Below are 113788 nucleotides of genomic sequence, written 5' to 3' on the forward strand. Positions count from 1 at the left end.
CTGCGGATAAAGTAAGGGACGAAAACCAAGATATGCCGATTCCGGAATGCATTCCGGAGTCGGCATATATCAGCGAAATATTTGCTCAGCGTCGGGCTGAAGCAGGCAAGGAGACGGAATGGGCGCAACTCAATTGCCCACCCCCGGGATCAACGGGACGGGACTGGACCTGCAGTCTCCTGCGGGAGGCGCTTCCAGTGATCCCGCAGCCGAGATGATCCAGCTGCTGGGGCCGGACGGCAAGCTAGGAACCGATCCTGTCTTCTCGGACTACGCCAAGCGTCTTGAGCCGGAGCAGCTACGGGGTTTCTATGCCGACATGGCCAAGGTCCGCCGTTTCGACCAGGAGGCCACCGCTCTCCAGCGGCAAGGCGAGCTGGCCCTTTGGGTCCCCCTGACCGGTCAGGAAGCCGCCCAGATCGGCTCCGGACGGGCCACCCAGCGGCAGGACTACATCTTCCCCACGTACCGTGAGCATGGCGTTGCGTTGACTCGCGACGTGGATCTGGCCGAACTCCTGAAGCTGTTCCGCGGAATTTCCAATGGCGGCTGGGATCCCACTGAGAACAACTTCCATCTCTATACCCTGGTGCTGGCGGCCCAGACGCTGCATTCAGTTGGCTACGCCATGGGAATCCAGCGGGACCAGAAATTCGCAGAAGCCAACGGTTCCAACGACCCGAAAGCTGCTGTCGTGGCCTACTTCGGCGACGGCGCAAGCTCCGAAGGCGACGTCCATGAATCCATGGTCTTCGCGGCGTCCTACAACGCTCCGGTGGTGTTCTTCTGCCAGAACAACCACTGGGCCATCTCGGTACCCACTGAGGTCCAGACGAAAGTTCCCCTTTTCAACCGGGCCAAGGGATACGGCTTCCCGGGCATCCGGGTGGACGGTAACGACGTCATCGCAGTCCATGCGGTCACCGAATGGGCCCTTGAGCATGCACGCGAGGGCCGCGGTCCCGTGCTCATTGAGGCATATACATATCGCGTCGGCGCGCACACAACGGCGGACGACCCCACCAAGTACCGCGAATCCGCTGAAGAACAGGCCTGGCGCGGCAAGGATCCGCTGGATCGCTTGGAGAAGTACCTTCGCAACGAGGGCCTGGCCGACGAAGCTTTCTTTGAGCAAGTCAGGGTCGACGGAGACAAACTCGCAGCCCACGTCCGCAGCACCACCCAAAACTTGAAGGGCCCTGACTTCCGCGAGTCATTCGCCGGAGTCTATGCCGAGCCGCACCCGCTGGTGGCCGAGGAACTTGCCTGGTTCGAGGAATACTCCGCCGGATTCGAAGGCGACCACGAAGACGGAGGCAAGTAACTGATGACCACCATGACCATTGCCAAGGCCATCAACGAAGGCCTGCGTGCCTCGCTCACCAACAACCCGAAGTCCCTGCTCATGGGCGAAGACATCGGGCCTCTGGGCGGCGTCTATCGCGTGACTGACGGACTTATCAGGGACTTCGGCGCAGACCGGGTAGTTGATACCCCCCTGGCAGAGTCCGGCATCGTCGGCACCGCGATTGGCCTTGCCTTGCGCGGCTACCGTCCCATCTGCGAAATTCAGTTCGATGGTTTCGTTTTCCCCGGCTTCAACCAGATCACCACCCAGCTGGCCAAGATGCACTCTCGCAGCGGCGGCAAACTGACCGTTCCCGTGGTCATCCGCATCCCCTATGGCGGCGGCATTGGCTCGATCGAACACCACTCGGAATCGCCGGAGGCCCTGTTCGCCCACACGGCGGGCCTGCGCATCATCACCCCGTCCAACTCACACGACGCCTACTGGATGATCCAGCAGGCCGTCGACTGCACGGACCCGGTGATCTTCTTCGAGCCCAAGCGCCGTTACTGGCTCAAAGGCGAGGTTGACACCGAAAACCCCGGACCGGCGTCGGACCCGTTCCAGGCGCACGTCCTCTGCGAAGGTTCCGACGCCACCATCGTGGCGTACGGTCCGCTGGTTCCCGTTGCCCTGGCCGCCGCAGCAGCGGCGGAAGAGGACGGACACAGCATTGAAGTGATCGATCTCCGCTCGATTTCCCCCATCGACTTCGACACCGTCACGGATTCCGTCAAGAAGACCGGCCGCCTAATCGTTGCGCACGAGGCGCCGACGTTCGGTGGTATCGGCGGCGAGATCGCTGCGCGGATCAGTGAACGTGCATTCCTGCACCTTGAGGCCCCGGTCATCCGGGTGGGCGGTTTCCACATGCCGTATCCCGTGGCCAAGGTTGAAGAGGACTACTTGCCGGACATCGACAAGATCCTTGAAGCCTTGGACCGTTCCCTGGCCTACTAGCCGCCCCTGATTGCACCCTCCGCCACGCGGACGGGCCAGCCGAAATCGAGGACCTAAGTGACTGTTAAGAAATTCAACTTGCCGGATGTCGGCGAAGGCCTGACTGAGGCAGAAATTGTCTCCTGGAAGGTCAAACCCGGGGACACCGTGGCTATCAACGACGTCATCTGCGAGATCGAGACCGCCAAGTCCCTCGTGGAATTGCCGTCCCCATATGCAGGCACGGTGGCGGAATTGCTCGTCCCTGAGGGGATCACGGTTGAAGTGGGAACCGCGATTATCGGCATCTCGGACAATGCCCCGGATGAGGCAGCGCCCGCATCGGCACCCGTCGCGCCGCTCGCCGCACAGCCTGCGGCTCCGGCCAGTCCTGCCGCCGAACAAGTCTTCGAGGCCTCGATGTACGGCAAGCTGCCCGAAGACCCGGGAACGTCCGACGGCGGTCCGGCGGGCGGTCCGCTAGTGGGCTCCGGTCCCAAGGCCGACGCCGTCAAGCGCCGCCCGCGTAAGCGCCCGGAAGTGGTCGCCTCCGTTGTTGCGGCCGCCTCGGCTGCGGCCACCGCCTCTGCGACCCCCGCAGCCGAGCCGTCGGCGCCGGCCCGCACCGTCGAACTCGCAGCACCGGCGCCCGCCGGCGGGCGGTCCGCGGCCGCGACCCAGGGAGCAACGACCCAAGAAACCGCGACTCAGGCGCCGGGCCTCACGGGCCTTGGTGCAACCGTCAGCGGCATCGTCAACCGCGTCTTGGCCAAGCCTCCGGTGCGCAAGATCGCCCGCGAACTGGGCATTGACCTGGCCGACGTCGTTCCCACGGGGACACGCGGTGAAGTGACTCGCGAGGATTTGGTCAGCTACCAGTCGCAGCGCGATGCCGAACTGGACCAGGCCGACAAGTTCTGGGGTGCGTCCAAGAAACCGCAGGATCAGCGTGTGGAACGGATTCCCGTGAAGGGTGTCCGTAAGGCAACAGCCAAGGCGATGGTGGAATCGGCCTTCACGGCGCCGCACGTGAGTATCTTCGTGGACGTCGATGCCAGCCGCACCATGGAATTCGTCAAGCGCCTCAAGGCCTCCAGGGACTTTGAGGGCATCAAGGTGTCGCCGCTGCTGATCCTCTCCAAGGCTGTCATCTGGGCGGCGGCCCGCAACCCAAGCGTCAATGCGACCTGGGTGGAGAACGCCGACGGCAAGGGCAACGCGGAGATCCACGTCAAGCACTACATGAACCTCGGCATTGCGGCCGCCACTCCGCGCGGGCTCATGGTGCCGAACATCAAGGATGCCCAGGACCTTTCACTCAAGGAACTGGCCCTCGCGCTCAACGAGCTAGCCAGTACGGCGCGCGCGGGCAAGACCCAGCCTGCGCAGATGCAGGGAGGCTCGCTGACTATCACCAATGTCGGCGCCTTGGGTATCGACACTGGAACGCCCATCATCAACCCGGGCGAGGTGGCGATCGTCGCGTTCGGCACCATCAAGCAAAAGCCTTGGGTGCTGGATGGCGAAGTCATCCCTCGCTGGATCACGACACTGGGCGGCTCGTTCGACCACCGGGTGGTGGACGGGGACCTCTCCGCCCGCTTCATGGCCGACGTCGCATCCATCCTCGAAGAGCCGGCGCTGCTGCTTGACTGAGCAGTGCGGCGTTGGAGGGCGGCAGCGCGGCGTTGGAGCACGGCAACGCCGCGCTGGGGGAGGGAGGCACCGTGTTGCGCGGATCCTGACCGAGGTCTTCCAGCCGCCTGCCGTTGTGTCCATCCTGCTGCTCATCAGCCCAGCTGTGGAACCGGGTTTCCCGGGGACAATTTGGTACGGGGTCCTTGGGGCACTCTTTGTGTGCGTACTGCCGCTGGCCTATGTGTTGGTCCTGGTGAGGCTCGGCAAACTGAGTGACCACCACGTCAGCGACCGCGAGGAGCGTACTCGTTTGCTGATGCTTGCGCTTGTGTCGGTGGTTCTCGGACTGCTTGTACTCAACCTCATCCACGCCCCCACCAGCGTCTCAGTGATGATCCTTGCCCTGATTGGCGGGATCGCGGTGTTGGCCGCGGTCAGCCTCGTGTGGAAGATGAGCGGTCATGCCTCGGCAATCTCCGCTGCCGCAGTCATTGCGGCGCTGATGTTCGGACCGGCGTGGCTGCCGCTACTGCTTCTGGTGCCCGCCGTCGGCTGGTCCCGGGTGGTGCTGCGGGACCATACCCGCGGCCAGGTCATCGCCGGTTCATTGTTCGGCGGTGTGGTCATCGCGGGCCTTTGGTGGGTCCTGCGGGGTTGGGTGATCTAGTAAGACGTGTAGCTGACCGCGAGATCGCGCAATTGCTGGTCGCTCATGCCGCCGATCATTCCAAACGAGAGCACCATGGCCAGGGCACCAACGGCCAACATGGCGGAACCAACCACAAGCAACAACTTCCAGTCGGAACGCATGATGCTGCGGAACGTCTCAGGCATCTGCAGCAGCGGGGAAATCATGTTTGGAGCGCTGTCTACGGAGCCGTCATCGAGAAGTGCCACGATGCGATCATTCGCGCGGTCGAAGCGCATGGAGCTGATGTGGTTGCCGTGGCGGGCGAGCAGAATGTCGTGTCCGACGCGCTGGCGCGGCTGCAGAGTGAGCAAAAGGGATCCCCTACGGGTTGTTGTGATGGGCGGCTCGCGCCCTTGGGGCCACCCCAATTTTACCGGCGGCAACCCAGCCGCACGGCCGAAATCGGGGTGAGACCGCCCACCACAACGCGTGATCCCCGTCTAATGCCCCGCTGCGGCTTAGGGTTCGTCCGTCTTGGCGATGTAGACGTCGCACGGAGCATTGTGGGCCACGGTGTTGGCGACGCTGCCGAGAACGCGTGCCAGTCCTTGCATGCGACGGTTGCCGACGACGATCAAGCGCGCCCCGACGCGTTCGGCTTCGCGGATCAAGGCTTCTCCGGGCTTGCCGCGTGCTGCTGTGTAGCTGATTTCAAGTTGCTCGCTGTTGAGCTTGCCGGCAACTCCGCGGGCGACCTTCTCGGCGTCGTCGGCATCCGAGACGATCCATCGGTCGCTGCCGCTTTCAAAGACCTCGGTGCGGTCGCTGTCGAATGCTGTCACGACGCGAAGGCTGGCTCCCAAAGCGACCGCGAGGTCCCTGGCTGCCTCGGCCGCCCTCATCGCGGTCTCACTGCCGTCTACTCCGACCACTACGATTCCGCTCATGATGTAACTCCTTTGTTGATGGTGTCGATCGCTCCGCGCAGTACCGGTGCCAAACGGCGGACGCCTTCGGCAATCGACTCAGGTGGCACTGCGCTGAAGGCCAATCTCAGTTTGTTGGACGGTTCGTCCGAGTGCGTAAACGCCGCGCCGGGGATGAACACGACCCCTGCCTCGATCGCCTTCTTGAGTAGTGGGTACGTGTCCACACCTTCGGGCAAGGTCACCCAGACAAAGAAACCGCCCTCGGGCCTGGTCCAGCTGAGGCCGGAAGGCATGTGCTCTTCCAAGGCTACGAGCAGGGCATTGCAGCGTTCCTCGTACAGGGCCCGGTAAGTCTCAATCTGCCCGCGCCAGTCGTAATCCCGAAGATATGCCGAGATGATCATCTGATTCAGGGTGGGAGGGCACAACGTCACGGCTTCCGACGCCAGGTAGAAGCGCCGCTGCAAATGCTCGGGAACAAGCGCCCAACCGATCCGGAGTCCCGGGGCGAAGATCTTGGAGAATGACCCCATATAGATGACGTCATGCGCATTCGCTGCCCGCATCGGCGCCAACGGGTGGCCGTCGAAACGCAAAAGACCGTACGGGTTGTCCTCGAGGACCAAGATATTCGAATTACGGCATATATCTACGATCCGCTGACGGCGCCCGGGGGCAAGGGTGATGCCGGAAGGATTGTTGAAGTTGGGGATCGTATAGAGGAACTTGATGTTCTTGCCCTTAGCCTGAAGCTCCGCGATCTTGGCTTCGAGCAACTCCGGGACCAGGCCGTGGCCGTCCATGTCCACCGTCTCAACCTGGACCTGGTAGGCCTCGAAGGTGTTCAGGGCGCCCACATAGGTGGGGTTTTCCACGAGCACGACGTCGCCCGGATTGCAGAAGACCTTGGTGGCAACGTCCTGGGCTGATTGTGAACCTGCGGTGATCACGACGTTTTCCGGCCGGGCGTCGGTGATTCCTTCTGCGGCCATGATTTCGCAGATCTGGGTACGAAGTTCCTCGGTGCCCTGCCCGCCGCCGTACTGCAATGCCGTCATGCCTTCTTCGGCGATGATGCGCGCAGCCGTCTGGCCAAGTTTCTCGAGGGGGAGGGACTGCAGGTAGGGGTTTCCGCCAGCGAGGGAGACGAGTCCCGGGCGCATTGAAATGTCGAAGACGTCACGCACGGCGGACTGCTTGATGTTGGCGGCGCGCTCCGAGAAGAGTTCCTCGTGGCGGTGGGCGGCAGTTGCTGCTCGCTCGATTGCGTCAATTGCTTCAGCGGGCAACTCCGGCCCGATATCCAATGTTTCGTGGGTCACATTGACAGGATACCCCCCGGAGTTGCCAGCAAGGCAACAGATGTTTCATCCCATTTTCACGATTCGGGGTGCGATTCGCTTTACGTCCGGCTGCCGGGAGGCTGGAATAGAGCAATGATGATGCATCCCGAACTCGAATCCAAGGCCCTCCTCTTCCACGAGCTACACGCCGTGCCACAGGCGCCCTTGGTTCTGGTGAATGCGTGGGATGCCGCATCGGCGCGGATGGTCGAGGAAGCAGGTGCGACGGCGGTGGCCACGTCCAGCTCGGCAATCTCGTGGAGCTTGGGGTACCAGGACGGGGACCACCTGCCGCGGCAGCTCGCGATGGAGGTGCTGTCGCGGATTGCAAAGGCCACGCGCTTACCGGTGACCGCCGACATCGAGACGGGTTACGGACGCACTGATGAAGAGTTCCGGACCACGGTCCGAGCGGTGCTGGACGCAGGCGCCGTCGGGATCAATATCGAGGATTCAGCGGAACAGCCCCTCAGCGACATTGCGGAACAGTCCAGGCGGATCGCCCTGCTCAGGCAGGCAGCCGATGACGCCGGCGTCGGGCTTTTCATCAATGCGCGCACCGACACCTATTGGTCTGGAAAGTTTCCGGACACCGCATATGAGGAAACGCTTCGACGGGCGGACGCGTACCAGCAGGCCGGGGCGGACGGAATATTCGTACCGGGGTTGGCGGATCTCCATATTCTTCACGAACTTTCCCGACGGATCAGCGTGCCGCTGAATGCGCTGGCCGGCCTGGGTTCGCCGTCGCCCGGAGAATTGCACGACGCCGGAGTGCGGCGGATCAGCATCGGCGGCGGCACTGCCAGGGCCGCTTACGCGACGGTCTCCCGGCTCGCCATGGAAGTTCTTGGCGACGGCAACTGGTCCGGCCTCGCCAGAACCTTGAGCTACGCAGACATGGACGCGCTCTTCGGCGGGAGGTAGTGCCGCCCTCAGCGCAAGCGCAGGACTTCCGACAGGGGGCGCCCGTCAATATAGATCGCGGCCTGGGATGCTCCCGTAGCCGCCACTGCGGTCTGCGTCAGCTGGGTTTCGATCCGCGGATGGTCGCACACGCCCCCGGGACGGAGGGAGCCGCTCAGGTTCACGACGGCGGTGGATCCGTCGAGGTAGCCCGAAACATAGCGCAGCGCGGAACCCGAGAGTGCGTTGTACAGGCCTGCCCGGGTTGCGGTGTCATCAGGCGCCAGCAATTGCCCCATTGCCGCAGCGAGCGGGTCGCCGCCTGCAGGGGCACTGAATCGCACAGCCACCAGGCTGTCATCGCAGCCGAACCGCACGCCGCGGCTGCCGCCGTCGCCGATTGCCACGAAATACACGGCGGTCCCAGTCGAATCGACGGCGGCTGGGAAGGGCGCCGGGGCCTGCGGACTCGGGCTTCCTGACACCGTAGGAGACGCGCTTGGGGGCGAAGCGGCCGGGTTGGGTGTCTTTGCGGTTCCTGGGTTCTGGCTTTGCGTCGCCGATGGTCTGGGGGTGCCGGTTGCTGGGCCGGACGTGGCTAGCGGAGCCACGGGAGGCCCGTTGAGGGACGGAGGAGGCGCAGGACGGGGCGTCGGAACCGGCCCGGCCACGGGCGCCTGAGTCGCCGGAACGTAGCCCTGCGAAGCGGAGGGCGAACTGGCCGGAGGGCCGCCGCCGGGGGAAGCGCAGCCAGCCAGGCAGAGCGCGAGCGGCAGGCACAGTGCGGCGATCGCCGTCGTCGTGCATTCCACGCCGCGCCTGACCCGCATGACAGCCCCGCTCCTGCCCTGAACACCTCTGGTGCCTGTAACTCAACGTTACGGCTGGCCGCCCCGGTGTAGGCCGCCCCGCCCATGACGGTTCGGCCTCATCTCAGTCACGGAATGGTAGCGGCGCGGGGACGTGATGCTTCCATTTCCTGGCCCGTTCCGGCTAACCCGCTCCTTTGATCTTTCGCCAGCCGCCTGCGCGGTTGTTGGCCGCGATCTGCCTCAGCATGGTGACGAGCGGGGTACTCGGGATCACGTCGTGCTGGTGGAAGGTGATCGTACGGGCGGTCTTGTTGGCGTGCCCGGAGGTGATGATGTTGTCCGGATCGGGAACAATGGCGCCGTCGTAGAGGAACAGATTGACGTGGTCCTTGGCCGCGAGCAGCGCGCAGACGTTCCCGTCGAGAACGAAGTAAGGCTGCGTGCGGCGCTTGATCGTTTCGACGATTTCGGGTTCGGCCTCGTGGATGAGGTCGCGCAGTTGCTCGCAGATGGCGCGTTGCCAGTCGGGGAGGGCCTCGAGGTAGGCGTCGACTTCGGGGTGGCGGTTGTAGTCGGCCATGCCGCCATCGTATCGACAAAGAATGCCCCCGCCCACGCCTAGACGGCGGGACGGGGGCATTTCCTCGCCGGCGCGCGGAGCGCCGTCCGGCGGCCCGGCGAATTTTGAGAACTAGGCTGCGGCTTCTTCCTGGACGGCCGTCAGGGGCTCGAAGATGCCCTTGATCTGCTCAACAACCTCAGCGTCGTCCTTCGGGTGCAGTTCGGCGAAGCGGATCATGGAGCCCGGAACGGCAAGCTTGACGTCTTCGAGAACCTTGGCTCCGGCGATGCCAGCGGCCTTGCGGGCCTCGTCCTGTGCCCAGACTCCACCGAACTGGCCAAAAGCGGTACCGACGACGGCGGTCGGCTTGCCTGCCAGCGCACCGGCGCCGAACGGACGGGACAGCCAGTCAATGGCGTTCTTGAGGGACGCCGGCATGGTGCCGTTGTGCTCCGGGGTGACCAGCAGGATGGCGTCGGCTTGGGCGGCGGCAGCGCGGAGGGCTGCGGCTTCGGCCGGGACCTGGCCTTCGACGTCGATGTCTTCGTTGTAGAACGGGATGTTGCCGAGGGAGCCGTGGATCTGCACGTCAACGTTTTCCGGGGCGTTGAGCTGGATGGCTTCGGCGAGCTTGCGGTTGTGGGAATCGGCGCGGAGGCTGCCAACAAGGGCGAGAACGGTGTTCTTGGACATGGGAACTCCTTGGGTCTGGCCGCGGATGGGGTGCCGCGGGCTCTCGGTTTCTGAGGCGTTGCTGCCTTCGTAGATTCTAAACGGACTGCGGTCCGCTTAATATTCCCGAGGCTAGAATGTTTTTTGTGAGCCTCATTCCCATCCGGCCCGAGTTGCCTTTAGGGGCATCTCCGGAGCGTAGCGACGCCGCGCGCAACCGCGAACGGCTCCTGCAGGCTGCCAGGGAACTCGTGGCGGAACACGGAGTGGACGCCATCACGATGGACATGCTCGCCTGCCGGGCCGACGTCGGGAAAGGGACGGTTTTCCGTCGCTTTGGCAGCAGGGCAGGGCTCATGATGACCCTCCTGAGTGACGCCGAATCGGACTTCCAACGCAAGTTCATCTTCGGTCCGCCGCCTCTTGGCCCGGGCGCGCCTCCACTTGAACGCCTCATTGCCTTCGGCGAAGCGCGCATCAAGTATGTCGAGGAGTACGGCGAACTGGCCCGTGCCGCGGCCGAGCATTCCCCGCAAAACCGGCATGACGCCCCACCGGTCGTGTTGTGGCACCGGCACCTTGAAATGCTGTTGCGGGAAGCGGGCCTGGACCGCGATCCTTGGCTTCTGGCTCTTTCCCTCGGCGCCGCCCTGGATCCCGAGCGCGTGCTGCATTCCCTGCGGATGCACAGCGTCGCGCCTGAGCGACTGGCGGCCTCGTGGCGCGAGCTCGTCACCCGCCTGCTGAAAGACGCCTGACAAAACCTTCGCCGGGCTGTCTTGGGCCGGTAGCGTAGCGGCATGACCCGCACACCGATCCGCACCGCCGTCGTCGGCTATGGCCTTTCCGGCAGCGTCTTTCACGCGCCGTTCATCGCTGCCAACCCCTCGTATTCCTTGGAGGTGATCGCAACTTCGGACGCGGGCCGCAAGGCCAAAGCGCAAGAACGATACCCGGGCACCAAGCTCGTTGACGGGCCGGGCGACGTACTCTCGCTTGCCGGAGAGTTGGACCTCGTAGTGCTCGGCACGCCGCCGGCTACGCACCACCCGCTCGCGAAGGCGGCGCTGGAAGCCGGACTCGACGTCGTCGTGGACAAACCATTCGCCGTGACCAGCGCGCAGGGACAGGACCTGATCGAACTGGCCGCGAGGCTGGGCCGCGTGCTCACGGTCTACCAAAACCGCCGCTGGGACGGCGACGCGCTGACCGTGAAGAAGCTGCTCGATGCCGGGACACTGGGTGAAGTAATGCGCTGCGAGGCGTCGATGGAGCGTTGGGCGCCCGAAATCAGCAAGGCGTGGAAGGCAAGCGCAACAGCCGACGACGGCGGCGGGCTGCTTTTCGATCTTGGCACCCATTTGCTGGACCTCGCTGTGCAGATGTTCGGTCCTGCGGAGGTCATCCACGCCGAAATCCTGGCGCGCCGGCCGCAAGAAAAGGCAGATGACGACGTCTTCCTGGTCCTGAAGCACCTGTCCGGCGTGATCAGCCACGTTGCCATGAACGTCAACAGCCAGCTCCACGCTCCACGCTTCCGCATTTTGGGCAGCAAGGGCGGCTTCGTGAAGTACGGAATCGATCCCCAGGAGCCGTTCATCCTTGCAGGCGGGTTACCCACGGATGGCGGCTACGGCGTCGACGATCCGCAGTACTACGGCACGCTGGAAATCGATGGCGTGCGGACCACGGTTCCCACGGAACGCGGCGCCTACCAGGAGTTCTACCGGATCCTGGCGGCGAAGATCGACGACGGCGGTGCCGCCTCCGGCTTGCTGCTCCCGGTGGATCCGGCCGGCCCAGTCGAGGTACTCAAGCTGATTGAGCAGGCCAGGGCGCTCGCCTGACCGGCGCGAACTGGCATCAAATGACCCCAAAACGCTTGGGAAGGGTCATCTACTGCCAGTTCGCGCGAAAGTTTTTTTGGATCGGGCGTAACTTCTCCGGGGCCCCCAGCGATGTAAGGGGAGTGTGGGCAACGTCCGCACTGATCATCCGGTAGCGACAAAGCCGCTGCCGGAGCATTCCAAAAACGTTTGTCGGAGGGTTCCATGTCCTTGTTCACTGTCCTTGCCACCAGCAAAATCGCCGCTAGCGCCCTGGCAGCCGGAGCTGTCGCGGTTGGCGGAACCGGCGTCGCAGCCTTCAGCGGAGCGCTTCCCACCGAAATCCAGCAGAGCGCCCACGAGCTGGTCGGAGCACCGGCTCCCATCGCCTCCAACGCAGCCGAGACCGACAGGTCCAAGGCGGGTGACGCGTCCGGGACCGTCAAGTCCAAAGCAGCCGACGCCGTGGACGCCGCGAAGTCCAAGGCTACTGACTCCGTGGACAGCGCAAAGTCCAAGGCCGCAGCAGCAGCCGCTTCCGCCAAGGCCACCGCGCCTGAGGCATTCGGCCTTTGCACGGCGCTGCTCAACGGTGGCCTGAAGGGTGACGCCAAGGTGCCCGGTTACTCCTCCTTGGTTGTTGCCGCCGGCGGCGAAGCCAACGTCGAGGCACACTGCGCAACAGTAGTGACCGAAGGCAAGGCTGCCGGACTGAACGCCGACGGTTCTGCGTCCGTGAAGGCTGACGCCGAAGGCACCGCTACGTTGCCTGCTACGCCCGCCGTCCCGGCTGTTCCCGCCGTGCCGTCCGCACCCGCTGTACCGGCTGTTCCCGCCGTGCCGTCCCACGTCCCCAGCGCTCCCGTGGACGTACCGGCCGATTCTGTCCGGCCGTAACGCGACAGCTACGCTTGAACGGCGGGGCTCCTTGGCAGAATGACAAGGAGCCCCGCGACGCAACAGACGGCGGCAGTGGTCATTTCCCAGGCCAGGGACGGTGACCATGCTGCATGGGATGGAGGGGTCGCGGGTGCTTGACCCTTTGGCTGATGAATATTTGCAGGCGGACGAGGACGATCCCGCACTGCTCTTCACGGCTGCCTACAACAATTTTTCAGGACCGGTCTTTGGATACTTGCGCGCCCGCGGCGTAGATGACCCGGAAGCAGTCACGCAGGACGTGTTCCTGGCCCTCTACCCCAAACTGGCTTCCCTCCGCGGCGGCCTGCAGGGGGCCAAGACCTTGCTCTTTTCCATCGCCCACGCCCGAATGGTGGATCACTACCGCAAACGGGAGCGCACTCCTGAGGCTGCGCCCTATGAACCCGATCTAGACGCGCGGCGTACACCGTCGGCGGAAGACCAAGCCTTCGGGCACGGGGAAGGACTGGGCGTGACGGAGCTCCTGGCAGACCTCGCCTCCGACTACCGCGAGGTCTTGGCTTTACGGGTCGTGGCGGACCTGTCGTTGGAAGAAACAGCGGACATCATGGGCAAATCCCAAGGAGCCGTGAAGCAGTTGCAGCGCAGGGCATTGAGTGCACTGAGAGAACGTGCATTACTAAGGAATGGCACATCATGAGCGAAAAATCCGCATCCTGCGGCGAGCAGGGCATCGACCGCCTGCTTGCTGAGGCCGGGCTCGACGAAGCGTACGAGATCCGGACCGAGCTGCTGGAACTGCGCGCCCTCGCAAACAACCGGCCGCAGCCGTCAGCCGCAGTGCAGGCCTTGATGGCGCCCGCCTTGATGGCGCCTGCGCGCGGCATCGCTGCATCTGCCGGAGGCGCGGCTGCACCCATTGACGAATTGGTGGCCCGTCGCCGCAAGAAGAGCCGCATGGCCTTCGCTGCTGTTGCTGTGGCCGCTTCCCTCGCCGCTGGCGCTACCGCCGCGGCTGCCTCCGACGGCGGCATTCCGGGCACGATTGAACACTTGGGCGCCGTGGTGGGATCGTTCGTCTCCCAGCTCACGACCGGATCGGGCGGCAACGCTCCGCAACAGCAGGGGACGCGTTCAGAGCCGATGCCCACTCGCGAGACAAGTGTTCCTGCAAAATCCACGCCGGTACCCACCAGCCCCGACGCTCCAAGCAGCACCGCGCATCCAACCCCACGCGCCACTCCCTCGGCCGGGTCCCTGTCGGATCCGCGTGAGGGACTTCGAGACATTGCCAAGGGCGGTCCGGAATCCGTCACGATCCCGACGCCGGCTATCACCGGTCCGACGCTGCCGTTGCCAGAGCCCGTCCCCTCGGAGATTCTCCCGGGCAACCCGGTCAAGCCGTAACGGTCCTAAACCCCCGCGGTCGTTCTCGACCAGACGCTCCCGCAGATTTGACCCGTTTTCGCCCGACGCTCGATCAGGAATACGCCCGATTCCTGCAACCCTCCTGCACTTGACGTGACGGAGCGTTGGGCCAACCATGCCTTAAAGGTGAGCGAGGGTCCGCAAGAACCACGACGGCGGGGTGCCGCTTCCCATGGAAGCCGCACCCCGCCGTCGGGCCCGGTTAGACCGCGTCGCGCTCGTTAGAAGCGGAAAGAAGGCTAGGCCGAGACCAGATTGTGCCAGTCGGCGACGAGGGGCAGGTTGTGCGCCTCGGAAACCGAGTGGTGAGCCACGTGGCCTCCGGCGATGTTGAGGCCGGCAGCCAGTGCGGGGTCGCGGTCGAAGGCAGCCTTGACGCCCAGGTTGGCAAGTGCCACTCCATAACGCAGGGTGACGTTGGTCAGCGCGTAGGTGGAGGTGTTCGGAACGGCGCCGGGCATGTTGGCGACGCAGTAGAAGATCGAGTTGTGGACCTTGTACGTGGGTTCCTGGTGCGTGGTGGGGTGCGTGTCCTCGAAGCAGCCGCCCTGATCCACGGCGATGTCCACCAGCACGGAGCCGGGCTTCATGCGGGAGACCAGCTCATTGGTGACCAGTTTGGGAGCCTTGGCCCCCGGGATCAGCACGGAGCCAATGACGAGATCTGCGTCGATGACTGACTTCTCGATCTCGTACGCGTTGGAGGCGACGGTCTTCAGGCGGCCCTGGTAGAGAGCGTCCAGTTCGCGCAGGCGGTTGATGTTGATGTCCATGATGGTGACATCGGCACCGAGGCCCAGAGCCATTGCAGCGGCGTTGGTTCCGGCAACGCCGGCGCCGAGGACAACAACCTTGGCCGGGCGGACACCCGGAACGCCGCCCAGCAGCACACCCTTGCCGCCGGCCGGTGCCATGAGGGAGGAGGCTCCCACGACGACCGACAGTCGCCCAGCGACCTCGGACATAGGTGCCAGCAGGGGCAGGGTGCGGCCTTCCTGCACGGTTTCGTAGGCGATGGCCGTGACGCCGGAATTGATGAGCTCCTGTGTCAGTTCAGGCTCGGCGGCCAGGTGCAGGTAGGTGAAGAGGATAAGGCCCTTGCGGAAGCGGTGGTACTCGGCGCTGATGGGTTCCTTGACCTTCATGACCATGTCAGCGCGTGCCCAGACGTCGTCGGCTTCGGCCACGATCTCAGCACCCGCAACCGCGTATTCCTCGTCCGTGATGCCGGAGCCCAGGCCCGCGCCGCGCTCCACCAGGACGGAGTGGCCGTGTGTGCGGAACTCGTGAACCCCCGCGGCGGTGATGGCAACGCGGAATTCGTTGTTCTTGATCTCTTTGGGGACACCGATAATCATTTTGGGCTCCATGTTCGAAAGGCTTCAACGGCCTTTTTCTCTGCGGGGGACTGTGATTCCAGAATAAATCCGCTGTGAGCCAAGCGACATGAAAGGCGACGGCAGCCGTCAGGAACTTCCCTGGATTTCCGGGGTTTTTGCCTTCTCAGGCTCGACATTTGTCGAGGCTGAGAGCGTCAGGTGTCGCCTGATGTTCGGTGGGCAAAGTAGTGTTTTCTCCATGCAGCAAGACGTGGAGAAAATCGTCGAGGACGTCGCACTCAAGTTGGGCCGCGGCCTCTCCCTGGAAGACCTCGACGGCGTCCTGCTCGCCTACAGTTCCAACCAATCCCATGCGGACCGCGTGCGCGTGAATTTCCTCCTGAGCAAACGGGTTCCGGTGGACGTCAGTGCTTGGCAGCTTTCGCACGGCATCGCCACGGCAGTGCGTCCCGTCGTCGTACCCGCCAATGAAGAGCTCGGCATGGTGGGGCGCGTCTGCGTCCCGCTGCTGGTGCGCGGTTTCCGCGTGGGGTACCTCTGGGTCCAGCAGGACCTTGACGAGCAGACCGCGACGGCGATCCTCGCCGAGTTGCCGGGCGTCCGGGACGAGCTGGACCTCCTGGCAGGACTGCTGCTCGATTCCAATACCGCCGAGTCGGAGTTCCGGCGCCGCCGAGAGCAGGAATTCCTGGCTGCTTGCCAAGGAGAATCCAACGCGGTGGCGGCCGTGGCCGGATGGAAGGAAATCCAAGGCCGGGGCCCGTGGCAGTTGGTTACCGTGCTTGACGCAGAGGACAGCCGCGGCGTCGCCGATCCCATCGCGGCCACGCTGACGCACCGTTCCGCGGCGCTGCAGGCAACCATCGGCGTCGATTCCGTACTTTTCAGCGCCGGCACGGAGACGCATTCGGTCCTGCTGTTCCGCGAAACCGGCGGCCGGGCCGAACATGCGCAAGTCCTGGTCCACTATCAGCTCGAGCTCGCCAAGCGTGCCGGCCGGAAGGTGGACCGGGTCATCCTTGGCATCAGCGAGCCGTTTTCGGTGGTCCGTCAATTGGGGCGGGCCTACCGGCAATCGAAGCTCGCGGCCCAGGCTGCCGCCGTCGATCCTCCACTCGGCGAGCTCGTGGACAGCCGCTCGGCGGGCATCTACCAGTTGTTCGAACGGCTGCAGGCGCCTGGCGGCTGGGACGATTCGGGCTCTTCACATTTCCAGGCGATCGAGGACGCAGACCGCAACGGCGAGCTCCTGCCCGTGCTCGAACTGCTTTACGACAGCGACGGTTCGGTCCAGGACGTGGCCACGAAGCTGCACTTGCACCGCAGCAGCATCTACAACCGGCTGGCCAGGGTCCGGCAACTCATCGGTGCTGATCCGTTGAATGGCGCTATCCGGCTCGAACTGCACGCGACGCTCAAAGCGCGCCGCTGGGCGGGGCGGCCGCGGATTTGAGGTTGCCCGCATTTGAGGCCGCGCCGGTTACCCCTTGAACGGCCGCAGCTGAAGGCTGCAGCGCCAGCGGTCCGGGCGACGCTGGACTGTTGCGGTCTTGGTGCTCCGGCAGCACCGGCCGTGCCACTCGACGGAAGAGGTTCGATGCTTTCCCATCCTCACAGCAGAGCTCCGCTCGCGGCGTCCAAAATCGACCCGAGATCCACGCCCGGTTGGGTGGGCTGCGGCGTGGCCGTCGATGGGCTGCTGGGCTGTACCGGCGGTTTCGGCTTCGATTGGCCAGGTGGCGTGTGCGAGGACGGGTCGGTCGGGGTGGGCGTCGGCGAGGCCGGATCGGTGGGGGTCGGGGTGACCGTGACCGGGGGATCCGGGCTGGGAGCCGGAGCGGGTTGCGCCGGTGTGGGAACGGCTGGCACCGGAGTAAGGCTTGGGGGCAGCGCTGATGGGACTACGGAGGGAACCCGAATGGAGACTGATGGTGCCCCCGCGCTCGACGGCTTGACGGCGGCGGGCCCTTGCTGCGGCCCTTGCGCTGGGTCCGCAGTAGTCTGACCGGCCTTGGCGCTCGGGGTAGCTGCCGAAGGTAGCGCTGCAGTGCTGGGGGAAGTGCTTGCCGTCGTGGAAGGAGTGCCGGACTGCGTGGAGCTCTGGTCCTGGGCGCGGGTTTCCTGGCCGAAGAAGGGCAACTCAAGAGCCTGGCTGACGGAAGCCGCCGCCAACAAGATGCCTAGGGCTCCTGTCACCACTGCCATTCGGTTGCTCATCGTCCGGATGGTCGCAGCCTTTTTGAGGACGGCGTGCGGTTCCCGGCTGAACGACGATCCGGCAGAGGACACCGGAGTGAAGCCTGCACGAGTTGCCGTTGGAAGGGCGGTTGTGGGTGCCTTCTGGGTTTCGGCGGGGGGTGCAACGGTCGAGATGACTGCGGTGGCGGGTTCCGGTTCAGCGGGAGCCGCGGGTGCCGCCGTCTTTGTTGCCACTATCGGAATAGCCGCGGTGGCGGGTTCGGGGGCGGTAGTTGGTTCCACCGCTGCGGGTGGAACCGCCGGAATGCTCGCGGTCTCGCTGGCTTGGGCTGCCCGTTTCCGCTCGGCCGCGCGGGCGGCCGCTCGCGTGGTGGGCGCCGCCGTCGTCGGGTTCGTCGGGGTGGTTGGTGCCGGCGTCGAAATTTCGGAAGCCGGTTCAGGGATGAACGGTCCACCGTCTTGGGCCCGACGGCGTCCGGTCGGTTTGGTGCGCTCGCGCGCCACTTGGGCACGGCGAGGCTGATCCATGGTTGGGGACATGGTGATTGCCTCTCAACGCCTTCGAGGTTAGCTGTCGGGTTCGGACGAGGCCGTCCGGCCGCGCATGGCGGCTTCACCCCAAGGGCCTGTGGAGAAGTAGGCCCGGAGACTCTGGGTCCCCCGTCTCTGCCGCACGTCTAGCGGAATCCGGGTTGCGGCAGAGCTCGGCGTCAGCCCGGAAGCGGCCCAGCTGGGGATTGGGTCGCCCCTCGACGCTACAACAGCCGACTAGAAAAGTCACATTTAGATAACGGGCCGGGCGACCGGTATTCCGCGGGATTTCGCGCGCGGATCTAGTTCCGCTGCGCTCCAGTTTGCCCGGCGATGAGTCCGGCGACATGTTCGGCGTCCCGGCCGACGCCACCCACAAGGCCCGAGGTCAGCCCGTATTGGAACGGCATGCCCACGAAGAACAGCCCCGGCAGTTGTTCCACGGCGCCCCGGCAGGTAAGCGGCCAGCCGTCCTCGTCCGCCGGAAGTCCTTGGATCCAGGCAAAGTCCGGTTGGTAGCCGGTCGCCCAGATCACGGTGGAGACTGGGAGTGTTTGGCCATCGTCCAGGAGCGGTTGGCCCCCATGGGTGCCCGTCAGGCGTGGCAGGCGGGTGACTGCCGCGGCGTCGAGCTCTTTTGTGGAGGCCCGGATCAGAGGCGCGCCGTGCTTGGTGAAGCCGACCGCAACCTTGCGGCCGATAGGAGTGGATCGGTTCATCACATTGTGGATGAAGAGCCACCAAAGCCCCCCGGCGTATCGCGTCACTGGACCCGGAACGTGGAACGGGGGAGTTCCGGCGATGTAGGTGCGGTGGCTGGATGCGAGCTCCAAGGCAATTTCGACGCCGGAAGTGCCGGAGCCGACCACCAGGACATCTCCGGGCGGAACTGAGTCCGGGTTGGCGTACTCCGCGCCGTGCAGTTGGTGAATGCCTGGGTCCAAGGCCTCCGCGAAGGCTGGAATCCTCGGGCGGGCATTCGGGCCCGTTGCAACAACCACGTTCTTGGCCAGGATCGGTCCGGAGCTTGACTGGACTCGGTATCGGCCGTCGTCGCGCTCGATTCCGGTGACCTGGACGCCATGACGCACCGGGAGGTTCCAGTTGCCGGCATACGCCTCGAGGTATTCGGCCATGGCGTCTTTGCTGGGAAAGGTGCCCCGGTTGGCGGGGAAGGGCAGGCCGGGCAGCGAGTCGTGCTGCGCAGGGGTGAAGAGTCGCAAGGAATCCCAGCGGTTCCGCCACACATCGCCTGTGCGAGCACGTGAATCCAGGATGAGGAAGTCTTGCCCTTGTTTCTTCAGATGGAATCCGGTGGCGAGCCCGGCCTGTCCGGCGCCGATAACCGCGGTGTCTACTTGCTCAACGTTCATGTCCATCGCGAAGCCTCCTGAGGTGTGCTGGCTTCATTAGAATAGCATTCCAGTCACTGGAATGCTATTCTTTTTTCGTGGAGATTCGGCATAACGACAGGCGGATGGCTCAAGCTGTCGCCACGAAGGCTGCGGTGGTTGAGGCCGCTAAGGAACTGTTTCTGAGCAGGGGATACGTGGCCACCACTATCGGGGCAGTTGCCGAGCAGGCTGGCGTGGCTATCCAGACCATTTACAACTCCGTGGGCAACAAGGCGGCGCTACTGTCGGCCGTGGTCGACGCTACGGCTGCCGGTCCGGAGGCGCCCCGTTCCGTTCCGGAAACCATGCGCGCGCGGACAGCCGCGGCCGTCGACGCAGGCGCGGTCATTGAATTGTTGGCTGACTGGTTCTCCGAGGTGCACCCACGCAGCAGCGAACTGTTCAGCGTCATGAGGCAGGCCTCCGCCGTCGACGCTGAAGCGGCCAAAGTGCTGAGGGACCGGGCAGAGCTCCGGCTACGGAACTACGCCGAAGCGGCTGACGCGCTCCGGCAACGCGGGGCGTTGACCTCCGGCATGAGCGATGAGCAAGCAGCGGCCGTGATCTGGTCCGTGGGCCACCCTGACACCTATCGATCACTGGTACTGGATTTCGGCTGGGAACCGGAGAGGTACCGGGATTGGGTCCACGCGGCGCTGAAGGCGGCCCTCGCCTAGCTTTCCTTATCTGCCGCGGCCTTCTTCTTCTGCGTCTCCAGCCACGCCATGATGTCCGCGAGCCGGATCCGACGGTGCGTGCCGCGGTATTCGACCGGGATTTCGCCACGATCGGTCATGTTGCGCAGGTAGGTGTGCGAGATTCCGGCGAGTTCGGCCGCTCGCGACGTGGTCAGCATTTCCTCCACGCTGCTGACCGTCACCGCTTCGCCTCGGCCCAGCCGGCCGAGGAGATCGACGACGGCGTCCCTTGCCTCATCGGGCAGCCGGTGGACCGTGCCGTCAACGAAAACGGTGATGTCGTTGCTGTCCTGGAGTGAGCGCGCCAGGTTCCGGGCGTCGTCTGCGGGCAGGCCTGGCGTCACGCGGGGAGCTATCAATGCCATGGCAGAAGCCTAGCCGCATCGATTTGTTGGACGGAACTGCGCTAGATTCACGCCTATGGTCAACTACCCCGCCAATCCTGATCCGGGACCCGCCGTGGCCGCCGCAATCGAGCTACTGGTGCGGCAAGGCTACGACGCCACCTCCGTAGACGACCTCGCCGACGCCGCAGGAATCAGCCGCAGCACGTTCTTCCGCAAGTTCGGCTCCAAAGAGGACATCATTTTCGCTGATCACGACCGCATTCTCGCCCGGGTTCAAGAGCTGCTTTCGCGTACGACGGCGGATCCGTTGCGTTCGGTTGTGGATGCCGCGCTCTTGGTCTTCGACCACCACGTAGGTAGCCGCGAAACCTCCTTGGCGCGCTACGAGCTCCTGCGCCGCGTGCCCGCCCTTCGTGATCGTGAACTGGTTATGACACATCGCTATCAGCGGGCCTTTCGAGGCCATCTCCAGGCGGCACTTCCCGAGGGCGAGAACCGGGAACTCACTGCCGTGGCCTTTGCTGCGGCAGTAGTCGCGGTGCACAACAGCGTCCTGCGCCAATGGCTGCGGGCGGCTGTTGACCGCGAGCACATCGAGGGCGACGCGCGGCAAGCTGAAGCCCGAGGGTTGGCTGCCCGGCTCGCGCGGGATTTGGAGGCTCTGGCTGACACTTTCGCCGGGGGTCCTGCCCGGGTTCCAGTGAGCCAGGCGGCTGGTGAGTCGTCCGCAGAAAGTGGGCGTCCCGCCGTCGTGGTTGCTGTCCTGGATCCGGCCGCAGGCACGGAGCAAATCCTCCAAGCGGTCCGCGACGCCCTGACGTAGCTCGGTTTCGTCGCGGTTCTTTGGAACTGAGTTCCTTGACATGAAACTGAGTGTCAGCGCATGCTGGGAGTCGCAGATCGTAACCCCAGAGCGAGGATTCCTCCATGACGACGACGTCCGACGACACTTCCGCAGAACTGAATGCCGTTTTTCCGCACGGCGCTGTTTTCCCGATAGGCACCACGGAGCCCGAATATGTCCTGAACGAGGCCCTGGACCCGGATCCGGCCTCCGTTTTCAAGGACATCAGCAACGAGGACCGCGCCTACTGGGATCGCGCCCGGGCCTTTGTCCAAAATGAAGTCCTCCCGGTCATCGCGGGCTACTGGGAGCGCGCAGAGTACCCGCTGCACCTCGTGAAGCGTCTGGGCGAACTCGACCTTCTGCGCGACGGGATCGACGTCGACGGGTTCCCGGCCATGAGCAAGACCGCCGCCGGGCTGGTCACCATGGAGCTGAGCCGCGGCGACGGCTCCATCGGCACGGTGGTGGCGGTCCAAGGTGGTTTGGCTTTGCGTTCCGTGGCCGAATGCGGATCTCCCGAACAGCAGGCCCGCTGGCTTCCAGCGCTTTCCCGGGCCGAGGAATATGGCGCGTTCGCCTTGACCGAGCCGGCGCACGGCTCCGATTCGGTAGGGCTCGAAACCACCGCAACAGCCGTCGAGGGCGGTTATGTCCTCAATGGCGAAAAGAAGTGGATCGGCAACGGCTCGATCGGTGGCCTGACGGTGGTCTGGGCTCGTGGCGATGACGGGCAGGTCCATGGCTACCTTGTCCCGCAGGATTCCTCCGGCTACTCCGCCGCCACCATTGAGGGCAAGCTCTCCCTGCGGGCCATCTTTCAGGCGCACATCCGCTTGGAAAACGTCTTCGTGCCGGCGGAAAACGTCCTCCCGGGCGCAAGGAGTTTCAAGGACACCGCCCGCGTCCTTTTGGCGACCCGGCTGGGAGTGGCCTGGTCCGCCGTCGGGCATGCCACGGCCTGCTACGAGACTGCGGTGCAGTACGCCGCCCAGCGCCGGCAGTTCGGCCGCCCGCTGGCAGCTTCGCAGATTGTGCAGGAGCGTCTTGCCCGCATGCACTCCGAGCTCGCCACGATGCAACTCATGGTCATGCAGATGACCAGGCTGGACGAAGAGGGCGTCCTGACCCCCGCGCAGGCGGCGCTCGCAAAGTTCACGTGCACCCGGACCGCCCGCAGCATCGCCTCGAACGCGCGTGACCTGCTCGGCGGCAACGGAATCCTGTTGGCCAACCGCGTGGCACGGCACTTCGCCGATATCGAAGGCATCCATACATATGAGGGAACGGAGACCGTCCAGGCCCTGATCATAGGACGCTCCATTACGGGCATTTCCGCCTTCGCCTGAGCGGCTTGCTCTTGCCCTGCCCTGTGACGCTCGCTCAGATTTGAGCCCTTTTGACGGAACGCTCCTGCACATCTGAGCCCTTTTGACGGAACGCTCCTGCAGATCCGCAGGCCCTATTTCCCTCTGCTCGGTGTGGTCGCTGGAGCCATTGCGTCACTCCACCACGGCAATCGCGAAGCCGCCCCACGCGCGCTTCTTCTTGGTCTCACGACCGAGCACGTGCTGTTCGAGTAGCGCCAACCCACAGGATCGGAGAAGTTCGGATAGACGCTCCCGCGACGGCGGTGCACTGTCCACGCCGAACTTCAACGGTCCTCCCACTGCTTTGGCCGCAGCCCTCCCGAATCGCCAATAAGGCATACTCGACTCGAGGGTCTCGGTCGTGAAGTAGTCGAACGCGAGCAGGCTGCCCTTGGCGCAACTCGCAACCTTGCTCAGTGTGTCCTCGATCGCTCTCCGGTCGAGGTACATCGTCACGCCCTCCCAGAGGAACAGAGCTGGGCGCCGGGGGTCGAACCCGGCGTCCACGAGTTTGGCGAGCCAGTCGTCCTTCTCGAAGTCCGCGGGCACGAACGTGACCCTAGGTGCGTCGATTCGTGCCTTGATCAGTATGTCGCGCTTGACGGCCTGCGTCTTCGGGGCATCGATCTCGAAGGAAGTGACCGGGGCGTCCTGCGGGAGGCGGTATGGGCGCGTGTCGAAGCCGGCTCCGAGGATGACCAACTGGTCGATCCCCGGAAGGAAGCGGTCCAAGGCCCCGTCGAAGAACGTGACCCTGGCCGACGCCTCGGCTTGTGGAGGTATCTCGCCCTCGAAGGGGTACCGGAAGGCCTTCGGGACGAAGCCCGTGACGCGGTGCGCGAAGACCGTCGGCCAAAATGCCAGCCGCATACCCAGCCAAGGCACTCCGGGCAGGATGGGCAACAGCCGGTTCGCGGCCTGGTCTTCTCGTAGGCCGAAATTGTGCATCGCCCACCTCACGGTGAGCGGTGCTTGCGCGCTTGTCGACACGCCGGAAGGCCTCGCGGCCAGGAGCTTGCCTACCCAGATCGCATAGCCGAGCAGCGAGACCGGGAGCAGCACAGTACTGAGCGCATAGAAGGCGACGGCGGCACTAGGCTTGCGCATTCCCGGTCCCTTTCGGTTGGTGTCATATCTGCAGGAGCGTGGGGCGGGACGCTGCCATATGTGAGCGGGCGTCAGATTGAAGGCCGTCATATCTGCAGGAGGGTCGGGAAAGGGGCCTTCATATGTGAGCGAGCGTGCGGTTGGAGCAATCGATGAGGCGCTTAAAGACGAGGGCGGTTAAAGAAGAATCGAATTTCCGCGTCACGATTCGGCACCCGGTCCCACAAATCAGACAGCGCGCCATCGCGGTCCCCCGTACTTGGTGGCGCGTTTTCCGGTAGAGACCCCGGGAAGCTGTGGCCGGCCCTTGCGGCCGGCCACAGTCCCCACCCACTGGGCCCCGGCGCTAAACCGCGTCGAGGTCTGTTTCCAGCAGAGTTACCAGGGAATCCAAAGCAGCGTCGGCGCCGTCGCCCTCTGCCCGCAGCACCACGACGTCGCCTTTCGCCGCGCCGAGCGTCATGAGCGAAAGGATGCTGGCGCCGTCGAGCGCGTCATCGGCGGGGGCTCCGGCCATCGCGATGGTCACTTCAACCGGGGATTCCCCTGCGGCTTCCGCGAAGATCGCCGCAGGGCGGGCGTGCATTCCGGAGCGGCTGGCGATGATGGCGGTGCGTTCGGGCATGGTTTCTCCTTTTGTTCAGATTGAGGTTGGTGCGGCGGGGCTCAGAGCCCGAGTTCCTCAAGGATCGGCAACTTGGCACGGACCCAGGCCTTGGCGTCGAGGGCGTCGGATGCGCTGAGCGCCAAGCGGGCCAGCTCCTGTGCCTGTTCCAGGGTCACCGTTTTGAGCACGGTTCCGACGGCGGCCAGGGACCGGGCGGTCATGGATAGTGTGGACACCCCCAGGCCAACAAGTACGACGGCGAGGGCCGGGTCTGCGGCTGCTTCACCGCAGACGCCAACGGGTTTGTTGTTGCCCTCTTCCGCAGAGCCCGCGACGGTCAACTGCACCAAGCGCAGAACAGCAGGCTGCCACGGCGTGTTGAGCTCGGCAAGGGGGCCGAGTTGCCGGTCGGCGGCCATGGCGTACTGCGTGAGGTCGTTGGTGCCCAGGGATGCGAAGCCTACGTGGCGCAGAACCGAGGCCGAGGTCAGAGCCGCGGACGGAACTTCCACCATGACACCGGGAGTCTTGATCCCGGCGGCGTCACACAGCGAGGCGAAACGGGCGGCTTCGGCCGGCGTCGAGATCATGGGCGCCATGACCCAAACGTCGGCTTCTGATTCCTCGGCGGCTATGGCGATTGCCTCGAGTTGGCGTTCCAAAACGCCGGGCGTGGTGAAGTCGGTGCGGTAGCCGCGCACACCGAGGGCCGGGTTTGGTTCGGTGGCATCGGTGAGGAAGGGAAGGGGCTTGTCGGCGCCGGCGTCGAGGGTCCGGAGGACCACTTTCTTGCCCGGGAAGGCGTCGAACACGCCCCTGTACGCTGCGGCTTGTTCCAATACGGTCGGTTCGGTGTCGCGTTCCAGGAAACAGAATTCGGTGCGGAAAAGGCCCACGCCCTGGGCGCCCAACGCGGCGGCCGCGGCAGCGTCCTTGGCCCCGCCCACGTTGGCGAGAAGCGGAACCAAGTGGCCGTCCGCCGTCGTGCCGTTTCCATCAAAAACCGCCAGCGTGGCGGCATTTTCGACCCATGCGAGGGCGGCGGCGCGCTGCTCCTCGGAGGGTTCGAGGGAGAGGGAGCCGGCCGCGCCATCCACAAAGACCTCGGAGCCGTCCGGGATCTCGTCCACCCCGCGGGCAGCGACGACGGCGGGCAGGCCGAGCGAGCGCGCGATGATCGCCGTGTGGGACTGCGGTCCGCCGCCCGAAGTGACCAGTGCTGTCACGATGGCGGGGTCCAGCGTCGCGGTGTCCGCAGGGGCCAGGTCTTCGGCCACCAGGATGAAAGGAGTGTCCGACGCCGGGATCCCCGGGGCGGGGACGCCGCGGAGTTCGGCGACGATCCGGGCGCGTACGTCCAAGACGTCAGTGGCACGCTCGGCCATGTACCCGCCCAGGTTGTGGAGCATCTCCGATACCGAGGCGCCCGCTTCCCAGATGGCGCGTTCCGCGGAGCTGCCGTTGTTGTTGATGAGCTTGGTGGCCGACTTCAGGAGCATGGTGTCCTTGGCCATCAGCGCGGTGGCGTCCAGCACGGCCTTACCGTCTCCGCTGGCCCGGTCCGCGCGTGCCTTGAGTTCGTCGTGGACCGACTGGGCCGCCGCTTTCAGTCCGGCGACGGCTTCTTCCGCCGTCGTGGAAACCGCGAGCTGCTCGCCCGACGGCGGTTCGCTGACTGGCTTGGGCATCTGACGGATAGTGCCAATGACGCGGCCCGGGCTGACGCCTACTCCTTGGAAATTCTGCACTGAAATCCTCTGTTCCTGCTCTCGGATCGGACCCACCGGCTGCGGCGCCTCGGGGTCCGAAAAAATCTCCTGTGACTCACTTCATATAGCGTTGCTATAGGTGCTAGGGTAGCGGCTATGAGTTTCGATGACCAGCTTCCGCCTAAAACTCGGCTGCTCCGTGCAGCTGCCGAGTTGCTGGCGAATTCGGACGGGTCGCCGGTCTCTACGCGCCAAATCACCAAACTTGCCGGCGTCACGGCGCCCACGCTTTACCACCACTTCGGCGATAAGGAGGGGCTGTTCGACGCCGTCGTTGCAGCCGGCTTCGAGGAGTACGTGGCGGGGGAGCGGGACTTCGCACCTTCTGGGGAACCCCTGGAAGACGTCCGGCGGATGTGGGACAACCACGTCCAGTTCGGACTCACCCAACCGCACCTTTACTTGGTGATGTTCGGCAATATCCGTCCCGAAAGCAGGCCGGCCATCGTGGCTGATGCCGAGTCGCTTCTGGAGGAAATGCTGAGCAAGGCGGCCATTGCCGGGCAGATCAACGTACCCCCGCGCGAGGCAGCAAGGAGCATCCTGGCAGCCAACGTTGGTGTCACGCTCATGCTCATTGCAGAGCCATTGGAAGACCGGAACCTCGAGCTCTCCACCATGACCCGGGATTCCATGATTTTCGCTGTGTCCACGGAAACAGCCCGTGGCGCCGCAGCCGACGACTCCGGCAAGTCGTCCGTTGTTGTTGCGGCAATCGCGCTGAATGCGGCACTCCAAGCCTCGCATTCAGACCAACTATCCAGTTCGGAACTGAAGCTTTTCCTTGAATGGCTTCACCGAATCTCCAGCAGCTCCTAGAGCTGTCCTCCTTCGATAGATATCGACTGATCCCGCACTGATGCGGGACTCACGTTAGGAATTCACAGATGGCAACAGCGTCCGTTGCGAAACCGCGCACCAGCCTGCGCGTTGGTGTCCAAAAGTTCGGAACTTTCCTCTCCGGCATGATCATGCCCAACATCGGGGCCTTCATTGCATGGGGCCTCATTACCGCCCTGTTCATCAAGACCGGTTGGCTGCCCGTCCCCGAACTGGGCGGCTTCGGCAACAACGCTGCGGGCGCGCCGAACGTGGGCCTTGTCGGCCCCATGATCACCTATCTGCTGCCGCTCCTGATTGCGTACACCGGCGGCAAGATGGTCTACGACGTCCGCGGCGGCGTGGTGGGTGCTATCGGTACCATGGGCGTGATCGTTGGTGCCGGTATTCCGATGTTTATCGGTGCAATGCTTATGGGCCCGCTCGGTGGCTGGACGATGAAGAAGATCGACTCCATCTGGGATGGCAAGATCCGTCCGGGCTTCGAGATGCTGGTGAACAACTTCTCCGCAGGTATTTGGGGAGGCTTGCTCGCCATGCTCGGCTTCTTCGGTATTTCTCCCCTGGTCCAGGCCTTCAGTACGGCGGCGGGCAATTTCGTCCAGTTCCTGGTCCACAACGGACTCCTTCCGCTTACCAGCATCTTCATCGAGCCCGCCAAGGTCCTCTTCCTGAACAACGCAATCAACCACGGGGTGCTGACCCCGTTGGGGATCCAGCAGTCGCTCGACCAAGGTAAGTCCATCTTGTTCCTGCTTGAAGCCAACCCCGGTCCGGGAGCCGGAATTCTTCTCGCCTATATTTTCTTTGGACGCGGAGCAGCGAAGGCCTCGGCACCCGGCGCTTTGATCATCCAGTTCCTTGGCGGGATCCATGAGATCTACTTCCCGTATGTCCTGATGCGCCCGCTGCTGATCCTAGGAGCTATCGCCGGAGGCATGACAGGCATTGCGACACTCGCAATCACCAACTCCGGCCTCGTGGCTCCGGCAGCCCCGGGATCCATCTTCGCAGTCGTTGCCCAGACCTCCCGGGACAGCTATGTGGGCGTCATTTTGGCGGTCATCTTGGCAGCGACGGTATCGTTCCTCGTCTCCTCGCTAATTCTCCGCACCACGCATCACAGCGACGAGGTTGACCTTGGCGCAGCCACCTCCAAGATGGAAGAAATGAAAGGCAAGAAGAGTTCCGTTTCCTCCGCCCTCCTGGGCGCCGCTGGCGGTACCGCCCTCCTGACCCGCCCAATCCAGAACATCGTGTTCGCGTGCGACGCCGGCATGGGCTCCAGCGCCATGGGCGCATCGGTGCTGCGGAACAAGATCAAGGCAGCCGGTTTCCCGGAGGTCAAGGTCACCAACGCGGCCATCGCCAACCTCACCGACACCTACGATGTCGTCATCACGCACCAGGACCTTGCCGAACGCGCGCAGCCGCTCACGACCGGAGCCGTGCACGTCTCCGTGGACAACTTCATGAACAGCCCGCGGTACGACGAGATCGTCGAGCTGGTCAAGAGCAGCAACGCGGCTCCCGGCGCTCAAGGATCGACGACGGCGGCCGAACCGGCCGCCCAGCCGGCCACCGCCGTCGTGGGCAGGGATGTTCTGCTCGCCGAAAGCGTGATCCTCAACGGCACCGCGACGGACCGTGATTCGGCCATCGACGAAGCCGGCAAGCTCCTGCTGGACCGCGGCTCCGTGGACATGGGCTACATTCACGCCATGCATGAACGCGAGGAATCGGTGTCCACATACATGGGCAGCTTCCTGGCTATCCCGCACGGCACCAACGCCGCAAAGGACCACATCCTGCACTCCGGTGTGTCGATTGTCCGCTACCCCGAGGGCATCGACTGGGGTGGCAAGCAGGTCAAGTTCGTCGTCGGCGTCGCCGGGATCGACAACGAGCACCTCCACATCCTGGCCTCCATCGCCAAGATCTTCACGGACAAGGCGCAAGTAGCCCAGCTTGAGCAGGCCACGTCGGTGGAGGAAGTGCTGGATCTGTTCGGAAAGGTCAACGCATAGTGAAGGCAGTCCATTTTGGGGCCGGGAACATCGGACGGGGATTCGTCGGCTTGCTGCTGCACGAGGCTGGATATGAGGTGGTCTTCGCCGATGTCGCGGACGCCTTGATCAGCCAGCTCGCCTCCGCATCCTCCTACGAGGTCCACGAGGTTGGCGAAAATGCAACAGTCAAGACCGTGTCCGGTTTCCGGGCCCTGAATTCGGGCTCTGAGGAGGCTGCCGTCGTCGCGGAAATCGCGACGGCGGACCTCGTCACCACGGCGGTTGGGCCGCACATCCTCAAGTTCGTGGCGCCAGTGATCGCGCGCGGCCTGGCTGGCCGGTCGCCGTCGCTGGCTCCGCTTCAGGTCATGGCCTGCGAGAACGCGATCAACGCGACCGACTTGCTGCAATCCGAAGTGCACGCCGCTTGGGACGGGGCCGCGGGTGACCTTTCCTCCGTGGCGGTGTTTGCCAACACTGCCGTGGACAGGATCGTCCCCAACCAGGCGCCCGGCCAAGGCCTGGACGTCACCGTGGAGACTTTCTACGAGTGGGTCATCGACCGGACCCCGTTCGCGGGTACGCCCCCGGTGATTCCGGGAGCGACCTTCGTGGACGAGCTTGGTCCGTATATCGAGCGCAAGCTGTTCACCGTCAACACCGGCCACGCCTCGGCAGCGTACTTCGGCTACGGCGTCGGCTTGGAGAAGATCTCCGAAGCCATGGCCGATGCCTCCGTAGCTTCACGAGTACGGGCCGTGTTGGAGGAAACCAAGCAGCTTCTCGTGGCCAAGCACGGCTTCGTCGAGGCCGAGCAGGAAGCGTACGTTCAGAAGATCCTGTCCCGCTTCACCAACCCGTACCTGCCGGACACCGTGAACCGGGTAGGCCGTGCCCCGCTGCGCAAACTGGGCCGGCACGAACGGTTCATCGGCCCGGCCGCGGAGCTCGCCGAGCGCGGAGTCACCCCCGTTGCCTTGCTCGACGCGATGTCCGCCGCCCTTCGTTTCGACGACGGGGCAGACGACGAAGCCGTGGAGCTCACCCGGATGCTTTCCGAGATGGACGCCGCCGAGGCGGTTGAGCGCATTACCGATCTGCCGCCGACGCACCCGCTGTTCCCGCAGGTGCAGAAGCTGATCGAAGACCGCAAGGCCGAAGGCTAAACCCGGGCCCGGCGAGCCGGGCCCGGGTCCCTCCCCGGGGACGCTCCCCGGGGACCCTCCCCGGCGATCCTCCTGCAGATCTGGCTCGCTTTTCCCGAACGCTCGCTCACCTTTAGGCTGCTTTCGGGCGATCCTCCTGCAGATCTGACGGCCAAAACGCTCACCCTCCTTCACTTTTGATGTGCAGGAGGGTGAGCGTTTTGGGCCCCAAAGGTGAGCGAGCGTCGATTAGCTGCCGAGTTCTTCCGACGCCGTTCGCCCGGCGGCCTGGACGCGCCGCAGGAAGTCGGTAATGACGGCGATTTCGGCGTCGTCGTAGTCTGCACAGATGGTGTCCATGAGGCTGTTCATTCCCGCGTAGAGGCGGAACATCTCGGCGTTTCTATCGGGAAGAACCCGGATTACCACGGCGCGCCGGTCGGAGGGATCGCGGTCCCGCGCAATCCAGCCTCTGCGTTCGAGCCGGTCGAGGATGCCGGTCATGGTGGCTGGGTGCAGGCCGGCGTGTTTGGCCAGCGTGCTCGGGCTGAGCGGCCCCCGGTTCGAAATCAGGTCAAGACAATCAAGGTCAACGTCCTTCAGCTCGGCTTGAGTGCCGACCTGGTGATTGAGCACCGATAGTTGCAGGCGTACGCCGCGAAGCTCGGCCTTGAGCTCAGCAACAGCACGCCGCCGAAGGCGGGGGGTTGGGGCTTCTTGATTTGATATTGAACTCATATGATATCGTTTCTGTATTGTATGGTTTTCCTAGGACAAGAATACCGGAGGCCGCATCACATGAAGATTGCAGTATTCGGGGCAAACGGCCCCACCGGAAGGATTCTCACCGCACAGGCGCTCGACGCCGGCCATGTCGTCACCGCTGTTACGCGCCGGCCGCACGATTTCCCGCTTTCCGCCCCCGGCTTACGCGTGGTCGGCGCCGATGTGTACAACTTCGACGACCTGAGCGCCGTCGTCGAAGGAAATGATGCTGTTCTCTCAACCCTTGGTGTTCCATACAGCCGCCAGCCGATCACGGTCTATTCAGTGGGCACTGGCAACATCATCCGGGCAATGGGCAAGCACGGCGTCCGTCGATTGGTCTGCGTCAGCTCCAGCGCCACCGACACCACGGCCGGTCCGCATGGCGGGTTCCTTTTCGACAAAGTGCTGCAGCCCCTCGTTACCAAGCTGCTGGGGAAGACTCTGTACGAGGACATGCGGCGGATGGAAACGGCCGTCGCCGCCAGTGGTTTGGACTGGACAATAATGCGGCCCTCCGGCCTTTTCGAGACCGAATCCATCACGGACTACAAGATGGCCGTCGGCTATATCAATGGCATTTTCACGTCACGGACCGACCTTGCGGACTCTATGCTGCAGCAGCTCACCTCGGATGAATTCGTGCGCAAAACCGTGGCTGTTGCCACTTTCGCGCAAAAGCCGAGCCTCGTCCAGCTGCTTTTCCGTGAGGCCAGCAGCAAGAAGGCCGCACCGGATAGCGTGCCCGCGGGGAAGCTGTCCTGACCGCCATGCATCTCAGTCCGAGGTTCGTGTTGCGGCGTTTCTTTTTGTCGGGCTGTTCGCAGGATTCCTGATCGGATTGCTCGTCCTGGAGCGGTCACGCTCTCTCACCTTGGCGGGAAGCACGAAACCTTCCTTCGCGATGTGAAGGAGGGTTGCGGTTTGGTCCCTCAAAGGTGAAGGAGGGTTGCGGTTTGGACCCCCAAAGGTGGAGGAGGGTCGTGAAAATAGCCGTGGACCATCCAAGAAATTGCGATTGAACGTTTCACTCGAAATTCGTGCAACAGATCTCGCGCTGTGTCAGGCTAGTGTTATGAGTCACGCAAATCCAGGAGTAAAGCCGCTGTTGAGCATGGTTCTGGACGAAGGAGTCTTCACCCTCCGCCGGGCCCACTGGGAGGACCTCCCCGCCATTCTGAGATTGCTCGCAGCTGATCAATTGGGCAGCTCCCGCGAAAACGCCGAGGACGTTGGCCCCTATCTGCAGGCGTTCCAGCAGATCAACGAGGATCCCGCCCAATTGTTGGTGGTGGGCCATTTGAACGGTGCCTGCGTGGCAACCTTCCAACTGAGCTTCATTCCGGGCTTGGCGCGGAAGGGCTCGCTCCGCTGCCAGATCGAGGCCGTGCGTGTCGCCGCCGAGCTGCGGGACCATGGCGTTGGTGCGGCAATGATGCAGTGGGCCATCGAAGAGGCCAGGAGCCGTGGTTGCACCATGGTCCAGCTCACCAGCGACAAATCCCGCAAGGACGCCCATCGCTTCTATGAACGGCTGGGCTTCGTGGCCAGTCACGAGGGATTGAAGCTGGCGCTGTAGCAAGGAGGTCGGAGGAGCCCTTGCTAAGTGAGACGCGCATCCCTTGATATTTAGGTAGCCTAACTGTTAGGCTACCTAAATATGAACACCAATCCAGCTGACGACGCGCTCCTCGCCCTCGCCCAATCATTCCGGGAAGCCCTGCGGCAGAGTGTCTACGTGATGCGCCGCCTCGATTCCGAGGAGCAACTTAGTTCGGCTCAGCTTGGCGTCCTCAAGATGGCGCTCGACGGCGGTGCTCGCGTCGGAGAAATCGCCCGGAACCTTGGGGTCAAGGTCCCTAGCGCCACGGAGCAGATCATCAAGCTTGAGCGCGCCGGCCTGGTCAAGCGCGAAGCAGACCCGGACGATTCCCGCGCCGTCCGCGTCGCCGCGACGCCGGCGGGGCGTGCCGCCGTCGAGAATGCAGACCGCCGGCGCAACGAATTCATCGCCCGGATCCTCGGGACCCTGAGCCAAGATGAGCGCGATTCCGTCGCGGCCGCCCTTCCGGTGTTCGACAAGATCAACAACTCAGTCCAGAACTAAGACAAGCCAAAACTAGGAGAGCAGTCCATGAAAGGCCAGCTCGCAGACCAACTGCCGCCAGCGGAAGAAACCCTCGAGGCCGAGAAAGCCTCGTTCCTCAAGCAGCCCAAGGCTGTGTGGGCCACGGCGATTGCCGCCGTCTTCGCTTTCATGGGTATCGGCCTGGTTGACCCGATCCTGCCGGCCATCGCCAAGAACCTCCAGGCCAGCCCCAGCCAGGTGTCCTTGCTCTTCACGAGTTACTTCCTGGTGACAGCCGTCGCGATGCTCGTGACGGGGTTCGTCTCTTCGCGGATCGGCGGCAAGAAGACCCTCATGATCGGCCTGGCCCTGATTGTCGTGTTCGCCTCACTGTCCGGTCTTTCCGGCAGCGTGGGTGAGCTCGTCGGATTCCGCGCCGGCTGGGGACTTGGCAACGCCCTCTTCGTGGCCACCGCGCTCGCCGTGATTGTCGGCGTCGCGAGCGGCGGAACCGGAACCGCCATCATTCTGTACGAGGCCGCCCTCGGCCTGGGCATTTCCCTCGGCCCTCTGCTCGGCGCGCTCCTGGGTGGATGGCAGTGGCGCGCACCGTTCTTCGGCACCGCGGTCCTCATGGCGGTTTCCTTCATCGCCCTGATGGTCCTTCTGCCCAAGACTCCGGCCCCCGCCGCGAAGGCGCGCCTCCGTGACCCGCTCCTTGCCTTGGGCCACAAGGGCCTTCGCACCACCGCAGCCAGCGCCCTGTTCTACAACTACGGATTCTTCACCATCCTGGCCTTCACCCCGTTCATCCTGGGCATGGATGCCTACGGTATCGGCGCAGTGTTCTTCGGCTGGGGCGTGGCAGTGGCTGTCTTCTCAGTCTTCGTGGCACCCGTGCTGCAGCGGCGCTTCGGCACCACCAACGTCCTGGTCGGCACCCTCGGAACTCTCCTGCTGGACCTCGCCGGTCTGGGACTGGCCGCGGGGCACTCGGTGACCGCCGTCGTCGTACTGGTTATTGTGGCCGGGGCCCTGCTGGGCATCAACAACACGCTCTACACCGAACTCGCCATGGAAGTCTCCGATTCGCCGCGCCCCGTGGCCTCGGCCGGTTACAACTTTGTGCGCTGGATGGGCGGGGCGCTGGCTCCGTTTGCCGCAGCCCAGCTAGGTGAGCAATTCGGCCCGCAGGTTCCCTTCTTTGCCGCGGCGGTTGCCCTGGCGTTCGCGATCCTGGTGGCCGTGGGCGGCCGCCGGTTCCTGAAGTCGCACGAGCCGCACCTCGTGTAAGACAGCCCAACTGGCTCGCAGTTGTTGTCGTTATAAGCCCTCATAACGACAACAAATGCGAGCCAGTTGGGTGCGTGACAGCCTTGGCTACTTGGGTGTGATCGCAAGTTCCGCGGGCTTGGAGCCCTTCGGGACGAACAGGGTGTCAGCCTGCTCGAGGGACATGCCGTTTGTCTCGGGCACCTTGAACATGACGAAGAAGAACGACGCCGCCGCGAACAGTGCGTACATGCCGTAAGTCAGCGGCAACGAACCGGCCGCCATGATGGGGAAGCTCAAGGTGATGGCGAAGTTGGCGATCCACTGGGCCGCGGCGGCCAGGCCGAGCGCGCGGGCTCGGATGCGTGAGGGGAAGATCTCTCCCAGGAGCACCCACACCAACGGGCCCCACGAGGCTCCGAAGCTGACAACGAACACGTTGGCGGCTACCAAGGCTACGGGACCCCAGGCGCCGGTCAAGGACACGGACGAACCCGTCCCAGTGGCGGAAGAAAAGGCGATCGCCATGGCGCCCAGGGACACGGCCATGCCGAGGGATCCCGTCAGCAGGATGGGACGTCGGCCGATGCGGTCCACGAGCGCGATTGCCACGAGGGTGACCAAGATGTTGGTGATGGACGTTGCCACGGAGATGGCCAGGGAATCTTGCTCGTGGAAGCCGACTGCCTTCCACAGGGTGGTGGAGTAGTAGAAGATCACGTTGATGCCGACGAATTGCTGCAGCACCGACAGGATGATGCCGATCCACACCACGGGTTGCAGGCCAAACGCCTTGCCACGCAGCGAACCCTTTGTGGTGGAGAGCTTGTCCTGCTGGATGGAGTCGCGGATTTCGCGGATGTGGCGTTCGGTATCGTCGCCGGGCATCAGGGTGTCGAAGATCTTGCGTGCGGTGTCTTCCTTGCCGTTGAGGACCAGGAAGTGTGGGGATTCCGGCAGTCGGAAGGCGATCAGACCGTAGACCGCTGCTGGTACGGCGCAAGCGATGAACATCCAGCGCCAGGCCTCAATACCGAGCCACAAAGCGTGGTGGGCGCTTCCCGCGGACGTCGCCAGGACGGCGTCGGACAGCAGGGCCGCGAAAATGCCGGTGGTGATCGCCAGTTGCTGCAGCGACGCGAGCCGCCCGCGGACCTGGCGCGGCGAGATTTCCGAGATATAGGCCGGTGCAATCACGGAAGCAAGGCCGATGCCTAGACCACCCACTAGCCGCCAGAAAACCAAGTCCCAGATGCTGAAAGCCAAGCCCGTCCCGATGGAGCTGACCAGGAAGAGGGCGGCACCAAGTTTCATCGCGGGGATGCGGCCGTAGCGGTCGGCCACCTTGCCCGCAAGGTAAGCTCCCGCCGCACAGCCGAGCAGGGCCACCGCAACCGCGAATCCCGTGACCGCCTCGCTCAGCATGAATTCGTCCTTCATCGCATCCACGGCGCCGTTGACCACCGAGGAGTCGAAGCCGAAGAGGAACCCGCCCACAGCACCGGCAACGGCAAGGCCAATTACCTTGCGTGGGACGCCGGAATGGCTGTCGGAGCTGGAAATGGGCATGGCTCTCCCTTGAGGAAATGTAGTGGATTGTGCGGCGCGGTCGTCGTCGGCTGCTGATTCCGACGGGGACGCCGGTGCACTCGCGCTACACAGTGTGGCACGCTGCCAGCGTGACTTCCAGTCAATGCCGCCAGCCACACTGGACGTGTCACGCCACGCAAACTTTCGCGCCGCCGTCGGGCACTCCACGGCGCGAGCACTGGAAACGGCAACGGCAGGCAGTCCAAAAGACTGCCTGCCGTGACGCGGTTTGGTGCCTAGCGGAACCTAGTGGGCCGAGACTGATTCCTTTGCTGCCGCCTTCGGGTCGGTCAGCTTCTTGTTCGGCAGGGCGAAGCTGATCAGGAAGGCAAGGCCGGTCAGCGCCGCTGCGGTCAGCATGACGGCGTCGATCGACTGCGCGAAACCCTCGGTGATAGGCCGGGTGAGCACCGGGTTGGCGTGGTGCAGCCAGCTGGTGTCGTTCAGCGAATCGTTGCTGGCGCCGTTCTTGAAGAAGTCGTACAGCTTGGCGTTGGCGGGATCGGCGGCAACCGCGGGATCCTTGAGCACCTTGAGGTAGTCCGCGTTCCCGATGGCATCCTTCATGCCCGAGGCGATCTTGTCGGCCGCCAGGCTGAAGAGCATCGAGATGAACACTGCGGTACCCACGGCGCCGCCCATGGAACGGAAGAACGCCGCGGTGGAGGTGCCCACGCCCATATCCTTCGGCGGTACGGACACCTGCATGGCGAGGGTGAGTGGCTGCATGCAGAAGCCGAGGCCCATGCCGAAGAACACGGCGATCAGGCCGGGAACCCACAAGCCGGTGTCCACGCCAAGGGACAGGCCCATGACAACCGCAGCCGCCGTCAAGATGGCCGTGCCGAGAATCGGGAAGATCCGGAAAACGCCGGACGCCGAGATGGTTCGTCCCGCTGTAATGGAACCGAAGAGGATACCCACTGTGAAGGTGATCATCATGAGGCCGGCCTCGGTGGGGGTGAGGCCCTTGACCAGCTGCAGGTACATGGGGAGCATCGCGATGGCCCCGAACATGCCGATGCCGATGATGAAGTTCAGCAGGGAGGACAGGCCGAAGGTGATGTTCTTGAAGAGCCGCAGGGGAATCAGAGCGTAGTCGCCTGCGCGCTTCTCAACCAGCAGGAACGCGACGATACCGACGAAGCCCAGCCCGTAGCAGATCCAAGAGTTGACGGAGGTCCAGCCCCAGCTGCGTCCCTGTTCTGCCACGAGGAGCAGCGGAACGATTGCCAAGGTGATGGCTGCCGCGCCCCAATAGTCGATCTTCTGCTTGACGTGCTTCGCGGGCAGGTGCAGATAAAGGAACACCACGGCCAAGGCGGCCAGGCCTATGGGCAGGTTGATGAAGAAGACCCAGCGCCAGCCGTCGAAGCCGAGGATGTTGGACGAGCCAGCGAAAGCGCCGCCGACCACGGGACCGAGGACCGAGGAAACGCCAAAGACGGACATGAAATAGCCCTGGTACTTTGCGCGGTCCTTGAGGGCAACGATGTCGCCGATGATGGTCAGGGCGAGGGCCAGCAGACCGCCGGCGCCCATGCCTTGGATACCGCGGGCAATGGCGAGCTCGGTCATGGAGTGCACCGAACCGGCATACAAGGAACCGGCCAGGAAGATCAGGATCGCGGCCAGGTAGAGCGGGCGGCGGCCGAAGATGTCGCTGAGCTTGCCGTACAGCGGAGTGCTCACCGTGGACGTGATGAGGTACGCCGTGGTGGCCCATGCCTGCAAGGACAGGCCATCGAGGTCGTTGGCGATCGTGTAAATGGACGTGGACACGATGGTCTGATCCAGGGAGGACAGGAACATGCCGAGCATGAGGCCCACCATGACGGTGAGCGTCTGACGGTGCGTCAGGACCTCACCGGCGGCCCGAGCGGGCGTGGCTTTGGACATTGCTTCTCCAAGGGGTCGAAGAAAAGGGGATTAAGCAGGATAGTTGCTTTCAGTAACTATCCTAATCGCACCTGTATTCCCTGTCTTACCCGAATGGGGAGAAAATTCTCACCGCTCCACGAGAATCCCGTCAGGATCGCAGTAGATCAGGTTGCCGGGTTCGATGTGCACTCCATCGATCACCAAGGCGATGTCCACTTCTCCACGGCCCACTTTAGAGCTCTTCTTGGGATTGCTTCCGAGGGCTTTGACGCCTAGAGGCAGCTTCGCGATCGCCACGCGATCGCGAATGGCCCCATTGATCACGACGCCGGCCCAGCCGTTCGCGACCGCGCTCTCCGCGATCATGTCCCCCATCAGGGCTGTGCGCAGCGAGCCGTAGCCGTCCACCACCAGCACCGCGCCGTCGCCCGGGGTTGCCAGAACGGTCTTTACCAGGGCATTGTCCTCGAAGCACTTGATGGTGCGCGCGGGGCCGTTGAAATGGGAGACGCCGCCGAGGTCCTGGAACTGCAGTGATATTGACTCAACATCTTCCGCGCGCTCGTCGTACAGATCGGCGGTGTTGATGGGGTTCGCTGGCATGTTCATCGTTGATCCTCCTCGGTCCGTTGGAGTTACCCTAACGGGTGCGGACTCACCCTAGCGCGTCCGGGTCGGTGCACTTGTCCACATAGGTGCCTTCATGACAACGCATCGTACCCCTACAGCGCTAGGCTAAAATCCACACGTCAAGCCGCTAGGGGAGCACCGTCATGAGCCTGTCCGATCTGCCTGGTTCATTGCCTGAAAGGCCCGTGACGGATCCTGCCCACGATCCTGCCCAAACACAAGGGTCGACGACGGCGCTCGCCGAGCCCGTAGAGCGCGTCCGCGCCTTGTGGGTCACCGGAGTGGTGCTGGTCAATGTTGGTATCAATGCTGCCTTCTTCGGCCCCATTCAGGTGCTGCTTGGGCAGCAGGCCATCCACTTTGACGAAGGCCAGAAGGAAGCCATTCTCGCCCTCGTCACGGGGTCCGGCGCCGCGGTTTCCCTGGTGGCGAATCCCCTGTTCGGTGCCTTCAGCGACCGCACCACGTCACGCTTCGGACGGCGCGTCCCGTGGGTGCTCTTTGGTGCCATTCTCGGCGCGGCAGCCCTGATAGCCCTGGCAGGCGCGCCCAACGTCGCTGTCATGGCCCTCCTGTGGTGCCTGGTTCAGGCCGGTTGCAACGGTGCGTACGCGGCCCTGACGGCGGCCATCCCGGACCGAGTCCCGGTGCCTCAGCGCGGCACCGTCGGCGGGCTTGCAGCCATGGGCCAAACCGTGGGGATCCTGGCGGGCGCAGTGATCGCGTCCGTGGTTTCGGGGAACTTTGCCCTCGGATACATCGTGTGCGCTGCCGCTCTGCTGGCCGGCGTCGTGCTCTACCTTTTCAAGAACGACGACGTTCCTTTATCGGCGGAGACTCGGCCACCGTTCAAGCTCGGGACATTCGCCAAGGGGTTCTGGATCTCGCCGGTCAAATATCCGGATTTCGCCTGGGCCTGGCTGACACGCTTGCTGGTGAATGTCGGCAACCATATGGTCACGCTGTACTTGCTGTTCTTCCTCAAGGATGCCGTGCATCTTGAGGAGATGCAGGGGATCAAGCCTGAGCTCGGCGTGCTGATCCTGACGGGCCTCTATGCCCTCATGGTGATCGTCACAAGCGTGGTGGGCGGTGCCATCAGTGACCGCATGGGCAAACGGAAACCCCTCGTGATTATCTCCTCGATCGTCATTTCGCTAGCTGCGTTGATCCTTGGGCTCGACCCCACCTGGACAGGAGCAATTGCTGGCGCGGTGGTGCTCGGTATCGGGTTTGGTGCCTACCTGGCGGTCGACTTCGCCCTCATTACCCAAGTGCTGCCCACTGCGCTGGACCGGGGCCGGGACCTTGGTGTCATCAACGTGGCCAACTCCTTGCCACAGGTGATCGCGCCGCTCATTGCCTATCCCTTTGTTGCTTTCTGGGGTGGCTACATCTCGCTGTATGTGGCCGCAGCCGTCATCGGCCTGCTGGGCGCCGTATTCGTGGTGAAGATCAAGGGCGTCGCATAGCCTGCGAATCCGTTCTCAGGGAACTGGCAACTTGCTGCCGTATCATTGTCAGGACCGCGCCCGGCCTTTGGCGTCCGCGGTATCTCCCAGAACGAAGCCCAAACCAACAGAACGCCGGAAATGTCCGAACCGAACTCCCTGGAACCGTATTCGCTGGATCTGGCCGCGGGGTTGCCCCAGATGGCGGCTGCTCCCACCACGCCGAGACAGCAACTGCGCTACGCCCGGATACTGAAGACTGCCGCAGGTTTCGCCCAGCGGCAGTTCGATACTGTGAGCCTTTCGGACGTATCCACCAGGGCCCACGTTCCGCTGGGGACGCTCTACCGCTACTTCCCGTCTACGGTCCATCTGATGCTCGCGGTCTACCGGCAGCAGCTACGGGAACTCAATGACGCCAAGCCGGCGTCTTCGCGGTGCAGCCAGCAGGAACTCACCGGTCTGGGGATGGAGATTTTCCACATGCGGGTCATGCAGCCCGCCGTCGAACACTGTCTTTCCCGCACGTGGGATACCCGCGACGGTGACATCCCGGTGCTTTTGCGAGACATCGAAGTGCTCTCTGCCGAGATGGTCACGTCGGCGATCGGCGACGCTGGCAGGGCGCGGATTCTGTTGCACGTGATCAGTGGTCTGGTCCAGTCGGTCAACTGCCGTCGGATCTCGCTTTTCGATGCCGAGAAGGACCTGAAGAACGCCTGCAAGTTGATTGCGGACGCGTAGCTTTTTCCGGCAACTGGCGTAATTGGTCTAGACCACTACGACCAAAAGTATGTGTTTATGGCTGGATGTCTCTAGTCTTCCTATCAAGGACCTGCCTACGAAGACAGGACCCAAGCGGCTAGCAGCCCATATCCGCAGGAGTTTCACAGCACGGACCACCACCCTTGGCCCGGCACCGAAGCCTCTACACCTGCCCGAATTGTGCCGTGGGTTCACGGCTAGCCTGAGGAGACAACGACGTGTCCGTCGAAACCATCACCCCTGAACAGAACCTGACTGCCCTGGCGCTGAGCGAAGAGGAAATCTTCGCGGCCCACGAAGGCGGCAAGCTCTCCGTTTCCAGCACCGTGCCGCTCTTGAACAAGCGTGACCTTTCCATTGCCTACACCCCCGGCGTCGCTGAGGTGAGCAGGGCGATTCACGCCAATCCGGAGCTTGCCCGCACGCACACGTGGGCCGAGCGCCTTGTGGTGGTCGTCAGCGATGGCACCGCGGTCCTTGGACTTGGCAACATCGGCCCCAGCGCCTCCCTCCCGGTCATGGAAGGAAAGTCCGCGCTTTTCAAGGCTTTCGGCGAGCTGGACTCGATTCCGCTGGTTCTCAACACCACTAACGTGGATGAGATCATCGAGACCCTGGTCCGCCTGCGCCCAAGCTTCGGTGCCGTGAACCTCGAGGACATCTCCGCTCCGCGCTGCTTCGAACTCGAAGAGCGTCTTATCGAGGCCCTTGACTGCCCGGTTATGCACGATGACCAGCATGGCACCGCCGTCGTGGTTCTCGCCGCCCTGACGAACGCCGCCAAGGTGACCGGCCGCGAACTTGAAGGACTGAAGGTTGTGGTTTCCGGTGCAGGTGCCGCCGGGATCGCCGTGTCCGAGATCCTGCTCACTGCTGGCGTCAAGGACGTCGTCCTGCTGGATTCCAAGGGCATCATCAACGCTGAGCGTGCCGATCTGGTGGCCGATTCGGGCAGCGTCAAGGCCCGCTTCGCCCAGCGGACCAACCCCCGCGGCCTTTCCGGCGGACCCGCCGAAGCCCTCACGGGCGCAGACGTGTTCGTCGGTGTTTCCTCGTCGAAGCTGGCCGAGGAACACCTGAAACTCATGAACAAGGATTCGATCGTGTTCGCGCTGTCCAACCCGGACCCGGAAGTTCTGCCCGAGGTCGCCGTCAAGTACGCGGCCGTTGTGGCTACGGGCCGTAGCGACTTCCCGAACCAGATCAACAACGTCCTGGCCTTCCCCGGGATCTTCCGCGGAGCCTTGGACGCCGGCGCGCGCCGGATCACTCCGGCCATGAAGCTCGCCGCGGCCCGCGCCATCGCCGCGCTGGCCGAAGAGGACCTCTCGGCCGACTACATCGTGCCCAGCCCGCTGGATCCCCGCGTTGCACCTGCGGTCACGGCGGCCGTTGCCGCTGCGGTTGAATAACCTAGCACTTCAGCCCCAAAAGCCGACGACGGCGACTCTCCCGTGCTGGGGAGGGTCGCCGTCGTTCTTTGTTCCGCCACCACTGGCGGGCCGCACACCCAGACTGGGCCCATGAACGCCGAAACGATGGTGACCGTTCTCTGCGGTTCACGGCCCGATACGTGATGGAGCGTTGGGGGTTTGGGCCCGATAGGTGATGGAGCGTTTGCCTCGACCAACCCTCGCTCACCTTTAGCGCCTTTTTGACAGACCCTCCATCACTTTTGGCGGCATTTTCGCCGACGCTCGCTCACGTCTCGGGTTGGCTCCAAGGATGAATCCGCTGGCTTCCGGGTGGAGATCGGACGCAGGAGGGCAGAATCGGCGTCGACGCATCCCGGGCCGTGGATAGGGTGGCTGACATGGAACAGACACTGAAAGTTGCACGGCAATGGGGCGCCCCCGCGGCGGCCGTCATCTTTTTCGCCCTGTGGTGCGTGGCGGAAGCGGGAAGGATGGGGGCCTCGGGGGTTGAACACGTGGCCCGGCACGTGGATGCTTGTCCTGATTGCCTTGACGATCGCGGTAGCGGTGTGGAAGCCGTACGTATCACTCGGGCTGACCGCCATCCTTTTGCCGCAGGCTGTGCCGCCGTCGGCATCGCTTTGGCGCTCTACGAGGACCGGGGCAAGCTCTTCCAGTCCAAGGTCCTCGTCCAGGCCAATCTCAAGGAGACCGAGGTCGAGCTGGTCGTGGAGCAGGAACGCACCCGGATCGCCCGCGATCTCCACGACGTCTTGGCACACTCGCTCGCTGTCATTGCCGCGCAAGCCGACGGCACACGCTACCTCAGCCAGAGGACCAACCGAAAGCAGTGCTCGACGCCTTGGAGAACATCGCGGTGTCGGCCCGCCACGCCCTGGTGGACGCACAGCGCGTCATTGAAGGAGTGCGCGACGACGGCCTGGTCGCCCCGCAGCCCCGGCTCACCGACGTCGGGCCCCTTGTGGAGCGAATGCGCCAAGGAAGCCTCAAGGTCCAACAGAGCGAGACCGGTGTCCCGGTTGAGCTTGGCGCGGGTCAGCAACTCGCCGTCTTCCGGATTGTCCAGGAATGCCTCACGAACGCCCTCAAACACGGCGGGCGCGGCACCGCTGTGCGGCTTCACTTCGACTGGAGCGGCCCTGGGCTGACCATGCACGTTGCTTCCGACTGCCGGCGTCCGTTTCGATTGGGGGGACGGACGACGGCGATGAGGTGGCGCGTGTGGGGCGCGGCATCCCCGGAATGCGGGAACGTGCACACCTGGCCGGCCGTTGGCTCAGCTCCGGGCCCGACGGCGAGCAGTTCCGTGTGACGGTCTTCATCCCCTACGGTTCACGCTCGGCACCTCTCCCCTCGGAAAATCGCGGAGAAGAAGGCCTGGAAGGCGCTGCGGACCGGGAAGCCGCGTCCCCAAAGGGCTTTGAGCAGGAGCCGGCGCTTGCACTCGAAGGCGCTTCGCCGTCGTTGTCCCTTGAGCGGGAAAGCGGCGGACGTGGCTGAAGCGCAGATCACGGTTGCCTTGGTAGACGACCAGCCCCTCTTCCGCGCCGGCATCCGCATGCTGGTGCAGAGCCAAGCAGACATGGACATGGCGTGGGAGGCCCACGACGGCGAACAGGCCGTGGCGCTCGCCGCCAAGCTGCGGCCGGACGTCATGCTGATGGACCTTCGGATGCCGGTGCTGGATGGAGTCGGGGCCACGCGGCGCATCACGGAGGAAGCCGATGCGGCAGGAGTGGACAAGCCCAAGATCATTGCCCTGACCACCTTCAACAGGGACCAGGCCGTGGTTGAGGCGGTGCAGACGGGCGCAAGCGGCTACCTGCTCAAGAGTGCCGAGCCGGAGTTCCTGCTGGCCGCGATCCGAACCGTGTACTCGGGATACTCGGTGATCGCGCCCGGTCCGGTGCACGAGCTCTTCCAGCACGCAGCCCGGACAGTGCCGGTGGCCGGGCCGGACCTCGCCGTGATGGACGAGCTCTCGCCACGCGAGCGGGATGTGTTCTTGCTCGCGGCCAAGGGCCTGGGGAACGCTGAGCTGGCAGAGAGCCTGTTTGTCTCTGAGGCCACAGTTAAATCCCATTTGCGCAGTGTGCTCAGCAAGCTCGGGCTGCGTACCAGGCTTCAACTGGTGGCCTTCGCCTATGAGCACCGGCTGCTCGGCTAGGCACCCCCAAATGCAAGGCGACGGCCGCCCCGGTGGGGACGGCCGCCGTCGTGCAACTGCAGGTACTGCAGAGTCAGGGTGCGCTACATGGCGCGGCCCTTCGTCTCCTCCCTTGCGTCACGCCCGAGCCAAAGGCCAAGGGCGACCATGACAACGCCGAGAACCAGGTGCAGCCAGTCGTCCGCGGCGTTCATGGGCACGAAGTCAGCGCTCATGTTCGACATGGTGATTAGACCGTAGATCCAAAGGACGAGGTAGATTGCGCCGCCACCAATGAGGTAACCACGCGCCATCCTGCCGGTTCTGGCCAGGTAAAGGCCTGCAGCGCCGAACAGCAGATGGACAATGTTGTGCAGGACGGATACTTGGAAGACTCCAAGAAGCATGGCGCCCGAATCATGTCCTGCAAAGGTCATGGCGCCGTAATTGCTGGTGATGCCCGGGATAAATCCCAAGACGCCAACAGCCAGGAAAACCCAGCCCAAACCCAGTGCTGTGTTGTGCAGCGTCAGCCCCATCACGTGGTGCTGCGCGGGGTGTGAAGCAGTGGTCATAGCTCCTCCCGATCACGATTTCGATCGGCCCTTCAAATGGAGGGCCGCATCGCGGCAAGGAGTCGGAACCCTGCCGACGAGGATATCTTACTCCCGAAAACCCGGGAAATAGAGGGGATGGCGTGGGACAACGCGCAGCTAGCATGGTTCTGTGATGCCCAATTCTGCAATGGATTATCCTGCGACGGCAGGGCAACCGTGAGTGAGCCATCGGTTCCCGGTAATCAAGGAGCGATTTTCGGCGACACGAGGGACATCACACCGTTCCGCGACGGACATGTCCGCACCTCGGTGAGTGGACTGGCGGAGGGCCTGGGCGGTGCGATTGCCGGCGTCCTGAAGGGAAAGGCCGCTGGCCGGATCGACGTCGACGGGGATGTCCCCAAGCTCAAGCGGCTGGCCGGCAAGACCGCCAAATCCGTGTACGACGCCATTTTCACCAGCACGGAACCGGACCGCCTCATCACCCTAGCCCGCACCTACCCCGGCTGGGCCGGGCTTTGCTACGTGATTGCCGGCCTGCTTGCGTACAAGCACGGCGGATATCTGCGCGCGTCGGAACTGCTGCAGCGGGGCTTGTCCATACGGATCGACGACGCCGCCAGCCGGTTCTCCGGCAGTTGCCTTGGCAGGGTGGTTACGCGGGTTGAGGTTGCGGAGCGGATTGAAGTTCCGGTCCTGTTCAGCGAGGAATCGGTGTTCCTTGCCCTCTCGCACTGCTCTCGGGAGACGGGCCAGACGGCGGAGGCCCTCGACATCCTGGCTAGCCTGCCGCCGTCGTTGCCCACCGCGCTTGCCCGCTGCACCGCAGCGGCGGCACTTGAGCGGCACGCCGACGTCGTCAGATGGACGGACGGGCTCCGCAACGCGGACGACCTCTCGGCGGCGCTCTTGCTGATACGGGCGCAGTCACTCAGGGCGTTGGGGGAGCGGGCGGCGGCGCAAGCCGCACTCGCCGAGGTACTCCGGAGGAAGAAGACCAGCCTCGCCTTGCGCAACGACGCACTCACGGACCGGGCTCTGTCGATGCTTGAGGTCAGGCGGAGGGCGCCCGGCCCTCGTCCGCTCAGTCCTCGCGTCGTTATGCGGACTCGGCGTAAGTCCGAGGGGGCCGAGTTGGAGGCAGTGGATGGGATCCGCAGGGACATCGAGGTGCGCCGGCTGTGGAACAAAGACTTCGGCGAACCTGGCGGTTAGCACGGCCTAACGCCCGCGGTTAGGACCGAAGCGCGCGAAGGACTCCTCGAAGCGAGACGCCCACGGCACCGACAAGTGGCAGCAACATGGCCATCACAACCACGGTGTTCTGCTGGAAAGTCACGCGCCCGCTGGCGTTGCGGCCATAGACCCCGACCGGGAGCACAAAACCGCCGCCTCCACCGCCCGCAGCATTGGTTCCATCGCCGCCTCCTCCGAATCCAAAGGACACCAGGGCTACTGGGATTAGTTCTTCTCCGCCGATCTGCAGGGGAGGGCCGTACGCCGTCGATACACCGACCTTTTTGAAGGCCTCCACGAGGGCTGAAAATTGATCGGACATGAAGCCGACGATATGCCGCCTCGCCGTAGAACGCCAGAGCGATCTCGCCTGACGCTCGCGTCACCGGAGCAGCGGAAGCAACTGTTCGCCCAACAGCACGGCCCCGAGCGCCACCATGATAATGCCGCTGCCGAGCGTCACCACGCGTGCGGCGGAGGGTCGGGACTGCAGCAGCTTTCGGGAAGTCATCGCCACCGCCGTGTAGATTATGCCCACGAACAGCACGAATGTGAGGCCCAGCACTCCGGATTGCACCGGCACCGGCAAGGACGCTTCAGGGCTCACGAACTGCGGCACAAGTGCCAGGAAGAACAGCAGGCCCTTGGGGTTGATGCCACTGGTGCCCATGCCTTGCAGGAAGGTGCGCAACTGGTTTCGGGACTGCCCGACGGCGTCATCCGCGCTGAAGCTCGCGCCGCGCCACGAGCGCATAGTGCTCACGCCGAGCCAGAGCAAATAGGCGGCGCCCGCGATCGTCAGCCAGCCAAGGAGCCCCGGAACGCCGGTCAAAAGGGCGGCGAGCCCGGCCGTCAGGAAGGCCGTGTGCAGGATGTATCCGCTGCACAGGCCAGCCACGGCGGGGACGAAACTGCGCTGCCGCAAGCCCGCAGCGATCGAATATGCCCAATCAACGCCGGGGGTGCAGGCCAAGGTGACGGCGACAATCACGAAGGCGAGGAAGAGGTGGGGATTCATGGTGGCTCCTGGCTGGTGGGTACACCATGAACCTTATGAAAAATCTGCCCATAAGTGTTCCCATATTTAGCCCGGCTTGCCGCGGAATCGGTAAGATAATTGCGTGATTGATGGAATTGACAGAACTATTTTGCGTCACCTCAAAGAGGATGGGCGAATGACTGCCACAGCGCTCGCGGCCAAGGTGGGATTGACCGTGGCGCCATGCCATAGGCGGCTGCGTGATCTCGAGGCTTCCGGAGTGATTCGGGGCTATCGGGCGGACATTGATCCGGCGGCGATTGGCCTGGGATTCGAGGCGATCGTCTTCGTGACCCTACGCCAGGTGGACCGCACCACCATGTCGGACTTCGAGGACCGCGTGGCGGCTAACCCCAACATTGTCGAAGCACAGCGGCTTTTCGGCTCACCGGACTATCTCCTGCGCGTGATCGCCGCCGACCTCCCGGCCTACCAGCGTTTCTACGACGACCAGCTCACCGCACTTCCCGCCGTCGAGCGCCTCACCTCGACCTTGGTGATGAAGAACCTGAAGACGAACGCGGGACCGCCGGTCTGAGTTCGGCCTTATTTTGTCGCACCCTCCTGGCAGAGTGTTTCCATGGAAGCGATCGGATACTTCGACACCCGGCAGGGCCTTGCGTCCCGCGGGCTTTTCGGAGTGTCCCGTCATGGCGGTGTTCCGCGACTTGCCGCGGTCCCGGACGGGCCTCCGGGCGGGCTGACGTTGGTGGATCCGTGCGATGGGGGCGGTTGGCAGGCCGCTTTGGACGGGGCCCTGGCGGCGTTGAGGTCGTTGGCGGAAAAGGCGGCCGATGACGTTGGAGTCTTGGGTTTCCAGGAGGCTGTCGCGTTCGCCTCCGGTGTGGAAGAACTCTCCCGCGCCCTGGATTATCTCCAGGTGGTCGCGGCTTCGGGGCTGGACAGGGCACGGAGGGATGAACCCACTACCCGGCCGGGCTGGACAACGGGCTGGGCCTCTGATGCGGATACCGGCTCTGGAATGGGCTGGACGTCCGAGACAACAGCGGGCCAAGCGGACGCGCAGGGCGATGCCTCCGGCTCGGTGCAGGGCGCTCGTGCGTCCGGCGCGGGGAGCGCAAGTCTTGAGGCCGCAGCGACTTCTTCCATGCGGGGAACGGGGGGCGTTCGTGGCGGGGAGTTCAGGTCCACGGCTGAGCATCTGCGTTCGTTGCTGCGGATCAGTGCCGTCGAGGCCAGGCGCCGGCTCGCCGCGGCTCAGGAGCTGCTACCGAGCCGCGGCCTCACCGGACAAATGGTCCCTCCCCGGCACCAGCAAACGGCCGCGGCGCTGGCGTCCGGGGTGATCGGGTCCCGCTCGGCCGGGATCATCACGATGGCCTTGGAGAAGGTGCGTCCGCTTTGCAGCCCCGAGAAGGCTGCGGAGATGGAACACGCCCTGGCCCGTACCGCGGAGGAAAATGATCAGGATTTCCTGGCCAGGGTTGCCCGGCGTTGGGTCGATGCGATTGACCAGGACGGCCCGGAACCATCCGAAGAATCCCTCCGCTACCATCAAGGGGCGTTCCTGCGCCGTCCCAAGCACGGGCTGCAGCATGTGGAGATCTTCGCCACCACCGAGCAATACGAACACCTGCTCACGGTCATGAACACCGCTGCCAACCGCCACGGGCGGCCACCCCAGGGCACAGTTCATGCCTCCGTGGAATCATTCGACGATTCTTCCGGCGAGGCATCGGACAATGCCGAGCCGCTGGACCGGCGTTCGAGGGCGCAGAAGCTCCTGGACGGTTTGATCGGCGCCTGCACGCTCGCCCTGGCCGCAGGGTCCCTGCCCGCCACGGGCGGCCACCGCCCGCAGGTCCTGGCCACCATCGAGCACCGCGAACTCTTCCCCCAAACAGCCGGCATCCGCAGCCCGGGCAGCCTTCACCATCCGGGCAACTTTCGCAGTTTGGTCAGCCCGCCCTGTTCAACCGCCCCCAGAAGGGCAGTGGCACCGGGTCCTTCACGTTCACCGGGCCCGTCCCGGCAGCCACTTTGCGCAAACTCGCCTGCGACGCGGATATCATCCCCGTAGTCCTCGGCGGAGAAGGCCAAGTGCTGGACATCGGACGGGCCTCAAGGATCTTCCCGCCGCACATCCGCAAAGCCATCACAGCGCGGGACAAAGGCTGCGCTTTCCCCGGGTGCACCATACCGGCACCGTGGTGCGAGGCCCACCACATCGAGTATTGGTCCCGGGGCGGACCCACCAGCACGGCTAACGGGACGCTGCTCTGCAGCCATCACCATCACCTGATCCACAAGGAAGACTGGCGCATCCAGGTCCGCAACGGGATCCCTTGGTTCATCCCGCCACCCCACACGGACCCGCACCGGAAACCCCGAAGAAACCACTACTTCCAGATATGACCTCACGCCCCCAGCAAACCCGTGGTCCGGTACGGAATCACCTCGCGCAGGAACATGCTGGTGGATGTGCGGACGATTCCGGGGCACAGCCTGATCTCTTCGGACACGCGGTATAGATCGTCCGGGCTTGTGGCGACCACGCGGATGATGAGGTCGGTGTCGCCGGCTGGAGCATGGCATTCGAGGACCTCGGGGATGTCGCGCAGGGCCGCGATCGCCTCGTTGAGCCGGCTCTGGTCCAACTCCGCGCTCACCGCTGCCGCAACGCCCCGGCCCAATGCGGAAGGCAGCACGCGGCTGCTGTTCGGACGCAGAGCGCCCGACGCCGTCATGCGCTCCAGGCGCGACTGGACTGTCCCGCGCGCCAAGCCCAAGCGCTGGGCGAGGACCATGATCGGCACCCGGGGGTCGTCGTCGAGCGCGGCAAGGATGCGCTTGTCGGTTGAGTCCAATTCCTGCATGGCTGCCGCTTTCTGCCTAGTCGCCGAAGGTTCGGCTGGTCAGAATGTCCAACCGAATCCCATTCTCCCGCACAATGCCTGCCTCTAGGCTCGCCAGCGGAAGCCATCCGCCCGCGAACCATGGTTGCGAATGATTTACATGCCCGTAACGGGAACCCCTTGACGGCATGAATTTAAAACGCGAAACTCTTCTCATATGTGATTGACGTCTCAAGGCGATCGGCGCTCCCCGCACCGGTTCTTGGGAAGAAACCAAAGGCGAAGAAAATGGCAACAACACTCGAACTCACCGTCCGCACCGCATCCTGGACCCGGCCGCCCCGCGAACTGGTCCGCGCGTTCGAAGCGTTCCCCGTGGCAAACATCGGTGACGCGATGGAGCGGCTGGGAATCGTCGACGGCGGAATCAGCCCCGTCTGGGAAGGGGCCCGTTGCGTCGGCTCGGCCCTCCCCGTCCTCGGTGCCGCGGGAGACAACGCCGCCGTCATCGAAGCGCTGAACTACATCCAACCCGGCGACGTGGTGGTGATCAACGGCTTCGGCCACGAACACCGTGCCCTCGTGGGCGAGCAGTTGTCCCAGCGTTTCGAAGCCGCCGGTGCCACCGGCGCGGTCATTGACGGCTACATCCGGGACCGAGCCACCATCACCGAAATCAAGTTCCCCGTCTTCGCCCGCGGCGTCACCCCTGCCGGTCCGTTCAAGAACGGACCCGGAGTCATCGGGGAACCTGTGGCAATCGGCGGAATCGTCTGCTCGGCAGGCGACATTGTCGCCGCCGATGACGACGGAGTCGTCATCATCCCCCAGGCCCGTGCCGTCGAAATCCTGGAACGAGTCATCGCAGTGGCCGCGCACGAGGCCGAGATGACAGCGGAAATCACCCGCGAATACAGCTAACAACGCTTTCTCCCACCCCAGCCCCCTCATAGACTGAAAGCACCCACCATGACAAAGCAATCGACGGACTCAGTGGAACTGAACACCGCTCAAATCAAAGTCGTCACCGCGGATGGCAGGATGGTGCGCAAGGCAACCTTTGCCGGCACCATGGGTTCCTTCGTGGAATGGTACGACTACGGCATCTACGGCCTACTGACCACGTATCTGGCCATCAACATCATGGGTTCCAAGGACACAGGCTCCTTGCTCCTGACCAACGTCGGCTTCCTGGTGAGCTTCCTCGCCCGCCCGTTCGGCAGCGTCATCTGCGGATTCCTGGGTGACAAGCTGGGCCGGAAGAACCTGCTCGCAGTCCTCCTGCTCCTCATCTCCGGGGCGACGGCCTGCATCGGCCTTATCCCGTCGTACTCGGTCATCTTCTGGGCCGCTCCCGCCTTGCTGATCCTATTCCGCATCCTTCAGGGGTTCTCTGCCGGCGGCGAAGTGGCAGGCGCCATGGCATTCGTGGGCGAGTACGCGCACAACAAGCACCGCAACTACTCCATGAGCTTCATCGCGGTAGGTTCCTTCTGCGCCCTGCTCTTCGGCAGCGCTCTCTCCGCCACCCTCATCACCACCCTCGGGGACTCCACCATGGAGGCCTGGGCCTGGCGCATCCCGTTCCTGTTCGCCCTGCCTTTGGGCTACGTCGGTTTCTACATCCGCTCCAAGATGGAAGACACCCCGCACTTCGCGGCACTGCGTGAGCGCAACGAGGTAGAACGCAACCCGCTGCGCACCGTCTTCACCTCCAAGCGCCATCTGAAGGCCATCGCCCTGACCATCTTCCTCCCGGCACTGAACGGCCCCGGCTACTACCTGCTGTTCGCCTACATGCCCACGTACCTGAAGACCCAGCTGGGCTCAGGCCACAACTTCACCATGCTCCAGGCGCTCCTGGTCACTGCTGTCAGCCTGGTGGCCATCATCATCTCCATCCCGCTCATGGCCCGCTTGTCCGACCGCATCGGCCGCAAGCCCGTGTTGGCTCTCTCCGCCGTGCTCATGGCTGTGGTTTCCTACCCGATGTTTGCCATGATCACCACCGGCAATATGCCGCTGGCCTGCGTTGCCACCGTCGTGATGGCCATCGCGTTCTCCGGCCACGCCGCCGTCGTCCACACGGTGCTGACCGAAATGTTCCCCACTACGGTCCGCTACAGCGCCTACAGCATCGGCTTCAGCATCAGCACCATCATCTTCGGCGGCAGCGCACCGCTGGTCATGACTGAACTCATCAAGGCCACCGGCAACAGCATGGTTCCCGCCTACGCCTCAATCGGCACTGCCATCATCACGCTCGCCTCGGTCTACTTCCTGAAGGAAACCAAGGGCCAGCCCCTCCAGACGCACTAGTAGCGGACCACCAGAACCCCGACGGCGGCGGTCGCCCGCCACCGAAACGGCAGCCGCCGCCGTCGAACCCTTAGTAACGAACAGAAGTGGGAGTCACCTTGAGCATCAATTCAGTCGCCGTCGTCGCAGACCTCGGCGAAAGCTACGGCAACTACACGATCGGCGACGACGACGCATTGCTGGGTCTCGTCACAGCCTCCAACATCGCCTGCGGTTTCCACGCCGGCGATCCGCGGGTCATGGATGCCACCGTCAAGGCCTGCGTGGAGCGCGGCATCGAACTCGGCGCACACCCTGGCTATCCGGACCTGGTGGGCTTCGGCCGCCGCCTCATCGAAGCCAGCGAAGAAGAAATCCGTACCGATGTCCTCTACCAGATCGGCGCCCTGGACGCGTTTGCCCGCATCCACGGAGGCAAGATCAGCCACGTGGCTCCGCACGGACGCATGGGCAGCATCGCCCAGACCGACGCCAAGCATGCCCGCGCCATTACGGATGCCATCAAGGCCTACGATCCCTCCTATATCGTGATCTGCCAGAAGGGCCTCCTCGCCGATGAATCCCGCAAGCGCGGGCTCGAGGTGGGCTACGTCTTCCTCGCGGACCGCGGCTACGGCGAAGACGGCATGCCCGTCTCCCGCAACAGTGAAGGCGCACTCCTGCACGACCCCGAGGAAATCGGCCGCCGCGTGGTCCAGGTAGTGACCGAAGGAACTGTACGCGCCGTCACCGGCAAGGTGGTCCCGCTCGGCCACGATGCCGACGTCGTCCTCCTCCACGGTGACCACCCGCAGGTCCTCCAGAACGGCACGGCCCTCCGCGCGGCCCTGGACAAGGCAGGCATCAAAGCCACCGGCCTTCAGGAAGTTCTCGCGGAAAAGGCCCGGCTGGCCACGGTCTGAAGCTGAGCAACAACCGGATCCATCACCCGTACCACCGAGCAGGACTCATGACCACGCACACAGCACCCGCGAAGCGGCTGCACCACCCGCCCGAACTGGAAGCCGAGCCGTTCGGCGATTCAGCCCTCATGCTTCGGGTCAAGAACGACGACGCCGACTTCCGCCGGGCGGCGGGCAGCCGGCTCCGCGACGTGCTGCTGGAGGTGCGCCCGTACGGGGTGCTGGACATCGTGGCCGGCGTCGAGTCCTTGTTGGTCGAGTTCGACTGCTTGGCGGTGACCCACGAACAATTGGCCCAGACCATTCGCTTGGCGGTTGCCGGCAACGGCCTGGAACCGGGCGCCCCTAGCGCCTCGCAATCACTTTTTGTCATCCCGATGGTCGTGAGCGAGGAATTTTCCCGGACCTTCCCAGTGTTGCCGAGGAGTTGGGACTGAGTCCGGAAGCGGTGCTGCGGCAGTTCGAGTCCTCGGTGCTGACCATCAACCTGTTGGCTGCGGCCATGGCCCCCATGATGGGCGGCGTGCAATTCCCCGGCCAGGTCAGCCGCTGTGTCGAGCCGCGGACCAACGTGGACCCCGGATCCGTGATGGTTGCCGGCACCAACGCCATCATCCAGCCGTTCCCCGGGCCGAGCGGCTGGAAGGTGATTGGCCGGACTCCGCTCACCATCTGCGACATCCGCGAAGATCCCGCCACGTCCTACAAACCAGGGGATCTGGTGCGCTTCGAGCTTGTTCCGGAGGGCGAATGGGTGCGGCTCGAAGGCCGCTTCCTGCGGGCCTCGGGCGGCAGCGCCAGCTCAGGTGGCGCTAGCTCGAGCGCCGGCACCAGCTCGGACAGCGCGGATGGAGGCCACAATGACCTTCCCTGAACGCGCAATCGGCATCAAAGTGAGCGAGGCTGGCTGGCTGTCCACCTTCCAGGACTTGGGCCGCGAGAATTCCGAGTTCATGGGCGTCCCCTGCGGAGGCGCAGCGGACCAGCACTCTGCTGCGGTCGCCAACGTCTTGGTTGGAAACAGCCGTAAGGCCACCTGCTTGGAAATCATGGGCGGACGTTTTGCGTTCACGGCCACGCATGACGTGATGTGCGCCGTGACCGGGATCCCGGCTGAGGTCACCGTGAACGGGGATCCCGTCGCCATGTGGGAGCCTCTTTGTCTTCCGGCGGGTGCCCGGGTTGTGATTGCCAAGGCCCGCGGTGGCATGCGGAACTACTTGGCCTTCAGCGGCGGACTGGAAACTGCCCGCTTCATGGGCAGCGCCGCGCCCGAATCGCGCATGGGCTTTCCCCAACAGCTCACCCCGGGCCGGACGCTTACCCTTCACAGCCGGTACCGCGGATTCACACACCCGTTCTTGACCCAGCCCCTGTTCCGCCTGCCTGTCCCCGTGCCGGAGTTCAGCCCGGACGTGTGGACCATCGACGTCGTTGACGGTCCCGAAACGGACCGGACCCCCGGCATCCGGAAGCTGCTCAGCTCCAGCCACTACACAGTGGGCGCCAAATCCAACCACGTGGGCCTGCGTTTGGACGGGCCGGTGGTGCATCCCGAGGGGCTCGGGGAAATCGTGTCCCATGGGGTGCCGATCGGCGCGTTCGAAATCCCGCATGGCGATGAGCTCATCATCCTGGGCCGTTCGCGAACCCTCACGGCTGGCTATCCGATCGTGGCTGTAGCCGCCAAAGCCTCCTTGTCCATGCTGGGCCAAGCCAGCCCTGGCCGGAAGATGACCTTCCGCTGGATCAGCAACACTGCTGCGGTGGAGCAATACCGTGAACAGCAGCGCCTCGTGGCGCATCTGGAAGATCGCGTGCACGCCCTTTTTGCCGCCGTCGGGCTCCCAGTCTCAGCGGGCTCCACGATGGCCTCCTCGCCGACTCCCGCCGCGGCGTGACGCTCCGGCCCCAAGAAAACACTTGACCATCAACTTCTAAAATGAGAAACTCTTCTCATATGTGATTGGCATCTCAAATGATTCACGCAAAGAACGCAAGGAACTGAAACCATGGGACTTCTGGACGGCAAGCTCGCGATCATCACCGGGGCCGGTACCGGCATGGGACGCTCGACGGCGGCCCTGCTGGCCGCAGAGGGCGCCGCAGTGGTGCTGGTGGGGCGTCGTGAGGACGTCCTGCAGGAACTCGCCACGGAGATCGTCGCCGACGGCGGCCGTGCGTTCGCCCGCGCTGCGGACATCACCTCGAAAGAAGACGTTGAGGCGTTGCTCGAGTGGATCCACGGGAATCTCGGTCCGGTGGACATCCTTGTCAACAACGCAGGCAGCGCCAGCAAGGTCCTCAACGTCCGCTGGATCAGCCAAGAGGAGTGGAACGAGGTCCTTGATGTCAACCTCAACGCCGTCTACCTGCTCAGCCAGGCGGTCCTTCCGGACATGCTGGCCCGCAAGACCGGAACCATCATCACGGTCTCCTCGCTCGCAGCCGTGAACCCCAACCTGCTCGGGGGCGCCGCGTATGGTGCGGCAAAGGCCGCGGTCCGGAACTTCATGACCTACCTCCACAACACCTTCCGCAACGACGGACTGCGGGCAGTGACCATCCTGCCCGGTGAAACGGCGACTCCTATCCTAGACAACCGCGCCCGGCCGCCCCGCGCAGAGGAGCGCGATGCCATGGTGCAGCCCGAGGACGTGGCCCGCGCCATCCACCTCGTCGCCACGCTGCCCCAGCGCACCGTGGTCCAGGAACTGGTCATCGCCCCGACCATCCAGCGGGACACGTCCGGTGACATCGAGATCAGCCGCTGGGCCGGAGCCCCAGCCGACGAAGCGCCTCAGCGATGAAACCCCGCAGACGGTACGCGCCCTCACCTGGAACTGCCGCCACTACAACCACCACCCAGATCAGGACCCTCATGACACTCGAGCCAGCCACCGCCGTCGCCGATTTCCAGCCGTCCGAAGCTGTGCAGCGTATCCAGCGCACATCGCTGCGCGTGCAGCAGCCCCAATCCAAAGGTGACCTCGTCTCCTTGGCCATGGGCGAGCCGGACTTCGATACCCCGGCCCAGGTTCGAGCAGCAGCCGCCCGCGCCCTCGAGGACGGCTTCACCCACTACTCGCCGTTGCTTGGCGAGCTGGTGCTTCGCGAGGAGCTGGCTGCCCGTATCGGCCAGCTCCTCGGCGGAGCGGCCAGCCCCGGCGACGTGCTCATCACCCAGGGCGGCACGGCCGGCCTGTCCGCGGCGATCCTTGGCGTCGTCAACCCCGGCGACAAAGTGGTTATCCCGGACCCCACCTACTCCCTGTACGCGGACCTCGTCAGCATGGCCGGAGGAATCACCGTACCCGTGCCGCTGGCCGACGACCTGCACTGGGACCTCGAGGCGCTGGCCACCGCGCTTGAGGGTGCCAAAATGTTCGTCTTCTGCAACCCGTCCAACCCGACCGGCATCGTGCACTCCCGCCGCGAGCTCGAAGCCCTCGCCGACATGGTGGCCGGCACTGACACTTTGATCCTCTCCGACGAGGCCTACAGCGATCTCGTCTACACACCCGAACCCTTCACCTCGGCGCTGGAAATCGAAGCCCTGGCCGGCCGGACCATCTACTGCCAGACCTTCTCCAAGAGCTACGCCATGACAGGCTGGCGTGTGGGCTACCTCTGGGGCCCGTCCGATGTCATCGCCTCAGCTGCCCGGGTCCACAACACCTTCAACGGCTCCATGAACCAGGCCGTGCAATACGCGGCACTCACCGCCCTGAAGACGTGCGGCCCGGACATCGAACGCATGCACGCTTCCTATGCCTTGCGCCGGGAACTCATGGCGAGCGGCCTCCAGCAGATTCCCGGCCTCACGGTCAGCTCGCCGGAAGGAGCGTTCTACCTTTTCCCGAAGTACGACGTCGAGCTCCCGGCCGCCGCGATGGTGGCTCACCTTCGCAACCACGGCGTGGCCGTCCGTCCCGGCAGCGAGTTCGGCCGAAACGGCGAGTTCCACCTGCGCCTGTCCTATGCTGCCAGCTCAGGGGCGATCGCCACCGGTGTGGAGCGGCTGGCGGCCGGACTGGCAGAGCTCCGGTGAGTGCCGCGGACGTGGCCAGCGTAGCGCCTGCCGCTCAGGCGCTACGCTGGAATCTGACACGGAAGGGGGCGCCCATGCGCAGCGATACCCAACGCAACCGCCGCCAGCTGGTTCGGGCGGCCGGGAAGCTCTTCGCCAAGGCCAAGGGCCCGGTGAGCATGACGGACATCGCCCGTGAAGCCGAAATCTCCCCGGCAACGGCTTACCGCCATTTCGCCTCGGTGGAAGACGTGCTGGCCGCGTTCCGCTTTGGTGTTGGCGAGAAGCTGCGCGATTTCAGCGTTGCCCAGACTACGTCCGGAGTGGAACTGCTGGAGAGCGTCAGCCGGCATTGGGTGGGACTGGTTATCAAGCACGGCGGTTCCATGGTCCACACCCGCTCCGGCGAAGGGTATCTGGCCCGTCTTCGCTCCGGTGCGTACTACCTGACCATCCAGGCCGAGGCTTTGGAGCGGCCACTCCGGGAGGCCTGTGAGGAACTCGGCCTCCCGCCCCTGGGGGACGAGGCCATGTTCCTGTGGAACATCCTCTTTGACCCCCGTGAAATTTTCGATCTGCTCAACACTGTCGGCCTGGACAAGGACCAAGTGTCCACCAAACTCTGCGCTGCGCTTCGGGGAGCCATGGCCGCCTGGGCCGCTGCGGAGCCAACTTCGGCAAAGTGACCATCGCCTGTTCATCTTCTGGTCAGGAATTGGTCAGATTGACCAATGACGATTGAGTCCGTTGCGCCAGTTGTAGTGTTCCTGTTGAAATAGTGACAACGAAAGGGAATGGCTACCGCCGGACCCCGCAGGCTACGGATCCCCCGGTACACCACCCGGCCACCCGAAACACCGTCCCGCAAAGACGCAGCCGCTGATTGACTCTTGTTCACGCATCGTCTTTCCGCACTCCGCCGGCCCAGCGCCGGCACCACCATAAGAGCCCCTGAGCCACCGAACGCGTTGCGGTAGCTGAGGGGCTCTTGTGCTGGATCCTGCAGGCACGCCCGGCGACGCATAGTCTTGTGCCATGACTTCCGCTGGCCGCTTTGCCCCGAGCCCCTCCGGCGAGCTTCACGTGGGCAATCTGCGCACCGCCATGCTCGCGTGGCTCTTCGCCCGCTCCACGGGCCGCGACTTCCTGCTGCGCGTGGAGGACCTCGACCGTGCGCGGGCCGGTGCCGAGGAAGTCCAGCTCAGGGACATGGAAGCCGTAGGCGTAACGTGGGACGGCGCCGTCGTTCGCCAGACAGACCGTGCCGGGCTGTACAACGCAACTATCGAGCGGCTCTCCGCCGCCGGGCTGACGTACGAGTGCTTCTGCACGCGGCGCGAAATCCAGGAAGCCCCGTCCGCGCCCCACGCTCCGCAGGGCGCCTATCCGGGGACGTGCAGGAACCTTTCGACGGCGGAGCTTGAGATCCGCCGGGCCCTGCGCCCGGCTGCCATCCGGCTCCGCTCCGAAGCCCAGGAATGGACTGTGGAGGACAAGTTGCACGGGCCCTATACGGGCGCCGTGGATGACTTTGTGCTCCGACGGAACGATGGCGTCACCGCCTACAATTTGGCGGTGGTGGTGGATGACGCAGAGCAAGGCGTGGACCAGGTGGTCCGCGGCGACGACCTCCTGTCCTCCACGCCACGCCAGGCTTATCTGGCCTCGTTGCTCGGGTTGCCGGTTCCGGAATATGCGCACGTTCCCCTCGTGCTGAACCGCGACGGCGCGCGGCTGGCCAAGCGCGACGGTGCGGTGACGCTAGGCGACCTTGCCGCTGTCGGACTGTCCGCCGGCGAGGTGCGGGACGTGATCCTGGAATCGCTCGGGCTGCCGGAAGGTCCGCTGGGTGACGCCTTGGATAGTTTTGACCCGGCCAGTTTGCCCCGCAAGCCGTGGGTGTGGAACGGTCATCAGCAGTCGACCCTCCGGAAAGGAGCCTAAGTGCTCGCCTATGTGCTGACCCGCTACGGCGGTGCCGACGCAATGGAACTGCAGAACGTCCCCAAGCCGATTGCCGGTCCGGGCGAAGTCCTGGTCAGGGTGTTTGCCGCAGGCCTCAACCCGGTGGACTACAAGCAACGCGAAGGCGCCGTGCGCGTGATCACCAGGCCGAGGTTGCCCCTGGTGGCCGGCAGTGAGCTGGCCGGGATCGTGGAAGCCGTGGGACCCGGCGTCACGCGCTTTTCCACGGGAGACCGGGTGTTTGCCCGGGTGGACAAAGCCCTGCTGGGTGCCTTTGCCGAACACGCCGCGGTCCACGAGGATCTGGTGGCTCTCATGCCAAGGTCGCTCAGCTACACCGAGGCCGCGAGCCTTCCCCTGGCCGGCCTGACTGCCTTGCAGGCACTGCGCGACGAACTCAAGGTCAAGCCTGGAACCAAGCTATTTATCTCCGGAGGCGCCGGCGGAGTGGGGACCCTTGCCATTCAACTGGCCAAGTACTTCGGCGCCGAGGTGACCACCACTGCGTCTCCCCGTGGAGAAGAGCTCGTTCGGCGGCTCGGGGCGGACGCCGTCGTCGATTACACAAAGGAAAACGTAGCCGAAGTCCTGAGGGGCTTCGACGCCGCCCTGGACCTGGTGGGCGGCGAGACACTGGAGCAGACGTTCAAGATCCTCAAGCCGGGCGGCAAAGTGGTCAGCATCGCGGGCATGCCTGAACCGCAGACAGCTTTGAAGGATCTTGACGCCCCGGCCTGGATGACTGTGCTGTTCTGGGCCATCAGCCTCGGGATCCGTGGCCGCGCCCGCGACGCGAAGGTCCGGTACCGCTACCTGTTCATGCACCCCAGCGGCGAGGACCTGAAATTCCTGGCACGCCTGGTGACCGACGGGAAGCTGCAACCCGTGGTGGACAGCAGCTACCCGCTCGAAAAGATCGCGGACGCCTTCGCCGCACTGGAGCAGGGACGCGCCAAGGGCAAGATCGTGGTGACCATGGGCACCCGCGGCTGGGCCCATTCTGCCGGGTTCCCTGGCCGAGCGTAGCGAGGTTAGGGGGCAGAAGGGACTAGGCTGTCCGGGTGGATGCACAGACGATTGCCCCCGGATTCGAACCAGTCGCCGAACTCTTTGGCCGATACCTTAGCGAGGACCCGGAATATTCAGCCCAACTCGCGGCCTACCATCGCGGTGTCAAAGTTTTGGATATCAGCGGTGGGCCGCACCGCCGCCCGGATTCGGTGACCGGTGTCTTCTCTTGCTCCAAGGGCGTGTCCGGGCTGGTCATTGCGCTGCTGGTCCAGGAAGGCCGCTTGGATCTCGACGCCGAGGTGGTCAAGTACTGGCCGGAATTCGGAGTCGAAGGAAAAGCCACGATTACCGTGGCCCAACTGCTTTCCCACCAGGCAGGACTGCTGGGTGTTGAAGGCGGCCTTACGATGGCCGAATACAACAACTCCGAACTGGCCGCCGCCAAACTCGCGCAGATGCGGCCACTTTGGAAGCCGGGGACCGCTTTTGGATACCACGCGCTGACCATCGGCGTCTTCATGGAGGAGCTGTGCCGCCGGATCACGGGGTCGACGCTCCAGGAAATCTACGAACAGCGGATCCGTTCCGTGACAGGCGCCCACTTCTTCCTAGGGCTTCCTGATTCCGAGGAGCCCCGCTATGCCACGCTTCGCTGGGTTGCCGACCCGTCGGCTCCGTGGACCGACCCCGCCAGCCATTTCGGCCTGTCGGCCAACTCGGTGGTGGGTGACATCCTGGAGCTGCCCAACATCCGCGAGGTCCGGGCAGCGGGCCTGAGTTCCGCCGCCGGCGTTGCTAGCGCCGAAGGCATGGCCCGCGTCTACGCCGCAGCACTCACCGGACTCGCCCCCGACGGCGACCGTCCCGCCGTCGCGCCCCTCCTCAGCGAAGAGACCATCCAGACCGTCACCGCCGAACAGGTCTTCGGCATCGACCGGGTTTTCGGCGAGGCCAGCTGTTTCGCGACAGTGTTCATGAAATCGCATGCACGCTCGCCGTACGGCAGCTACCGGGCGTTCGGGCACGACGGCGCCAGCGCATCTTTGGGGTTCGCTGACCCCGTGTATGAACTCGCTTTCGGGTACGTGCCGCAGCAGGCCGAGCCGAGCGGGGCTGGTTGCCGTAACCTTGAGCTGAGCGCCGCCGTACGGAAGGCAGTCGCCGAACTTGCGCAGAAGGATGAAAATGACCTTCACCGTTGAAACAGCCATGGTCCTTGCCGAAGTGGCGCACAACCGCCAGAAGGACAAACTGAAGCGGCCCCACCGTGAACACGTGTTGACCGTAGGAGATGCGCTCGCCGATTTCGACGACGACATCCGGATAGCGGGCTACCTGCACGACATCGCCAAGGACACCCCCATCACTAGGCAGGCGTTGCTTGAGATGGGTGTTTCCGAGCGGGCCGTGGGCATCATCGAGAGGGTAACCCGCCGTTTCCAGGATGACCCGGACAGTGATGAGGCCGTCATTCTGCACATCGCGGAGGATCACGACGCTACCTTGGTCAAGATCGCCTGCAACGCCCACAACTCCTTGCCGGAGCGGGTACGGGCGCTCGCAGAGAAGTGGCCCGGCAAAGGCCCTAATACGCGCTACGCGGACGCGCGAAAAGTGCTCTATCAAGCCGTGCCGCGTGGAGAAATCCACCTGATCCTCCAACGCATCAACCCGGATCTACTGCCCGAGCTGGATCAGCTGGGGAACTAGCACCTCGACTCGTCGAGCACGTCTCGGCTGTCTACGGTTTTGTCGGGTCATCCTGCGTGGGCTTGGCAGCGGCCGCAACGTCCCGGGTAACGGATGCCGTGACTTCCGCGAGAATCCGCTCGTGGATCTGGCCCGTGAGCTCGTGAATCGCACGCGTGAGATCGGTGTTCTCCTCGAGCAGTTGCTCCTGGGCGTTGTAGTCATGGTCTGCCTTCACCTGCTGGAAAACCGCTTGACGGTTCTGGCCGATCATGACGAAGGTTGAGAGGAAGATCGCTTCGAGCGAGACGATCAATGTCAACGTCGGCCACGGACTCTGTTCGAACACGAGCATCCACACGGCGAAAAGCAGGATATGCAAGTAGACAAAGTTCATCGATCCGGCGAAGGCTGTGATTGCATCCGCGACCCGAAGCTGAATGCTTGCGGCCCGGCGCTCGGCCTCCGCCAGGACCGACGGATGCAGCTTCGACCGCTCGCTTTGAGATAGCAATCGCGTAGGTCTCAGATACGAGCGCGAATGCGGAGCGGCACCCGTCGTTGACATCGATGGGGTTCCGGCCTATTGCTGTGTCATGCGTTCAATCCCTTGGCCCGCGGCGAGCCGATCTCGCCTCTGGGAGCGAGCCTAGCGTCGCCACAAGCGTGAACCTAGGATTGACCGGCGATTCGACTCGGGGTCCGAATTACCCGCCCATCAACCTTCGCCGATGCTTGAGCTCTTTGACCCAGTCCCTGGTCTGGATCGGCCCGAAGGGTGAGGCTCCGGCGTCGAGGTCTGTGATCAGCGGACCCGACGCCTTGAGTGCGAGTTCCAGGACTCCCTCCGCCGCGCGCCCTGTCAGCCCCAGTTTTCCGGCCCAGGCGAGGAAATGTTTGCGGGAGATGCCGCTCGTCTTCCCGCCGATGCCCAGTGCGAGGGTCTTGTCCCCGTAGACCACAGTGGAGGGGATGTCGTAGACCGGGGCGATGGTGTACTCGCCAAGCGGCGACTGCACCATGGACACATTCTTGGCATGGAGGTCGCCGTTACCGCTGAGCCAAGCGAACGCGAGCTGGAGGGCCAGGTTCCGCAAGGCCGGCAGGGGCGCGGAACAATGGGCTGCCAACGCGGCGCACACCTCGCCAAAAGGCACGCTGTACTTGTCCGCCGGATACAGTCCGAGCGCTTGGGCCCCGTCCTCGACGGCGAGACGCACCGGAGTGCCGTCAGTTCCGGTGAGGCGATCGAAACGCTCCACGAGCAGCCCGGCCCGCCCGCCGACGTCGTGCACTAACTGGACGTGGCTCACCGGAATCCGCAACTTGCGCGCGTAACGGAACATGAGAAACTCGTTTTCCACCACGAACGGGAACTCGGGCGCATTCAGTTTGAGGATGAAGCGCTTGCCCGCTTGCGCCACCGGGAGCGAAATCATCCCGGCCGACAACTTGTCCTGCACACCGGCCAACGCCACCGGATCGATGAGCCCTGAATCGCCGAGCAGCGCGTCGAAGTCGAGGGGCAGCTTCGAATCGAGCACGACGGCGGAGCCTCCTTCCGTGGGTGGCTCGCCGTGGGGGACGGTCTGGACATTACCGACGGCGTCTCCTCCTGCGCCCATGAGGAGCGCGAGCTCGTCGTCGGCGCTGGCTTTGACCGCCCTACGCAGCGAATTCAAGCGGCGGCCCTCCGGGAGGAGCCCGGTGAAATAGGGCGGAACGGCGCCGCTCGGCGTGAACACGGCCTGGTTCGTCAGCGGGAGCGTCGTGGCAACAGCAGGGCCGCCCGATTCGAGGTACCGCGGCAAGTAGCTGAACTTGGTGCCGCCTTCATGCCGCTCGATGCGGGCAGCCAGGACGCCTTGCTTATAGACGTCGGCGATGCGATGGAATGTCATGACTGGCTGTATGCATTCTGGCTGCTCGCGGCCTTCACCGTGAGTTCAAGGCCCAGCGTGCCAAGCACAGCCAAGAGTGGTTCCAACTGGACCGTGGCCTTCCCTTGCTCCACGAAACGGACGAAACGCTCCGAGACGCCGGCGAGGTCAGCGAGATCGGACTGGCTCAGGCTGAGCGATGCACGGCGGGCGCGGACCTTGGCGCCCAGGGACTCGGTGAATTCCTTGGGGGACATGTCCACCCTTCCTCGTGTTTTACGGGCATGTGCGTGCTTCGCATCCGGTACGTTCGTGCCGGTTTCACCATTTTCCGCCCCTCCGGGGTTTGGATCAAGGGTTCCCCGGTAGGAATCGGCACGTTCGTGCCGGTGTTATTGCCTAGTTTGCGAGAGCCTCCGGGTTTCTCTTGGCCCACCACAGCAGCCCAATGTACGTGAGGTCGAAGACGCTGCAGAGGGTGCCAATGCCCAGAATGAACAGTGAATTCTCAAGGACGCCGAAGGTGATGGTGGGCGCGAGGGTCCCGATCCATTTCGCGACCGCGATCAGCATGGATTGGCCCCGCAGGCTGCGGCGGGCGACGAACATGGCAATGAACAGGCCGGACATCAGGAGATTCTGCAGGAAGGCCGCGTACCGGGATGCGGGTTCCCAATCGAACTCGGCGATGAACAGCCACTGCACGGCAAAAGCTGCAAGGCCCAGCAGGACCGCCCATCCGATGAACAGTGGCCGCGTGACAAACCCGGGAAGTTCCCGCCTGCCGAACTGAAGGAACGTGTAGACAATCACGACGTCCGCCAGTGCCCAGGCAATGTTGATGACTCCCTGAACGGAGAGTCTCGTGCTGAGCGAATGCACCGCGTAGATGGCTTCCCACGCGATGTTCAGCCCCAGGGCTGCCGCCGGGATGGCGTAGCTCTTGTCGCGAAATCCGACCAGGATCGCGCAAATGTAGACCGCGGTCCACGCGACCCCGCTCAGGATCGTCAGAAACAGGGTCATTGTTCCTCCTCGTCCTCAGGCACCCCGCCCATTTCGCCGGAAGCCCTCCCGTTCGCCGGAATCTTCCGGCGAGCCCGCACGCTTCCGGCGAATTGGCGGGCGGGCGGCCGAACAGCGGTTGACTACACGCGACCCAGCACGTCGATGTCTTCGAGGAAGTCCTGGTGGACCTCGTCGCTGACCGTGGTGCGGGTGTCGGCGATTGCGTCGAGATAGTCCTGCGTGACCGGTCCCTTGCGACCGTTCGAAGCCGGTGCGGGGCCCCCGGCGGAGGCGCCGTCGTCGTAAACTGCTTTTTCCAAAGCGCGCTGGGAGGCGCTGCGCGCCGCGTACTCAATGTCGGCGGGAGAGAAGCCTTCGGTACGATCCACCAGCAACGCGATATCCACGGAGTCCACCACCGTGGCCGGGATGAAGCGCTGCCACATGGCCTCACGCGCGTGGACGTCGGGCAGGCCGATGGGGATCACGTAGTCGAAGCGGCCGTGGCGCAAGAAGGCAGTATCCAGGGCGCGGATGAAGTTGGTGGCGCATACCAGCAGGCGGCCGGGCTGTTCACGGAAGGCGGGGATGATCTTGAGGAGCTCGTTGGTGACACCCTGCAGCGGCGACGGCGGCTCACCGGACCGCTGGGACGCGATCTCCTCCACCTCGTCGATGAAGACGACGGCGTGCTCCAGTTCGGCGATTTCCAGGAACGTCTCGCGCAACGCGCCCGCCAAGCCCTTGGGATCGGCGGCAAGGCGCGAGGGGAAGACTTCCACGAAAGGCCACTCAAGGCGCGATGCAATGGCTTTGGCGAACGTCGTCTTACCTGTCCCCGGAGGGCCGAAGAGCACGACGGCGCGCGGCGGCACTACGCCGTATTCGTCCGCGAGATCGGCCTCGGCCAGCGGTAGGACAAGCCGGCGTTCCAGCAGTTCCTTTTCGCGGCGCATGCCGGCGACGTTTTCCCACAGGTCGCGGGCGAGGATCCGGCCGCCCAGCAGGCTCAGCGGCTCCAACTCCTGGCGCTGCACCGGAATGGTCCGCTCGAAGTAGCGCAGGTTTTTCTTCACCACGAAGCCGCGGCCCAGGAACGCTTCCACGCGGGTTTCGCTTTCCGGCATCAGGGCCGAGAGCTTGTTGAGGCCATGCGGAGCCATCCGATTCTCGACGGCGGCCAGCAGCGAAGTGCCGATCCCGCGCCCGCGGAACTCAGGCAGCGTGGCCAGGAAGACGATCCATCCTTGGTCATGGGCAGCACGTCCGACGGCGGCGCCCACCACCTGGTCGCCCTGCACGGCCACGACGGCGTGGTCCTTCTCGCACGACGCAAGCACCTCGGAGAGCGCGTAGACCGGCTCAACGTTATCCGCTTTGAGCGACTCCCAAAGGTGCAGGATGCCGTCCATGTCCGACGAGTGGAAGTCCCTGATGCGCCAATTGCTCATGCCCTGCTCCTTGGTGGATCGCCATCGATTGCCTGGTGTTGAGCATAGGCGAACAGGTGGCGGCGCGGGGTTGCGAGGGCGTTGCGTTACGTCGCCAGGTGGAACTCTTTGCGCTGGCGGCCGAGCCCTTCTATTTCAATCTCAACAACGTCCCCCGTCCGGAGATACGGGAAGCGGCCGGACAAAGCCACACCTTCCGGCGTGCCCGTGATGATGACGTCTCCAGGCTCCAGCACAATGTGCTGGCTCAAGTGGTGGACAAGCGTAGCAGGATCGAAAATCAGGTCCGCGGTGGTGGAGTCCTGGCGAGCCTCGCCATTCACCCAAGTGCGTAGGCGCAATGCAGCTGCGTCTATCTCGCCAGCAGGAACCAGCCATGGCCCCAGTGGAGTCGATTGGGGGAGTGTCTTGCCCTTGGTCCATTGCCCGGCGGCGCCGGGGAGCTGCAGTTCACGTTCGGACAGGTCGTTGGCAAGAACGTAGCCAGCGATGCATACCGCGGCTTCGTCCAGGTCTGCCAGGTAGGTGGCTTCCCGTCCGATGACGATTCCGAGTTCCACTTCCCAGTCGTACTTTTCCGACGAAGGCGGAATGGGGGCCGGGTCGAACGGTCCCGTCACTGTGTTGGAGGGCTTCAGGAAGACGACTGGCACTTCGGGCGGTGTGGCTCCGGACTCCGCGGCGTGTGCCGCGTAGTTCAGGCCGATCCCGACGACGGCCCCTGGCCGGGCAATCGGGGCGCCGATGCGCAGCCCTTCAGCGTGAACGGTGGGCAACCTTCCGGCGTCGAGCGCTTCCTGCGTACTGGCGATACCGCCCCCGGCGAGGAAGGCGCCGTCGATGTCAGCAGTTAGTGGGCGCAGATCGAAGTACCGTTCGGTGCCTTCAGCGTCTGTGGCGATGACCACCGGCTGCTCGTGGCCGGACGGTCCTAAACGGGCAAATTTCACGTGCATTCTCTCCTTTGAGCTGCGGGGTGTCCTTCTTCCATAGTGCCACCGGGATTCAAATCGACCTGGTCACATTTCGCGGGAATGGGATGTGCTTGCCACCCCAACTGACTCGCATTTGTTGTCGTTATAAGACCGGCAAACGACAACAAATGCGAGTCAGTCGGGTGGCGTCAGGCACTGAGTGCTGGAGCGCTAGATCCTGTCCTCCGAACCGGCAACTGGCAGGTTGGCGACCACGGGCGAACTGCCCGTGAAGCCGTCGCGGGCTGCGGCGAGCTCGTGGATTTGCTTGCGGCACAGGTACCAACCGACCACCATGAGGGCGCAGGCAATTGCCGTGACCAACATGGTGAGGGGGGAGTCGATGAACACCATGACCAGCACGCCCACCAGGAACAGCAGCGAAAGATAACCGGTGTAGGGGGCGCCGAACATCCGGAAGGACGGACGCTTCAGCCAACCCTTGTCCGCCCATCGTTTGAGCTGCATCTGGCACAGGACGATCGTGGCCCAGGTGACGATGATGCCCACCGAGGCGACGTTCAGGACGATCTCGAAGGCATCTGCCGGGACGAGGTAGTTCAGGGGGACGCCGAGCAGCGAGACGCCGGCAGTGATAGCGATGCCGCCGTAGGGAACACCGGCCTTGTTCATGCGCTGGGCGAACTTCGGAGCCGAACCCGCCACGGACATGGAGCGCAGGATGCGGCCGGTGGAGTACAACCCGGCGTTGAGGGAGGACAGCGCGGCCGTGAGGACCACGAGGTTCATGATCACGTCCACGCCCTGGATGCCGATGTGGCCGAAGAACGTCACGAACGGACTGACGCCCTTGACATATGAGGTGTATGGCAGCAGCAGGGCCAGCAGAATGACGGAGCCGACGTAAAAGACGGCGATGCGGAAGACCACGGAGTTGATGGCCTTGGGCATGATCTTCTCGGGGTTCTCGGTTTCGCCAGCCGCAGTGCCCACGAGCTCGATTGACGCGTAGGCGAACAGAACCCCCTGCATGAGGATGATCATCGGCAGCAGGCCGTTGGGGAAGATGCCGCCGTGGTCCGTGAGGAGGCTGAAGCCGACCTCTTGGCCCGGTACCGGGGTGCCGAAGATGACGAAGAAGGTGCCAACCACGAGGAACGCCAGCAGCGCGGCCACCTTGATGAGCGCGAAGTAGAACTCCATCTCGCCGAACACCTTGACGGAAACCAGGTTCAGGCTCAGGACGACCACCAGGGCGATCAGGGCCCAGGCCCACTGCGGAACAACGCCCATCCACGGCACATATTTGCCGAAGAAGTTCATGTAGAGGGCCGCGGCGGTGATGTCCACGATGGTGGTGGTGGCCCAGTTGATCCAGTAGAACCAACCGGAGACAAACGCAGCCTTCTCGCCGAAGAATTCGCGGGCGTAGGAGACGAAGGAGCCCGACGACGGGCGGTGCAGCACGAGTTCCCCGAGGGCACGCAGGATCAGGAAGGCAAAAAATCCGCAGACCGCATATGCGATGACGAGGGAGGGGCCCGCGGCGTTGAGGCGGCCGCCGGCACCCAGGAACAGGCCGGTGCCGATGGCACCGCCGATCGCGATCATCTGGATCTGACGCGGCTTCAGGCTCTTGTGATAGCCCTTGTCCTCGGCATGAAGGAGCTTTTCAGTGGCGTGCGCCTGTGGCGGGACCGTGTGGTCCGTGATGGGTGCATTGGTCATGGGAATCCTTAGGAGTGTCCTGTTGTGGGTCCGGATCTCGCCGTCCGGCCTGTATGTTCGGGCGCTCAGGCCCGACGGCGGCTGGTGAGTGCCACCGTCGTCGCTCAGTGTGCGACTCAGCCTATTTGCTGAGGTTGGCGAGGCGTTCGGGGCGGAGGAGTTCATCGAGCTGCCCCGAGGTCAGCAATCCGTGTTCAAGAACGAGCTCGGCCACACCTTTGCCGCTTGCCAGCGCTTCTTGGGCGATGGCGGTGGCGGAGGCGTATCCGATGTGCGGATTGAGGGCCGTGACGAGTCCGATCGACTGCTCTACGGTGAGGCGCAGCCGCTCGGTGTTCGCGGTGATGCCCCGGACGCAGCGCGATGTGAGTGTGCGGCACGCGGCTTCCAGGTGGGAGATGCTCTTGTGGAGGCTGTGGACAATAATCGGCTCGAAGGCGTTCAGCTGGAGCTGTCCCGCTTCGGCTGCCATGGTGACGGTGACATCGTTGCCGATGACTTCATAGGCCACTTGGCTGACCATTTCCGGGATCACCGGATTGATCTTGCCCGGCATGATGGACGAGCCCGACTGCACAGCCGGGAGGTTGATCTCGCCCAGTCCCGCTCGCGGTCCGGAGGACAGCAAGCGGAGATCGTTGCAAATCTTGGAAAGCTTGACGGCGACGCGCTTGAGCACGCCCGAGAGGTGGACGAACGCGCCCACGTCCTGGGTGGCCTCGATGAGGTCGACGGAGGTAACCAGCGGCAGGCCGGTAATCTCGGCGAGGTGCCGGCAGGCCGCCTCGGCGTAGCCAAGCGGGGCATTCAGGCCTGTGCCGATGGCAGTGGCGCCAAGGTTGATCTCATGGATCAGCAGTTGGGATTCGGCCAGGCGTGCCCGGTCCTCGCCGACAGTCACGGCATAGCCGCCGAATTCCTGGCCGAGGGTCATGGGGACTGCGTCCTGCAGCTGGGTGCGGCCCATCTTGACCACCGTGCGGAATTCCTCGCCCTTTTCCGCGAAGGCGACCTGGAGTTCCTGAAGTGCCGCAAGAAGGCCTTGGACCGAGAAGATGGTGGCCAGGTTGACGGCCGTGGGATACACATCGTTGGTGGACTGGCTCAGGTTGACGTGGTCGTTCGGGTGCAGCCTGGCGTAGTCGCCCTTGGGGTGGCCGAGGATTTCGAGGGCGCGGTTGGCGATGACCTCGTTCGCATTCATGTTGGAGCTTGTGCCGGCGCCACCCTGGATGACGTCCACCATGAACTGCTCGTGGAGCTTGCCGTCCATGATGTCCTGGCAGGCTTGCTCGATGGCGTCAGCCCGCTCGTCATCCAGGAGGCCAAGTTCGCGGTTGGTGCGCGCAGCGGCGAGCTTCACCGCTGCGAGGCTCCTGACGAGGTTGGCGTTGCTGGCCAACGGCTGGCCCGTGATGGGGAAGTTCTCGATGGCACGCAGCGTGTGCACACCCCAGTAGGCATCAGCAGGGACGTCGCGGTCGCCGAGGAGATCGTGTTCGGAGCGGAACGGGCGTGCGTGATTGACGGTTGTCATTGCTGTCCTTAGGTCTTCTGTGCTTGTTTGACTGCGTCAGTAGGATTCGAGGAAGTTCGCGGCACGCAGCACACCCACAGGGTGGCCGCCACCCAACACAGGTGGGCTTGCAAGCGCCGCGAGCTGGCCGCCGTCGAGCCCCAAAGCTTCGAGGACGCGCACCGTGACGGGCATGCGGGCGCGGTCGCCGCCATCGGAGATCTTGATGGCGACGCCAGTGCCGTTCCGCAAGCCGATCACCTGGAGGCCTTCGAAGCCGTCCTTGGCGAGCAGGCCGGGAACAGTGCGCATGATCGCCGTGACGTCGCGACCCTCGCCGGCCACCATCTCGGGGTAGGCGCGCATGGCGTTGGCTACTTGGCCTTCTGCTCCGTCGGCGTCTGCTGCAGCCAAGCGGCTGTACGCCCGGGCCATGCCGTGCAGGCTGTGGGCGAAGAGCGGGGTGCCGCAACCGTCCGTGCTGACGGCGGCGGCGTCTTCGCCGGTGAGCTCGGTGATGGTGTCCCTCACGAGCATCTGGAGGGGATGCCCGGGGTGCAGGTAGCCGTGGACAGGCCAACCGTTGATCACGCAGGTGGCGGCCATGGAGGCGTGTTTGCCGGAGCAGTTCTGTGCGAGTTGCGTCGGCTTGCCACCGGCCCGGAGCCATTCTTCGCGCTCGGCCGTGCCGTAGGGGAGGTCCGTGCTGTTTTCCAACGCGCCCTTGTCCAGGCCGTGCATTTCAAGGATCCGTGCGGCGCCGTCGAGGTGCATTGCAGCGCCGGAGTGGCTTGCTGCGGTGAGGGCAAGGAGGTTCTCCGGAAGCCTGAGCCCAGCGCGGACCATGGCGACTGCCTGCAGCGGTTTGAGGGAAGACCGCGGGTAGAACGCGGCGTCGGGCTCGCCTGCTTCGATCAGTGTTTCGCCGTCCGGCCCGACGGCGATGAGGGAGCCGTAGTGGATGCTCTCGACCAGGCCGTCCCGGGTCTGTTCCACCAGCGGGACATGGCGCGGGGTTGCTGGAATGGCGGGTTTAGGCTCTGTGTTTTGTGGCACAGTGGTGCGCGTTGCATGCGGGGTGGGCATGGCTTCCTTCAGTTGGTGGATCATTTGCTGAGGATGGTGTCCAAGGCAACGCTGACCGCGCTGAGATGGTCGGCCATCGCTGCTTCGGCGGCTGCGGAGTCGCCGGATTCGATGGCTTCGACAATGCGGAGGTGCTCATCGTCGGAAACGTGCTGGCGGTCGGCCACCATGTTCAGGGTTTCGGATTGGTGGGCCAATGCGTCGCGAATGTCCGCGACGACGCTTTCAAAGACCTTGTTGCCGCTGGCGCGGGCGATGGCGGAATGGAAACTGGCGTCGAGGCTGACCCAGGTCTCGGGGTCGGTCTCGGAGAGCATTGACGCCACAATTTCCTTGAGGTGTTCAAGATCTTCCGGGCTACGGCGTTTCGCGGCCAGGCCGGCTGCGGGGACTTCGATGTGTGGGCGGGCCTCGTTCAGGTCCCGCGCCGAATACTGGCCGAGCGTGAGGTCATTTGCCACCCTGTCTGCGACGACGAACGTGCCTTTGCCTGTCTTCGTGACCGTCAGTCCGAGCGCATTGCAGGAACGGAGGGCTTCACGAATGACCGAGCGACTTACCCCGTACTGCGCGGCCAAGGTGGCCTCGGAATTGAGCTTGGCGCCCACTTCCACAGTTCCGTCTTCGATATCCTGGCGAATGGCACTGAAGACGGACTCCGCGGCACTGAAACGGGCGAGGGGCCGAGGGCTTGATGGCCTGGGTGCTTGGGGCGGCCGGGGGACGGCGCCGCTTGTGGCGGTGCGCTGGCCGGCCGCAGCTTTCTGGCTGGTGGCTGGCTGTCCAGTGGCGGCCTGTCCGGCTGTCCGGCTGTCTGACAGGTTCACGATTAAGAATATGGCACGGGTCACAGGGTGGTGTCAACGTGGGACCATTATTACTCCGGCGGTTTGCTAGCTGGGCGACGGAACGACTCATCCTGCGATCTTTTCGCAGTTGAAGGACCTCTTCCAGCTGATGTCGAACATCATGAGTGCGCGTATCGAAGGAAACCGCACATCGATTGTCGACGCCGTGGCGGGTGTGGAACGAGCCGATCGCTATGGCGACGTGCAGCAAAATGATGGTGTTCAAGAGATCGTCCAGCTGCAACAAGCAACGGCCGTCATCAGATACTGAGAGACACTCAATAGGCCAGCCGGTCGAACCCGCATTCGCGAGGCGAACGAACTGTTGCCGGAGCATAATTGCATCCATGGCCAACCGTCCGCGCGGGCGATGGGATTCAACGACGCAGACAGCACCGCCCATCACGGTGGAGGTGCCGGTCCTCGGCATTGGCTCGGGTCCATCCGCCTACGAAGAACTGGGCAGCTACGTCTGGGCACTGCGTAGGCCCCGCGGGCTCCATATGACACTGCTGCACCTTGGCGTCGTGGAGGACTTTTGCACGGATGTGGCTGTTTGGACCAAGGGCAACACCAGTCCTGAGTCGGCCATGGGCCGGACAGTTTCCTGGTTGGAAAGGTTGCCTGTGCTCGAAGCCTTTTCCGGGAGCGCCGAAAGGCTGATCGTATTGGGCGCAGGTGGGGTGGCCGGGCTGGAGATAGACCTACCCGCTTCGGTGCATGAATTTCAGGTCTCCCTGGTGCACGCCCTTCACGAACTTTTGGACGAATTGCTGGTGGACAACATCGACGACTTCATCCTCAGCTCCCCAGCCCTTGGATTCCGCTCGCCCCGATGGGTACCCCATGTGGCTGTGGGCAGGCCAAAGTATCATGGCCGCGGGCCTTGGGAGATCGCCCGGGTCGGAGTCGATTTCGGGGAATCGCGGATCAGGAACCGCCAATTCCTTCCTCAATTGCCTTAGTGGCGCGTAGCCGCCAGTCCGGTCCTATAGGTGTTGGATCCCCGCGCGCTGCATGGCGTCCCGGTAGATCTCGATGTTCTTGGCCAGGAGTTCCTGTTGCTTCGCCTCGGACAGGGCAAACGCCCGTCCGCCAAGCGCGCTTGCCTTGTAGACCTTGATTCCGTGCTGCCGGAGCGGCGAATGGTAGGTCTTCTCGTAGAGGGCCAGGAATGCCGCAGCCTCTGCGCCGTGCGCGACGATCGCGGAGACCCTCTTGTTGATCTTGAGGAACTGACGGAACGGACGGAGTCCGTCGGTCTTCTCCTGCGCGCTCAGTGCTGGCGGCAGGTCGGGGTCGCGGACCCACGGGTAGGAATTCCACGGCATGACGTAACGCACGTCCAATTCCGCCGAGTCATAGATCAGCTGAGCGCGGCGGGCGGCATCGTCGTCGTTGAGGTGCGAAACGAATCCCGACGCGGTGCCTTTGCCCGGGCTCGTATGGAGCGTGACAATCCGGCACTCATCTTCGTCATGCACAGGATCGATGTAAGGCACGGAAGAACCTGGCCTTTTGGCCATCAGTTCGTCGCACAGCTGCGTCACGGCAGCAATATTGGGCTCCTGTAGCAAGGCCCTTTTTTCGTCCCAGTCAATGGTCACGTTCTCTCCTTCGGCAGCGCGGCGTCCAGAATCGGCGTCTCTTGCCACTTTACGCGGTCGCTTTGCGCGTCGCTCACGCTCCTGCAGAGCCGAGGGCCAAATCGCACGACGCCGGACCGCACAGCGGGCACCTGAACCGCCCCTCGGGCGGGGCTACTGTCCCTTCAGCTTCTGCATATCGCGCCGGTCCTTCTTGGTGGGCCGCCCTGCGCCACGGTCGCGCTGGGGAAGTCCGAGGGCCGGCGCCGCGGGACGCTCCGGGGTGTGGTCAGTGAAACAGTGGGACGCTGCTTCGGCACCCACCCTTTTGGCAATGAGCCGGCGGACCTCAAGGATGCGCTCGAAGCCGGACTGGCGGACCCGGATGGTGTCGCCGACAATCACCGATTGCGAGGCCTTGACCGGGTTCCCGTTGATTCGTACGTGCCCTGCCCGGCAGGCGGTTGTCGCCGCGGAACGGGTCTTATAGGCGCGGATAGCCCAGAGCCAGGCGTCAATGCGCACGTTGCTCGGGGAAGACGGAAGGCTAGTCATGATTGCGAACGAGTATAGTCGGCGCGCTGCCTGACCCGTCGTCGGCTCCGTTCCACGAAACCCTTGACGACGAAAGAAATGCACCCCAGACTATAGCGGTGCACATGTTGCACAGCATGTGCAAGGATTGCTCGAAATAAAGAAACAATTGCCCGCTCACTGATCGGGCCTGCAACATCACGTTGATTGAGTCAAAGGAGCCTTGATGAAAAGTGTTTTACCTGCCCAAATTGCGACATGGCAGTCGTTCGGTGAGCTGGGGGACCGGACTCTCGCGAAAGTTCGACGCAAGGTCATTCCCGTCATCTGCTTGCTGTACTTCATTGCCTTCTTGGATCGGAACAATGTCGGTTTCGCCAAACTCACCATGAGTGAGGACATCGGGCTGAGCGCATCCGCGTACGGGCTCGGTGCTGGCATCTTCTTCATTGGCTACGCCCTGTTTGAGATTCCGAGCAATGGAGGAATGTACCGCTTCGGAGCGAGGAAATGGATTGCCCGTATCCTTATCAGCTGGGGCGTTTGCGCCGCAGCGATGGCACTTGTGAATGGTGAAACGACGTTCAACGTCATCCGCTTCCTACTCGGAGCAGCCGAGGCGGGGTTCTTCCCCGCGGTCGTCTTCTACCTCACTCTGTGGTTCCCTGCCGCCCAGCGGGTCACCGTCCTTGGGCTATTCGTTTTGGCTCAGCCGATCTCCAACGCCATTGGCGCTCCGGTTTCGGGCCTGCTGCTGAACCTTGAAGGGGTCGCGGGCCTTCATGGATGGCAGTGGCTCTACATTGTTGAGGGCATCCCCGCCGTCGTGCTTGGGATTCTTGCTCCGCGTTTGCTGACGGACAGGCCTGAACAGGCTCATTGGCTGTTGGATGAGGAGCGAGACTGGCTGAGCAACACGATGGCCAGGGAACTCGCAGACAAGCAGAAGTCCGGTCCGCACACCTTTCTGGGCGGCCTCAAGGATCGCAGAGCCCTTGTCTACGCTTTCCTCAACTTCGGTATGGTGTGCGGCATTTACGGCTTTGGTTTGTGGCTTCCCACAGTGGTCTCTGGCCTAGGCAAACTTAGTCCTGTCCAAGTTGGCTTCATCGTGGTCATCCCCTACGGAGCGGCCGCCGCATTCCTTTATTACTGGAGCCGCAGGTCTGACCGGACCGGAAAACGCGCCGCGCACGCCAGCATCAGCATGCTGATTGCGGCCGCTGGCCTCGCAGGGGCGGCGTTCCTTTTGCCGGTCAACGCAATGGCAGCCCTCGCTTTCCTCACCATCGCCGCCATGGGAGTCTTTTCGGCTACGGCCCCACTCCTGTCAATGCCGTCGGCCGCATTGGGGGGTGCCGCGGCAGCAGCCGGGCTGGCTTTGGTCAATTCCATCGGAAACGTTGGAGGGTTTGTAGCTCCGTTCGCCGTCGGATTGCTCAATGACGCCACCCACAGCAACCTCGCCGGGCTGCTCTTCCTCTCTGTTTGCCTTGTCATCACCGCCTTGGCCACTTACCTGTATGCCCGCAACCGACCGGAAGGCACCACGGTGCCCAGTTCAGTCGCGGCAGCAGAGCTAGCCGAAACCAACGGACCCTCCATAGCTGGGGAGTCGAAAGAAAGGACCGCGTACCGTGCATGAATCTACACTCCGAGGAAAAACAGCGCTTGTGACTGGAGGCGGGACGGGCATAGGGCAAGGTGTGGCCCTGGCGCTCGCCGAGGCAGGGGCAAGAGTAGCCATAACCTACAACAGCCACCAGCCCGATTCTGCCTTCGCCCGGCGGGTGGAGAGCAGCTCTGGTAAACCACTGAAAGCACTTCAGGTAGACGCGACCAGCGAGGAGATCGTTGGGGAGGCTGTCGAGGAGATCGCCAGTAACTTTGGCGGGCTGGACATCTTGGTCAACAACGTCGGAGGCCTCGTCCAGCGATCAACCATAATGGATATGGAGTACAGCCTCTGGCGGCAGGTGATGGGTGTCAACCTGGACGCAACATTCCTCATGACCCGTGCAGTCTTGCCCCACCTCCGCCGCAATGGTCGGATCATCAACGTGGCCTCCCTTGCGGGGCGGAACGGTGGGCATGCCGGAGCAACCGCCTATGCCACCTCAAAAGCTGCTATTTTCGGCTTCACCCGGGGACTTGCCAAGGAGGTTGCGGAATCCGGGATAACAGTCAACGCTCTTGCGCCGGGCTTCATCGAGGCAACGCCGTTTCACGATACCTTCACCACATCCGAATCAAAGGCCGCCACCGTTGCAGGTATCCCTTTGGGGAGGGCTGGACTTCCGGAAGACGTCGCGGGGGCTGCCTTGTGGCTGGCTTCTGACCACTCGCGCTTTGTCACAGGAACCGTTGTGGACATCAACGGCGGGCAGTACTTCGCGTGATCCAGGGCAAACTTACCCATCCGCAGATCATCTCCGCGCTGGCGGCTGCCGGACACGGGGCGACTGTCCTGATTTCGGACGGGCACTATTCCGCGGCGACGGCCGTGGGGCCAAACGCAGTCACGATCTTCCTCAACCTGCAGGCGGGCGCTCCAACTGTTCCTCAGGTACTCGACGTGGTTCTGCAGATGGTTACGGTCGAGAAGCTGACACGCATCCTTCCGTCCGAGGACGCCAGGCCATGCTTGGTGCACAGTGAAATAGATACACTGATGCCCGAGGACACCAAGGATGAATTCGTCGATCGCTTCCGGTTTTATGACCTTGCAAGGTCCGCTGATCTTGCGCTGTGCATCGTCACGGGCGATTCACGGCGATTCGCTAATGTGCTTCTGACCCTGGGAGTGCTTCCCCAGACCTGACGAGCTTCTATCGGCCCGCCCGAACAGAAAGGTGCCATGACGTGTCCCAGACAGTAGGGCGGGCCATAGACATTCTTGAGTACTGCAGTGACCAGCCTCGTGAAATCAAGGACATTGCGGATTGGTTGGGAGTCCACCGGACTACGGCGATGAGGTTGGTCAATACCCTGATTGGAGCTGGATTTCTCCGTAAGGACGATTCCGGCCGCTTCGGTGTGGGATTCCGACTTGCTGGGTTAGCCCAGTCAGCCCTCGAACAGTTTGACCTGCGTTCCCTGGTTCACCCTCATATCCTGCAACTCAGCAAGCGGGTGGGACATACCGTCCAGTTTGCGGTTGCGGAAGCTGCCCACCTTGTCTACGTGGACAAAATTGAACCGCCTAACTCCATCACCCTCAACACCAAGATTGGCGGATTGGTGGTGGTGCACACGGCCGGAGTCAGCAAAGCCATCCTTGCGTTCCTGCAAGCCCGGCAAAGAGACCAGATATTGGACCACGCCACGTTCGAGCAGTTCACCCCCACAACCATCACGTCCAGGGGAGAATTCCTCCGAGTGCTCGGGGACGTGCGGAAAAATGGCTGGGCTGCGGACCGGGGAGAGTATGAGTCCTTCTCCAATTGCATTGCCGCCCCCGTCCACAGCCATACCGGGGCGGTTGCGGGTGCTATCTCGATTACTGCTTTTAAAGAACGTGCCGATTTGGATGCCCTCAAGCTGCTGTTGCCTCAGCTACTTGAGACCACCCACGCCATCTCCCAGGAGCTGGGCTGGCGCGAGCCGGGGGCGCCGACGGAGGGCTGATTACCGACGTCGTAGTTCCGCGTCTTCAGGAACTACGACGCCGAGCCGCTCATCTACCACGGGGCCGGCTTCAGGCAACTGGTGGCCTGAGGCTGGACGCAGCCCCAACTGACTCGCAGTAGCGGCCCCAACTGACTCGCAGTAGGTGTCGTTATGAGCCGTCAAAACGACAACAAATGCGAGTTAGTTGGGTCAGACGGGCGCTTGGGACTCTACGCTCGGGGGCGGGCTCCTGCGGAGGCTGTCACTCGTCCGGATGAGACCGGCTTGCCTCCGTGTGGGTCTTCTTGGCGTTCACGGACCGGCGCCACAATCTCGTGGGGCGTTGCCTCTTGGGCTGGTGTTTCCTGTGCCCGTTCAGCATCCCGGGCCGCGGCCCGGGCGTCAGCCTCGGCAACGGCTGCCGCCCATTGACTGTTCAGGACCGGCGGATCCGGCTTTACCGCAACCACGAAGGGATGTTCCTTGGCCTGGGTTGTGGCCACGGCCGTGGCAGCGGTTGCGATTCGTGCCTTGACCTGCGCGGGCTTGGGCCACGTCCGTGGATCCACGAGCCGCTTCCAAGGGAAGGACCGGAAAGCAGTCCACCCCGCGGACCACAGCAACTTGGTGGTCCTCAGGACTCCAAGGCGCGGTTTCTCGGGGGCAGCCGCACCCGTCCCCAAGGAACCGGCATCCGCCATCGTCGATTCCACAGACTCCGCCAGGGTCGGGACGCGCCGGGGCCTCGGCGGCAGGTGCACAACCGGGACCGTATTGCGCTTCGGGAAGATTCCCACCATGGCGAGAAGGATGATCGAGAGCAACTTCACGACGCCGGCCAGCACCAAAGTGATAACCATCAGGAAGCCCAAAGCGAGGAACATGATCGAGGCGAGTCCGAGCGTGCCGAAAAAGGTCAGATTGAGGGCCAGTGTTGTTGGATCCTCCACGTAGCCTCCCCGAGCCAGAGTTGTGAGGTGGATGCCGCAACCGTCGGTCCGCGGGCATGTCTCCTAGCCTACGGGCGAAATCTGGATGAATCATCCGTCAAACTCCGCCTCGTCTAGGTTGTATCGAAGCTGTTATCTGGTGTGACAAGATTTGTTGCCTAGCTCTCACCATTCAGTCCAGATAGGGCGTCAATGCCACTCGATTCCGCTCGCCTCCGCCACGGCACCTGCCCTTGCCTGTCCGGGGAGCAGTACACCGCGTGCTGCGGACGTTTCCATCGCGGGGACGCCGATGCGCCCACCGCTGAGCAGCTCATGCGCGCCCGCTACTCGGCCTTCGTGGTCCTTGACACGGACTACATTCTGCGCACGTGGCACCCGGACACACGCCCGGCGGCACTGGACTTGGACCCGGATATTGAGTGGCTGCGGCTGGACATCCTGGCAACGCGCCACGGCGGTCCCTTGGACCTTGAAGGATCGGTCGAGTTCGCGGCGCACTACCGGTCCGACGGCGAAAGCGGGGTCCAGCGCGAAACCAGCCGCTTCGTGCGGATTGATCGCCGCTGGTACTACCTCGACGGCGACGTCGGCTAGCTCTTTCCGCCCGTGCCGCGGTCAGCACCGGGCCTCAGCGGTACTTCCGGTGCAGGCTCTTCTTCGATGACGCTCCAGGGGAGGCATCGGCGATCCATGGGCCTGTACCTTCGGACTGGTCCAGGATTCCGGCCTCGAGCCAGGCGTAGTCGCCAGCCAGGACGTTCGATGACAGCTCGTGATCGACGTCGTCGGTGTTCCGCCACAATTGCTCGAAGTATCCGTCCACGCGTATCCGGGCTTGCTCGCAGAAGGCTTCGGCAAGTTCGTAGGCCGCCGCACCCTGTTCCGGCGCCGTCTGCAACAGCATTTCGGCCCGTGAGCAGCACGCGGCCATGGCAAACAACTCCGCTCCGATATCCACAATCCTGCCGAGGAAGGCTTGTTTGTACTCGAGCCTCGCCTGCCAGCGGCCCATCCCGTAGAACGTCTGCCGGGCGAGCCTTCGAGAAGCCCGCTCCACATACCGCAATTGCTTGGCCAAGCGCCCAAACTCACCATAGGAGCGGGGGTCCATTCCGGCTCCGGCCACGAGCTTGGGGAGCCACTTTGCGTAAAAACCGGAGGCGCCGACGGCGGCACGCGCCTTCTCCTGCAGGGTCGCGTCCGCGGAAGCGAGCTCGCCCGCTGCCGAAAGGTGGGCGTCGACGGCTTCGCGGGCGATGAGCAGGCGCATGATCTCGGACGAGCCTTCAAAGATCCGGTTGATGCGCATGTCCCGCAGCAGTTGCTCCGCCGCTACTGCGCGTTCCCCCCGGGCTTCAAGGGAATCAGCCGTCTCGAAGCCACGACCACCACGGATCTGCACCAGCTCGTCAGCCACCGTGTAGCTCAGCTCAGTGGACCAAAGCTTGGCCAAGGCGGCCTCGATCCGAACATCCTTCTGCCCGGAGTCGGCCATTTCGGCGGAGAGCTCAAAGACGGATTCGAGGGCAAAAGTGGTGGCGGCGATAAAGGCGATCTTCTTGCCGACGGCCTCATGTTTTCCAACCGGACGTCCCCATTGGGAGCGCGCGTTGGACCATTCACGGGCGATCTTCAGCGACCACTTGCCCGCGGCCACGCATAGTCCGGGGATGGAGAGACGGCCCGTGTTGAGCGTCGTGAGCGCGATCTTGAGCCCTTGGCCCTCCCGGCCGAGCCTGTTGGCTGCAGGTACACGAACCTGGTGGAAACGGGTCACCCCGTTCTCGATGCCGCGCAGGCCCATGAAGGAATTGCGGTTCTCGACAGTGATGCCGGGAGAGTCCATTTCCACCACGAACGCTGTGATGCCGCCCTTCAGGACCGTGCCGTCGGGGCCGGTGCGGGCCGGAACAACCGCCATGACCACCACTAGCTCGGCAATGACGCCGTTGGTGGTCCAAAGTTTTACGCCGTCCAAAACGTAGGACTCGCCGTCGTCGCTTGGCACTGCGGTGCAGCCCATCCGGGCGGGGTCGCTGCCGACGTCGGGCTCTGTTAACAGGAAAGCCGTGATAGCGCCGGCGGCGCAACGCGGCAGGTACTCCTGCTTTTGTTCGGGCGTGCCGAAGACCTTGACCGGCTCCGGGACGCCGATGGATTGGTGGGCCGAAAGCAGCGCGCCCAGGCTCGGGTGGACCGATCCCAGGAGAGCCAAGGCTCTTCCGTAGTAGACCAGAGACAGGCCCAAGCCGCCGTACTCGCGCGGAATCTTCATGCCGAAAACGCCCAGCTCGGTGAGGCCCGCGAGATATTCGTCCGGGATTTTGGCATCGCGCTCGATCATGCGGCCGGACATGGTGCCGCAGAATTCCGTCAACTTCGACATGAACTCTTCGCCGCGCTCGACGTCCTCGGCTCTTGCTTGTGGCCAAGGGTGGATTAATCCAAGATCGAAATCGCCCAGATACAGCCCTTTGGCAAAACTTGGGCGGTTCCATTCGGTTTCGCGGGCGGCTTCGGCGACGGCGCGGGCTTCTGCCGCTGTGACGTCGGTGCTCTTGTTGTCAGTGGCGGAGGTCATAGGAAGGCTCCTCTTGCCGGTTGTGCCGGTTCGAGCCCAGGATCCGCCTCGGGTGGGGGACCCTTCAGCTGTCCCTCAATGCTACCCGCGGGTAGGTACCTGTGCTAGGGGAGGTTTGCGATGGGAATTCCACTGGCAGCTCGACCTTTCCGGCCTGGTGGACCAGCTGATCCCACGCGAAATTGATGCCGTGGACCAGCCCACCCAGCACGTTCTTCACGGTGAACCAGGCGAGGCTCGCCGCTCCGACCAACGCAAGGGTGGCCATGGCGGCTACCACGATGAAGGCCGCCAGAACCAGGCCCAGGACCAGTGTTCCGCCGAAAACGTAGGTGCTGGTGTCCATAGTCGTAAGGTCGAACTGCATCGGGTCCCCTCCGCAACGCTGCCAAAGCCGACGTCGGAATGTCGAAGTCGTTGGTGACGACACTAGGGGCGATATCGGCAGTTCAGCTAGCAACAACACCGGCCGCCATGCGTGTCGATACGCGATCGAAACCCTACCGCTAGGTAGATCACGGAAGGGTTGCGGTGCACCCTGCGTTAACCTTGTACGGGGCAGTTTTCGGGATTTCCGCTGCCAATAGGTTCCGCAGCAGCTGAAGGAGAGTAAGTGTCCCGCTCAGCAATGTCCTCAGCCGATGCCATTAGCGCACGGCTCAGGGACCTCGAGCTTCTCACCAAGGGCCCCGCATGGGCTCTCACACGCTCGGCCCCCTGGGTCATCGCGGTGCTCCAAGCGTCCTTCACCCGCACAAGACCGCAGCTTCCGCTTGAAGAGTTCCACGCCGACGTCGACGCCTTCCTTGAGCAGCTCCGGAGGCAGGATCCCGGGCTGGGAGGGCAGGCGAGCGGCAAGGCGTTTGCCGACGAGTGGACCCGCAAGCAGTTCCTGACCCGTCGCAGCCAGTCCGGCCAGATCGTCTACGAAATCACCGAGGCTGCCGCACGCGTCCTCGCTTTCCTCGATAGTCTCTCCAGCGAACGCTCCACCCTCAATGGTTCCCGGCTCGGAACACTGTTGGGCGACGTCGAAAAGCTCGCCAACGAGACCAATCCGGACCAGAGCGCCCGCCTGGAGTCCCTCTCGGAGGAGATTCAAGAACGTCAGCAGCTGATCGAGGACATTAGCTCCGGCGACTTCGACGGCCTCCTGGATGACGAAGAAGCCGTCGAAGCGGCTGGGAACATCCTGGACCTGGCGGCGAGCCTGCCCGCGGACTACAAAAAAATGCGCGACCGCATCGAGGAACTGGTCGGCGAGCTTCGCAACCAGATCATCGAGGAGTCCCTCAGCAAAGGTGCCACCATGGCGCAGGTCCTGGAGGCGGACAAACGCTTGCGTCAGAGTCCCGAAGGCCGCACGTTCCGCTCGTTCACTGCGTTCCTTGAGGATCCGCAGCAACAGTTGCGCTTCCGTTCGGCGATCGGTGACGTGTTGAGCCGTCAGTTTGCCGACGAGCTCAGCCATGAGGACCGGGAGACCCTCAAGAACCTCGTGGCCGAACTTCGTGCGCAGCACAGCCAGATCCAGCGCATCTACGGCCGGCTTTCGGAGAGCCTGAACAACTACATCCAAAGCGAAGACATCCGTCAGTCGGTCCGGCTGAGGCAGGTCTTGCGCGAGGCCGAGCAAGCGATCCGCTCCATGCCCTACGAACGCGACCGTCCCGGCCTGGTCCGCGGACCGGTGCTGTTCAACGCGGGATTCGAATCGCTCGCCATGGTCAAGCTCTTCGATCCGGATGAGTTCGCGGCGCCTCCCAAGCTCGCCGATCCCATTGCCTTCAGCGATTCGGACCGCGTCAGGTCGCTGCGCTCCGCGAAAGCGAGGCCCGCCGTCGTCCGCGCCGCCATGGCAGGCGCCGCCACGCTGGCGGAGGCTTGGACCAACCTCCCGGAGGAAGAACGGCACATCAACACTGTCCGGGCCCTCCTGTCCGAAGCGCTGCACGGGGGTGCGTCGTTTGACCGGGCTGCGTGGGAAGACATCGACTTCGAACAAATCGACGGCAGCACGCGCACCGCGTACCTGCCCCTCGTGACGCTGACTAAGGATTCCGATGACTGACGCCCACCCCACCGAGCATGCCCCCTCTTCGGAGCAAGGAGTGGACATATCGCAGCATGTCCAGTCCGGACCTTCGCAGGATGGACATGCGCATTCCTTGACGGCGGGTTCGGCGGCTGAAGATGGACATGTCCGCTCGGATCCTTTCCGCGTCACTCCCCGCGACACGTTTGTTGACGGCGCGGCGCTGTTCCCGGGCGATACCGGCGTGCTGCCCATGAAGGTCCGTCAAGCCCTCGTGCGCCTGCTCAAGGGTCCGTACATCGACGGCGGCCGCGACGAAAAGCTCTGGACCACCCTCCTGGACGACCAAGTGATTCTCCGCAGCCGCCTTTCGGAGCTCTTCCTGAACCTGCAGTTGGACCACGAACGGAAGATCGCGGTGCTCCGGCCTGTTGATCCGGAAGCCATCGGCGGCAGCGCCCGCTCGAGCATCCTTCGCCAACAGCGCGCGTTGAGCCGTGTCGAGACCATCGTGCTGCTGCGACTGAGGCTCCTCCTGGACCGCCACGCCACGGCCCAGACCGATCCCGTCATCACCCGCGAAGAAATCGCCGAACTCGTGGCGCACTACCAGCCATCCGGCCAACAAGACGCCCTCCGCGACACCGACGTCGTCAACCGCACCGTCACGAAGCTCCTAGCCCGCCAACTCCTCCTAGCCACGGGCATCGAAGACACCTTCGCGATCTCCAAGGCCCTCCCACTAGCCCTCCCCTTCGAAAACATCGGCGACATCCCGGCCCAGATCGAAGCGCTGATCGCCGTAGCAGCCGACGAATCAGGCACCGAACCCCTGATCGAACTGACAGAAATGGACGACGACGCCGCAGGTGACGACGCCGACGCTGTCTCCGACGCCGAGGTGGATGACACCAATGGTGACGAACATGCCGCAGCAGCCGAGGCCGCCTGGGTGATCGAAAGCAGCGGCGACCCTGACAACGCCGCAGCGGTGGATGCCGGCCCGGGAGTGGCATCGGGCCTGTCGGAGCCGGCAGCATCGTCCGGAGGACGAATGCTGTCCGGGGAAGGGGCGGGGCCGGCATCCACCGCGGAGGCAAAGGCAACCACAGCTGACGCAACCACAACTGCGAAGACCAAAGCGGAGGCAGCCAAGTGACCATTGCAACCATGCTTCCGATCGGCGAACTCACCAACCCGGGCCAGATGCGCCTTGCCTTGGTCCAGGTGGTCAATTGGGGGACGTTCCATGGCGCCCACACGATGCGCGTGGACCGAAACGGCACGCTCCTCACGGGCAATTCTGGCGTCGGGAAGTCGACGTTGTTCGATGCCATGCTCCGCGTCTTCGATGCCCGGCCGCGCTCCAATGAGGCTGCCGCGCAGCGGGCTGGCGGGGCTGTGGAGGACAAGAGGACCACGTTCACGTACATGCGTGGAAAGGTGGGCGACAAGGCCGTGGGTGAGGGCTCGGCGAGTGCCTTCCAGCGCCCCGGCGCCACCTGGTCCGCCGTCGCACTGACCTTCGACAACGCGGCTGGCACCAAGATCACCATCTCGGCCCTGTTCGACCTGCCCAAGAACGGTACGGAATCCAGCGTCGGCCGGTTCTACGTGATCGACAACAAGCCCCTGGACCTCGGGGCGATCGAGGGCATCGCCGAGAAGCGCTTCACAAAGGGCGCACTGGAGACCATCTTCCCGGATGCCCAGATCTTCGATGTGCACAAGGCCTTTGCGGAGCGTTTCCGCCGGCTTCTGGGCATCAACTCGGACCAGGCGCTCCCGCTCCTGCGGGTGATCCAGGCAGGCAAGGGGCTCGGAGGCAGCGTCAACACGTTCTTCCGCGACCAGGTGCTGGATGCCCCGGCGACCCTGACCGCCGCGGACGACGTCGTCGAGGAATTCAGCAACCTCATGTCCATCAGGCAGCGGCTGGAGGACGTCCGCCAGCAGCGCGATCAGCTCGCCCCCGTGCCGGGAATGAACAAGGAGTATGCCCAGTCGTTGCTGGAGGCCAACCGGCTCCGGGAGCTCAGCGGCGAGGAATTCGACGCCCACAAGCAGCAGCTTTCCGTCACTGTCCACGCCAAGACGTTGGCCCGTTTCAAGGACCTCGCCCAGGCGAAGGCAAAGGAACTCAGCGCGGAGCGGGGCGTCAGGGACTCCCTGGCCAAAGAGCTGCGCCAGCTCGAATCGGATTACAACAACCAGGGGGGCAATGCGATTTCGGCGATCGAGCAGTCGCTGGAAAATGCCCGTGTCGGCCTCAAGCTCCGCCAGCAAGTGGAGGGAGCAGCCCGCCAGGCGTTGGCCGACGCCGGGCTGAACCTTGAGTGGACGGCTGAGGGTTGGGAGCAGGCCCACGAGCAGGCAGCGAGCCGCTCCGCCGAACTCAAGGACGATTCCGAAGCGCTGAGGGAACTCCGGTTCGAAGCCTTCGACGGCCACGCCACCAAGAAGCGCGAACTCGCCGCGGCCCAGCAGGAGCTCGTCTCGCTGAAGACGCGCAAGTCCCTGCTGCCGCCGTCGAGCATTGAAAACCGCGCTGCGATCGCCGCAGCCACCGGCGTCCCCGAGGACCGCATGCCCTTCGGCGGCGAGCTGATTGACCTCGCCGAGGGGGAGGAACGGTGGCGGCCCGCGGCCGAGCGCGCCCTGCGGAACCTGGCCACGACGCTGCTGGTTCCGGGCGAGCACTTCGCCGCCGTCACGCGCTACCTCAACGACAACACCGTCCGCGGCGCCCTTCGGGCAGTCGACGTCTCCAAACCGCTCGCAGGCGGCGCTTTGGCTGTGGAGGACGTGTCCGACGGCGACTTGCTGACAAAGTTGAACATCCTCGCCTTGGGGGCGAACGCCGACGCCGGAGAGTGGATCCGCGAGCGGATCTCCCTCGATTTCGCCTACCCGTGTGTGGAAGACCCGGACGAACTCGCAAAGCTGGACAAAGGCCTGAGCCTGGGCGGCGTGGTCAAGCGAAACAAGCACACCGTGGAGAAGGACGATCGCTTTACGAGCCGGCAGGACTACGTGCTCGGCTTCGACAATGCTTCCAAGCTGGAACTCGTGGCCGCGAAGGTCGGGGAGCTCGAAAACGAGCTTGCGAAGGCCGCCGAACTCGCCCAAAGCCGCGAGGATTCCCACCAAGGCATGACGCGCCAACTCGAGGCGCTGCGCCGCATTGCCGACGACGAACGTGGTTGGGAACAGGTCTCGGCGGCGGTGGCCGCCGAGGAGCTCGCGAAGATCGAACAGCGGCTCAAGGATGCCCTGGCCGCGCAGGCCGACTTGGAACCCTTGCGGGCGAACATCGAGGCCGTGCGTGAAAAGCACCAGTCCTCCACAGGGTCGGCGGCGGTTTTGCAGAGCGAATACAAGACGCTCGACCATCAGATGACCACGGCTGACGCCCTCCTGGATGCTGCCCGCAACCGCCTCGACCAGGCGCCGCCGTCGGGCACTACCGTTGCCTCCCTCGAACCGTACTTCAGCGCATTCGGCGAGGTGAGCGAGCTCCACGAACTGGACACCCTGGCTGCGGAAGTCCGGAGCAAGCTCTTGGCGGAGCTGCACGCCGCCGAGTCGCGCGGGCAGGCGTTGGCCGAGCGGTTGACGCGCATGTTCGAAGGCTTCGTGCGCGAATGGGGCACCGCGATTTCCGCGGATCACGGCACCTCCATCGGCGCGGCGGGCGAGTTCGAGTCCCGCTATCACCAGATCGTCAGCGAAGGCTTGCCAGCGCAGGAAGCCGAATTCCGGCAGTTCTTCAACCAGCGCACGCACGAATCGTTCAGTACGCTGCTCCACCTGCTCGACGAGGAACGCCGCGCGATCACCAGCCGCATCCTGCCCCTCAACGGCATCCTGTCGGAGGTCAATTTCCATGAGGGAAGCTTCCTGGAACTCGACATCAAGCAGACGCTGCCCGCAACCGCGAAGCAGTTCAAGGACGCTATCCACAACGCGTTGAAGACGCGTCACACGCGGCCGTCCCGTTCGGCCGGTGCGGCTTCGGGGACCGGAGCCTTGCCTGAGGCGGACGACGACGTCGAACTCACCAACCGCTACAAGTCGCTCGAAACGCTGGTCAAGCGTCTCGGGTCTCAAACTCCGGAGGACCGGCGTTGGCGCGCAGAGGTGCTGGATGTCCGCGGCCATCTTTTCATCCAGTGCAAGGAGCATCGCTCGGTCCAGGGCCCGCGGGGCGGCAAGAAGACCGAGGTGTACATGCACGCGGACACCGGCTCGATGTCCGGTGGCGAGCGGCAGCGATTCACGGCGTTCATCATGGCCGCCGCCCTGAGCTACCAACTGGGTATCGCCGAGCAGGGATTCACCACCTATGGCACGGTGATGATGGACGAGGCGTTCGTCCTGGCCTCGGAGGAATTCGCCGGTGCGGGAATCAAGGCGCTGCACGAGTTCGGCTTCCAGTTGTTGCTGGCCGCGCCCGAGAACGTGATCGACCTTTCCCGGCACCTTGGCTCAGTCACCGAAATCCTGCGCGACAAACGAACCAACCGCTCCGGCGTGCTCACCGCTCCCGTGATTGGCGGCCCGGGCGTTCCGGGCGCATGGCGTTCCGAGGCCAACCCCGTGGACATCGTGTTCCGCTAGCTCCGACGCTCGCTCACGTTTGTGGTACTTCCGGCGGACGCTCGCTCACCTTTATGGCACTTCCGGCGGACGCTCGCTCACATCAGGTGAGCGACCGTTCGGCCAAACGGCCCCATAGGAGAGCGGGCGTGCGGCCAAACGGCCCCATACGTGATCGAGCGTCGAATTAACCTGGGCTTTGCCGGCGGGCAACCGGGCGGGGTTACGCTGGCGTGGTGGCTGGGAACGTGCTTCATGCTGACCAGAACGGACGACGGCGGTTTGTTGCCTTGGGCGATTCCTTCACCGAGGGCGTGGGGGACCGGAACAAGACGCTCCCGAACGGCGTCCGGGGCTGGGCCGACCGCGTCGCCGAGAAACTGGCCAAGGCTGAACCTGGCTGGGAGTATGCCAACCTTGCCGTCCGGAGCAAGCGCCTCCGCCATATCGTTGAGGAACAGTTGGACCGGGCCTTGGCCATGCAACCCACGCTCATCACTCTCTATGCCGGCGGCAACGACATCTTGGACTTCGGCACGGACATGGACCAACTCATGGCCGAATACGAAAAGCTCGTAGCGCGCCTGGCGGCGACAGGAGCCACGTTGGTCCTGTTCACGGGGTACGACGTCAAGGTCTCGGCCGTGCTTGAACCCTTCAAGAAGCGGAACGCTCTCTACAACGAGCGTGTTCGCGAATTGGCGGCCAAGTACGGGGCCGTGTTGGTGGACTATTGGTGCCTTGACGCCTACCACGACCGCCGAATGTGGGCCTCGGACCGCCTCCACATGTCCAAAGCGGGACACAAATACATGGCGGCGCAGGTCCTGGATCACCTCGGCGTGCCGCATAAGTTCTCCCCCAAGGATTGGGAACCGCCGCAGCGCCTCAACCTGCGCGATTGGGAACGTCGTCAGCGCCGCTGGGTAAACGAGTGGGTCCTTCCGCTGTTCGGCCGGAAGCTCCGCGGCGTCACACTCGGGGACATGCTGAGCCCCCGTTGGCCGGAGTTGGTGAAGGTTCCGCGGAAGGCGGGGCTGCGGAAACTCGCGGAACGCCAAGCCGCCGTGGCAGGCTCGGCCGCTGCCGCGACTGGAAGCAAGACGCCAAACAACGCACAAGGCACCGCTCAAGACAACGGAGGGACAGGACTTTGACCACGCATGTGGCGCTGCGATTCGTGGCCGTCGGGGATTCCTTCACGGAAGGGGTCGGCGATGCCGACCTTCGCCTTCCCAACGATTGCCGCGGCTGGGCCGATCGCGTCGCCGAGGAATTGGCCAGGCACCAGCCGCGGACGCAGTACGCCAACTTGGCCCTCCGCGGGCTGCGGCTCAAACAGATCGTGGAGAAACAACTCAATCCGGCGCTTCGCATGGCTCCCACGCTGGTCAGTTTCCACGCCGGCGGCAACGATCTCCTCGGTGCACGGCTGGACATGCGCTCCCTGATCGGCAGATTCGAGGACGCAGTTGCCAGGATCGCGGAGAGCGGTGCCCATGTCCTGCTTTTCACCGAGTACAACGTGCCGCTCTCGCCCGTATTGGAACCGTTCAAGCTCCGCACGGCCGTTTTCAATAAGCACATCCGGCGCATTTCCGCGGCCTACGGAACGCTCCTGGTGGACCATTGGTGCTTCGAAAAGTACCAGGACCGCCGCATGTGGGCTCCGGACCGGCTGCATATGTCCGGCATCGGACACGAATATATGGCGAAGAAGGTCTTGGAAGTTTTGGGTGCCACCCATTCGCTCGGCTCACCGGTGCTCGGGGCACTGCAGCCGCGGAGCCGTGCCGAGATCGTGGCCGACGACGCCGCGTGGCTCAGGCGCGATGTGGCGCCGTGGCTTTCGCGCCGTTTCAGGGGAGTTTCGAGCGGGGATCACCTCAGCGCCCGCTGGCCCGCACTCATGCCGGTGGTCTTGCCGGAGCGCCTGGGGATGTCCGCTCAGCCAGTCCGGCTTTGAGGTGCGGCAGCGTCACGCCTGACATCTTTTTGGGGATGAGCGAGCATCGAAACAGCGAATTTCCGGCCTTCTCGCCCAAGCCAGGCGCCAAAAATGTGCTCTGCGTGACGCCCCGGAACCGCAGCCAGATTAGTCCAGCAGGATTTCGTAGCCTGTGGACGCCGTGGTCACCGTGAATTCGATGATCTCGAAGTCGGCCACCCCGTTGACATAGAACGGGTCCGTCGCCAAGGAAGCGTCCAGCGTCGCACGATCAACGTTGGACAACAGCACACCGCCGATCGCCGGAACGCGCCGTCCGGACGCAAGGAAAGTGCCGGCGTCGAACGCTTCTTTGACCCAATCCATGTGTGCGGGGCGGTGGAAGTCGACGATCTCGTCGGGAACCTTGTATGTCAGTGAAACGACGAACATGCCGCCAGCCTACAACGCGGAGGGCGGCCAAAAGGGACCGCCCTCCGAAATCGCAACGCCCTACGGCAGCAGTTTGACCGCGGAGTTCCAGTTGTAGTCGGGGTGGGCTTCGCTGATCTGCAGGGTCATGACGAGCAGCTGGAAGGCTTCGAGCTCACGCGAGCGGCGCAGCGGCCCGACGTTCACCGGGCGCAGCCCGGCACCTTTGACGAAGTCGACGACGGCGGCTGTCGCCTCGGCGTCGTCGCCCGCCACCAGCACGTCAAGGGTCTGGCCGTTCACTTCGCCCTCCGCGAGCGTGGCTGCGAAGACAGTGTTGAACGCCTTGACTACCGATGCGCCGGGGACCAATGCCTGGAGTTCTTCGGCGGCCGAGGTTCCGGCGGGGACGGTGAGGGAATCGAAGGTTTCGAAGTTCACAGGGTTGGAGATGTCCACGATCGTCTTCCCGTTGAGCGCGGAGCCATAGGAGGAAAGCACTGCCTTGGAGGCCTCGAACGGAGTGGCCAGTACCACGATGCTGCCTTCCACCGGGGATCCCGTGGTGCCGGAGGTTCCGTTGACTGATGCGGCCAGCGCGGCAGCGGAGCCTGCGTCGCGGCCGAGGATCTGGACGCTCTTGCCTGCGGTGGCGGCGCGGGCCGCAATTCCGGACGCCATGTTGCCAGTGCCGATGATGGTGATGTCAGCCATTGTTGTTCCTTTGCTTGGATGCTCATGGTCCTGCGGATTGGTCCGCATTCACTTACTTGAAGCTTCAACTAAAACCATAATGACATTAAGTTGAAGTGTCAAGTATTAATTTCCTTCTAAGATGAATCCATGACCGAACCGCGCTGGCTCAACGCCGACGAACGCCGTGCCTGGCTGGCCCTCCTGAGTATCAACACCCTGCTGCCCGCAGCTTTGGACACCCAGCTGCAAGCGGCCGGAAAATTGTCGCTGTTCGACTACAACGTGCTCGCCATGCTGTCCGAAGCGGATGGGCGGTTCCTCCCGATGAGTGAGCTCGCGGCCCGCACCAGCGCGTCGCTGTCCAGGCTGTCGCACGTCGTCACCAAGCTGCAGAGACGCGGCTGGGTGGAGCGCGAGGCGCACCCGGGCGATGCCCGCGTCACCGTGGCGCACCTGACGGACGCCGGCATGGACACTATCGTGTCCCTCGCTCCGGGTCATGTGGATGCCGTCCGCTCGTTGATGCTGGATGCCATGACCGACGACGACGTCGCGGACCTCGCGCGGATCGGCGAGAAGATCGTGGCGCGACTGGACGACGATCACTGGATCCTGCGCGAACGCTGAGCCGCGGCCTGCTGCCCGCGTGACGGCCGCCCCGCACTAATGAAAGACTGGCGCCATGGATTTTTCTGCCCGGTATGTGGCATTGGGAGACTCATTCACCGAAGGGCTTGGCGACGCCGACCCCTCGCGACCCAACGGAGTCAGGGGATGGGCGGACCTCGTTGCCCATCAGCTGGCCCAAAGCAACGACAATTTCGGCTACGCCAACCTGGCCATCCGCGGCAAGAAGCTCCGGCAAGTCATGGCAGAACAGGTGGACGCCGCCGTCGCGCTTCAACCGACGCTGGTGACCCTGTACGCCGGGGCAAACGACATCTTCCGCCCCAAAGTGGACATCGACAGGCTCATGGCCGACTACGAAGCCGGCATCGAGAAGCTAAGCGCCACCGGGGCCACATTGCTTCTCTTTACCGGTTTCGACGCCCGCAGTTCCAAGGTTTTCGGCACCATGCGCGGACGCACCGCGATCTACAACGAATTGCTGCGGGAAATCGCCGAAAACCATGGTGGGCTGCTGGTGGACTATTGGCGCTTCAGCGAATACCACGACTGGCACATGTGGGCGCAGGACCGAATGCACATGTCCACTGCTGGCCACATCAACATGGCCAACCGCGTCTTGGCAGTCCTCGAACACGAGGGTTCCTTGGAGGTGCCCCCACCTGTCCCGCAACCCCAGCTTGCGCGGGTGGAAGCCTTGCGTGCCAACGCGCGTTGGGCCCGTGAACACGCTGCCCCATGGGTCGTCCGTCGAGTTACGGGCAAATCGTCGGGCGACGGCCTGAGCCCGAAGTATCCGCAGCTCACCCGGCCCTAGCAGCGTGGTTCCTGAATCCCGGCGTCGCGAGCAGTCCGCCGTCGTTCTTCACGGCGAGCACCTCCACGTCCCAGCGGGAGGTGGCCAGCGCGAGGGTCCGGGCGCCGCCGGCCATGATGGCGGTGGCCAGGACATCGGCTGTGACGATATCGGCCGCCGCGACGGAAACTTGCCGGAACCCCTCGGTGCGCTCGGTTTGAAGGCCTGCTGACCAAATGTGGTGGCCGCGTTCGCTGGTTCCGGAGGTTGCCAGCGCTCGCTTGTTGCCGACAAGCGGAAATGCGGTCAGGAGCGTCGTCCGATCCGCCGGATCAACAATCCCCGCCAGCCACGGCCGCGCGCTGCCCGGTGTCGGCGAGCCGTCCACCAGCACATCCCCACCCGCATTGAGGCACCAGTCCTTCAGGCCCAGTGCGAGCAGCGACGTTCCGGCTTCCCGCATCGCATGTCCCTTGACGATCCCCGCCAAGTCCACGACGCCGTCGGGCCGTTCCGCTGTGAACGCATTTTCGGTAAGCGTGCGCCACTCGGAGGCCTGGACATACAGCCGGCGCATATCAGCTGAGGCGTCCGTCAGCGCCAACTCGCCCCGGGCCATCGCGCTCGCCTCCGAGTCGGCACGGTAGAGACTAAACGTCCGATCCAGCCCGTTGAACAACTGCTCGACGACGGCGATGGCCGCCTCGAGCTCGTCCACCGCAGCTTGGGGAGCGGTCGCCGGACCAGCGGGGACGGCCAGGCTCACCACAGTGCCCATGCTCGTGAACGTGCGGGAACGAAGTCGCGGCTCTTTCTTGCCCTGCTGAGGCCCGCTGGGCTTAGAGATGGGCTGCATCAAGGGCGGCCTGGAGAGACGTCAAGTACGCATCGCTGGTCACGGTGGCGCCGCCGATGGTCTGGACGTTCGCCGACTGGGCGCTGAGGACCTCGGATCGGAGCAAGGGCGCCGCTCTGTTGCTGATCTGGACCGACCGTTGCTCATTGTCGGTCAGATGCAGGGCGGTGACATCCGTGATCACGCCGGCCTTGACCGTTATCTGGACCTGTACTGTTCCAAAACGGGTTTGCACCGAGGTTCCCGCGTAGGTGCCGCCTGCCTTGGCCGCCGCGCCGGCCTTCGCGCTCGCACCGGTGCCCGCACTGGAACTGGAGCTGGAACTGGAGCCGGCTGCGGTTCCCGAGGTCGATCCGGAAGCGCCGCTCCCGGTGGTTCCGGTCGTCGTCGAGCCCGTGCTGCCGGTGGTGCCGGTCCCGCCCGTGGCGGACGTCGTGACCGCCGAGGCGTTGGAGTCCGACACGTGTGAACCTGCCTGCCAACCGACCAGGAGGATCGCCGCCGACGCCAGCGCTGCTGATATTCCTGCCCTGAGCCTCACCAGTCGAACCTTTCATAGTGGAGTTGTTCCTCCCGCGCGCCGGCGCTTTTCGCGTCTGCCAAGACGTTGCGGGCCCAAGCGGACGGGCCGCAGATGTAGACATCGGCGTCTCCGATGTCCGGCACGTAGTCCCGCAGCCTGGTGGTACCTGCCGAGGCCGGCAACCAAGTGCCCTGAGGGTTCTCGGACCGCGGGCCGGTTAGGTGGAAGAGCGTGGCACCGCGCTTTCTACACAACTCCAGGATCTCGTCGCCGAGGAATAGCTCATCTGCACTGCTGCCCCGCAGCAGGACCGTCGCTTGCCCGGGAGAAAAAGGAGTGGACTCCAGAAGCGCCCGGAGAGGCGTGATCCCGATTCCTGCCCCGATCATCACCACGCGTTCCCGGCTTCGGGCTGCCGTACTGAAGACCCCGTAAGGACCTTCGATGGCCACTTTCGTTCCCGGTCTGAGCGAGGCCAAGAGGGCCGAACCCGCGCCCAGATTCCGGACGGTGATACGCAAGCTTCCTTGCCGCGGCATGAAGCCCGACGACGGTAGGGTCGACGACGGCCCGACTTGCGGCGGCGCGACTTTCGGTTCCGCCGACAAACTGAACGGGTGTGCCTGCCACCACATGCCGGGAGCCAAGAAGCGCCACACGAAGAACCGGCCGCCACTACCCGACAATTCGTTCAATCGCAGACCGCTCATTTCGACGCTGAAGACGCCCGGCGCAAGACGCACCACGCGGCGCACGGTCAGCTGGTGCCGGAATGTGGCCATCAGCGGCTGGGCGACGCGGAACCAAGCTAACGCCGAACCCGTGGCGATGCAGAGGAGCAGCCAGTACCAGCGTTGCCAAGTGCCTTCAGCGAACAAGCCGCCCACGCTGAATTGGTGCGGCAATGCCGTTGCTACTGCCACATACGTGAGCAGATGAACGAAGTACCAGAATTCATAGGGAAAGCGGCGCCGTACAGCCACAAGCGAGGTGACAACAACGGCGATGAACAGTGCCAAGGATACGAACGCCAGCCACATATCGGGTACCAGAACCCAAAGCGCAATGGCCTCACTGACCGGGTCCAACCCCTCGGCCATCCCATAGCCGATCGCCAGAAGAAGTCCGTGTGCCAAGAGGAGATAGAGGGACGGTTTACCCAGCTTCCGATGGAATTCCAGCGCCCTGTCATGCCCGACTGCGCCGTCCACAAAAGGCAATCGCGCCGCAAGCAGAAGCATGAGGAAGACCAGATCCATGCCGGCAAGCCCCGCCAGGATCCCGACGGCGGTAACCGCTTGGGTGACATTCCCGATGGATGATGCCCCGCCGTCGGCGAGCCACAAAGCCAGAGCTGCCGCGAGGGAAGCCCACAGCGCTACCGTGAGCATGTCCGTTCGGAACATGCGGCGGCGATGCTGCGCGGCAAACCTTCCCACGGTGGGATTGCGCCGCGTGGGCGCCGGAGGCTGACCCTCGGGCGTGCCCACACGTTGGCCTGGAGAGGCGAGGAGTTGTGACTTCATGACTCAAGATTGAACTCTCAACCTTTCGTTCTCCTGTGAAGGGACTGGCCGCTACTTATGATTTGAGTGGCCGTTTTTGTGGGGGACTCCTATACGCCCGATTGGCCTTAAATTGCCCTAGACCCTAGACTTATTAGGCGCTAGGTGGCGCGGAGCGTGCGCAATTGCTCCGGTTGGCGGTGACTGTTGGCAACAACGGGATATCCGCGGGCCGGTAGTTAGGGGCTCAAGTTGCGTGCATTCCAATATTCGCCCAGTATCCCGGCTTGTTGTCCGGGACCCACTACCTTCGCCGCAACGGTGACCATTGGATGATTTCAGTCAATTGGTCCATCCCTGCGGGAACTACCGAAAACGGTGTGGACTGGTTGCGGACGTCGCCTGTCGCACGGGAAGCAGGAACTCTGCTGGCCGTTTCAGATTATTTTTTAGGAGAGTCGTCATGGCAGCACACTGCCAGGTGACCGGAGCCGAGCCGGGCTTTGGACACAGCATTTCGCACTCGCACCGCCGCAACAAGCGTCGGTTCGACCCCAACATCCAGAAGAAGCGCTACTGGGTTCCGTCCCTGCGCCGTAACGTCACCCTGCAGGTCTCTGCACGTGGCATCAAGACCATCGACGTACGTGGCATCGACGTAGTCGTCGCCGCAATCCTGGCACGAGGAGTGAAGCTCTAATGGCAAAGGACAAGGACGTACGTCCGATCATCAAGCTCAAGTCGACTGCGGGCACGGGCTACACCTACGTGACTCGCAAGAACCGTCGTAACGACCCGGACCGACTGGTCCTGAAGAAGTACGACCCCAAAATCCGCCAGCACGTCGAATTCCGAGAGGAGCGCTAAACACATGGCTAAGAAGTCAATGATCGCTAAGAACGAACAGCGTAAAATCATCGTTGAGCGCTATGCTGCAAAGCGCCTCGAGCTGAAGAAGGCTCTGGTTGATCCCAACTCAACCGACGAAGCCCGCGAAGCTGCTCGCCTCGGCCTGCAGAAGCTGCCCCGCAACGCCTCCCCGGTCCGTCTGCGTAACCGCGACATCATCGACGGCCGCCCGCGCGGTACCTTCCAGAAGTTCGGTATCTCCCGTGTTCGCTTCCGCGACATGGCTCACCGTGGTGAGCTTCCGGGCATCACCAAGTCTTCCTGGTAATCCAGAAGCACTAGAGGGGCCGGCAACCGTTTGGTTGCCGGCCCCTCTTGCGTTTAACCGTTGCTTCCGTTTAAGTGGTGCAGCACACAGCGCCTGATCACGACGCCGACGGCTTCTTATGGCGCACAACCGCCGGTTTTGCCGCGGATTGCCGCGGTTCTTGATCCTCTGGGCGTGGATTTGCCTGTGGTCTTGGGGGTGTGTAGAGTGGTTCGAGTCGCCGCCGCTGATGCGGGAAAGTTGCGACAGACTCCCTTCCAAATGGAAACCAAATTGTTGGTTCGCTTTTGTGCGTTCCGGTGTGGTTTGCGGGGGTCGCGGACGGTGGTTTTGTCCGGTGCGGTTCCCGGGTTCGGGAGTTGTGCGGGGCGGGCTGGTCTGGTAAGTTTGGGAAGTTGCTCCGGAGCGATCCTGGACCCTGTTTGTGGGTGTGGGTGGTGTCGGGTGTGTCTGTTGTTTGAGAACTCAATAGTGTGCCAAGTTTGTTGATACCGATTTGTTTTTATGAATTGGTTGTTTTGGCTGGTTCCGTGTCACCTCCGTGGTGCGGGGCTGGTTTTTTACAGCTGGTTTCAAATTTTGTGCAGCTCTTCCGCCGTTATTTCCGGTGGTTGTGGTTGTGTCTGTTTTTGTTTTACTTCAACGGAGAGTTTGATCCTGGCTCAGGATGAACGCTGGCGGCGTGCTTAACACATGCAAGTCGAACGATGATCCCTGGCTTGCCGGGGGGATTAGTGGCGAACGGGTGAGTAACACGTGAGTAACCTGCCCTTGACTCTGGGATAAGCCTGGGAAACTGGGTCTAATACCGGATATGACCGGCCACCGCATGGTGTGTTGGTGGAAAGCTTTTGCGGTTTTGGATGGACTCGCGGCCTATCAGCTTGTTGGTGGGGTAATGGCCTACCAAGGCGACGACGGGTAGCCGGCCTGAGAGGGTGACCGGCCACACTGGGACTGAGACACGGCCCAGACTCCTACGGGAGGCAGCAGTGGGGAATATTGCACAATGGGCGGAAGCCTGATGCAGCGACGCCGCGTGAGGGATGACGGCCTTCGGGTTGTAAACCTCTTTCAGTAGGGAAGAAGCTTTCGGGTGACGGTACCTGCAGAAGAAGCGCCGGCTAACTACGTGCCAGCAGCCGCGGTAATACGTAGGGCGCAAGCGTTATCCGGAATTATTGGGCGTAAAGAGCTCGTAGGCGGTTTGTCGCGTCTGCTGTGAAAGACCGGGGCTCAACTCCGGTTCTGCAGTGGGTACGGGCAGACTAGAGTGATGTAGGGGAGACTGGAATTCCTGGTGTAGCGGTGAAATGCGCAGATATCAGGAGGAACACCGATGGCGAAGGCAGGTCTCTGGGCATTAACTGACGCTGAGGAGCGAAAGCATGGGGAGCGAACAGGATTAGATACCCTGGTAGTCCATGCCGTAAACGTTGGGCACTAGGTGTGGGGGACATTCCACGTTTTCCGCGCCGTAGCTAACGCATTAAGTGCCCCGCCTGGGGAGTACGGCCGCAAGGCTAAAACTCAAAGGAATTGACGGGGGCCCGCACAAGCGGCGGAGCATGCGGATTAATTCGATGCAACGCGAAGAACCTTACCAAGGCTTGACATGAACCGGTAACGCCTGGAAACAGGTGCCCCGCTTGCGGTCGGTTTACAGGTGGTGCATGGTTGTCGTCAGCTCGTGTCGTGAGATGTTGGGTTAAGTCCCGCAACGAGCGCAACCCTCGTTCCATGTTGCCAGCACGTAGTGGTGGGGACTCATGGGAGACTGCCGGGGTCAACTCGGAGGAAGGTGGGGACGACGTCAAATCATCATGCCCCTTATGTCTTGGGCTTCACGCATGCTACAATGGCCGGTACAAAGGGTTGCGATACTGTGAGGTGGAGCTAATCCCAAAAAGCCGGTCTCAGTTCGGATTGGGGTCTGCAACTCGACCCCATGAAGTCGGAGTCGCTAGTAATCGCAGATCAGCAACGCTGCGGTGAATACGTTCCCGGGCCTTGTACACACCGCCCGTCAAGTCACGAAAGTTGGTAACACCCGAAGCCGGTGGCCTAACCCTTGTGGGGGGAGCCGTCGAAGGTGGGACCGGCGATTGGGACTAAGTCGTAACAAGGTAGCCGTACCGGAAGGTGCGGCTGGATCACCTCCTTTCTAAGGAGCACCATCTCCGCCTCTTGTCGCTGTCCGCATGGATGGTGCGGGGGTGGGTGGAAGCAAAGCCCATTGCGCAGGCGTCTGTTCTGCGGTGGGTGCTCATGGGTGGAATATCAGCAGATAGCGGCCGGTGGTTTCCTTTTCCGCCCCTAGTACGGTTGTCTTGTCCTTTTGCGGGGCGGGGTGTCCTGGAACGGTGCGGGTCGGGGGAGGGCCGGTTTTCGTGTTTGGCACACTGTTGGGTCCTGAGGCAACAGGGCCGCGGCCCGCGGGCCCCCTTGCGGGGGGTGCGGGGGTGCGGGTTTGGTGTTTCTGGTTTCCTGGCTGCATTTGCCGTGCGTGGCGGCTGTCCTCTTTTGTGGGGGTGGTTGGTGCGGGGGTGTGGTACGGGGTTGTTGTTTGAGAACTACATAGTGGACGCGAGCATCTGACACGGGCAGGCTTTCGGGCTTGTTTGTGTCTACAGCAATTTCTTTTTGATGAACCTGGATCCGGCCGTGTTGTGCATCCTTCGGGGGTGTGCGGGGTGGTTGGTTTCCGTGGTTCTCTCGAAATGTTTTTGATCTTTGTGTGGTCAAGTTTTTAAGGGCACACGGTGGATGCCTTGGCATTAGGAGCCGAAGAAGGACGTAGGAATCTGCGATAAGCCTGGGGGAGTTGATAACCGAACGTTGATCCCAGGATGTCCGAATGGGGAAACCCCGCCAGGCGCGCTTGCGTGATCTGGTGACCCGCATCTGAACACATAGGGTGCGTGGGGGGAACGCGGGGAAGTGAAACATCTCAGTACCCGCAGGAAGAGAAAACAAGAGTGATTCCGTTAGTAGTGGCGAGCGAACGCGGATGAGGCTAAACCGTTCCATGTGTGATAGCCGGCGGGCGTTGCATGGGCGGGGTTGTGGGACTTTCCGTGCTGGTTCTGCCGGACCGGTGGGGTGAGAGCATGGACATAGGTGAACGGTCTTGAAAGGCCGGCCGTAGAGGGTGGGAGCCCCGTAACCGTAATGTTGTGTGCCGCCTGGAGAGGATCCCAAGTAGCACGGGGCCCGAGAAATCCCGTGCGAATCTGTCAGGACCACCTGATAAGCCTAAATACTTCCTAATGACCGATAGCGGACCAGTACCGTGAGGGAAAGGTGAAAAGTACCCCGGGAGGGGAGTGAAACAGTACCTGAAACCGTGTGCTTACAATCCGTCGGAGCAGTCGTGAGTAATCACAAGTAACTGTGACGGCGTGCCTTTTGAAGAATGAGCCTGCGAGTTAGTGTTACGTCGCGAGGTTAACCCGTGTGGGGTAGCCGTAGCGAAAGCGAGTCTGAACAGGGCGATCGTAGTGGCGTGATCTAGACCCGAAGCGGAGTGATCTACCCATGGCCAGGTTGAAGCGACGGTAAGACGTCGTGGAGGACCGAACCCACTTCAGTTGAAAATGGAGGGGATGAGCTGTGGGTAGGGGTGAAAGGCCAATCAAACTCCGTGATAGCTGGTTCTCCCCGAAATGCATTTAGGTGCAGCGTTGCGTGTTTCTTGCCGGAGGTAGAGCTACTGGATGGCCGATGGGCCCTACAAGGTTACTGACGTCAGCCAAACTCCGAATGCCGGTAAGTGAGAGCGCAGCAGTGAGACTGTGGGGGATAAGCTTCATAGTCGAGAGGGAAACAGCCCAGACCACCAACTAAGGCCCCTAAGCGTGTGCTAAGTGGGAAAGGATGTGGAGTTGCGAAGACAACCAGGAGGTTGGCTTAGAAGCAGCCATCCTTGAAAGAGTGCGTAATAGCTCACTGGTCAAGTGATTCCGCGCCGACAATGTAGCGGGGCTCAAGTACACCGCCGAAGTTGTGGATTTCAGATAGTAGACAAGCCTTCGTGGTTCAGTCGTCTGGAGTGGTAGGGGAGCGTCGTGTGGGCGGTGAAGTCGCGGTGTAAACCAGCGGTGGAGCCTACACGAGTGAGAATGCAGGCATGAGTAGCGAAAGACGGGTGAGAAACCCGTCCGCCGAATGATCAAGGGTTCCAGGGTCAAGCTAATCTGCCCTGGGTAAGTCGGGACCTAAGGCGAGGCCGACAGGCGTAGTCGATGGACAACGGGTTGATATTCCCGTACCGGCGAAGGACCGCCCATGCCAAGCGGGGGATACTAACCGCCCGGAGCCTGCCCAAGCACCCTTGTGGTGTGCGGGTTTTGGCCGAGCGCGGGACCTGATCCCGGGAGGTAAGCGTATTAACAGGTGTGACGCAGGAAGGTAGCCGGGCCGGGCGATGGTTGCCCCGGTCTAAGGATGTAGGGTCAGCGATAGGCAAATCCGTCGCTGTGTCTTTGATGACGATCCTGAGATCTGACGGGACCCCCGCGAGGGGGGATCCGGTGATCCTATGCTGCCTAGAAAAGCATCGACGCGAGGTCCCAGCCGCCCGTACCCCAAACCGACACAGGTGATCAGGTAGAGAATACCAAGGCGATCGAGAGAATTATGGTTAAGGAACTCGGCAAAATGCCCCCGTAACTTCGGGAGAAGGGGGGCCCCAACCTTGAACACCACTTGCTGGTGGGAGGGGATCGGGGCCGCAGAGACCAGGGGGAAGCGACTGTTTACTAAAAACACAGGTCCGTGCGAAGTCGCAAGACGATGTATACGGACTGACTCCTGCCCGGTGCTGGAAGGTTAAGAGGACCGGTTAGCCGCAAGGCGAAGCTGAGAATTCAAGCCCCAGTAAACGGCGGTGGTAACTATAACCATCCTAAGGTAGCGAAATTCCTTGTCGGGTAAGTTCCGACCTGCACGAATGGAGTAACGACTTCCCCGCTGTCTCAACCATAAACTCGGCGAAATTGCAGTACGAGTAAAGATGCTCGTTACGCGCAGCAGGACGGAAAGACCCCGAGACCTTTACTATAGTTTGGTATTGGTGTTCGGAGTGGCTTGTGTAGGATAGGTGGGAGACGTTGAAGCCCGGACGCCAGTTCGGGTGGAGTCATCGTTGAAATACCACTCTGGTCACTTTGGACATCTAACTTCGGCCCGTGATCCGGGTCAGGGACAGTGCCTGATGGGTAGTTTAACTGGGGCGGTTGCCTCCTAAAAAGTAACGGAGGCGCCCAAAGGTTCCCTCAGCCTGGTTGGCAATCAGGTGTCGAGTGTAAGTGCACAAGGGAGCTTGACTGTGAGAGAGACATCTCAAGCAGGGACGAAAGTCGGGACTAGTGATCCGGCGGTACATTGTGGAATGGCCGTCGCTCAACGGATAAAAGGTACCTCGGGGATAACAGGCTGATCTTGCCCAAGAGTCCATATCGACGGCATGGTTTGGCACCTCGATGTCGGCTCGTCGCATCCTGGGGCTGGAGTAGGTCCCAAGGGTTGGGCTGTTCGCCCATTAAAGCGGTACGCGAGCTGGGTTTAGAACGTCGTGAGACAGTTCGGTCCCTATCCGCTGCGCGCGCAGGAAATTTGAGAAGGGCTGTCCTTAGTACGAGAGGACCGGGACGGACGAACCTCTGGTGTGTCAGTTGTACTGCCAAGTGCACCGCTGATTAGCTACGTTCGGATGGGATAACCGCTGAAAGCATCTAAGCGGGAAGCTCGCTTCAAGATGAGATTTCCATGCACCTTGTGTGTGAGAGGCCCCCAGCCAGACCACTGGGTTGATAGGCCGGATGTGGAAGACAGGACCAAAGACTGTTGAAGCTGACCGGTACTAATAGGCCGACAACTTACACCACACAAACAAACACTGCTTGCGTCCACTATGTGGTTCCCGAACAACAAACCGTTCCGGAACAAAACACAACTGAATAACAACACCACAATGTTGTAACCAGTCTTCCCACACCACCACCCCCCGGGGCGGCGGTGACGGGGTAACAGGGTTACGGCGGTCATAGCGTGGGGGAAACGCCCGGTCCCATTCCGAACCCGGAAGCTAAGACCCACAGCGCCGATGGTACTGCACCCGGGAGGGTGTGGGAGAGTAGGACACCGCCGGACAACCATTCAGGTCGAGACCCCCCAACCACCACGGTCGGGGGGTCTCCCGCATTTAAACACACACCCCGCCACACCCGCGGACGCTCCTTCACATACACGCCCCTTTCCCCAAACCCTCCACCACATACACGCCCCTTTCCCCAAACCCTCCACCACATACACGCGGGAAACCACGGACCCTCCATCACGTATGGGCGGGAAACCACCAACGCTCCTTCACACACGGACGCGCCCTACCCTGACCGGCACCCCCCGGCCCCCGGAACTGCAGGCGCGTCCCGTCAGGACCGGCCATAGGTGAGCGAGCGTCCCGCCGGAAGGCCCCAAAACTGCAGGAGCGTCCCGTCAGGACCGGCCATAGGTGAGCGAGCGTCCGGCCGGAAGGCCCCAAAACTGCAGGAGCGTCCCGTGGGGGACCGGCCATAGGTGAGCGAGCGTCCCGTCAGGACCGGCCATAGGTGAGTGAGCGTCCGGGGCCGGGGAGTTCGCCCGCGGCGGAATTGGCCCCCAAAAGCGCCCGAAATCGGGTGAATTTGGTCAAAAAAGCGCGGAAACACGCGGAATTTGCTGGCCTCGTCCCTCCAAGCTGGTAAGTTTTCGAACAGTGGCTCGCGCGCATGCCGTGTGTGAGCTCCAAAATCGTAAAGTCCAGGAGGACACAAATGGCTAAGAACCGTAGCGAATTGGTTTCCGAGGTAGCTGGCAAGGCTGGCACCAGCCAGGCCGCAGTCAACTCCGTTCTCGATGCATTGTTCGAAGTTTTCGAGACTTCCGTCGCCGCCGGCGAAAAGATCACCATTCCGGGCTGGCTCGCAATCGAGCGCACCGACCGCGCAGCCCGCACGGGCCGCAACCCGCAGACCGGTGAGACCATCCAGATTGCCGCTGGCCACAGCGTCAAGCTGACCGCTGGCTCCAAGCTGAAGGCAGCTGTCGCCAAGAAGTAAGACACTTCGGCGAACGCCTCGGAAAGGCGGCAACCCGCGGGTTGCCGCCTTTCTGCTTAACCCGGTCGATTCGCCGCGCCGCCTACGTTAGCGGACAATAGATAGGTGCCATCTGCCAAAACTCCCGCCACCGCCCCTTCACCCGCGTCCAAGCCGGGAACCAAGGCTGGTACTGCCGTGGAAGGGATCGGATTGCCGTGGCAGTTGGCAGGCTTCGCTGCGCTCTTCCTGGCACTCGCGGCCGCACTGATCTTCTCAGGCGCCGCGGCCGGCCGGCAGGTCTCTGATCCCGGCGCGCTGGTCCGCTGGGGACTGCCGGTGGCCAAAGCCGTCCATAACGTGTCCTTGGCGACCGTGATCGGCGGCCTGATCTTCGCCGTCGGCATCCTTCCCAAACACGCGTCCCGGGCTAAAGGCGACGACGCAGCTGAGCACCCCGCGTTCACCCGTGCCCTGGCCGTCGCAGCAGCAGCAGGCGCTGCCTGGACGCTCTCCGCCGTCGCGGTCCTTGTCCTCACGTACGCCGATGTCGCCGGCCAGAGCCTCTCGGGCACCCCCGAGTTCACCGCCTCCCTGGTCTACTTCATGACCGACATCCAGACGGGCCAGGCATGGCTCGCCGTGACCATCATCGCCGCGATTGTCACGACGGCGCTGTTCGGCGTCCGCTCGTTGGCAGGACTCGCGTTGACGCTGGTCTTGGCCTTGGGCGGCTTGGTGCCGAGCGCACTGATCGGCCACTCAGCGAGTTCCAGCGACCATGAAGGCGCCATCAACTCCCTTGGACTCCACTTGGTGGGTGTGTCTACCTGGGTGGGCGGCATCATTATGCTCGCGGTCCTCTCGGGCATCCTGCGGGGCTCCAAGGCGTCCGGTACTAAGGACATCACCGAGCAGACGCTCCGCCGTTTCTCCGCCTTGGCAGGCTTTGCCTTCGTACTGGTCTTCGCCTCGGGTGTTGTCAACGCGAGCATTCGTGTCACCAGCTTTTCGGCCTTGGTCGGCACCCCCTATGGGCAGATCATCCTAGCGAAGGGGCTGGCCACTGTTGTCCTCGGCGGCATCGGTTTCATGCACCGCCAGTGGGTGATCCCGCAGCTGGGCCGCAAGTCCATGACTACCCGTCGCGTGCTGTGGCAGCTTGTGGTGGTTGAACTGCTGGTGATGGGCGCGACGTCGGGACTCGCCGTCGCGCTGGCCAGTTCGGCACCGCCGCTGCCCACCACCTATGCGCCCGACGCTTCGCCGGCGTTTATCCTGTCCGGTTACGAGTTGCCGCCCGAACTGACCCCCGCCCGCTGGCTGACGGAATGGCGGCTCGACTGGCTCTGGGTAGCCGTTGCGATTTTCGGCGCGGTGAGCTACATCCTGGGCGTGGTGAAGGTCTGCCGCCGCGGAGACTCCTGGTCCTGGTTCCGTGCCGTCAACTGGATGATCGGCCTGGCTGTGCTGACGTTCATCACGTCCGGACCGCCGTCCGTGTATGGGCGTGTGCTGTTCTCCGCACACATGGTGGACCACATGGCGCTGACGATGGTGGCTCCGCTGTTCCTGGTCCTCGGTTCGCCGGTGACCTTGGCCTTGCGTGCACTGCCGTCCCGCGGTGAAGGATCGCGCGGGGATGGCTCCCGTGGACTTCGTGAGTGGATCTTGGTGTTTGTGCACTCGAAGTTCTCCCAGGTTGTCACTCATCCTCTGTTTGCCGCGGCGAACTTTGCCGGCTCGATCGTTCTGTTCTATTTCTCGGACGCGTTCGGCTGGGCGATGCGCGAGCACGTGGGCCATGAGCTCATGAACCTGCACTTCCTGCTGACCGGCTACATCTTTGTCCTCACGATGCTCGGCACGGACCCCTTGCCGCGCCGGGCGCCCTACCCCATGAGGCTGCTTCTCTTGCTGGCCACCATGGCCTTCCACGCCTTCTTCGGTGTGTCGATCATGGGTGGTACCGGGCTCCTCGCTGCCGACTACTTCGGCAACCTCGGCCGGACCTGGGGCCTTTCGGCCCTGGCGGACCAGCAGATGGGCGGCGCCGTTGCGTGGGGAATTGGTGAAGTCCCCACGCTGCTGGTGGCGATCGGCGTCGCGGTCATGTGGTCGCGCTCGGACGAGCGTGAGACCAAACGCACCGACCGTGCTGCCGACAGGAATAATGACGCAGACCTTAATGCTTACAACGATATGTTTGCGCGGCTTGCAGACCGTGATGCCAAACTGCCTGATCGGGGCTCCAAGCGCCCCGAAAGCAAAACCAATCTGGAAGGACGCTGATGAGCGAAACCGTACGCACCCAACTGCGAGTCCGCGCCTCTGAACTGGTGGGCCGTGGCTGGCTCAACACCGGCGGGAAGTCCCTGGACCTGGAAGCGCTGCGCGGCAAGATCGTGCTGTTGGACTTCTGGACGTTCTGCTGCATCAACTGCCTCCACGTTCTGGACGAGCTGCGCCCGCTTGAGGAGAAATACTCTGACGTCCTGGTGACGGTTGGCGTGCACTCTCCCAAGTTCGAGCACGAAGCCGATCCCGTGGCCCTCGCCTCTGCCGTGGAGCGCTACGAAATCCACCACCCTGTCCTGGACGATCCCGAGCTTGCCACGTGGAAGGCCTACACGGCCCGCGCCTGGCCCACGCTGGTGGTAGTGGATCCCGAGGGCTATATCGTGGCGCACCTCTCCGGTGAGGGCCACGCAGACGGCCTCGCAGTGCTCCTTGAGGAGCTTGTAGCCGAGCACGAAGCCAAGGGGACCCTCCACCGCGGTGACGGTCCGTACGTGGCTCCCGTCCCGACGTCGGGCACCCTGCGCTTCCCTGGCAAGGCGACCCAGCTGGACAACGGCAACTACCTGGTAGTCGATTCCGGCCACCATCGCCTCGTGGAACTGCGCCCGGACCTTGAGACCGTGGAACGCGTCATCGGCTCCGGCACCAAGGGTTACCTGGACGGCGCCGCGGAAATCGCCCAGTTCAACGAGCCGCAGGGCGTGGCGGTGCTCCCGTCGTCGCTGGCGTGGCAGCTCGGGTACGAAGCAGTGGTCGCGGACACCGTGAACCACCGCCTCCGCGGCGTTACGCTCAGCTCGGGTTATGTACAGACAGTTGCCGGCAACGGAGTGCAGCGACTGCTCGACGCCGGCCCGGCCCGCGTGACGGAAAGCGGCGCCGGCGTTTGGGCTGAACACCACGACGCCGGTCCGGCTGACTTCGCGGCCGACGCCCTCGACGTCGGGGTACTGGGTATTGGGACCGGGGTGTCCCTGTCCTCGCCGTGGGACGTGGTGTGGAGTGAAAAGCTGCAGCGCGTAATTATCGCGATGGCCGGCACGCACCAGATCTTTGCCTTCGAGCCTCTCAGCGGCGAGGTATCCATCCTGGCCGGCTCGGGCCTTGAAGGTTTGCTTGACGGAGCTGCCGAGGAAGCCTGGTTCGCCCAGCCTTCCGGCCTGGCCGTGGATGCAGACCACAACATCTGGGTGGCCGATTCCGAAACCTCGGCATTGCGTCGCCTGGTCCTTGGCGAAACCGGCGTGACCGTTGAGTCGGCCGTCGGGAAGGGCCTGTTCGATTTCGGCTTCCGGGACGGCAAAGCCCCCGAGGCCCGCCTGCAGCACCCCTTGGGCGTCACAGTGCTCCCTGATGGTTCCGTGGCCATCGCAGACACTTACAATGGCGCCGTGAGGCGCTACGACCCCGCGACTAAGACGGTGTCCACTTTGGCGAGGGGACTCGCCGAGCCGAGCGACGTCGTCGTGGTCTACCCGGAAAGCGGCGAACCGCTGCTGGTGGTGGTCGAATCCAACAAGCACCAACTGGTCTTGGTCCCCATCCCTAAGGAAGCCCAGCAGGTGGACGAGGGTGCATCCCAGACGCAGCGGCCAAAGAGCCCTGTGGCACCGGGAAGCCTGGAGCTCACCGTGCGCTTCACGGCCCCGACCGGTCAGAAGCTCGACGACCGCTGGGGCGACCCCACCCAGCTGAAGATCTCCTCCACCCCGCCCGAGCTGCTGCTTTCCGGCGGCGGCACATCCGTGGGACTACTACGGACCTTGGAGTTGTCCGCGGACGTGCCAGAGGGCATCCTCCACATCACGGCCCGCGCGGCCGCATGTGATGGACCCGAGACCGAGGACGGCGAAATTCCGGACCACGCCGCGTGCCACCTGTACCAGCAGGACTGGGGGATCCCTGTGGTTTTGCAGGCGGACGGCGATTCCGAGTTGGTGCTTGACCTGCGCGGGATGGACTAGGCGGGGAAGCGTGAAACCTAAAAGCTCACCAGCGGGGTGACCGTGATGGTGTCGGCGCCGATGTCCAACCGCGTGGTGAAGCTGAAATCGTGGACCGCGTTGAGGTCACCGACCAATCCACTGAAGAGGTCGATTTCGCGGGCGGTTACCCGGGCCTTGCCGTTGAGGGGTTCCACTACCCATTGCCCGTCAAAAGGATCGATGCTGACTTTGGGGTACTCCGTGATTTGCCACTTGATAGTGCCGTCCACCACGCGGCTGTTAGTGACGTGATAGAACGGGCAGTCGGGCTGGAGCTTTTGCTGCTTGGTGGCTTCGGCGGCACAGTTGTCCAGGAATTCCTTGACCTTGTCGCTGACCACCCTGATCATGGCGTCCGTGGGCTTCGTCAGGAGGTTGAGGGGTGCCTGGGGCGAAGTGCCGGTGGTCACTGAAGTGCCGGCGGGCGGTGCCGAGAAGTATTTGCCGGTGAGGCTTGCCTCGTATTGGCCAGGGTAAAACACGGCAAAGCTATTGCGTCCATTGGGCAAGTTGACCGGGACACCGTTCAGGGTGGCCTCGCTTGCGTTGACTACGGTCACCTCGATAGTCGGCAAGGATGACGGCACGAAGGACCATTTGCCGAAGAACAGCCATTCGGTGCCAGTACGTTCAAGCAGGAAATCCGAGTGCAGTGGCTTGCCATCCATCTGGTAGTCCATGGGGACCATGACGCGGTTGGCACCGCGGGATTCGGCGTTGCCGAGCTTGACGTCGGTGATCTTCGACGCTGCCGTCTGAAGGGCGGTACCGTCCAACATGGCGGCGTTGGTGTTGGGCACGGAGGCGCGCAGAAGCCCGAGGGCTTCCCCGCCATGCCCCTTCTGGAGGGCTGCCAGGTATTCGCGAACTTGCTGCTGCGGACTGGCTACGGAGTTGCTCACGAGATTGATGGAGACGATCGCCGCGGCCACAGCAAGCATCAGACCGAGCAGCCACCCGGCCGCGGTCTTGACCAACGCTTGACTCAACTGCACGCCCTTTACGTTACCTGCAGGGGCCGCATTACTTAGGCATCCTTCCCCTCACGTGGCGGATGGACATGCTGGGGGAAGGGCCCGACGGCGGGTGGCAGTTCCTTTTTAGCGGCGACGACGCGATGAGGTTCCGACTACTCCGCGGAGCAATTCCCGGCCGAGCTGCGTGCCGAGCGACCGTGCCATTCTCTTTATGCACGCTTGGCGTACCGGAGGTAGACGACGCCGTTGCCAAAGCGACGCTCATCCAGCAGCTCTAGGTTCATCCCTACGCCGTCGGGGAGGAACTGTTTGCCGCCTCCGACGACCACCGGCGTGAGGAAGAGACAGAACTCGTCCACCAGGCCGGCTTTAATGGCCTGGGCTGCGAGAACGGTGCCACCAATGGACATGTCCTGCTCTGACGACTCTTTCAGAGACCGGACGGCTCCGGCGTCGAACTCCCGTTCAATACGCGTCCTGGCGGTGGACGGCCTCTCCAAGCTGGTGGAGTACACAATCTTGTCCGTGGAGCGCCAAATCTCGGCATAGTCGCGCACGACGGGCGGCTCCTCGGAAAGGGACATGTCCTCCCATGCGGACATGACCTCGTACATCCGCCTCCCGTACAGATAGGTGCCGATCGGCCGCTCAAGGTCATTGACGAAGCTGTGCACTTCTTCGTCGGGCGTGCTCCAATCGAACTTTCCATTGGCATCGGCCGTGTAACCGTCGAGGGACGTGATCCCTGCGTAGATCAGTTTTGCCATGCACAGACCGTACACACGCGCGACGGCAACGGTATAGTGCCCGCCATGGATGAGAAAGCGATTTTGCTCAAATACCTGCGTTCCCGTCGGGGTGAGCTCCTCGCCAAGCTCGACGGACTAGACGAATACGACGTCCGCCGGCCCATGACTCCTACCGGAACCAACCTTCTGGGACTCGTCAAGCATGTGGCCAGCGTGGAGCTCGAGTACTTCGGAGAGGTCTTTGGCCGGCCCAGCGGCAAGGACCTGCCGTGGCTTGCCGACGATGCCGAAGCCGACGCTGACCTGTGGGTTCCGCCAGAAGAGACTCGGGAGGAAATCATTGAACTGCACCATTTCTGTGCCGAGCACAGTGATGCAACCATCGAGGCACTGCCGCTCGATGCTCCAGGGGAAGTGCCGTGGTGGTCGGAAGAACGGCGCCGCGTGACGCTCCACCAGATCCTGGTCCACGTGTGCGTCGAAACAGCCCAGCACTTGGGGCATGCCGACATCCTTCGCGAGCTCATCGACGGCTCGGCCGGGAAAGGCCCCGGCGACCTGAACTTGTCGCAGCGAAGCACCGAAGAATGGGCCGCGCACCGGGCCCGGATTGAAGCCGCAGCGCGCCTGGCCGTGGGGTAGCAAACCAGACGGGAGATCTCGGCACTTTGAGCGCGTCAAAGAGCCGAGATCTCACGTTTCGATGGAAGCCAGGTCCTTCGAGAACGCCAAGTGCTTGATTTCTTCAGGATCCGCGTCGAGGTCGATGAGCAGGGCTCCGTGGAGTGCGGCAAACTCACCGCCGGGTATCTGTTGAGCTCCTCTGCCGCGCCTCCGCTGCCAAAGAGGTCCCCGTATCGGGTGGTGTATTCGACGGTGAGTTCGTCCAGAGGTCGCTCGCGGAGAAAGCTATTTCGTGCAGCGCCTCGTCCGCCCGGGACTCAATGTCCGAGTCGTCCCCGACGGTGTCGAAATTGCGCTCATCAACGTCCCCGCCCTCAACGGCATGGAGCGCCGTGAGTATCCCGTCGATGCGAAGCAGCGCGGCGACCGTCGTGTGCTGCCCGAGGGTCAAAGTCTGGGGGAGATACCCGACATCACCGACGGTGTCGACCCGGCCAAGGGTCGGCGTCAGCTTGCCGGCGATCAACCTAGAAGAGTCGATTTTCCTGCACCATTGCGGCCGACTAGTCCAGTCCGCCCGGTGGTCATAGTGCCATAGTGCCATTGAGCCGGTGAAGAGCGGGAGTGCCGTCAGGCCACTCGAATGACAGGTCGTGCAAGGTGATGGCTGATTGTGCTGACATGAGACACAGTCCTTTGGTTCTTGCCCATCATGGGGCGCAGTCATGGGTCAGCGTGCTCTCTCCGGGGCGCGAAAACGCGGGCTACTTCGGAGGGCATTGCACCTGACGTACGGACCTTTCAGCAAAGCTGGGCCGCCGGAATTAGCGACTACAGACAGCTGAAAGAGAGAGTTTTCACCGGGTGCGATTGAGCGCAATCAACCGGTTGGTCACCGAACGTCAGGTGGCTAAGCTCTGCCGACCTCAGCCTCCATAGCCAAAACCATATCCACAAATGTGTGTAAGCGGCCAATTGCATAACGCCTATCACGCCGGTCCTGAATCGCAGAGTTGAATGACGTTTTCAGGCCCAGGAGGTAGCTCCGCCGGGACCTAAGTATCGAGGCTTGAGGGCTCCGGGAAGCACCGTGCCGCACGCGGCCCGGTTATCGCTAGGGTATCCGTGCGAATTCCTGGCGGGATGCCAGGAACGCATTCCCGGTGTGCGCTTCCCGGCAGGTAATCCCCGACTCCTGGGACTGGCAGCTAAAAGTCCCGACGTGAATCTCTTGGCCGTATTGGAGCACCTTTGCGCCAGGAACGACAAAGACACCTTGGTTGGTGCACGTCGCGTCCACCGCGCCCGCGGAGGTCAGTGAGATCATCGGCGCGTTGCCCCTCGGATCGTCGCAGCGCGGCAGATTCGCGACCACCGAATTGGCCTCGCAACCAACCGCGTTCAAGAAGTCGGGGCGGATGCCGCACAGCAGATTCCCGCTCGGTGACGTGAAGTAGTAGCCAGTGCCAAAATTTGTCCGATAGTCCTCGGGATTCACGGTGCTGGCCGGCCGTGGAGAGGGCCCCGTTCCGGCCGACGGGCTGGGCTCCGCGCTAACGCTCGTGGGCGAAGGATTCGGAACCGGTGCGGGTGCCGCGGTCACCGGCGTCGGGACCGTGACCGTTGCCCCCGTGACGGTCGGAGCCGCCGCCATGTTGAACGGACCCGTTACTAGGCTCAAGGCGGCGAGTAAGCAGGCCGCGACCGTAGCTGCCGCAAGCCCGGCAGCTACGAGACGCCCCCAATGACGTTTGGCCGGCGAGCGGTGGAAGTCGTGGACGGATCCGCCGACGGCTATGTGGGTGACCTCGGAATTCACGAACGACAGAGACCGCTGGCGGCTGTGCTCCAGTTCCTCGTCGGTGATCGTGAGCGCAGGATCGGCGGCTGAGAGCAGGTCGGCGGGGGATTGGTCCTGGCTCATTCTGTTGCTCCTTCTGACACTGTCTGCTCATGGAGTATTCGGCCTAGTTCCTTGCGGGTCCGGTGCAGGTGCATTCGTACGGCAGTTGCTGATGTGTTGAGCAGATGGGACACTTCGACGGCGGTGAGTCCGTCCCAATACGTGAGCAGTAACACCTCCCGCTCCTTCGGGGCCAGGCGGTCGATGGCATCCCGCATGGCGGATCCTTCGGCGGGTGTTCCATGGACGCGCTCCAACCGCAAAGCACCGACAAGCCCGGCAGACCGGGACAAGGACCTGTCATGGTTTCGGAGCACGTTCTTGGCCACACCGAAGAGGACCATCACCGAGAGGTCATCTCCCTGTCCGGATTTTTCCCAGACAATCCTGAAACCTCAGCGCACAGGTCCTCCGCGGTGGCGGCGCCATCCGTCCTTCGCCGAAAATAGCGGTAGATACGGTCGTGGGCCGCCGCGTGAGCGGCAAGGAACCGTTTTTCCCTCTCCAGATCCACCAGTTCCCCCATTGTTTGCAAGCTCATGCCCACTTAAAGTCCGGCAACCAACGAACTGTAACGAGAATCTTGAAAAACTCTCATGATGAGCTTGTGCTCGTATCTCTGAGGGACCCCCGGCTAGGTCGTAAAAGACCGTCTTCGCTGCAAATCAGGCGGCGACCATGAAAACGTCTACCGGATCCTCGGTCTCCAGGACAAAGCCGTGGCGTTCGTAGAGGCGTCTGGCCGGGCTGCCCTGGAGCACATTGAGCCGGAACGGCCGGTGGTCCTTGGACTCGCCCATGATCCGACGGAGCACGCCGGCCCCAAGCCCGTGCCCCTGGAATCCAGGAGCGATGTAGAAATGTTCGATCCACAGCGCATCGGGTTCCGGGCGGACAGCGATGACGCCAGCAGCTTGCCCTTCGACGGCAATGACGAAGGTGTGTTCCGGTTGGAACGCATTCAAGAAGCGCTCCCGAACCCGGACCGGATCCCAACGCCCAAGCCGCTCCAAATCGCGACGCATGACGACGGCGCGCAGTTCCGCGATCCACGCGGCATCAGAAGGCGGGGCGGGACGGAGCGAGAATTCGGCGGGCACTGGACCATTCAACCCCAATCTCAACCCCAATCGGCGCCGCCGAATCAACCGGTGAGTACCCGCACCGGATTCCCCCGCACCCACCCGCGGACGTCCTCGAAGGCCTCGCCATAGAAGCGGGCATAGCTTTGCGAGGTGACGTAGCCCAAGTGCGGTGTCAGCACCGTGCGAGGCGCCGTGAGGAGGGGGTGGTCCGCAGGGAGGGGTTCGACGTCGTACACGTCCAGGGCCGCGCCGCCGAGCCACCCCTCGTTGAGGCCGCGGAGGAGGGCGGCCTCTTCCACGATCGGTCCGCGGGCTGTGTTCACCAGGACGCCTTCGGGACCGAGGAGCCGCAGTTCGTCCTCCCCAACGAGCCCCCGGGACCGTTCCGATAACCGCACGTGCACGGAGACGACGTCGGCCTCACGGAACAGTGCCTCTTTGCTCACCTTCCGGGCGCCAGCCGCAGCGGCAGTCTCTTCCGTGAGATTCGGACTCCAAGCAATGACCTCCATG

111 protein-coding genes, 3 rRNA genes, 3 pseudogenes and 1 riboswitch (1 of these 118 only partly in view) are annotated in these 113788 nt (G+C 63.5%); of the genes and pseudogenes, 67 read left to right on the forward strand and 50 right to left on the reverse strand.

Annotated features, from left to right (window positions below):
* Positions 1-118 precede the first annotated feature (118 nt).
* From pdhA to OW521_RS12765, 4 genes are all read left to right on the forward strand, one after another.
* Positions 119-1324 (forward strand): pyruvate dehydrogenase (acetyl-transferring) E1 component subunit alpha, encoded by a 1206-nt coding sequence (pdhA, locus tag OW521_RS12750; protein WP_268020008.1) that lies wholly within the window; start codon positions 119-121, stop codon positions 1322-1324.
* 3 nt (positions 1325-1327) lie between these two features.
* A complete protein-coding gene (locus tag OW521_RS12755; RefSeq protein ID WP_268020009.1) occupies positions 1328-2308 on the forward strand; it encodes an alpha-ketoacid dehydrogenase subunit beta in 981 nt (326 codons plus the stop codon).
* A 57-nt stretch (positions 2309-2365) separates the two neighbouring features.
* Positions 2366-3943, forward strand: coding sequence for a dihydrolipoamide acetyltransferase family protein (locus OW521_RS12760; RefSeq protein WP_268020010.1), 1578 nt, complete (start codon positions 2366-2368; stop codon positions 3941-3943).
* A gap of 82 nt (positions 3944-4025) precedes the next feature.
* Positions 4026-4592: a phosphatase PAP2 family protein gene (locus tag OW521_RS12765; protein ID WP_268025861.1), complete on the forward strand. Its 567-nt coding sequence runs from the start codon at positions 4026-4028 to the stop codon at positions 4590-4592.
* Here the strand turns inward: OW521_RS12765 and OW521_RS12770 are convergent.
* From OW521_RS12770 to OW521_RS12780, 3 genes are all read right to left on the reverse strand, one after another.
* The gene (locus tag OW521_RS12770; RefSeq protein WP_268020011.1) at positions 4589-4927 is read right to left on the reverse strand and encodes a hypothetical protein; all 339 of its coding nucleotides are present in this window, start codon (positions 4925-4927) and stop codon (positions 4589-4591) included. The two genes, OW521_RS12765 and OW521_RS12770, sit on opposite strands and share 4 nt — an antisense overlap.
* Before the next feature lie 147 nt (positions 4928-5074).
* Positions 5075-5503, reverse strand: coding sequence for a universal stress protein (locus OW521_RS12775; RefSeq protein WP_268020012.1), 429 nt, complete (start codon positions 5501-5503; stop codon positions 5075-5077).
* Positions 5500-6807: an aminotransferase-like domain-containing protein gene (locus OW521_RS12780; RefSeq protein WP_268020013.1), complete on the reverse strand. Its 1308-nt coding sequence runs from the start codon at positions 6805-6807 to the stop codon at positions 5500-5502. Before OW521_RS12780 ends, OW521_RS12775 begins: the two co-directional genes overlap by 4 nt.
* Positions 6808-6921: 114 nt before the next feature.
* Between OW521_RS12780 and OW521_RS12785 the strand changes: the two genes are divergently transcribed.
* Positions 6922-7755 (forward strand): isocitrate lyase/PEP mutase family protein, encoded by an 834-nt coding sequence (locus OW521_RS12785; RefSeq protein ID WP_268020014.1) that lies wholly within the window; start codon positions 6922-6924, stop codon positions 7753-7755.
* Between the two features lie 8 nt (positions 7756-7763).
* Here OW521_RS12785 and OW521_RS12790 read toward each other — a convergent pair whose 3' ends face one another.
* From OW521_RS12790 to OW521_RS12800, 3 genes are all read right to left on the reverse strand, one after another.
* Positions 7764-8564, reverse strand: a complete 801-nt coding sequence (locus tag OW521_RS12790; RefSeq protein ID WP_268020015.1) for a GerMN domain-containing protein — start codon at positions 8562-8564, stop codon at positions 7764-7766.
* A 163-nt stretch (positions 8565-8727) separates the two neighbouring features.
* A complete protein-coding gene (locus tag OW521_RS12795; RefSeq protein WP_268020016.1) occupies positions 8728-9126 on the reverse strand; it encodes a DUF1801 domain-containing protein in 399 nt (132 codons plus the stop codon).
* A 111-nt stretch (positions 9127-9237) separates the two neighbouring features.
* Positions 9238-9801, reverse strand: a complete 564-nt coding sequence (locus tag OW521_RS12800) for an NAD(P)H-dependent oxidoreductase (protein WP_268020017.1) — start codon at positions 9799-9801, stop codon at positions 9238-9240.
* Between the two features lie 125 nt (positions 9802-9926).
* On the opposite strand from OW521_RS12800, the gene OW521_RS12805 reads away from it, so the two are divergent.
* From OW521_RS12805 to OW521_RS12825, 5 genes are all read left to right on the forward strand, one after another.
* Positions 9927-10538, forward strand: coding sequence for a TetR/AcrR family transcriptional regulator (locus tag OW521_RS12805; RefSeq protein ID WP_268020018.1), 612 nt, complete (start codon positions 9927-9929; stop codon positions 10536-10538).
* A 42-nt stretch (positions 10539-10580) separates the two neighbouring features.
* Positions 10581-11627: a Gfo/Idh/MocA family protein gene (locus OW521_RS12810; protein WP_268020019.1), complete on the forward strand. Its 1047-nt coding sequence runs from the start codon at positions 10581-10583 to the stop codon at positions 11625-11627.
* A 204-nt stretch (positions 11628-11831) separates the two neighbouring features.
* The gene (locus OW521_RS12815; protein WP_268020020.1) at positions 11832-12503 is read left to right on the forward strand and encodes a hypothetical protein; all 672 of its coding nucleotides are present in this window, start codon (positions 11832-11834) and stop codon (positions 12501-12503) included.
* Between the two features lie 133 nt (positions 12504-12636).
* Positions 12637-13188 carry an RNA polymerase sigma factor gene (locus OW521_RS12820; RefSeq protein ID WP_268020021.1) on the forward strand — a complete coding sequence of 184 codons (552 nt, stop codon included), beginning with the start codon at positions 12637-12639 and terminating at the stop codon, positions 13186-13188.
* A complete protein-coding gene (locus OW521_RS12825; RefSeq protein ID WP_268020023.1) occupies positions 13185-13895 on the forward strand; it encodes a hypothetical protein in 711 nt (236 codons plus the stop codon). The genes OW521_RS12820 and OW521_RS12825 overlap by 4 nt, the downstream gene beginning before the upstream one ends.
* Before the next feature lie 260 nt (positions 13896-14155).
* On the opposite strand, the gene ald is transcribed toward OW521_RS12825, so the two are convergent.
* On the reverse strand, positions 14156-15274 hold the full coding sequence (ald, locus tag OW521_RS12830) for an alanine dehydrogenase (protein WP_268020024.1): 1119 nt from the start codon (positions 15272-15274) through the stop codon (positions 14156-14158).
* A gap of 220 nt (positions 15275-15494) precedes the next feature.
* On the opposite strand from ald, the gene OW521_RS12835 reads away from it, so the two are divergent.
* Positions 15495-16709, forward strand: a complete 1215-nt coding sequence (locus OW521_RS12835) for a PucR family transcriptional regulator (protein ID WP_268020025.1) — start codon at positions 15495-15497, stop codon at positions 16707-16709.
* 158 nt (positions 16710-16867) lie between these two features.
* On the opposite strand, the gene OW521_RS12840 is transcribed toward OW521_RS12835, so the two are convergent.
* Entirely contained in the window at positions 16868-17995 is a 1128-nt protein-coding gene (locus OW521_RS12840; RefSeq protein ID WP_268020026.1) for a hypothetical protein, read from the reverse strand.
* A 2-nt stretch (positions 17996-17997) separates the two neighbouring features.
* A riboswitch (cyclic di-AMP (ydaO/yuaA leader) is annotated at positions 17998-18148 on the reverse strand.
* Positions 18149-18288: 140 nt separating this feature from the next.
* On the reverse strand, positions 18289-19365 hold the full coding sequence (locus tag OW521_RS12845; protein WP_268020027.1) for a flavin-containing monooxygenase: 1077 nt from the start codon (positions 19363-19365) through the stop codon (positions 18289-18291).
* A 98-nt stretch (positions 19366-19463) separates the two neighbouring features.
* Here OW521_RS12845 and OW521_RS12850 point away from each other — a divergent pair, with 98 nt between their 5' ends.
* Positions 19464-20057 carry a TetR/AcrR family transcriptional regulator gene (locus OW521_RS12850; protein WP_268020028.1) on the forward strand — a complete coding sequence of 198 codons (594 nt, stop codon included), beginning with the start codon at positions 19464-19466 and terminating at the stop codon, positions 20055-20057.
* Here the strand turns inward: OW521_RS12850 and OW521_RS12855 are convergent.
* A complete protein-coding gene (locus OW521_RS12855) occupies positions 20054-20443 on the reverse strand; it encodes a helix-turn-helix domain-containing protein (protein ID WP_268020029.1) in 390 nt (129 codons plus the stop codon). The genes OW521_RS12850 and OW521_RS12855 overlap by 4 nt on opposite strands.
* A 55-nt stretch (positions 20444-20498) precedes the next feature.
* Between OW521_RS12855 and OW521_RS12860 the strand changes: the two genes are divergently transcribed.
* A complete protein-coding gene (locus OW521_RS12860; protein WP_268020030.1) occupies positions 20499-21248 on the forward strand; it encodes a TetR/AcrR family transcriptional regulator in 750 nt (249 codons plus the stop codon).
* A gap of 104 nt (positions 21249-21352) precedes the next feature.
* Positions 21353-22618: an acyl-CoA dehydrogenase family protein gene (locus OW521_RS12865; protein ID WP_268020031.1), complete on the forward strand. Its 1266-nt coding sequence runs from the start codon at positions 21353-21355 to the stop codon at positions 22616-22618.
* A gap of 153 nt (positions 22619-22771) precedes the next feature.
* Here OW521_RS12865 and OW521_RS12870 read toward each other — a convergent pair whose 3' ends face one another.
* The 3 genes from OW521_RS12870 to ptsP all read right to left on the reverse strand — a co-directional run bounded on the left by OW521_RS12870 (position 22772) and on the right by ptsP (position 26101).
* The gene (locus tag OW521_RS12870; RefSeq protein WP_268020032.1) at positions 22772-23746 is read right to left on the reverse strand and encodes a class I SAM-dependent methyltransferase; all 975 of its coding nucleotides are present in this window, start codon (positions 23744-23746) and stop codon (positions 22772-22774) included.
* A gap of 346 nt (positions 23747-24092) precedes the next feature.
* On the reverse strand, positions 24093-24371 hold the full coding sequence (locus OW521_RS12875) for an HPr family phosphocarrier protein (protein ID WP_268020033.1): 279 nt from the start codon (positions 24369-24371) through the stop codon (positions 24093-24095).
* 41 nt (positions 24372-24412) lie between these two features.
* The gene (gene ptsP / locus OW521_RS12880) at positions 24413-26101 is read right to left on the reverse strand and encodes a phosphoenolpyruvate--protein phosphotransferase (RefSeq protein WP_268020034.1); all 1689 of its coding nucleotides are present in this window, start codon (positions 26099-26101) and stop codon (positions 24413-24415) included.
* A gap of 117 nt (positions 26102-26218) precedes the next feature.
* Between ptsP and OW521_RS12885 the strand changes: the two genes are divergently transcribed.
* The 3 genes from OW521_RS12885 to OW521_RS12895 all read left to right on the forward strand — a co-directional run bounded on the left by OW521_RS12885 (position 26219) and on the right by OW521_RS12895 (position 30137).
* Positions 26219-26941, forward strand: coding sequence for a TetR/AcrR family transcriptional regulator (locus OW521_RS12885; RefSeq protein WP_234751842.1), 723 nt, complete (start codon positions 26219-26221; stop codon positions 26939-26941).
* 68 nt (positions 26942-27009) lie between these two features.
* Positions 27010-28989: a PTS mannitol transporter subunit IICBA gene (locus OW521_RS12890; RefSeq protein ID WP_268020035.1), complete on the forward strand. Its 1980-nt coding sequence runs from the start codon at positions 27010-27012 to the stop codon at positions 28987-28989.
* Positions 28989-30137, forward strand: coding sequence for a mannitol-1-phosphate 5-dehydrogenase (locus OW521_RS12895; protein ID WP_268020036.1), 1149 nt, complete (start codon positions 28989-28991; stop codon positions 30135-30137). Before OW521_RS12890 ends, OW521_RS12895 begins: the two co-directional genes overlap by 1 nt.
* A gap of 228 nt (positions 30138-30365) precedes the next feature.
* Here OW521_RS12895 and OW521_RS12900 read toward each other — a convergent pair whose 3' ends face one another.
* Positions 30366-30854, reverse strand: coding sequence for a MarR family winged helix-turn-helix transcriptional regulator (locus tag OW521_RS12900; RefSeq protein WP_268020037.1), 489 nt, complete (start codon positions 30852-30854; stop codon positions 30366-30368).
* Positions 30855-30914: 60 nt separating this feature from the next.
* On the opposite strand from OW521_RS12900, the gene OW521_RS12905 reads away from it, so the two are divergent.
* The 4 genes from OW521_RS12905 to OW521_RS12920 all read left to right on the forward strand — a co-directional run bounded on the left by OW521_RS12905 (position 30915) and on the right by OW521_RS12920 (position 34242).
* On the forward strand, positions 30915-31646 hold the full coding sequence (locus tag OW521_RS12905; protein ID WP_268020038.1) for an NAD(P)-dependent oxidoreductase: 732 nt from the start codon (positions 30915-30917) through the stop codon (positions 31644-31646).
* A gap of 310 nt (positions 31647-31956) precedes the next feature.
* Positions 31957-32460 (forward strand): GNAT family N-acetyltransferase, encoded by a 504-nt coding sequence (locus OW521_RS12910; protein ID WP_265979465.1) that lies wholly within the window; start codon positions 31957-31959, stop codon positions 32458-32460.
* 81 nt (positions 32461-32541) lie between these two features.
* A complete protein-coding gene (locus tag OW521_RS12915) occupies positions 32542-32988 on the forward strand; it encodes a MarR family winged helix-turn-helix transcriptional regulator (RefSeq protein WP_268020039.1) in 447 nt (148 codons plus the stop codon).
* 27 nt (positions 32989-33015) lie between these two features.
* Positions 33016-34242, forward strand: coding sequence for an MFS transporter (locus OW521_RS12920; RefSeq protein ID WP_268020040.1), 1227 nt, complete (start codon positions 33016-33018; stop codon positions 34240-34242).
* 87 nt (positions 34243-34329) lie between these two features.
* Here OW521_RS12920 and OW521_RS12925 read toward each other — a convergent pair whose 3' ends face one another.
* From OW521_RS12925 to rraA, 3 genes are all read right to left on the reverse strand, one after another.
* Positions 34330-35790: a sugar porter family MFS transporter gene (locus OW521_RS12925; RefSeq protein WP_268020041.1), complete on the reverse strand. Its 1461-nt coding sequence runs from the start codon at positions 35788-35790 to the stop codon at positions 34330-34332.
* A gap of 267 nt (positions 35791-36057) precedes the next feature.
* Positions 36058-37710 (reverse strand): MDR family MFS transporter, encoded by a 1653-nt coding sequence (locus OW521_RS12930; protein ID WP_268020042.1) that lies wholly within the window; start codon positions 37708-37710, stop codon positions 36058-36060.
* A 108-nt stretch (positions 37711-37818) separates the two neighbouring features.
* The gene (gene rraA / locus OW521_RS12935; RefSeq protein ID WP_268020043.1) at positions 37819-38301 is read right to left on the reverse strand and encodes a ribonuclease E activity regulator RraA; all 483 of its coding nucleotides are present in this window, start codon (positions 38299-38301) and stop codon (positions 37819-37821) included.
* 164 nt (positions 38302-38465) lie between these two features.
* Here rraA and OW521_RS12940 point away from each other — a divergent pair, with 164 nt between their 5' ends.
* From OW521_RS12940 to OW521_RS12950, 3 genes are all read left to right on the forward strand, one after another.
* Complete coding sequence (locus tag OW521_RS12940) at positions 38466-39794, forward strand: MFS transporter (RefSeq protein WP_268020044.1); 1329 nt, start codon at positions 38466-38468, stop codon at positions 39792-39794.
* 120 nt (positions 39795-39914) lie between these two features.
* Positions 39915-40517, forward strand: a complete 603-nt coding sequence (locus OW521_RS12945) for a TetR/AcrR family transcriptional regulator (RefSeq protein WP_268020045.1) — start codon at positions 39915-39917, stop codon at positions 40515-40517.
* Positions 40518-40756: 239 nt separating this feature from the next.
* Positions 40757-41950: an NAD(P)-dependent malic enzyme gene (locus OW521_RS12950; protein WP_268020046.1), complete on the forward strand. Its 1194-nt coding sequence runs from the start codon at positions 40757-40759 to the stop codon at positions 41948-41950.
* Positions 41951-42207: 257 nt separating this feature from the next.
* Here OW521_RS12950 and OW521_RS12955 read toward each other — a convergent pair whose 3' ends face one another.
* Positions 42208-42735: a hypothetical protein gene (locus OW521_RS12955; RefSeq protein WP_268026115.1), complete on the reverse strand. Its 528-nt coding sequence runs from the start codon at positions 42733-42735 to the stop codon at positions 42208-42210.
* 38 nt (positions 42736-42773) lie between these two features.
* A complete protein-coding gene (locus tag OW521_RS12960; protein WP_268026117.1) occupies positions 42774-43130 on the reverse strand; it encodes a hypothetical protein in 357 nt (118 codons plus the stop codon).
* 65 nt (positions 43131-43195) lie between these two features.
* Between OW521_RS12960 and OW521_RS12965 the strand changes: the two genes are divergently transcribed.
* Positions 43196-43474: a hypothetical protein gene (locus OW521_RS12965; protein ID WP_268020047.1), complete on the forward strand. Its 279-nt coding sequence runs from the start codon at positions 43196-43198 to the stop codon at positions 43472-43474.
* Positions 43467-44141: a response regulator gene (locus tag OW521_RS12970; protein WP_442781154.1), complete on the forward strand. Its 675-nt coding sequence runs from the start codon at positions 43467-43469 to the stop codon at positions 44139-44141. The genes OW521_RS12965 and OW521_RS12970 overlap by 8 nt, the downstream gene beginning before the upstream one ends.
* Positions 44142-44224: 83 nt before the next feature.
* Here the strand turns inward: OW521_RS12970 and OW521_RS12975 are convergent, their stop codons facing one another.
* The gene (locus tag OW521_RS12975) at positions 44225-44695 is read right to left on the reverse strand and encodes a DUF4383 domain-containing protein (RefSeq protein WP_268020048.1); all 471 of its coding nucleotides are present in this window, start codon (positions 44693-44695) and stop codon (positions 44225-44227) included.
* Positions 44696-44893: 198 nt separating this feature from the next.
* Here OW521_RS12975 and OW521_RS12980 point away from each other — a divergent pair, with 198 nt between their 5' ends.
* On the forward strand, positions 44894-45892 hold the full coding sequence (locus OW521_RS12980) for a hypothetical protein (protein WP_268020049.1): 999 nt from the start codon (positions 44894-44896) through the stop codon (positions 45890-45892).
* Positions 45893-45911: 19 nt separating this feature from the next.
* On the opposite strand, the gene OW521_RS12985 is transcribed toward OW521_RS12980, so the two are convergent.
* Positions 45912-46235, reverse strand: coding sequence for a hypothetical protein (locus tag OW521_RS12985; RefSeq protein WP_268020050.1), 324 nt, complete (start codon positions 46233-46235; stop codon positions 45912-45914).
* 60 nt (positions 46236-46295) lie between these two features.
* Positions 46296-46931 carry a LysE family translocator gene (locus OW521_RS12990; protein WP_268020051.1) on the reverse strand — a complete coding sequence of 212 codons (636 nt, stop codon included), beginning with the start codon at positions 46929-46931 and terminating at the stop codon, positions 46296-46298.
* Between the two features lie 103 nt (positions 46932-47034).
* Between OW521_RS12990 and OW521_RS12995 the strand changes: the two genes are divergently transcribed.
* Genes OW521_RS12995 through OW521_RS13005 form a run of 3 tightly spaced genes read left to right on the forward strand, consistent with a single transcriptional unit; the run spans position 47035 to position 49328 of the window.
* Positions 47035-47490, forward strand: coding sequence for an Lrp/AsnC family transcriptional regulator (locus tag OW521_RS12995; protein WP_268020052.1), 456 nt, complete (start codon positions 47035-47037; stop codon positions 47488-47490).
* Between the two features lie 42 nt (positions 47491-47532).
* Entirely contained in the window at positions 47533-48993 is a 1461-nt protein-coding gene (locus OW521_RS13000; protein ID WP_268020053.1) for a DUF222 domain-containing protein, read from the forward strand.
* Positions 48994-49013: 20 nt separating this feature from the next.
* A complete protein-coding gene (locus tag OW521_RS13005) occupies positions 49014-49328 on the forward strand; it encodes an HNH endonuclease signature motif containing protein (RefSeq protein WP_268020054.1) in 315 nt (104 codons plus the stop codon).
* A gap of 2 nt (positions 49329-49330) precedes the next feature.
* Here OW521_RS13005 and OW521_RS13010 read toward each other — a convergent pair whose 3' ends face one another.
* Entirely contained in the window at positions 49331-49789 is a 459-nt protein-coding gene (locus OW521_RS13010; protein ID WP_268020055.1) for an Lrp/AsnC family transcriptional regulator, read from the reverse strand.
* Between the two features lie 267 nt (positions 49790-50056).
* On the opposite strand from OW521_RS13010, the gene OW521_RS13015 reads away from it, so the two are divergent.
* The 12 genes and pseudogenes from OW521_RS13015 to OW521_RS13075 all read left to right on the forward strand — a co-directional run bounded on the left by OW521_RS13015 (position 50057) and on the right by OW521_RS13075 (position 61705).
* On the forward strand, positions 50057-50689 hold the full coding sequence (locus tag OW521_RS13015; RefSeq protein WP_268020056.1) for an RraA family protein: 633 nt from the start codon (positions 50057-50059) through the stop codon (positions 50687-50689).
* Positions 50690-50737: 48 nt separating this feature from the next.
* The gene (locus tag OW521_RS13020; RefSeq protein ID WP_268020057.1) at positions 50738-52087 is read left to right on the forward strand and encodes an MFS transporter; all 1350 of its coding nucleotides are present in this window, start codon (positions 50738-50740) and stop codon (positions 52085-52087) included.
* 98 nt (positions 52088-52185) lie between these two features.
* Positions 52186-52989, forward strand: a complete 804-nt coding sequence (locus tag OW521_RS13025; RefSeq protein ID WP_268020058.1) for a LamB/YcsF family protein — start codon at positions 52186-52188, stop codon at positions 52987-52989.
* A 128-nt stretch (positions 52990-53117) separates the two neighbouring features.
* Positions 53118-53863, forward strand: a pseudogene (locus OW521_RS24185) (carboxyltransferase domain-containing protein).
* Positions 53850-54890 carry a biotin-dependent carboxyltransferase family protein gene (locus OW521_RS13040; RefSeq protein WP_268020061.1) on the forward strand — a complete coding sequence of 347 codons (1041 nt, stop codon included), beginning with the start codon at positions 53850-53852 and terminating at the stop codon, positions 54888-54890. Before OW521_RS24185 ends, OW521_RS13040 begins: the two are co-directional and overlap by 14 nt.
* A gap of 111 nt (positions 54891-55001) precedes the next feature.
* The gene (locus tag OW521_RS13045; RefSeq protein ID WP_268020062.1) at positions 55002-55799 is read left to right on the forward strand and encodes an SDR family oxidoreductase; all 798 of its coding nucleotides are present in this window, start codon (positions 55002-55004) and stop codon (positions 55797-55799) included.
* 71 nt (positions 55800-55870) lie between these two features.
* The gene (locus OW521_RS13050) at positions 55871-57040 is read left to right on the forward strand and encodes a pyridoxal phosphate-dependent aminotransferase (protein ID WP_268020063.1); all 1170 of its coding nucleotides are present in this window, start codon (positions 55871-55873) and stop codon (positions 57038-57040) included.
* Between the two features lie 74 nt (positions 57041-57114).
* The gene (locus OW521_RS13055; RefSeq protein WP_268020064.1) at positions 57115-57705 is read left to right on the forward strand and encodes a TetR/AcrR family transcriptional regulator; all 591 of its coding nucleotides are present in this window, start codon (positions 57115-57117) and stop codon (positions 57703-57705) included.
* Between the two features lie 349 nt (positions 57706-58054).
* Positions 58055-58963, forward strand: coding sequence for a tRNA glutamyl-Q(34) synthetase GluQRS (gene gluQRS, locus OW521_RS13060; RefSeq protein WP_268020065.1), 909 nt, complete (start codon positions 58055-58057; stop codon positions 58961-58963).
* Entirely contained in the window at positions 58964-60010 is a 1047-nt protein-coding gene (locus OW521_RS13065; RefSeq protein WP_268020066.1) for an NADP-dependent oxidoreductase, read from the forward strand.
* A gap of 35 nt (positions 60011-60045) precedes the next feature.
* On the forward strand, positions 60046-61197 hold the full coding sequence (locus OW521_RS13070; protein ID WP_268020067.1) for a serine hydrolase domain-containing protein: 1152 nt from the start codon (positions 60046-60048) through the stop codon (positions 61195-61197).
* Positions 61181-61705 carry a phosphohydrolase gene (locus tag OW521_RS13075; RefSeq protein ID WP_268020068.1) on the forward strand — a complete coding sequence of 175 codons (525 nt, stop codon included), beginning with the start codon at positions 61181-61183 and terminating at the stop codon, positions 61703-61705. Before OW521_RS13070 ends, OW521_RS13075 begins: the two co-directional genes overlap by 17 nt.
* Before the next feature lie 31 nt (positions 61706-61736).
* Here OW521_RS13075 and OW521_RS13080 read toward each other — a convergent pair whose 3' ends face one another.
* The 10 genes from OW521_RS13080 to OW521_RS13125 all read right to left on the reverse strand — a co-directional run bounded on the left by OW521_RS13080 (position 61737) and on the right by OW521_RS13125 (position 72115).
* Positions 61737-62081, reverse strand: coding sequence for a DUF1003 domain-containing protein (locus OW521_RS13080; RefSeq protein WP_268020069.1), 345 nt, complete (start codon positions 62079-62081; stop codon positions 61737-61739).
* A gap of 310 nt (positions 62082-62391) precedes the next feature.
* Positions 62392-63585, reverse strand: a complete 1194-nt coding sequence (locus OW521_RS13085; RefSeq protein ID WP_268020070.1) for a type II toxin-antitoxin system HipA family toxin — start codon at positions 63583-63585, stop codon at positions 62392-62394.
* Positions 63582-63821 carry a helix-turn-helix transcriptional regulator gene (locus OW521_RS13090; protein WP_268020071.1) on the reverse strand — a complete coding sequence of 80 codons (240 nt, stop codon included), beginning with the start codon at positions 63819-63821 and terminating at the stop codon, positions 63582-63584. The genes OW521_RS13085 and OW521_RS13090 overlap by 4 nt, the downstream gene beginning before the upstream one ends.
* A 142-nt stretch (positions 63822-63963) precedes the next feature.
* A complete protein-coding gene (locus tag OW521_RS13095; RefSeq protein WP_268020072.1) occupies positions 63964-64590 on the reverse strand; it encodes a transmembrane-type terpene cyclase in 627 nt (208 codons plus the stop codon).
* 122 nt (positions 64591-64712) lie between these two features.
* Entirely contained in the window at positions 64713-66023 is a 1311-nt protein-coding gene (locus OW521_RS13100; protein ID WP_268020073.1) for an ATP-binding protein, read from the reverse strand.
* A gap of 86 nt (positions 66024-66109) precedes the next feature.
* Positions 66110-66979: a fumarylacetoacetate hydrolase family protein gene (locus OW521_RS13105; RefSeq protein ID WP_268020074.1), complete on the reverse strand. Its 870-nt coding sequence runs from the start codon at positions 66977-66979 to the stop codon at positions 66110-66112.
* A 189-nt stretch (positions 66980-67168) separates the two neighbouring features.
* Complete coding sequence (locus OW521_RS13110) at positions 67169-68686, reverse strand: amino acid permease (RefSeq protein WP_268020075.1); 1518 nt, start codon at positions 68684-68686, stop codon at positions 67169-67171.
* 121 nt (positions 68687-68807) lie between these two features.
* The gene (locus OW521_RS13115) at positions 68808-70223 is read right to left on the reverse strand and encodes an aspartate ammonia-lyase (protein WP_268020076.1); all 1416 of its coding nucleotides are present in this window, start codon (positions 70221-70223) and stop codon (positions 68808-68810) included.
* Positions 70224-70259: 36 nt separating this feature from the next.
* The gene (locus OW521_RS13120; RefSeq protein WP_268020078.1) at positions 70260-71288 is read right to left on the reverse strand and encodes an asparaginase; all 1029 of its coding nucleotides are present in this window, start codon (positions 71286-71288) and stop codon (positions 70260-70262) included.
* A 20-nt stretch (positions 71289-71308) separates the two neighbouring features.
* Entirely contained in the window at positions 71309-72115 is an 807-nt protein-coding gene (locus OW521_RS13125; RefSeq protein WP_268020079.1) for a FadR/GntR family transcriptional regulator, read from the reverse strand.
* 130 nt (positions 72116-72245) lie between these two features.
* Between OW521_RS13125 and OW521_RS13130 the strand changes: the two genes are divergently transcribed.
* Together OW521_RS13130 and OW521_RS13135 are read left to right on the forward strand one after the other, a co-directional pair.
* Positions 72246-72407 carry a hypothetical protein gene (locus tag OW521_RS13130; RefSeq protein ID WP_268020080.1) on the forward strand — a complete coding sequence of 54 codons (162 nt, stop codon included), beginning with the start codon at positions 72246-72248 and terminating at the stop codon, positions 72405-72407.
* 76 nt (positions 72408-72483) lie between these two features.
* The gene (locus OW521_RS13135) at positions 72484-73101 is read left to right on the forward strand and encodes a hypothetical protein (protein WP_268020081.1); all 618 of its coding nucleotides are present in this window, start codon (positions 72484-72486) and stop codon (positions 73099-73101) included.
* A gap of 24 nt (positions 73102-73125) precedes the next feature.
* On the opposite strand, the gene OW521_RS13140 is transcribed toward OW521_RS13135, so the two are convergent.
* Positions 73126-73743, reverse strand: coding sequence for a uracil-DNA glycosylase (locus tag OW521_RS13140; protein WP_268020082.1), 618 nt, complete (start codon positions 73741-73743; stop codon positions 73126-73128).
* A gap of 153 nt (positions 73744-73896) precedes the next feature.
* A complete protein-coding gene (locus tag OW521_RS13145) occupies positions 73897-74277 on the reverse strand; it encodes an RNA-binding S4 domain-containing protein (protein WP_265979416.1) in 381 nt (126 codons plus the stop codon).
* Between the two features lie 205 nt (positions 74278-74482).
* On the opposite strand from OW521_RS13145, the gene OW521_RS13150 reads away from it, so the two are divergent.
* The 4 genes from OW521_RS13150 to OW521_RS13165 are packed head-to-tail and all read left to right on the forward strand — an operon-like array spanning position 74483 to position 77883.
* A complete protein-coding gene (locus tag OW521_RS13150; protein ID WP_268020083.1) occupies positions 74483-75901 on the forward strand; it encodes an MFS transporter in 1419 nt (472 codons plus the stop codon).
* The gene (locus OW521_RS13155; RefSeq protein ID WP_268020084.1) at positions 75894-76655 is read left to right on the forward strand and encodes an SDR family NAD(P)-dependent oxidoreductase; all 762 of its coding nucleotides are present in this window, start codon (positions 75894-75896) and stop codon (positions 76653-76655) included. The genes OW521_RS13150 and OW521_RS13155 overlap by 8 nt, the downstream gene beginning before the upstream one ends.
* Complete coding sequence (locus OW521_RS13160) at positions 76652-77077, forward strand: RbsD/FucU domain-containing protein (protein WP_268020085.1); 426 nt, start codon at positions 76652-76654, stop codon at positions 77075-77077. The genes OW521_RS13155 and OW521_RS13160 overlap by 4 nt, the downstream gene beginning before the upstream one ends.
* 41 nt (positions 77078-77118) lie before the next feature.
* On the forward strand, positions 77119-77883 hold the full coding sequence (locus tag OW521_RS13165; protein ID WP_268020086.1) for an IclR family transcriptional regulator: 765 nt from the start codon (positions 77119-77121) through the stop codon (positions 77881-77883).
* Between the two features lie 212 nt (positions 77884-78095).
* On the opposite strand, the gene OW521_RS13170 is transcribed toward OW521_RS13165, so the two are convergent.
* Positions 78096-78815: a hypothetical protein gene (locus tag OW521_RS13170; RefSeq protein ID WP_268020087.1), complete on the reverse strand. Its 720-nt coding sequence runs from the start codon at positions 78813-78815 to the stop codon at positions 78096-78098.
* 192 nt (positions 78816-79007) lie between these two features.
* Between OW521_RS13170 and OW521_RS13175 the strand changes: the two genes are divergently transcribed.
* A complete protein-coding gene (locus tag OW521_RS13175; RefSeq protein ID WP_268020088.1) occupies positions 79008-79412 on the forward strand; it encodes a YchJ family protein in 405 nt (134 codons plus the stop codon).
* 34 nt (positions 79413-79446) lie between these two features.
* On the opposite strand, the gene OW521_RS13180 is transcribed toward OW521_RS13175, so the two are convergent.
* Together OW521_RS13180 and OW521_RS13185 are read right to left on the reverse strand one after the other, a co-directional pair.
* Positions 79447-81399, reverse strand: coding sequence for an acyl-CoA dehydrogenase family protein (locus tag OW521_RS13180; RefSeq protein WP_268020089.1), 1953 nt, complete (start codon positions 81397-81399; stop codon positions 79447-79449).
* A gap of 64 nt (positions 81400-81463) precedes the next feature.
* Entirely contained in the window at positions 81464-81766 is a 303-nt protein-coding gene (locus tag OW521_RS13185; protein WP_268020090.1) for a hypothetical protein, read from the reverse strand.
* 246 nt (positions 81767-82012) lie between these two features.
* Here OW521_RS13185 and OW521_RS13190 point away from each other — a divergent pair, with 246 nt between their 5' ends.
* The 5 genes and pseudogenes from OW521_RS13190 to OW521_RS13210 all read left to right on the forward strand — a co-directional run bounded on the left by OW521_RS13190 (position 82013) and on the right by OW521_RS13210 (position 89999).
* Positions 82013-83470: a DUF3375 family protein gene (locus tag OW521_RS13190; protein ID WP_268020091.1), complete on the forward strand. Its 1458-nt coding sequence runs from the start codon at positions 82013-82015 to the stop codon at positions 83468-83470.
* Between the two features lie 97 nt (positions 83471-83567).
* Positions 83568-84359, forward strand: a pseudogene (locus tag OW521_RS13195) (DUF4194 domain-containing protein); the annotation flags it as partial.
* A 230-nt stretch (positions 84360-84589) separates the two neighbouring features.
* Positions 84590-88054 (forward strand): ATP-binding protein, encoded by a 3465-nt coding sequence (locus tag OW521_RS13200; protein WP_268020092.1) that lies wholly within the window; start codon positions 84590-84592, stop codon positions 88052-88054.
* A 227-nt stretch (positions 88055-88281) separates the two neighbouring features.
* Entirely contained in the window at positions 88282-89190 is a 909-nt protein-coding gene (locus OW521_RS13205; RefSeq protein ID WP_268020093.1) for an SGNH/GDSL hydrolase family protein, read from the forward strand.
* Positions 89187-89999, forward strand: coding sequence for an SGNH/GDSL hydrolase family protein (locus OW521_RS13210; protein WP_268020094.1), 813 nt, complete (start codon positions 89187-89189; stop codon positions 89997-89999). The genes OW521_RS13205 and OW521_RS13210 overlap by 4 nt, the downstream gene beginning before the upstream one ends.
* Positions 90000-90128: 129 nt before the next feature.
* On the opposite strand, the gene OW521_RS13215 is transcribed toward OW521_RS13210, so the two are convergent.
* On the reverse strand, positions 90129-90413 hold the full coding sequence (locus OW521_RS13215) for a YciI family protein (RefSeq protein ID WP_268020095.1): 285 nt from the start codon (positions 90411-90413) through the stop codon (positions 90129-90131).
* Positions 90414-90473: 60 nt separating this feature from the next.
* Entirely contained in the window at positions 90474-91106 is a 633-nt protein-coding gene (locus OW521_RS13220; protein WP_268020096.1) for an NADPH-dependent F420 reductase, read from the reverse strand.
* A 129-nt stretch (positions 91107-91235) separates the two neighbouring features.
* Here OW521_RS13220 and OW521_RS13225 point away from each other — a divergent pair, with 129 nt between their 5' ends.
* Both OW521_RS13225 and OW521_RS13230 read left to right on the forward strand, forming a co-directional pair.
* Complete coding sequence (locus OW521_RS13225; protein WP_268020097.1) at positions 91236-91715, forward strand: MarR family winged helix-turn-helix transcriptional regulator; 480 nt, start codon at positions 91236-91238, stop codon at positions 91713-91715.
* 55 nt (positions 91716-91770) lie between these two features.
* Positions 91771-92532 (forward strand): SGNH/GDSL hydrolase family protein, encoded by a 762-nt coding sequence (locus OW521_RS13230; RefSeq protein ID WP_268020098.1) that lies wholly within the window; start codon positions 91771-91773, stop codon positions 92530-92532.
* Here the strand turns inward: OW521_RS13230 and OW521_RS13235 are convergent.
* The 3 genes from OW521_RS13235 to OW521_RS13245 form a co-directional block, all read right to left on the reverse strand.
* Entirely contained in the window at positions 92519-93289 is a 771-nt protein-coding gene (locus OW521_RS13235) for an FAD:protein FMN transferase (protein WP_268025865.1), read from the reverse strand. The genes OW521_RS13230 and OW521_RS13235 overlap by 14 nt on opposite strands.
* Positions 93290-93350: 61 nt before the next feature.
* A complete protein-coding gene (locus tag OW521_RS13240; protein WP_268020099.1) occupies positions 93351-93908 on the reverse strand; it encodes an FMN-binding protein in 558 nt (185 codons plus the stop codon).
* Positions 93905-95416, reverse strand: a complete 1512-nt coding sequence (locus OW521_RS13245) for a ferredoxin reductase family protein (protein WP_268020100.1) — start codon at positions 95414-95416, stop codon at positions 93905-93907. The genes OW521_RS13240 and OW521_RS13245 overlap by 4 nt, the downstream gene beginning before the upstream one ends.
* A 442-nt stretch (positions 95417-95858) precedes the next feature.
* On the opposite strand from OW521_RS13245, the gene rpmB reads away from it, so the two are divergent.
* From rpmB to OW521_RS13290, 9 genes are all read left to right on the forward strand, one after another.
* Entirely contained in the window at positions 95859-96095 is a 237-nt protein-coding gene (gene rpmB / locus OW521_RS13250; protein ID WP_011693744.1) for a 50S ribosomal protein L28, read from the forward strand.
* Positions 96095-96262, forward strand: coding sequence for a 50S ribosomal protein L33 (gene rpmG / locus OW521_RS13255; RefSeq protein ID WP_003798558.1), 168 nt, complete (start codon positions 96095-96097; stop codon positions 96260-96262). The genes rpmB and rpmG overlap by 1 nt, the downstream gene beginning before the upstream one ends.
* Positions 96263-96266: 4 nt before the next feature.
* Entirely contained in the window at positions 96267-96572 is a 306-nt protein-coding gene (rpsN, locus tag OW521_RS13260; protein WP_268020102.1) for a 30S ribosomal protein S14, read from the forward strand.
* 639 nt (positions 96573-97211) lie between these two features.
* A 16S ribosomal RNA gene (locus tag OW521_RS13265) occupies positions 97212-98736 on the forward strand.
* A gap of 575 nt (positions 98737-99311) precedes the next feature.
* Positions 99312-102460, forward strand: a 23S ribosomal RNA gene (locus OW521_RS13270).
* A 148-nt stretch (positions 102461-102608) separates the two neighbouring features.
* Positions 102609-102725 (forward strand): 5S ribosomal RNA (gene rrf / locus OW521_RS13275).
* The 16S, 23S and 5S rRNA genes sit together here, the layout of an rRNA operon.
* A gap of 662 nt (positions 102726-103387) precedes the next feature.
* A complete protein-coding gene (locus tag OW521_RS13280) occupies positions 103388-103672 on the forward strand; it encodes an HU family DNA-binding protein (RefSeq protein ID WP_184739845.1) in 285 nt (94 codons plus the stop codon).
* A gap of 105 nt (positions 103673-103777) precedes the next feature.
* Positions 103778-105943, forward strand: a complete 2166-nt coding sequence (locus OW521_RS13285; protein WP_268020103.1) for a cytochrome c oxidase assembly protein — start codon at positions 103778-103780, stop codon at positions 105941-105943.
* On the forward strand, positions 105943-107916 hold the full coding sequence (locus OW521_RS13290; protein ID WP_268020104.1) for an NHL domain-containing thioredoxin family protein: 1974 nt from the start codon (positions 105943-105945) through the stop codon (positions 107914-107916). Before OW521_RS13285 ends, OW521_RS13290 begins: the two co-directional genes overlap by 1 nt.
* A gap of 17 nt (positions 107917-107933) precedes the next feature.
* Here the strand turns inward: OW521_RS13290 and OW521_RS13295 are convergent, their stop codons facing one another.
* Together OW521_RS13295 and OW521_RS13300 are read right to left on the reverse strand one after the other, a co-directional pair.
* A complete protein-coding gene (locus OW521_RS13295) occupies positions 107934-108926 on the reverse strand; it encodes a hypothetical protein (protein WP_268020105.1) in 993 nt (330 codons plus the stop codon).
* Positions 108927-109123: 197 nt separating this feature from the next.
* Positions 109124-109681, reverse strand: coding sequence for a dihydrofolate reductase family protein (locus OW521_RS13300; protein WP_268020106.1), 558 nt, complete (start codon positions 109679-109681; stop codon positions 109124-109126).
* A gap of 45 nt (positions 109682-109726) precedes the next feature.
* Here OW521_RS13300 and OW521_RS13305 point away from each other — a divergent pair, with 45 nt between their 5' ends.
* Entirely contained in the window at positions 109727-110305 is a 579-nt protein-coding gene (locus OW521_RS13305) for a DinB family protein (protein ID WP_268020107.1), read from the forward strand.
* 123 nt (positions 110306-110428) lie between these two features.
* Here the strand turns inward: OW521_RS13305 and OW521_RS24395 are convergent.
* Positions 110429-110565 (reverse strand): annotated as a pseudogene (locus tag OW521_RS24395) (GNAT family N-acetyltransferase); the annotation flags it as partial.
* A gap of 14 nt (positions 110566-110579) precedes the next feature.
* On the opposite strand from OW521_RS24395, the gene OW521_RS24400 reads away from it, so the two are divergent.
* A complete protein-coding gene (locus tag OW521_RS24400; protein WP_442781155.1) occupies positions 110580-110885 on the forward strand; it encodes a hypothetical protein in 306 nt (101 codons plus the stop codon).
* A 516-nt stretch (positions 110886-111401) separates the two neighbouring features.
* Here the strand turns inward: OW521_RS24400 and OW521_RS13315 are convergent.
* The 4 genes from OW521_RS13315 to OW521_RS13330 form a co-directional block, all read right to left on the reverse strand.
* On the reverse strand, positions 111402-112211 hold the full coding sequence (locus OW521_RS13315; RefSeq protein WP_268020110.1) for a hypothetical protein: 810 nt from the start codon (positions 112209-112211) through the stop codon (positions 111402-111404).
* Positions 112208-112534 carry an RNA polymerase sigma factor gene (locus OW521_RS13320; RefSeq protein WP_268025867.1) on the reverse strand — a complete coding sequence of 109 codons (327 nt, stop codon included), beginning with the start codon at positions 112532-112534 and terminating at the stop codon, positions 112208-112210. The genes OW521_RS13315 and OW521_RS13320 overlap by 4 nt, the downstream gene beginning before the upstream one ends.
* Positions 112535-112855: 321 nt before the next feature.
* Positions 112856-113290 carry a GNAT family N-acetyltransferase gene (locus OW521_RS13325; protein ID WP_268020111.1) on the reverse strand — a complete coding sequence of 145 codons (435 nt, stop codon included), beginning with the start codon at positions 113288-113290 and terminating at the stop codon, positions 112856-112858.
* 44 nt (positions 113291-113334) lie between these two features.
* On the reverse strand, positions 113335-113788 hold the 3' portion of the coding sequence (locus OW521_RS13330; RefSeq protein WP_268020112.1) for a D-2-hydroxyacid dehydrogenase family protein. 497 nt of this gene lie beyond the right edge of the window; the window shows 454 of its 951 coding nt (coding positions 498-951); the start codon falls outside the window, past its right edge — the gene reads right to left on this strand; it ends in the stop codon at positions 113335-113337.

The sequence above is a fragment of the Arthrobacter sp. MMS18-M83 genome (genome assembly GCF_026683955.1).
GTDB lineage: Bacteria > Actinomycetota > Actinomycetes > Actinomycetales > Micrococcaceae > Arthrobacter.

What these genes read in the sequence shown, in the direction of transcription:
- OW521_RS12885 (WP_234751842.1), top strand. Translation starts at nt 26,219, where the DNA reads ATGAGTTTCGATGACCAGCTTCCGCCTAAAACTCGGCTGCTCCGTGCA.
- OW521_RS13185 (WP_268020090.1), bottom strand. Translation starts at nt 81,766, where the DNA reads ATGCAGTTCGACCTTACGACTATGGACACCAGCACCTACGTTTTCGGC.
- OW521_RS12855 (WP_268020029.1), bottom strand. Translation starts at nt 20,443, where the DNA reads ATGGCATTGATAGCTCCCCGCGTGACGCCAGGCCTGCCCGCAGACGAC.
- OW521_RS13040 (WP_268020061.1), top strand. Translation starts at nt 53,850, where the DNA reads ATGACCTTCCCTGAACGCGCAATCGGCATCAAAGTGAGCGAGGCTGGC.
- OW521_RS12810 (WP_268020019.1), top strand. Translation starts at nt 10,581, where the DNA reads ATGACCCGCACACCGATCCGCACCGCCGTCGTCGGCTATGGCCTTTCC.
- ald (WP_268020024.1), bottom strand. Translation starts at nt 15,274, where the DNA reads ATGATTATCGGTGTCCCCAAAGAGATCAAGAACAACGAATTCCGCGTT.
- OW521_RS13300 (WP_268020106.1), bottom strand. Translation starts at nt 109,681, where the DNA reads ATGGCAAAACTGATCTACGCAGGGATCACGTCCCTCGACGGTTACACG.
- OW521_RS13110 (WP_268020075.1), bottom strand. Translation starts at nt 68,686, where the DNA reads ATGACCAATGCACCCATCACGGACCACACGGTCCCGCCACAGGCGCAC.
- gluQRS (WP_268020065.1), top strand. Translation starts at nt 58,055, where the DNA reads ATGACTTCCGCTGGCCGCTTTGCCCCGAGCCCCTCCGGCGAGCTTCAC.
- OW521_RS12795 (WP_268020016.1), bottom strand. Translation starts at nt 9,126, where the DNA reads ATGGCCGACTACAACCGCCACCCCGAAGTCGACGCCTACCTCGAGGCC.
- OW521_RS13020 (WP_268020057.1), top strand. Translation starts at nt 50,738, where the DNA reads ATGACAAAGCAATCGACGGACTCAGTGGAACTGAACACCGCTCAAATC.
- OW521_RS13230 (WP_268020098.1), top strand. Translation starts at nt 91,771, where the DNA reads ATGGATTTTTCTGCCCGGTATGTGGCATTGGGAGACTCATTCACCGAA.
- OW521_RS13120 (WP_268020078.1), bottom strand. Translation starts at nt 71,288, where the DNA reads ATGCCCACCCCGCATGCAACGCGCACCACTGTGCCACAAAACACAGAG.
- OW521_RS12920 (WP_268020040.1), top strand. Translation starts at nt 33,016, where the DNA reads ATGAAAGGCCAGCTCGCAGACCAACTGCCGCCAGCGGAAGAAACCCTC.
- OW521_RS13045 (WP_268020062.1), top strand. Translation starts at nt 55,002, where the DNA reads ATGGGACTTCTGGACGGCAAGCTCGCGATCATCACCGGGGCCGGTACC.
- OW521_RS12800 (WP_268020017.1), bottom strand. Translation starts at nt 9,801, where the DNA reads ATGTCCAAGAACACCGTTCTCGCCCTTGTTGGCAGCCTCCGCGCCGAT.
- OW521_RS12815 (WP_268020020.1), top strand. Translation starts at nt 11,832, where the DNA reads ATGTCCTTGTTCACTGTCCTTGCCACCAGCAAAATCGCCGCTAGCGCC.
- OW521_RS12875 (WP_268020033.1), bottom strand. Translation starts at nt 24,371, where the DNA reads ATGCCCGAACGCACCGCCATCATCGCCAGCCGCTCCGGAATGCACGCC.
- OW521_RS13320 (WP_268025867.1), bottom strand. Translation starts at nt 112,534, where the DNA reads ATGGTCCTCTTCGGTGTGGCCAAGAACGTGCTCCGAAACCATGACAGG.
- OW521_RS12785 (WP_268020014.1), top strand. Translation starts at nt 6,922, where the DNA reads ATGATGATGCATCCCGAACTCGAATCCAAGGCCCTCCTCTTCCACGAG.
- OW521_RS13010 (WP_268020055.1), bottom strand. Translation starts at nt 49,789, where the DNA reads ATGCAGGAATTGGACTCAACCGACAAGCGCATCCTTGCCGCGCTCGAC.
- OW521_RS12840 (WP_268020026.1), bottom strand. Translation starts at nt 17,995, where the DNA reads ATGTCCCCAACCATGGATCAGCCTCGCCGTGCCCAAGTGGCGCGCGAG.
- OW521_RS12790 (WP_268020015.1), bottom strand. Translation starts at nt 8,564, where the DNA reads ATGCGGGTCAGGCGCGGCGTGGAATGCACGACGACGGCGATCGCCGCA.
- OW521_RS13225 (WP_268020097.1), top strand. Translation starts at nt 91,236, where the DNA reads ATGACCGAACCGCGCTGGCTCAACGCCGACGAACGCCGTGCCTGGCTG.
- OW521_RS13095 (WP_268020072.1), bottom strand. Translation starts at nt 64,590, where the DNA reads ATGACCCTGTTTCTGACGATCCTGAGCGGGGTCGCGTGGACCGCGGTC.
- OW521_RS12845 (WP_268020027.1), bottom strand. Translation starts at nt 19,365, where the DNA reads ATGGACATGAACGTTGAGCAAGTAGACACCGCGGTTATCGGCGCCGGA.
- OW521_RS13180 (WP_268020089.1), bottom strand. Translation starts at nt 81,399, where the DNA reads ATGACCTCCGCCACTGACAACAAGAGCACCGACGTCACAGCGGCAGAA.
- OW521_RS13090 (WP_268020071.1), bottom strand. Translation starts at nt 63,821, where the DNA reads ATGTCCCCCAAGGAATTCACCGAGTCCCTGGGCGCCAAGGTCCGCGCC.
- OW521_RS12910 (WP_265979465.1), top strand. Translation starts at nt 31,957, where the DNA reads ATGAGTCACGCAAATCCAGGAGTAAAGCCGCTGTTGAGCATGGTTCTG.
- OW521_RS12755 (WP_268020009.1), top strand. Translation starts at nt 1,328, where the DNA reads ATGACCACCATGACCATTGCCAAGGCCATCAACGAAGGCCTGCGTGCC.
- OW521_RS12990 (WP_268020051.1), bottom strand. Translation starts at nt 46,931, where the DNA reads ATGAATCCCCACCTCTTCCTCGCCTTCGTGATTGTCGCCGTCACCTTG.
- OW521_RS13220 (WP_268020096.1), bottom strand. Translation starts at nt 91,106, where the DNA reads ATGGCTGACATCACCATCATCGGCACTGGCAACATGGCGTCCGGAATT.
- OW521_RS12940 (WP_268020044.1), top strand. Translation starts at nt 38,466, where the DNA reads ATGAGCCTGTCCGATCTGCCTGGTTCATTGCCTGAAAGGCCCGTGACG.
- OW521_RS12915 (WP_268020039.1), top strand. Translation starts at nt 32,542, where the DNA reads ATGAACACCAATCCAGCTGACGACGCGCTCCTCGCCCTCGCCCAATCA.
- OW521_RS12775 (WP_268020012.1), bottom strand. Translation starts at nt 5,503, where the DNA reads ATGAGCGGAATCGTAGTGGTCGGAGTAGACGGCAGTGAGACCGCGATG.
- OW521_RS13055 (WP_268020064.1), top strand. Translation starts at nt 57,115, where the DNA reads ATGCGCAGCGATACCCAACGCAACCGCCGCCAGCTGGTTCGGGCGGCC.
- rpsN (WP_268020102.1), top strand. Translation starts at nt 96,267, where the DNA reads ATGGCTAAGAAGTCAATGATCGCTAAGAACGAACAGCGTAAAATCATC.
- OW521_RS12870 (WP_268020032.1), bottom strand. Translation starts at nt 23,746, where the DNA reads ATGCGCAAGCCTAGTGCCGCCGTCGCCTTCTATGCGCTCAGTACTGTG.
- OW521_RS13000 (WP_268020053.1), top strand. Translation starts at nt 47,533, where the DNA reads ATGGAAGCGATCGGATACTTCGACACCCGGCAGGGCCTTGCGTCCCGC.
- OW521_RS13100 (WP_268020073.1), bottom strand. Translation starts at nt 66,023, where the DNA reads ATGAGCAATTGGCGCATCAGGGACTTCCACTCGTCGGACATGGACGGC.
- OW521_RS13080 (WP_268020069.1), bottom strand. Translation starts at nt 62,081, where the DNA reads ATGAACTTTGTCTACTTGCATATCCTGCTTTTCGCCGTGTGGATGCTC.
- OW521_RS12905 (WP_268020038.1), top strand. Translation starts at nt 30,915, where the DNA reads ATGAAGATTGCAGTATTCGGGGCAAACGGCCCCACCGGAAGGATTCTC.
- OW521_RS13175 (WP_268020088.1), top strand. Translation starts at nt 79,008, where the DNA reads ATGCCACTCGATTCCGCTCGCCTCCGCCACGGCACCTGCCCTTGCCTG.
- OW521_RS13245 (WP_268020100.1), bottom strand. Translation starts at nt 95,416, where the DNA reads ATGAAGTCACAACTCCTCGCCTCTCCAGGCCAACGTGTGGGCACGCCC.
- OW521_RS12985 (WP_268020050.1), bottom strand. Translation starts at nt 46,235, where the DNA reads ATGTCCGATCAATTTTCAGCCCTCGTGGAGGCCTTCAAAAAGGTCGGT.
- rpmG (WP_003798558.1), top strand. Translation starts at nt 96,095, where the DNA reads ATGGCAAAGGACAAGGACGTACGTCCGATCATCAAGCTCAAGTCGACT.
- OW521_RS13135 (WP_268020081.1), top strand. Translation starts at nt 72,484, where the DNA reads ATGGCCAACCGTCCGCGCGGGCGATGGGATTCAACGACGCAGACAGCA.
- OW521_RS13305 (WP_268020107.1), top strand. Translation starts at nt 109,727, where the DNA reads ATGGATGAGAAAGCGATTTTGCTCAAATACCTGCGTTCCCGTCGGGGT.
- pdhA (WP_268020008.1), top strand. Translation starts at nt 119, where the DNA reads ATGGGCGCAACTCAATTGCCCACCCCCGGGATCAACGGGACGGGACTG.
- rpmB (WP_011693744.1), top strand. Translation starts at nt 95,859, where the DNA reads ATGGCAGCACACTGCCAGGTGACCGGAGCCGAGCCGGGCTTTGGACAC.
- OW521_RS12975 (WP_268020048.1), bottom strand. Translation starts at nt 44,695, where the DNA reads ATGACCACTGCTTCACACCCCGCGCAGCACCACGTGATGGGGCTGACG.
- OW521_RS12925 (WP_268020041.1), bottom strand. Translation starts at nt 35,790, where the DNA reads ATGCCCATTTCCAGCTCCGACAGCCATTCCGGCGTCCCACGCAAGGTA.
- OW521_RS13115 (WP_268020076.1), bottom strand. Translation starts at nt 70,223, where the DNA reads ATGACAACCGTCAATCACGCACGCCCGTTCCGCTCCGAACACGATCTC.
- OW521_RS13215 (WP_268020095.1), bottom strand. Translation starts at nt 90,413, where the DNA reads ATGTTCGTCGTTTCACTGACATACAAGGTTCCCGACGAGATCGTCGAC.
- OW521_RS13315 (WP_268020110.1), bottom strand. Translation starts at nt 112,211, where the DNA reads ATGAGCCAGGACCAATCCCCCGCCGACCTGCTCTCAGCCGCCGATCCT.
- OW521_RS13280 (WP_184739845.1), top strand. Translation starts at nt 103,388, where the DNA reads ATGGCTAAGAACCGTAGCGAATTGGTTTCCGAGGTAGCTGGCAAGGCT.
- OW521_RS12835 (WP_268020025.1), top strand. Translation starts at nt 15,495, where the DNA reads ATGCAGCAAGACGTGGAGAAAATCGTCGAGGACGTCGCACTCAAGTTG.
- OW521_RS13075 (WP_268020068.1), top strand. Translation starts at nt 61,181, where the DNA reads ATGACCTTCACCGTTGAAACAGCCATGGTCCTTGCCGAAGTGGCGCAC.
- OW521_RS13105 (WP_268020074.1), bottom strand. Translation starts at nt 66,979, where the DNA reads ATGCACGTGAAATTTGCCCGTTTAGGACCGTCCGGCCACGAGCAGCCG.
- OW521_RS13050 (WP_268020063.1), top strand. Translation starts at nt 55,871, where the DNA reads ATGACACTCGAGCCAGCCACCGCCGTCGCCGATTTCCAGCCGTCCGAA.
- OW521_RS13235 (WP_268025865.1), bottom strand. Translation starts at nt 93,289, where the DNA reads ATGGGCACTGTGGTGAGCCTGGCCGTCCCCGCTGGTCCGGCGACCGCT.
- OW521_RS13130 (WP_268020080.1), top strand. Translation starts at nt 72,246, where the DNA reads ATGTCGAACATCATGAGTGCGCGTATCGAAGGAAACCGCACATCGATT.
- OW521_RS13015 (WP_268020056.1), top strand. Translation starts at nt 50,057, where the DNA reads ATGGCAACAACACTCGAACTCACCGTCCGCACCGCATCCTGGACCCGG.
- rraA (WP_268020043.1), bottom strand. Translation starts at nt 38,301, where the DNA reads ATGAACATGCCAGCGAACCCCATCAACACCGCCGATCTGTACGACGAG.
- OW521_RS13150 (WP_268020083.1), top strand. Translation starts at nt 74,483, where the DNA reads ATGAAAAGTGTTTTACCTGCCCAAATTGCGACATGGCAGTCGTTCGGT.
- OW521_RS12900 (WP_268020037.1), bottom strand. Translation starts at nt 30,854, where the DNA reads ATGAGTTCAATATCAAATCAAGAAGCCCCAACCCCCCGCCTTCGGCGG.
- OW521_RS13145 (WP_265979416.1), bottom strand. Translation starts at nt 74,277, where the DNA reads ATGACTAGCCTTCCGTCTTCCCCGAGCAACGTGCGCATTGACGCCTGG.
- OW521_RS12860 (WP_268020030.1), top strand. Translation starts at nt 20,499, where the DNA reads ATGGTCAACTACCCCGCCAATCCTGATCCGGGACCCGCCGTGGCCGCC.
- OW521_RS12945 (WP_268020045.1), top strand. Translation starts at nt 39,915, where the DNA reads ATGTCCGAACCGAACTCCCTGGAACCGTATTCGCTGGATCTGGCCGCG.
- OW521_RS12890 (WP_268020035.1), top strand. Translation starts at nt 27,010, where the DNA reads ATGGCAACAGCGTCCGTTGCGAAACCGCGCACCAGCCTGCGCGTTGGT.
- OW521_RS12825 (WP_268020023.1), top strand. Translation starts at nt 13,185, where the DNA reads ATGAGCGAAAAATCCGCATCCTGCGGCGAGCAGGGCATCGACCGCCTG.
- OW521_RS13085 (WP_268020070.1), bottom strand. Translation starts at nt 63,585, where the DNA reads ATGACATTCCATCGCATCGCCGACGTCTATAAGCAAGGCGTCCTGGCT.
- OW521_RS12930 (WP_268020042.1), bottom strand. Translation starts at nt 37,710, where the DNA reads ATGTCCAAAGCCACGCCCGCTCGGGCCGCCGGTGAGGTCCTGACGCAC.
- OW521_RS12865 (WP_268020031.1), top strand. Translation starts at nt 21,353, where the DNA reads ATGACGACGACGTCCGACGACACTTCCGCAGAACTGAATGCCGTTTTT.
- OW521_RS13290 (WP_268020104.1), top strand. Translation starts at nt 105,943, where the DNA reads ATGAGCGAAACCGTACGCACCCAACTGCGAGTCCGCGCCTCTGAACTG.
- OW521_RS12850 (WP_268020028.1), top strand. Translation starts at nt 19,464, where the DNA reads ATGGCTCAAGCTGTCGCCACGAAGGCTGCGGTGGTTGAGGCCGCTAAG.